The organism is Kaistella rhinocerotis (assembly GCF_030243905.1).
GTDB lineage: Bacteria > Bacteroidota > Bacteroidia > Flavobacteriales > Weeksellaceae > Kaistella > Kaistella rhinocerotis.
This window is the reverse complement of sequence record NZ_JASSYY010000003.1, coordinates 230,687-346,029: the sequence shown is the minus strand read 5'-3', so window position 1 is coordinate 346,029 and position 115,343 is coordinate 230,687. Positions and strand designations below refer to the sequence as shown.

General features: G+C 43.0%; 91 protein-coding genes and 1 tRNA gene (2 of these 92 running past the window's edge). 60 read left to right on the top strand and 32 right to left on the bottom strand.

The window, feature by feature from the left end:
- Positions 1 to 374, top strand: the 3' portion of a protein-coding gene (locus QEP06_RS11190; protein WP_285270326.1) for a thermonuclease family protein. Its footprint begins 112 nt before the window's first position; 374 of the gene's 486 nt are visible here — the last part of the coding sequence; the start codon falls outside the window, past its left edge; its stop codon occupies positions 372 to 374.
- Between the two features lie 73 nt (positions 375 to 447).
- Positions 448 to 717 (top strand): 30S ribosomal protein THX, encoded by a 270-nt coding sequence (locus tag QEP06_RS11685; protein WP_341850016.1) that lies wholly within the window; start codon positions 448 to 450, stop codon positions 715 to 717.
- A gap of 30 nt (positions 718 to 747) precedes the next feature.
- Here the strand turns inward: QEP06_RS11685 and QEP06_RS11180 are convergent, their stop codons facing one another.
- From QEP06_RS11180 to QEP06_RS11170, 3 genes are all read right to left on the bottom strand, one after another.
- A complete protein-coding gene (locus tag QEP06_RS11180) occupies positions 748 to 1,407 on the bottom strand; it encodes a DUF937 domain-containing protein (RefSeq protein ID WP_285270325.1) in 660 nt (219 codons plus the stop codon).
- A gap of 75 nt (positions 1,408 to 1,482) precedes the next feature.
- On the bottom strand, positions 1,483 to 2,751 hold the full coding sequence (locus QEP06_RS11175) for a protein O-mannosyl-transferase family (RefSeq protein WP_285270324.1): 1,269 nt from the start codon (positions 2,749 to 2,751) through the stop codon (positions 1,483 to 1,485).
- Between the two features lie 6 nt (positions 2,752 to 2,757).
- Positions 2,758 to 3,267: a DUF2480 family protein gene (locus QEP06_RS11170; RefSeq protein ID WP_285270323.1), complete on the bottom strand. Its 510-nt coding sequence runs from the start codon at positions 3,265 to 3,267 to the stop codon at positions 2,758 to 2,760.
- A 58-nt stretch (positions 3,268 to 3,325) separates the two neighbouring features.
- On the opposite strand from QEP06_RS11170, the gene QEP06_RS11165 reads away from it, so the two are divergent.
- From QEP06_RS11165 to trmB, 14 genes are all read left to right on the top strand, one after another.
- Positions 3,326 to 4,288 carry a dipeptidase gene (locus QEP06_RS11165; RefSeq protein ID WP_285270322.1) on the top strand — a complete coding sequence of 321 codons (963 nt, stop codon included), beginning with the start codon at positions 3,326 to 3,328 and terminating at the stop codon, positions 4,286 to 4,288.
- A gap of 11 nt (positions 4,289 to 4,299) precedes the next feature.
- Complete coding sequence (lpxB, locus tag QEP06_RS11160) at positions 4,300 to 5,406, top strand: lipid-A-disaccharide synthase (RefSeq protein WP_285270321.1); 1,107 nt, start codon at positions 4,300 to 4,302, stop codon at positions 5,404 to 5,406.
- A gap of 52 nt (positions 5,407 to 5,458) precedes the next feature.
- Positions 5,459 to 7,237 (top strand): ComEC/Rec2 family competence protein, encoded by a 1,779-nt coding sequence (locus QEP06_RS11155; RefSeq protein ID WP_285270320.1) that lies wholly within the window; start codon positions 5,459 to 5,461, stop codon positions 7,235 to 7,237.
- Positions 7,238 to 7,370: 133 nt separating this feature from the next.
- Positions 7,371 to 8,033 carry a succinate dehydrogenase cytochrome b subunit gene (locus QEP06_RS11150; RefSeq protein ID WP_251833999.1) on the top strand — a complete coding sequence of 221 codons (663 nt, stop codon included), beginning with the start codon at positions 7,371 to 7,373 and terminating at the stop codon, positions 8,031 to 8,033.
- A 55-nt stretch (positions 8,034 to 8,088) separates the two neighbouring features.
- Positions 8,089 to 10,101 (top strand): fumarate reductase/succinate dehydrogenase flavoprotein subunit, encoded by a 2,013-nt coding sequence (locus QEP06_RS11145; protein WP_251833998.1) that lies wholly within the window; start codon positions 8,089 to 8,091, stop codon positions 10,099 to 10,101.
- A 21-nt stretch (positions 10,102 to 10,122) separates the two neighbouring features.
- Positions 10,123 to 10,890 (top strand): succinate dehydrogenase/fumarate reductase iron-sulfur subunit, encoded by a 768-nt coding sequence (locus tag QEP06_RS11140; protein ID WP_251833997.1) that lies wholly within the window; start codon positions 10,123 to 10,125, stop codon positions 10,888 to 10,890.
- Positions 10,891 to 11,104: 214 nt separating this feature from the next.
- Positions 11,105 to 12,616: a TlpA family protein disulfide reductase gene (locus QEP06_RS11135; RefSeq protein WP_285270319.1), complete on the top strand. Its 1,512-nt coding sequence runs from the start codon at positions 11,105 to 11,107 to the stop codon at positions 12,614 to 12,616.
- A 62-nt stretch (positions 12,617 to 12,678) separates the two neighbouring features.
- On the top strand, positions 12,679 to 12,981 hold the full coding sequence (locus tag QEP06_RS11130; RefSeq protein WP_285270318.1) for a hypothetical protein: 303 nt from the start codon (positions 12,679 to 12,681) through the stop codon (positions 12,979 to 12,981).
- A gap of 231 nt (positions 12,982 to 13,212) precedes the next feature.
- Positions 13,213 to 14,622 (top strand): 23S rRNA (uracil(1939)-C(5))-methyltransferase RlmD, encoded by a 1,410-nt coding sequence (gene rlmD / locus QEP06_RS11125; protein WP_285270317.1) that lies wholly within the window; start codon positions 13,213 to 13,215, stop codon positions 14,620 to 14,622.
- Positions 14,623 to 14,636: 14 nt separating this feature from the next.
- Positions 14,637 to 15,116, top strand: a complete 480-nt coding sequence (locus tag QEP06_RS11120) for a DUF6452 family protein (protein WP_251833993.1) — start codon at positions 14,637 to 14,639, stop codon at positions 15,114 to 15,116.
- Entirely contained in the window at positions 15,082 to 15,741 is a 660-nt protein-coding gene (locus QEP06_RS11115; protein WP_285270316.1) for a DUF6048 family protein, read from the top strand. The genes QEP06_RS11120 and QEP06_RS11115 overlap by 35 nt, the downstream gene beginning before the upstream one ends.
- Before the next feature lie 253 nt (positions 15,742 to 15,994).
- Positions 15,995 to 18,931 (top strand): reprolysin-like metallopeptidase, encoded by a 2,937-nt coding sequence (locus tag QEP06_RS11110; RefSeq protein ID WP_285270315.1) that lies wholly within the window; start codon positions 15,995 to 15,997, stop codon positions 18,929 to 18,931.
- Between the two features lie 156 nt (positions 18,932 to 19,087).
- Positions 19,088 to 19,876: a hypothetical protein gene (locus QEP06_RS11105; RefSeq protein ID WP_285270314.1), complete on the top strand. Its 789-nt coding sequence runs from the start codon at positions 19,088 to 19,090 to the stop codon at positions 19,874 to 19,876.
- A 136-nt stretch (positions 19,877 to 20,012) separates the two neighbouring features.
- Positions 20,013 to 20,690: a tRNA (guanosine(46)-N7)-methyltransferase TrmB gene (gene trmB / locus QEP06_RS11100; protein WP_285270313.1), complete on the top strand. Its 678-nt coding sequence runs from the start codon at positions 20,013 to 20,015 to the stop codon at positions 20,688 to 20,690.
- 115 nt (positions 20,691 to 20,805) lie between these two features.
- Here the strand turns inward: trmB and rpsB are convergent, their stop codons facing one another.
- The 3 genes from rpsB to rplM form a co-directional block, all read right to left on the bottom strand.
- The gene (gene rpsB, locus QEP06_RS11095; protein ID WP_251833988.1) at positions 20,806 to 21,573 is read right to left on the bottom strand and encodes a 30S ribosomal protein S2; all 768 of its coding nucleotides are present in this window, start codon (positions 21,571 to 21,573) and stop codon (positions 20,806 to 20,808) included.
- Between the two features lie 184 nt (positions 21,574 to 21,757).
- Positions 21,758 to 22,144 (bottom strand): 30S ribosomal protein S9, encoded by a 387-nt coding sequence (rpsI, locus tag QEP06_RS11090; protein WP_251833987.1) that lies wholly within the window; start codon positions 22,142 to 22,144, stop codon positions 21,758 to 21,760.
- Positions 22,145 to 22,149: 5 nt separating this feature from the next.
- Positions 22,150 to 22,605, bottom strand: coding sequence for a 50S ribosomal protein L13 (rplM, locus tag QEP06_RS11085; protein WP_251833986.1), 456 nt, complete (start codon positions 22,603 to 22,605; stop codon positions 22,150 to 22,152).
- A 254-nt stretch (positions 22,606 to 22,859) separates the two neighbouring features.
- Between rplM and QEP06_RS11080 the strand changes: the two genes are divergently transcribed.
- A complete protein-coding gene (locus tag QEP06_RS11080; protein ID WP_285270312.1) occupies positions 22,860 to 23,246 on the top strand; it encodes a hypothetical protein in 387 nt (128 codons plus the stop codon).
- A 48-nt stretch (positions 23,247 to 23,294) separates the two neighbouring features.
- Here the strand turns inward: QEP06_RS11080 and QEP06_RS11075 are convergent, their stop codons facing one another.
- The 5 genes from QEP06_RS11075 to QEP06_RS11055 form a co-directional block, all read right to left on the bottom strand.
- The gene (locus QEP06_RS11075) at positions 23,295 to 23,627 is read right to left on the bottom strand and encodes a hypothetical protein (protein ID WP_285270311.1); all 333 of its coding nucleotides are present in this window, start codon (positions 23,625 to 23,627) and stop codon (positions 23,295 to 23,297) included.
- Positions 23,628 to 23,751: 124 nt separating this feature from the next.
- Positions 23,752 to 26,109: a T9SS type A sorting domain-containing protein gene (locus QEP06_RS11070; protein WP_285270310.1), complete on the bottom strand. Its 2,358-nt coding sequence runs from the start codon at positions 26,107 to 26,109 to the stop codon at positions 23,752 to 23,754.
- A gap of 80 nt (positions 26,110 to 26,189) precedes the next feature.
- Positions 26,190 to 27,173 carry a lipoate--protein ligase gene (gene lplA / locus QEP06_RS11065; protein ID WP_285270309.1) on the bottom strand — a complete coding sequence of 328 codons (984 nt, stop codon included), beginning with the start codon at positions 27,171 to 27,173 and terminating at the stop codon, positions 26,190 to 26,192.
- A 68-nt stretch (positions 27,174 to 27,241) separates the two neighbouring features.
- Positions 27,242 to 34,450 carry a fibronectin type III domain-containing protein gene (locus QEP06_RS11060; protein WP_285270308.1) on the bottom strand — a complete coding sequence of 2,403 codons (7,209 nt, stop codon included), beginning with the start codon at positions 34,448 to 34,450 and terminating at the stop codon, positions 27,242 to 27,244.
- A 52-nt stretch (positions 34,451 to 34,502) separates the two neighbouring features.
- Positions 34,503 to 34,778 carry a hypothetical protein gene (locus QEP06_RS11055; RefSeq protein WP_285270307.1) on the bottom strand — a complete coding sequence of 92 codons (276 nt, stop codon included), beginning with the start codon at positions 34,776 to 34,778 and terminating at the stop codon, positions 34,503 to 34,505.
- Between the two features lie 326 nt (positions 34,779 to 35,104).
- Here QEP06_RS11055 and QEP06_RS11050 point away from each other — a divergent pair, with 326 nt between their 5' ends.
- The 10 genes from QEP06_RS11050 (at position 35,105) to QEP06_RS11005 (ending at position 64,394) form a co-directional block, all read left to right on the top strand.
- Positions 35,105 to 39,913, top strand: a complete 4,809-nt coding sequence (locus tag QEP06_RS11050) for a choice-of-anchor D domain-containing protein (protein ID WP_285270306.1) — start codon at positions 35,105 to 35,107, stop codon at positions 39,911 to 39,913.
- A 629-nt stretch (positions 39,914 to 40,542) separates the two neighbouring features.
- On the top strand, positions 40,543 to 44,709 hold the full coding sequence (locus QEP06_RS11045; RefSeq protein WP_285270305.1) for an Ig-like domain-containing protein: 4,167 nt from the start codon (positions 40,543 to 40,545) through the stop codon (positions 44,707 to 44,709).
- Between the two features lie 590 nt (positions 44,710 to 45,299).
- Complete coding sequence (locus QEP06_RS11040) at positions 45,300 to 49,727, top strand: GEVED domain-containing protein (protein WP_285270304.1); 4,428 nt, start codon at positions 45,300 to 45,302, stop codon at positions 49,725 to 49,727.
- A gap of 1,508 nt (positions 49,728 to 51,235) precedes the next feature.
- Complete coding sequence (locus QEP06_RS11035; protein WP_285270303.1) at positions 51,236 to 56,053, top strand: T9SS type A sorting domain-containing protein; 4,818 nt, start codon at positions 51,236 to 51,238, stop codon at positions 56,051 to 56,053.
- 49 nt (positions 56,054 to 56,102) lie between these two features.
- On the top strand, positions 56,103 to 56,381 hold the full coding sequence (locus QEP06_RS11030) for a hypothetical protein (RefSeq protein ID WP_285270302.1): 279 nt from the start codon (positions 56,103 to 56,105) through the stop codon (positions 56,379 to 56,381).
- Positions 56,382 to 56,730: 349 nt separating this feature from the next.
- A complete protein-coding gene (locus QEP06_RS11025; protein ID WP_285270301.1) occupies positions 56,731 to 58,671 on the top strand; it encodes a polysaccharide biosynthesis protein in 1,941 nt (646 codons plus the stop codon).
- Between the two features lie 45 nt (positions 58,672 to 58,716).
- A complete protein-coding gene (locus tag QEP06_RS11020) occupies positions 58,717 to 59,502 on the top strand; it encodes a polysaccharide biosynthesis/export family protein (RefSeq protein ID WP_285270300.1) in 786 nt (261 codons plus the stop codon).
- A gap of 18 nt (positions 59,503 to 59,520) precedes the next feature.
- A complete protein-coding gene (locus QEP06_RS11015) occupies positions 59,521 to 61,881 on the top strand; it encodes a GumC family protein (RefSeq protein WP_285270299.1) in 2,361 nt (786 codons plus the stop codon).
- A gap of 16 nt (positions 61,882 to 61,897) precedes the next feature.
- Positions 61,898 to 63,361, top strand: a complete 1,464-nt coding sequence (locus QEP06_RS11010) for a flippase (RefSeq protein WP_285270298.1) — start codon at positions 61,898 to 61,900, stop codon at positions 63,359 to 63,361.
- A 4-nt stretch (positions 63,362 to 63,365) separates the two neighbouring features.
- Entirely contained in the window at positions 63,366 to 64,394 is a 1,029-nt protein-coding gene (locus QEP06_RS11005) for an EpsG family protein (RefSeq protein ID WP_285270297.1), read from the top strand.
- 15 nt (positions 64,395 to 64,409) lie between these two features.
- On the opposite strand, the gene QEP06_RS11000 is transcribed toward QEP06_RS11005, so the two are convergent.
- Positions 64,410 to 65,639, bottom strand: coding sequence for a right-handed parallel beta-helix repeat-containing protein (locus QEP06_RS11000; RefSeq protein ID WP_285270296.1), 1,230 nt, complete (start codon positions 65,637 to 65,639; stop codon positions 64,410 to 64,412).
- A gap of 64 nt (positions 65,640 to 65,703) precedes the next feature.
- On the opposite strand from QEP06_RS11000, the gene QEP06_RS10995 reads away from it, so the two are divergent.
- From QEP06_RS10995 to QEP06_RS10925, 15 genes are all read left to right on the top strand, one after another.
- Entirely contained in the window at positions 65,704 to 66,438 is a 735-nt protein-coding gene (locus tag QEP06_RS10995) for a glycosyltransferase (RefSeq protein WP_285270295.1), read from the top strand.
- Position 66,439: 1 nt separating this feature from the next.
- On the top strand, positions 66,440 to 66,781 hold the full coding sequence (locus tag QEP06_RS10990) for a phosphomannose isomerase type II C-terminal cupin domain (RefSeq protein WP_285270370.1): 342 nt from the start codon (positions 66,440 to 66,442) through the stop codon (positions 66,779 to 66,781).
- Positions 66,782 to 66,844: 63 nt separating this feature from the next.
- Positions 66,845 to 67,882: an NAD-dependent epimerase/dehydratase family protein gene (locus QEP06_RS10985; RefSeq protein ID WP_285270294.1), complete on the top strand. Its 1,038-nt coding sequence runs from the start codon at positions 66,845 to 66,847 to the stop codon at positions 67,880 to 67,882.
- Between the two features lie 2 nt (positions 67,883 to 67,884).
- Positions 67,885 to 69,090 (top strand): glycosyltransferase family 4 protein, encoded by a 1,206-nt coding sequence (locus QEP06_RS10980; RefSeq protein ID WP_285270293.1) that lies wholly within the window; start codon positions 67,885 to 67,887, stop codon positions 69,088 to 69,090.
- Positions 69,087 to 69,674 (top strand): GNAT family N-acetyltransferase, encoded by a 588-nt coding sequence (locus QEP06_RS10975; protein WP_341850015.1) that lies wholly within the window; start codon positions 69,087 to 69,089, stop codon positions 69,672 to 69,674. The genes QEP06_RS10980 and QEP06_RS10975 overlap by 4 nt, the downstream gene beginning before the upstream one ends.
- A 2-nt stretch (positions 69,675 to 69,676) precedes the next feature.
- The gene (locus QEP06_RS10970) at positions 69,677 to 70,906 is read left to right on the top strand and encodes a DegT/DnrJ/EryC1/StrS family aminotransferase (RefSeq protein ID WP_285270292.1); all 1,230 of its coding nucleotides are present in this window, start codon (positions 69,677 to 69,679) and stop codon (positions 70,904 to 70,906) included.
- A complete protein-coding gene (locus QEP06_RS10965) occupies positions 70,906 to 71,496 on the top strand; it encodes a sugar transferase (RefSeq protein WP_285270291.1) in 591 nt (196 codons plus the stop codon). Before QEP06_RS10970 ends, QEP06_RS10965 begins: the two co-directional genes overlap by 1 nt.
- 63 nt (positions 71,497 to 71,559) lie before the next feature.
- Positions 71,560 to 72,573, top strand: a complete 1,014-nt coding sequence (locus QEP06_RS10960) for a Gfo/Idh/MocA family protein (protein ID WP_285270290.1) — start codon at positions 71,560 to 71,562, stop codon at positions 72,571 to 72,573.
- Position 72,574: 1 nt separating this feature from the next.
- Positions 72,575 to 73,120, top strand: a complete 546-nt coding sequence (gene rfbC / locus QEP06_RS10955; protein ID WP_285270289.1) for a dTDP-4-dehydrorhamnose 3,5-epimerase — start codon at positions 72,575 to 72,577, stop codon at positions 73,118 to 73,120.
- A gap of 27 nt (positions 73,121 to 73,147) precedes the next feature.
- Positions 73,148 to 74,230: a dTDP-glucose 4,6-dehydratase gene (gene rfbB, locus QEP06_RS10950; protein ID WP_285270288.1), complete on the top strand. Its 1,083-nt coding sequence runs from the start codon at positions 73,148 to 73,150 to the stop codon at positions 74,228 to 74,230.
- A 48-nt stretch (positions 74,231 to 74,278) separates the two neighbouring features.
- Complete coding sequence (locus QEP06_RS10945; protein WP_285270287.1) at positions 74,279 to 74,548, top strand: four helix bundle protein; 270 nt, start codon at positions 74,279 to 74,281, stop codon at positions 74,546 to 74,548.
- A 140-nt stretch (positions 74,549 to 74,688) separates the two neighbouring features.
- Complete coding sequence (locus QEP06_RS10940; protein ID WP_285270286.1) at positions 74,689 to 75,174, top strand: hypothetical protein; 486 nt, start codon at positions 74,689 to 74,691, stop codon at positions 75,172 to 75,174.
- A 14-nt stretch (positions 75,175 to 75,188) separates the two neighbouring features.
- The gene (rfbA, locus tag QEP06_RS10935) at positions 75,189 to 76,046 is read left to right on the top strand and encodes a glucose-1-phosphate thymidylyltransferase RfbA (RefSeq protein ID WP_285270285.1); all 858 of its coding nucleotides are present in this window, start codon (positions 75,189 to 75,191) and stop codon (positions 76,044 to 76,046) included.
- Positions 76,047 to 76,162: 116 nt separating this feature from the next.
- The gene (rimO, locus tag QEP06_RS10930) at positions 76,163 to 77,467 is read left to right on the top strand and encodes a 30S ribosomal protein S12 methylthiotransferase RimO (protein WP_285270284.1); all 1,305 of its coding nucleotides are present in this window, start codon (positions 76,163 to 76,165) and stop codon (positions 77,465 to 77,467) included.
- Positions 77,468 to 77,818: 351 nt separating this feature from the next.
- Entirely contained in the window at positions 77,819 to 78,190 is a 372-nt protein-coding gene (locus QEP06_RS10925; RefSeq protein WP_285270283.1) for a septal ring lytic transglycosylase RlpA family protein, read from the top strand.
- Positions 78,191 to 78,262: 72 nt separating this feature from the next.
- On the opposite strand, the gene QEP06_RS10920 is transcribed toward QEP06_RS10925, so the two are convergent.
- From QEP06_RS10920 to porX, 8 genes are all read right to left on the bottom strand, one after another.
- Positions 78,263 to 78,790, bottom strand: coding sequence for a YciE/YciF ferroxidase family protein (locus QEP06_RS10920; RefSeq protein WP_251833946.1), 528 nt, complete (start codon positions 78,788 to 78,790; stop codon positions 78,263 to 78,265).
- A 107-nt stretch (positions 78,791 to 78,897) separates the two neighbouring features.
- Positions 78,898 to 79,644, bottom strand: coding sequence for a DUF6766 family protein (locus QEP06_RS10915; RefSeq protein ID WP_285270282.1), 747 nt, complete (start codon positions 79,642 to 79,644; stop codon positions 78,898 to 78,900).
- 25 nt (positions 79,645 to 79,669) lie between these two features.
- Complete coding sequence (locus tag QEP06_RS10910) at positions 79,670 to 80,140, bottom strand: adenylyltransferase/cytidyltransferase family protein (RefSeq protein WP_285270281.1); 471 nt, start codon at positions 80,138 to 80,140, stop codon at positions 79,670 to 79,672.
- A gap of 24 nt (positions 80,141 to 80,164) precedes the next feature.
- Complete coding sequence (locus QEP06_RS10905) at positions 80,165 to 81,331, bottom strand: glycoside hydrolase family 1 protein (RefSeq protein ID WP_285270280.1); 1,167 nt, start codon at positions 81,329 to 81,331, stop codon at positions 80,165 to 80,167.
- Positions 81,261 to 82,403, bottom strand: a complete 1,143-nt coding sequence (glf, locus tag QEP06_RS10900; protein ID WP_285270279.1) for a UDP-galactopyranose mutase — start codon at positions 82,401 to 82,403, stop codon at positions 81,261 to 81,263. The genes QEP06_RS10905 and glf overlap by 71 nt, the downstream gene beginning before the upstream one ends.
- Complete coding sequence (locus QEP06_RS10895) at positions 82,400 to 83,491, bottom strand: glycosyltransferase (RefSeq protein WP_285270278.1); 1,092 nt, start codon at positions 83,489 to 83,491, stop codon at positions 82,400 to 82,402. The genes glf and QEP06_RS10895 overlap by 4 nt, the downstream gene beginning before the upstream one ends.
- 356 nt (positions 83,492 to 83,847) lie before the next feature.
- Complete coding sequence (locus tag QEP06_RS10890) at positions 83,848 to 84,612, bottom strand: exodeoxyribonuclease III (protein ID WP_285270277.1); 765 nt, start codon at positions 84,610 to 84,612, stop codon at positions 83,848 to 83,850.
- 129 nt (positions 84,613 to 84,741) lie between these two features.
- Positions 84,742 to 86,283, bottom strand: coding sequence for a T9SS response regulator signal transducer PorX (gene porX, locus QEP06_RS10885; protein WP_285270276.1), 1,542 nt, complete (start codon positions 86,281 to 86,283; stop codon positions 84,742 to 84,744).
- A gap of 213 nt (positions 86,284 to 86,496) precedes the next feature.
- On the opposite strand from porX, the gene QEP06_RS10880 reads away from it, so the two are divergent.
- The 9 genes from QEP06_RS10880 to QEP06_RS10840 all read left to right on the top strand — a co-directional run bounded on the left by QEP06_RS10880 (position 86,497) and on the right by QEP06_RS10840 (position 94,730).
- Positions 86,497 to 87,708, top strand: coding sequence for an HD domain-containing protein (locus tag QEP06_RS10880; RefSeq protein WP_285270275.1), 1,212 nt, complete (start codon positions 86,497 to 86,499; stop codon positions 87,706 to 87,708).
- Between the two features lie 61 nt (positions 87,709 to 87,769).
- Positions 87,770 to 88,804, top strand: a complete 1,035-nt coding sequence (lpxD, locus tag QEP06_RS10875) for a UDP-3-O-(3-hydroxymyristoyl)glucosamine N-acyltransferase (RefSeq protein WP_251833937.1) — start codon at positions 87,770 to 87,772, stop codon at positions 88,802 to 88,804.
- Complete coding sequence (locus QEP06_RS10870) at positions 88,797 to 90,194, top strand: bifunctional UDP-3-O-[3-hydroxymyristoyl] N-acetylglucosamine deacetylase/3-hydroxyacyl-ACP dehydratase (RefSeq protein WP_285270274.1); 1,398 nt, start codon at positions 88,797 to 88,799, stop codon at positions 90,192 to 90,194. The genes lpxD and QEP06_RS10870 overlap by 8 nt, the downstream gene beginning before the upstream one ends.
- Positions 90,195 to 90,983 carry an acyl-ACP--UDP-N-acetylglucosamine O-acyltransferase gene (gene lpxA / locus QEP06_RS10865; RefSeq protein ID WP_285270273.1) on the top strand — a complete coding sequence of 263 codons (789 nt, stop codon included), beginning with the start codon at positions 90,195 to 90,197 and terminating at the stop codon, positions 90,981 to 90,983.
- 84 nt (positions 90,984 to 91,067) lie between these two features.
- Positions 91,068 to 91,631, top strand: coding sequence for an elongation factor P (gene efp, locus QEP06_RS10860; RefSeq protein WP_251833934.1), 564 nt, complete (start codon positions 91,068 to 91,070; stop codon positions 91,629 to 91,631).
- A 32-nt stretch (positions 91,632 to 91,663) separates the two neighbouring features.
- Entirely contained in the window at positions 91,664 to 92,563 is a 900-nt protein-coding gene (locus QEP06_RS10855; RefSeq protein ID WP_285270272.1) for an LpxD N-terminal domain-containing protein, read from the top strand.
- Between the two features lies 1 nt (position 92,564).
- Positions 92,565 to 93,125 carry a hypothetical protein gene (locus tag QEP06_RS10850; protein WP_285270271.1) on the top strand — a complete coding sequence of 187 codons (561 nt, stop codon included), beginning with the start codon at positions 92,565 to 92,567 and terminating at the stop codon, positions 93,123 to 93,125.
- Positions 93,126 to 93,181: 56 nt separating this feature from the next.
- Positions 93,182 to 94,054 (top strand): succinate--CoA ligase subunit alpha, encoded by an 873-nt coding sequence (gene sucD, locus QEP06_RS10845; protein ID WP_251833931.1) that lies wholly within the window; start codon positions 93,182 to 93,184, stop codon positions 94,052 to 94,054.
- Positions 94,055 to 94,073: 19 nt separating this feature from the next.
- Entirely contained in the window at positions 94,074 to 94,730 is a 657-nt protein-coding gene (locus QEP06_RS10840) for a porin family protein (protein ID WP_285270270.1), read from the top strand.
- Between the two features lie 78 nt (positions 94,731 to 94,808).
- Here the strand turns inward: QEP06_RS10840 and QEP06_RS10835 are convergent, their stop codons facing one another.
- The 9 genes from QEP06_RS10835 to QEP06_RS10795 form a co-directional block, all read right to left on the bottom strand.
- Positions 94,809 to 95,486 carry a hypothetical protein gene (locus QEP06_RS10835; RefSeq protein ID WP_285270269.1) on the bottom strand — a complete coding sequence of 226 codons (678 nt, stop codon included), beginning with the start codon at positions 95,484 to 95,486 and terminating at the stop codon, positions 94,809 to 94,811.
- 93 nt (positions 95,487 to 95,579) lie between these two features.
- On the bottom strand, positions 95,580 to 96,896 hold the full coding sequence (locus QEP06_RS10830; RefSeq protein ID WP_285270268.1) for an ABC transporter permease: 1,317 nt from the start codon (positions 96,894 to 96,896) through the stop codon (positions 95,580 to 95,582).
- An 83-nt stretch (positions 96,897 to 96,979) separates the two neighbouring features.
- The gene (locus tag QEP06_RS10825) at positions 96,980 to 97,888 is read right to left on the bottom strand and encodes an ABC transporter ATP-binding protein (protein WP_285270267.1); all 909 of its coding nucleotides are present in this window, start codon (positions 97,886 to 97,888) and stop codon (positions 96,980 to 96,982) included.
- 165 nt (positions 97,889 to 98,053) lie between these two features.
- The gene (gene dusB, locus QEP06_RS10820; protein ID WP_285270266.1) at positions 98,054 to 99,043 is read right to left on the bottom strand and encodes a tRNA dihydrouridine synthase DusB; all 990 of its coding nucleotides are present in this window, start codon (positions 99,041 to 99,043) and stop codon (positions 98,054 to 98,056) included.
- Entirely contained in the window at positions 99,040 to 99,252 is a 213-nt protein-coding gene (locus QEP06_RS10815; protein WP_285270265.1) for a hypothetical protein, read from the bottom strand. Before QEP06_RS10815 ends, dusB begins: the two co-directional genes overlap by 4 nt.
- The gene (locus QEP06_RS10810) at positions 99,227 to 99,430 is read right to left on the bottom strand and encodes a hypothetical protein (protein ID WP_285270264.1); all 204 of its coding nucleotides are present in this window, start codon (positions 99,428 to 99,430) and stop codon (positions 99,227 to 99,229) included. The genes QEP06_RS10815 and QEP06_RS10810 overlap by 26 nt, the downstream gene beginning before the upstream one ends.
- A gap of 3 nt (positions 99,431 to 99,433) precedes the next feature.
- Entirely contained in the window at positions 99,434 to 100,063 is a 630-nt protein-coding gene (locus tag QEP06_RS10805) for a DUF3575 domain-containing protein (RefSeq protein WP_285270263.1), read from the bottom strand.
- Positions 100,064 to 100,074: 11 nt separating this feature from the next.
- Positions 100,075 to 101,250: a thioredoxin family protein gene (locus QEP06_RS10800; RefSeq protein ID WP_285270262.1), complete on the bottom strand. Its 1,176-nt coding sequence runs from the start codon at positions 101,248 to 101,250 to the stop codon at positions 100,075 to 100,077.
- Positions 101,251 to 101,394: 144 nt separating this feature from the next.
- The gene (locus QEP06_RS10795; RefSeq protein WP_285270261.1) at positions 101,395 to 103,068 is read right to left on the bottom strand and encodes a glutamine--tRNA ligase/YqeY domain fusion protein; all 1,674 of its coding nucleotides are present in this window, start codon (positions 103,066 to 103,068) and stop codon (positions 101,395 to 101,397) included.
- A gap of 210 nt (positions 103,069 to 103,278) precedes the next feature.
- Here QEP06_RS10795 and QEP06_RS10790 point away from each other — a divergent pair, with 210 nt between their 5' ends.
- Complete coding sequence (locus tag QEP06_RS10790) at positions 103,279 to 104,010, top strand: DUF3575 domain-containing protein (protein WP_285270260.1); 732 nt, start codon at positions 103,279 to 103,281, stop codon at positions 104,008 to 104,010.
- 99 nt (positions 104,011 to 104,109) lie between these two features.
- On the opposite strand, the gene menC is transcribed toward QEP06_RS10790, so the two are convergent.
- Complete coding sequence (gene menC, locus QEP06_RS10785; RefSeq protein ID WP_285270259.1) at positions 104,110 to 105,120, bottom strand: o-succinylbenzoate synthase; 1,011 nt, start codon at positions 105,118 to 105,120, stop codon at positions 104,110 to 104,112.
- Positions 105,121 to 106,137: a class 1 fructose-bisphosphatase gene (gene fbp / locus QEP06_RS10780; RefSeq protein WP_251833919.1), complete on the bottom strand. Its 1,017-nt coding sequence runs from the start codon at positions 106,135 to 106,137 to the stop codon at positions 105,121 to 105,123.
- Positions 106,138 to 106,384: 247 nt separating this feature from the next.
- Between fbp and QEP06_RS10775 the strand changes: the two genes are divergently transcribed.
- From QEP06_RS10775 to QEP06_RS10765, 3 genes are all read left to right on the top strand, one after another.
- Positions 106,385 to 107,623 carry an aspartate kinase gene (locus QEP06_RS10775; protein ID WP_285270258.1) on the top strand — a complete coding sequence of 413 codons (1,239 nt, stop codon included), beginning with the start codon at positions 106,385 to 106,387 and terminating at the stop codon, positions 107,621 to 107,623.
- 16 nt (positions 107,624 to 107,639) lie between these two features.
- The gene (locus QEP06_RS10770; RefSeq protein ID WP_285270257.1) at positions 107,640 to 109,472 is read left to right on the top strand and encodes a lysophospholipid acyltransferase family protein; all 1,833 of its coding nucleotides are present in this window, start codon (positions 107,640 to 107,642) and stop codon (positions 109,470 to 109,472) included.
- A gap of 93 nt (positions 109,473 to 109,565) precedes the next feature.
- Positions 109,566 to 109,638: transfer RNA gene (locus QEP06_RS10765), tRNA-Phe, on the top strand.
- A gap of 81 nt (positions 109,639 to 109,719) precedes the next feature.
- On the opposite strand, the gene QEP06_RS10760 is transcribed toward QEP06_RS10765, so the two are convergent.
- The gene (locus tag QEP06_RS10760) at positions 109,720 to 111,237 is read right to left on the bottom strand and encodes a glycoside hydrolase family 28 protein (RefSeq protein ID WP_285270256.1); all 1,518 of its coding nucleotides are present in this window, start codon (positions 111,235 to 111,237) and stop codon (positions 109,720 to 109,722) included.
- Between the two features lie 268 nt (positions 111,238 to 111,505).
- Between QEP06_RS10760 and kduI the strand changes: the two genes are divergently transcribed.
- The 5 genes in view from kduI to QEP06_RS10735 are tightly spaced (at most 23 nt apart) and all read left to right on the top strand, a layout consistent with a single transcriptional unit that may run on beyond the window.
- Positions 111,506 to 112,348, top strand: a complete 843-nt coding sequence (gene kduI / locus QEP06_RS10755; RefSeq protein ID WP_285270255.1) for a 5-dehydro-4-deoxy-D-glucuronate isomerase — start codon at positions 111,506 to 111,508, stop codon at positions 112,346 to 112,348.
- A 1-nt stretch (position 112,349) separates the two neighbouring features.
- Positions 112,350 to 113,135, top strand: a complete 786-nt coding sequence (locus QEP06_RS10750) for a gluconate 5-dehydrogenase (RefSeq protein ID WP_285270254.1) — start codon at positions 112,350 to 112,352, stop codon at positions 113,133 to 113,135.
- 12 nt (positions 113,136 to 113,147) lie between these two features.
- The gene (gene uxaC / locus QEP06_RS10745) at positions 113,148 to 114,548 is read left to right on the top strand and encodes a glucuronate isomerase (RefSeq protein WP_285270253.1); all 1,401 of its coding nucleotides are present in this window, start codon (positions 113,148 to 113,150) and stop codon (positions 114,546 to 114,548) included.
- Positions 114,549 to 114,560: 12 nt separating this feature from the next.
- Positions 114,561 to 114,887: a cupin domain-containing protein gene (locus QEP06_RS10740; protein WP_285270252.1), complete on the top strand. Its 327-nt coding sequence runs from the start codon at positions 114,561 to 114,563 to the stop codon at positions 114,885 to 114,887.
- Between the two features lie 23 nt (positions 114,888 to 114,910).
- Positions 114,911 to 115,343, top strand: the start of a protein-coding gene (locus QEP06_RS10735; RefSeq protein ID WP_285270251.1) for a sugar kinase. Its footprint extends 608 nt past the window's final position; the window shows 433 of its 1,041 coding nt (coding positions 1–433); the start codon lies at positions 114,911 to 114,913; the stop codon falls past the right edge of the window.

Genomic DNA, 115,343 nt, shown 5'->3' with positions numbered 1-115,343 from the left:
TTTTCGAAAACAAACCGTTGATTGTACGTCTTGCACACATTGATACGCCCGAGAAAAAGCAACCATACGGTCAGAAAGCCAAACAGTTTGCGGCTGATTTCTGTTTCGGAAAAACCGTAAAAGTGGTTGGCGAAGGCAAACGCGACAGGAATGGCCGCCTCATTGCCGAGATTTTTTATAAAAATCAGAATTTGGGGAAAGAACTTGTGCGCAACGGCCTCGCCTGGCATTTTAAGAGATATTCCAAAAGTTCGAACTATGCCGCACTCGAAACGGTAGCGCGAAAGCAAAAAATAGGTTTGTGGAAGGATAAATCGCCCGTGGCACCGTGGGATTTCCGAAAGAAGAAAAGGCGGCCGGTGAGAACTTTATGATATTTTAATAGTCTGATTTTGGCATATTTCGCTAATTTTGAGTTAAATCATTAACCAAAAACAGATAAAATTTATGGGAAAAGGAGATCAGAAATCCAGACGCGGCAAAGTGACCGCCGGAAGCTATGGTAAACGACGACCGCGAAAAGCCAATTCCGTAAAGAAGATTCCGGTAACGGTAATGGATGAAAACGAAAACGAAAAATCTAAAGTTGCCGTACGGCAGGAGGTAGGTTATCCGGATGATAAATCCGAAAATGCAGATCCGCCAACGGACGTAAAAACTAAAGCTGCGAAAGCAAAAACTGCGGACAAGCCTAAAACGAAAAAAACCGAAGAATAACTCTTCGGTTTTTTTTATTTCTTTAAGAATTTACCGGCCGCCCAGTATATTGCCGAGAATTCCGCCAAGCCCGCCCTGGCTGGATTGGCTTGAATTTCCGCCGCCTAAACCGCTAAGAATATCGTTGAGCGGGTTTCCCGAAGACTGATTGCCGCCGCCACCAAGTACGCTTCCTAAAATATCGTTCAGCGGATTTGAAGGTTGAGCCTGCGCTTCGTTTTGCGCGCCGCCTAAAATCCCTCCCAAAAGATCACCTAATCCTCCACCGGAAGCTACGCCGCCAGACTGTTTCTGTTTTCCGATATAACCCATGATCAGCGGTGCAAGCATCGCCAGAACCGGACCGATCTTGTCCATCGAAATGCCGGTTTTTTGTGAAAGCTGGTTCTCTACCTGGTTTTTCTGGCCGCCAAAAACGTGATCGAGAATTGATCCGCCTTCCTGCTGACGCGCTTCAGCCTGCGCAGGATCATTCAGGATGCTTCCGTCATGGTCTTTATCCAGCGCGTTGTTTAAAGCTTCAGCCTCGTTGGGGTCATCCTGGGATTTTTTTCTTAAATAAGAAATTACCAGTGGTGCAGCTACAGCGAGTAGTGCAATCACCTGGTTTTTGTCGATGCCGAATTTGTTTTCGGCTTGCGAAGCCACCTGGTTTCCGGCGCTGCCTGTGATTAGATCGATTAAGCTCATGATTTGGTTTTAAATTAGACTTCAATCTGCACCAAAAACCATTCCGACAATTATAGACCGCAAATCGGTGCTTTGTTAACGCGCTTTGATCTCGCCCTCCGTCAGACCCTTACTTTTCAGTATTTTGATGTACTCTTCGGAACTTTTCACCATCCACGTCACTGCTTCTGGTGCTGTCCGTTCTTCAGCTGTAAATTCCAAGATGCCAACGTTATCAGTCATCCAGGGAAGCAGATAATATCGTAAGCCGCCCTTGTATGATTTAGCTTCATCAAAATTTTTAGCAGCGGGTACTTCCGAAACAATTTTATACGTGAAGAAATAAATTAAAGGTATTAAAACACAAGCCGGCGCAAACTGAGCGACGCGGTTTTGATTTCGAAAACTTGAAAGTCCAAGCCCGATTGACAACGCGAAAATGTAGTTGAAAGGCAGGAAAAATACGTAGTTGTCGGTCACCGCGTAAAAAGTTGCAAAGCCGTATATCAAAACCGCTGCTGCCGAAATCACCCAAAAGAGTTTTAGGTCAGTTCGGAAAAGCATGATGATACCAAATATTCCGGCAACTGTGAAGAAATTGAAATTATACAGGAGATATCCGAACGCTTTGACGAAATCTTTAAGATAGGTGACGAAATCTTTTTTAAATGTGTCGGAAACCCACGTTTTGTCGCCGGATTTAAAGATGCTTTCAGCGGGAAGATTTTGGCTGGAATTCAACCAAATCATCAGCGCAAAACTGAGGATCGGAAGCAAAAGTGAAACAAAAGCAATGCGCCTGTCATCTTTAAACATAATCAGCATCAACAGTAGTGACGGCAGGAAAAACAGGTTCTGGATATGAGCCCAAAGGCTGACAGATATTAACAGAGACGCAATGATAATATGCGTCGCGCGGTTTTTCTCAGTCAGAAATACTTTGATGAGGTAATGCAACAGCAGCGAAATCCACACCATATTAAAAGTGTACACTTCCACAATTTCTGCATTGCGCCAAAAAGTGAAACTGAAACCGAACACGAAAGCCGCGACTACGGAAACCCAATCTTTTTTTGTAAGCAGATGTACGGTTTTGTACACCATCATCACCACAAAAGCACCCGCAACAATCACGAGATAACGGCTTACCAAAATTGCATCGAGGTTGGTGATGTTTTTAATAAAGATGGCTGCATTGCTGTACAGAAAGTGCGAGGTGGGCGTGGCTCTTTTTATAAAAACACCGAGTTCCGTATCCAAAACAAGCGGCATACAGTCGCCAAACGGCACCTTGCTGAAAGAACCGAGGACGTAGATCAGCAGAAAAATAAGGAAAATCAGCGCCGGATTCCGGTATTTCTCCATAAGTGCTTAATTTTTGAAAATCGGCACATTCGAACAGGCTTCGCCGAACATCAGCGATTTCGCAATTGGTTTCAGTCTTTCAACCAACTCGATGTAGGCGTTTTCTGGGATGTTCTCATCGGAACAGCCTTTTACCAAAATTCTTTTACCAGACATTTCAGAAAAATCGTACTGCTGAATCGCGTCATGCATTAAGACCATTTCAAGATCTTCACGGCTGCCGTACACAATTTTTCGGGCGCTTTCCGTAATTTTTGCGGTCAGCAGGAAGTAGGCCCACAAGGGAACAATTGCTTCCGCAGAATTAAAGATGTAAACGTAACTATTGCTGAATCCTTCCGCAGAAATGGCGGCTACTTTTTCGCGGAAATCTTTCTCTTTTAAAATCATTCCTTCCCACAAAAAATCCTTTAAATCGATGCCGATTCTTTTTCCTTTTGGCAGCAGTTTTTCGAGGTCAAAATTCACCAAACCGCTGTCGGCTACTTTATTTTTTATTTCAAATCCGTCGGACATTTTATTTATCTTTGACAACAAAAATACGCTAATTCCAGCGAACTAAAAATCCCTGCTTTTGGATAAAAACATCGACCTTCACTGTGATCTTACCGCCTATCTTATTCAGGATCGTGCGGCCGTAGATGGTGACATACGGTGTTCGCTGCCGAAACTTCTTGAAGGCAACGTCGCGATGCAGGTGATGGCCTTTTATTCCGGTACGGAAAAGGGAAGTGTTGATTATGCAAAACGACAGCTTCAGATATATAAAGATTTAGTAAATCTTCCTGAGTTTTTCGAAATCGACCCATCGGATATTCTACTTCAACAAGGTAAAATTGGAATTATTGCCGCAATTGAAAATGCTTCCGGACTTTGTGAAGAAGATATGCCTATTGAAAAGGCTTTCGAGAATTTTGATTTGCTGAATCGCAACGCGCAGCTGATGTATGTGGGACTCACCCATCATTTGGAAAACCGTTTTGGTGGCGGAAATTTTACGGAAGCGGGATTAAAAGGCGATGGAAAACTTCTGATTGAATATTTAAACAACCGAAAAATTGCCGTAGATCTTTCACATACGAGCGACGAATTAGCCTACGATATCTTGAATCTCATTGACGGTAAAAACCTAAATATTCCGGTTATCGCAAGTCATTCGAATATACGCGCCGTCTTTAACCATAACCGTAATCTGCCCGATGAATTGGTGCAGGAAATTGTCAGACGTGGCGGATTGATCGGGTTGAATTTTGTGAAAAGCTTCATTAATCCTGAAGATCCAGATTACCTGTACCGTCACATCGAGCACGCTGTGAAATTAGGCGCAGAAAACCACCTTTGTTTTGGCGCTGATTTCTTTGATGATAAATCACATCCGGATCAGTCGAGATATCCTTTTTTCTTTGACGAGTACGGAAATTCTACTGCTTACAGCAAAATCAATGAGAAGATTACAGATCTTTTTTCCGAAGATTTTAAGAATAAAGTAAGTCAGGAAAACGTTCTGAACTATTTTAACAGATTGTACAAAAATTAATATTTAGCGACTTGAAATACTACATCATTGCCGGCGAAGCCTCGGGAGACTTACACGCTTCCAACCTCATGAAATCTTTGAAACAAAAAGATTTGGCTGCGGAATTCCGCTTTTGGGGCGGTGATCTGATGGCGGATGTGGCAGGTTTTCAACCCGTAAAACATTATAAAGATCTCGCTTTCATGGGATTTTTGGAAGTGGCGAAAAACATCCGGACAATTCTGAAAAACATCCGGTTTTGCAAAGATGACCTTAAAGCATATAAACCCGATGTGTTGATTTTGGTAGATTATCCGGGCTTTAATCTAAGGATTGCAGAATTTGCAAAAAGTCTCGGAATCAAGGTCGTGTATTATATTTCGCCGCAACTTTGGGCCTGGAAAGAGGGCCGCGTAAAAAAGATCCGCGCTTTCGTAGATGAGATGCTCGTGATTTTACCATTTGAGAAAGATTTCTACAAAGGTCACAGCGTGGACGCTCATTTTGTGGGCCACCCGCTGCTAGATGCGATTTCAAATCTTCCTCCGGTTGATTCAGATGAGTTCAAAATGGAAAACGGTTTAAATTCCAAAGAAATCATCGCCTTACTGCCGGGTTCGCGTGAGCAGGAAGTGACGAAGATGCTGGAACTGATGCTTTCGGTGAGGCCTTATTTTAAAGAGTATCAGTTTGTAATTGCGGGCGCGCCGGGTCTGCCACGGTCTTTTTACGAAAGATATGTTGACGAAAACGTGCATTTCGTTTCAAACAAGACCTACGATCTGTTGAGCTGTTCGTCAGCGGCGCTCGTCACATCGGGTACTGCGACGCTGGAAACGGCGCTGCTTAATGTGCCGCAGGTCGTGTGTTACCGCAGCAGCCAAGTTTCCTATGAGATCGCGAAGCGCGTGGTGAAAAACATTAAATACATCTCGCTCGTTAACCTGATAATGGATCGCGAGATTGTGACGGAACTTATTCAGAAAGAATTGAATACAGACAGATTAAAGCACGAGCTTACGAATATTCTGCATGGTGAAAACCGTGAAAGAATGCTGACACAATATTCAGAACTTCGCCACAAACTGGGCGGCAGCGGTGCGAGTGAAAGAGCTGCGGATATTATTGTGAATGGGTGATTTTACGGTCTGCAGCGGGTGATTTTAAAGTAAATTTATCTGAAAAACACTCTTGCACAAGCAGCCGCTACTCATTCTCTGTATCAGTTTCAGTCTCGGGATCGCGCTGCAGGATTTCGCGGAATTTCGTGCGGCCACTGTTTATGCACTTCTGGTCATTGGTTTCATAAGTCTTTCCAGCTTTTTCCTGAATCACTTCTATCTGCGCACGCTCAGACATGCATCGCTCATTTTCCTCTTTTTTACACTCGGCATTTTCGCGCACGCCACAAACTCTGACAAGACCGATTTTCCGCATGTTTTGGGGACTGCAGAAGCGGTTTTTAAGCTTTCAGGGAAGCTAAACTCGAATGAGAAAAACAGGCGCTACGAGATAGAGATTTGGCAGGATTCGGTTAAGATTAAAAGTGTCCTCTCAGTTCCAAAAGAACAGCCTGAACTCGATTTTCGCCATTACTACAAGACGGAACTTTATATTTCGCGGCTCGAAAAGCCTTACAGTGATTTCCAGTTTGATTATGCCAAATACATGTCGCGGCAGCAGATTTATTTTCGCGCATTTGCAAGTAATCAGATCGCCGCCGCGGAGCGGGATGACCTCGCTTTCGCAGAAAAAATCAGGCAAAAAAGGCTGGAAATTTTGCGCAATATTGATGCTCAGGCATACAGCAAACGGGCAAGAGAATTCACGAAAGGGATTATTCTGGCAGACAGGACAGAGATGGACGCGGGCACGGTGCAGGATTTCAGCAAATCCGGACTTACGCATATCCTCGCGATTTCGGGTTCGCACATGGCGGTAATATTCTGGTTAATTTTACTGGTTTTGAATCCAATTTTTCCGCCACGCTTCCGTAATGTGAAGATTATTATTTCCCTCGTGCTGATCTGGAGTTTTGCCATATTTATCGGTTACGGAAGTTCAGTAGTTCGCAGCTGCATCATGATTTCGGCGTATTACTGTTACGTCCTGCTTCAGCGGAAACCCGATTTTCTGCATGCGATGGCGCTGGCGGCTTTTATTATATTGATTTATGACTCGCATCAGCTTTATGATGTAGGTTTCCAGCTCAGTTTTCTGGCCGTATTCGGGATATTTTGGTTTAACAAACCGGTTTTGAGATACCTTCCGAATCCTAAAAATGATTTCCAGAACTTTTTAGTCAATATTGTTTCAATAAGTTTTGCCGCACAGGTCGCTACGTTACCGCTCGTGATCTATTATTTTCACCAGTACTCATTCATATCGCTGCCCGCTAATCTGCTGATCATTCCGTTTTCTCAAATATTGATTCTTTTTTCTCTCTTAATGACGTTCCTCGCTGCTTTTGGCGTTAATTCTAATTGGCTGGCTGCGGTATTTGATGCATTTGTAAATGTAACTTTAAAGATAATCCATCATTTCGCTGAAGTAGATTTTGCCTTTAATACGATGATACCGATGTCATTTCCGGAAGTGGTTGTCGCGCTGGTCTGTGTCTATCTGTTGAAATTTGTCATTGTGAAATTCAGTATCAAAAACAGTTTAAGGCTGATTTATTTTTTATTGATATTCGTTTCGCTGCGCGGTTTGCTCAATTATAAATCTTCCCAGATCAATGAAATTTTGGAGCACAGATATTTAAAGGAAAACATTATTTCTGAAAAGACGGGAAAACACGTGCTTTTTATCATGAGTAACAACGCCGATAGAGAGAAGGTGCAGAAATATGTGATGGAACCGTATCTCACCTCCCGCAGAACGCAGAGTTATATCATCAAGATTTTACCGGCAGAAGTGAAAAAGGTGACAATTGGCGACAGGACTTACCATTTTGAGCGGAAGCGCTAAGCTGTTTTCAGGACGTTTGAGTATTTAAAATCTTATTTAGAAAGATTACAAACTAAACTATTCTGATATTTCTCATCTGCTTATACCTGCTCAATTTTCTAACTTTGGGAAAATTCAAATTTAAACAATTATTATGGCAGGATTAACGAGTTCTACGATTGGTAGAAAGTATGCAATGGCATTGTCTGCGATGTTTTTGCTGATCTTCCTCATTATGCACCTCACGGTGAATTTTCTTTCAGTTTTCGGTCCTGATGCGTTCAATACAGCGTCAGATTTCATGGGTTACAATCCACTGATTCAGTTTATTATGCAGCCGGTTTTGGGTTTCGCGGTGATCTTTCACTTTGTGATGGGTTTCATCCTTGAAATCAGGAACCGTAACGCAAGACCTACAAAATATGCCGTAAATAACGGTGCTGCAAACTCCACATGGACGTCGCGCAACATGATCATTTCCGGTTTGGTAGTATTGGCATTCCTTGGTCTTCACATGTACGATTTTTGGTGGCATGAGATCAATTTCAAGTACATCGAGCGCAATGAAGTTGATAACCTTAGATATTGGGGCGAACTGCATGAGCGGTTTGCAAACCCGGTAAGAGTAGTTTTTTATGTGGTGTCTTTTGTGCTTCTTGGTCTTCACCTGGCGCACGGTTTCCAGTCGTCATTCCAGTCGATCGGCGCACGTCACCCGAAGTACACACCAACCATAAAATCCCTCGGGAAATGGTATTCAATCCTTATTCCTGCAGGTTTTATCTTCATCGCTTTATTTCATTTTCTAACTCAATAATTTAAGTTTTAAAGGTTAATTTAAAATTTAGTATTTAAAATTTAAAAATCTTCAAATGAGCAAATTAGATGCAAAAATTCCACACGGGCCTCTGGCCGAAAAGTGGACAAATCATAAAAATCACATGAATCTTGTTGCGCCGAATAACCGCGACAAGATTGATATCATTGTTGTAGGGACAGGTTTGGCAGGTGGTTCAGCTGCGGCTACACTTGCAGAACAGGGCTACAACGTAAAAGCGTTCTGCTACCAGGATTCTCCAAGACGTGCGCACTCTATCGCGGCACAGGGAGGTATCAATGCAGCAAAAAATTATCAGGGTGACGGTGACTCAACGTACCGTTTATTCTACGATACCATAAAAGGTGGTGACTACCGTGCGAGAGAGGCGAATGTTTACCGTCTTGCTGAGGTTTCTGCCAATATCATTGACCAATGTGTTGCGCAGGGCGTGCCTTTTGGTAGAGATTACGGCGGCCAGCTTGATAACCGTTCATTCGGTGGTGTACAGGTTAAAAGAACTTTCTACGCCAAAGGACAGACAGGTCAGCAGTTGCTTTTAGGCGCTTACTCCGCAATGAGCCGCCAGATTGGTAAAGGCCGTATCAAGATGTACAACCGTCACGAAATGCTTGAACTGGTAATTGTAGACGGGAAAGCACGTGGCATTATCGCAAGAAACCTTGTAACCGGTGAAATCGAAAGACATTCGGCCCACGCCGTGGTGATCGCTTCCGGCGGTTATGGAAATGTTTACTTCCTTTCAACGAATGCAATGGGATCGAACGTTTCTGCAGCGTGGAAAATCCACAAAAAAGGAGCCTATTTCGCGAACCCGTGCTACGTACAGATTCACCCAACATGTATACCCGTTCACGGGACTCAGCAGTCGAAGCTAACATTGATGTCTGAATCTTTAAGAAACTCAGGAAGAATCTGGGTTCCAAAGAAAATAGAAGATGCAGTGGCAATTAGAGAAGGCAAACTTCGTCCGGAAAACATTAAAGAAGAAGACAGAGATTACTATTTGGAAAGAAGATATCCGGCTTTCGGGAACTTAGTTCCGCGTGATGTAGCTTCCAGAGCCGCAAAAGAGAGATGTGACGCTGGTTTTGGTATTGAAAACAACGATACAAAAGAAGGTGTTTATCTGGATTTCTCTACCGAAATAATGAAGAAAGGTAAGGAAGCAGCGCTGGAACTCAATATCCACAATCCGTCCGAACAGATGATTTACGATTTGGGTAAGGCTTGGGTTGAAGAAAAGTACGGTAACCTTTTCGTAATGTACGAGAAGATCACAGCCGATAACCCGTACGTTACACCGATGAAGATTTATCCGGCAGTACATTACACGATGGGTGGCGTTTGGGTTGATTATAATTTGCAGTCTACCATTCCGGGATGTTTCGTCTTGGGTGAAGCCAATTTCTCTGATCACGGTGCGAACAGACTAGGAGCTTCCGCGCTGATGCAGGGTCTGGCAGACGGTTATTTCGTGTTGCCGTATACCATTGCAGATTATCTTTCTGCAGACATCCGAACAGGGGCGATTCCAACTTCAAGCCCGGAATTTGAGCAGGCAGAAAATGAGGTGAGAAAACAGATCGATTTCTTCATCAACAACAACGGAAAACATTCTGTAGATTATTTCCACAAAAAACTAGGTCACATCATGTGGAACAAGGTGGGGATGGGCCGTACACCGGAAGGTTTGCAGGAAGCCATCAAAGAGATTGAAGAAGTACGCGCAGAGTTCTGGCGTGATGTGAAGGTACCTGGAACCAATGATGAAATGAACATGGAGCTTGAAAAAGCGCTGCGTGTTGCAGACTTCCTCGAATTGGGTCAGTTGATGGCGATTGATGCCCTGAAACGTGAAGAATCCTGCGGCGGGCATTTCCGTTGGGATCATGCTACGCCTGAAGGTGAAGCCGAAAGAGACGATGAGAACTTTAAGTATGTTGCAGCCTGGGAATATCAGGGCGCAGACATCAATCAGGAGGTATTGCACAAAGAAGAACTCATCTATGAGAACATCGAAGTGAAAACAAGAAGTTATAAATAATCTCCAAAAATTTAATATAAAATGAGTGCAAAAAAAGGATTAAACCTGACTCTGAAAATTTGGAGACAGAAAAACAATAAATCAAAAGGACAGTTTGAGACTTATAAGATCTCGGACGTGTCTACAGATTCTTCTTTTCTTGAGATGCTTGATATGCTCAATGAAAACCTGATCAACGAAGGGATAGAACCTATTGCATTTGACCACGATTGCCGTGAGGGAATCTGTGGAATGTGCTCGCTTTACATCAATGGCCGTGCGCACGGACCCGATACCGGTATCACGACGTGCCAGTTGCATATGCGTATGTTCAAAGATGGCGAAACCATCCACATCGAGCCGTGGAGAAGCGCAGCTTTTCCTGTAATCAAAGATTTGGTGGTAGACAGAAGCGCGTTTGACCGTATCATGGCTGCCGGCGGCTTTATTTCCGTGAACACTTCCGGTAACACACTTGACGCTAACGCGATTCCGGTGCCGAAGGAAGATGCTGACAAAGCCATGGATGCAGCTGCATGTATCTCTTGCGGAGCTTGTGTGGCAACATGTAAGAACGGTTCTGCAATGCTTTTCGTAGGAGCTAAGGTTTCTCAGTACGCGCTGTTGCCGCAAGGCCGTGTGGAAGCGAAGAGAAGGGTTCTGAACATGGTAAAAGCCATGGACGAGGAAGGTTTCGGAAACTGCTCGAACATCGGTGCTTGTGAAGTTGAATGTCCGAAGGGAATTTCCCTTGAAAACATTGCCCGCATGAACCGCGAGTATATGTCGGCTCATTTAGACCGCGGATAACATTACATTATAATTTAAAATCCGTCTCCAAAAATCTGGAGGCGGATTTTTTTATTTAAATGGTTCAGGTAAAACCTGATTGTTTTAATTAAATATTTAAAATATCATTAAAGAAAACGCTCACTGCTGTTAAACTTTGACAAAAAATCAGCGAAACTTTTATCGGTCGCTATTAAAGTTTATTTTTGTGGGAATAAAAATTTAATATTTTAGAATGAACAAATATTTTTTAATGCTCTTCGCGGCTTTCTTCGCGATGTCATGTTCGAAAAAAGTGGAGGTAAAAGGAAATTTTGCTGGCGGCTCACCTTTGGAAAGAATTGAATTTATTGAAGCTTCCGGTATCGCCACGCTGCCCCTGGTAAACTTGGGTGTTGACAGCAAAGGAAGTTTTTCGGGTAGTTTCGAAGCGCCGAAAAACGGTATGTACGTGATGACTTACGCCGGAAAGAACGCCATGATCTATCTGAAAGGTGGACAGGAACTTAATATTTCGGGTGCCGCGGCTAACTTCCCGCAGCAGTTCACGATCACCGGAGATGCAAAGAAAAATAACGATTTCCTTCGCGAAGTGCAGAAATCCATTCAAAACTATACTTCAAAACTGAATGTGGGCGAACTGGTAACTAAGAAAGAAGCCGATTTCATAACTTCAGTGAAGAAAATTCACGCTGACCTTGACCAGCAAATCGATGCCGCTGCAAAGCAGACTTCAGCTGATTCGGAGGTGAAGCAGTGGAAAAAGGATGAGCTGAATGCGAGCGTACTCGGACTAATGACGCAATATGAAAGCAGCCATCCGCAGGCGACGCAAAACCCATCTTACAAGGCTTCCAAAGCTTTCCGCGATGCTGAAGCTACATTTGCGAAAGACCACAAGCGTATGCTCGAAAGTCAGCCGCTTTACAGAAATTATCTGTTGTCCAGAATGAGCCCTGATTTCCAGAAATTTGCTGAGAAAAACAGCGGAAACGGTACGGCGCTTTCGTCGGAACTGTTTGCGAAATTTTTAGATACGCAAAAAGATACAGACCAACTTACGAAGGATTATCTGCTTGCGTACGTCCTCAGCAGCAGCGATATTGCGCCGGGCGTTACCCCGGAAAACGCCGCTAAAATCTCCACGATCATCAAAGATAAAATCAAAGATTCGGCAATAAAGAAAGACCTTGAGAAAATTCAGTTCGTAATCTCCGGTCCGAAGATCGGTGAAGCTGCGCCTGCGCCAAAATTGGTAAAAGCGGACGGAAGTGCTTTTAAACTGTCTGACGCGAAAGCTAAGCCGACGCTTGTGATGTTCTACGCATCATGGAATCCTTACATCGCGGAAGGTACTGTGCCTGTCCTGCGTGAAGTGGCGAATTTCTATAAATCTAAACTTGATTTTACATTCATAAATCTGGATGATACCAAAGACCAGTTCGCAAAGACCAGCAAAGCGATGCTGAGCGGAATCACAGCCAATAATGTGTATGGTGTAAACGGCCTGCAGTCTGACGTGGCGAAAGATTACGGAATTTATGGCTTCAAGATGCCTTCTTTCATCTTAATTGACAAGAACGGTAAGATCGCAAGTCGGTTTTTCTTCAATTTGGGTGATCCGGATTTGATTACTGCACTTGATAAAGTTACGGGTCTGCAAGCACCGAGAGTTCAGGAACCGCAAATTCAACTGGAAAACGAATTGCTGTCACCACCTCCTGCTGACGAGTCTTCTACAAAATAACAGTTGGATACTAATAAATTAACCTGCCACACCGGCAGGTTTTTTTATCTTTAAATTTGATTATGAATGCACCACTACTTATTTCCAAAAACATTCTTATTCCCATTGCGGTTTACGGCTTCGTTTTCACCTTTATTACAATTACTTTTGATGTTACTCCGCTTAAGATACCTGCGGCTTTCGGTAGTTTCCTTACTTATTTAGCGGTTATGTGCAGTTTTGTGACGGTTATTGTTTTGATCATTGATGTGTTTAGAAATAATTTGCAGTCGCGATATCTTTGGACGCTCGGGTTTCTTGTAAGCGGCTGTTTTGCCGGGCTTTATTATCTGCTGAAACGCGACCGATTGATTCCGCAACCTTAAACATAAAACATTAGTCAAAAAAATATCCCCCGCCCTCTGTGAAACCCTGTGTCTCCGTGGTAAAAATTTTAAAACCACACAGTCACAAAGAACAATTATAAACTAAATACGAAAGTTCATAGAGACCGCGCCCTCCGTGAAAACTTTGTACCTCCGTGGTTAAAAATACTTTTTATGAAAAACAGAGCCTTTTATTTTAAAGCCTTACTTTTGTGCTCATTTTATTATTAGATGCGGAAAAACAAAAAAAACATAGTACTCGAGAACATCAAAATGCATGGTGCCGGTGCCAAGGGTGTTGCCATCGGCCGAACGGAGGAAGGAAAAACGGTATTGGTAACCGGCGCAGTGCCCGGTGATACGGTAAACGCTCGGGTAAAAAAATCAAAATCAAAATATTTCGAGGCAGAAGCCATAGATATTGTCGAAAAATCTCCGCACCGTGTCGAGCCGCGATGCGTGCATTTCGGTGTTTGTGGCGGCTGCAAATGGCAGAATCTGTCTTACAAAAAACAACTTGACATCAAGCAGGACGAGGTGTACAATCATATCAAAAGAATTGGCGGCTTCGAAGACTTTGAAACCCTGCCCATACTCGGCAGCAGTGAACAGTATTTTTACCGCAATAAAATGGAATTTTCTTTCTCAAATGCTCGCTGGCTGACCCAATACGAAATAAGTTCTGAAGAGAATTTTGGCAACCGGAACGCGCTCGGTTTTCACATTCCGGGTATGTGGAGCAAGATTTTAGATTTAAAAGAGTGCTGGCTGCAGGAAGACCCGAGCAACTACATCCGCCTTGCGGTGAACCAGTATGCGGTGGCGAACGGTCTTGAGTTTTTCGACGTGAAAGAACAGACCGGCTTTCTGCGTACGCTGATGCTTAGACAAAATTCTAAAGGTGAGTGGATGGTTTTGTTCCAGCTTTTCCGCGATCAGCAGGAAGACCGCGTAAAGCTGTTCGATTTTTTGCTTAAAGAATTCCCACAAATCAAAACACTGGTTTACTGCATCAATTCAAAACAAAACGATTCAATCTACGATCAGCACGTCGTTACATACTTTGGCGAAGGTTTTTTAATGGAAGAAATGGATGGGCTTCAATTTAAAATCGGTCCGAAATCGTTTTTCCAGACCAATTATAAACAGGCGCTCGAACTTTACCGTAAAACACTCGATTTTGCCGATTTGAAAGGCGACGAAGTGGTGTACGATCTTTATACAGGCACCGGAACTATCGCGCAGTATGTCGCTAAGAAAGCCAAACAGGTAATCGGTATAGAGTCTGTGCAGGAAGCCATCAACGCGGCAAAAGAGCACGCAAAACTCAATGGTCTGGACAATTGCACGTTCTACTGCGGTGACATGAAAGATATTTTCAATGATGAATTCCTCGCGAATCATCCGAAAGCCGACGTGCTGATCACAGACCCGCCGCGCGACGGTATGCACCAGAAAGTGGTGGAGCAGATCCTGAATCTCCTGCCCGAAAAAATAGTCTATGTGAGCTGCAACTCCGCTACACAGGCCCGCGACATGGCATTGATGAAAGATCATTACCGCCTGGTGAAGATTTTGCCGGTTGACATGTTCCCGCAGACCCACCATGTGGAAAATATCGCGCTTTTAGTAAAGATTTAGCTTAAATTTGGTCTATGAAAATGCTGCGTTTCCTGCTGATTTCGGTTCTGATGTTTTCGCTGTTCTCTTGCGGCAGCGACGATGATATCTGCCTCAGTGGTGAAGCGACGCCGCGCATGAAGCTTAAATTCAAAACAAAATCTTCAGGGAAACTCCGGACGCTCGATTCGCTTTTCGTCAATGTTGATTACGGCAACGGGCCGGTTTCGGTGATTGCGGCGACAGTGAAAACCGACTCCGTACTGATTCCGCTTCGTGTAGATGATGCCAGTTCCACGACGATATATGCAGGCCTTTCCCGGGCTACAGTGAATTCTCAAATTAAGTTTGAATATACCACCAAATCCGAATACGTGTCACCCGCGTGCGGCATCAAACGCGTGTACGAAAATGTGAATGCGCAGACTGAAGTGGCGAACGAAATAATAGGTACCGAACAGAACCAAACGAACATCACAGATGAATCGAAAACTCATTTTTTCCTTCTTTTTTAGTTTGCTTTGGGTTTTTTCATCGGCTCAGCAAGTGCAGGACACATTGGTTGCCAAATGGAAATATGAACCCAATTTTATGGTCGGTATTGATGTGCTGAACGGCAGTTTGGCTGCATTCGGTGACCGCAAACTTTTTCAGGGATTCATTTCATCAAGGGTTTCGCGGAATATTCATGCGGTTGCTGATGTAGGTTTCGAAAAGAATCTTTATCAAAAAAATGGCTACGACGCAGTTGCAAACGGACCATTTTTAAAGTTGGGCGGTTTCTATATGCTTGCCCAGGACAGTGAGAATGCTTTGAACGGTTTTTATGGCGGTGCTAAAGCTGCGGCTTCGTTTTACACTCAGGAATATTACGCGGTACCAGTCCGCGGATTTGGTGGCAGTGATACTTCGGCGGCGTTTCCGGCTTCTTCGCAAAGTTCATTCTGGCTTGAAGGTGTAGTAGGAGGACGTGTCCAGCTTTTTGAATCGTCTTTTTACATCGATGTCAATGTTCAGCCGCGCTACTTACTTTTTTCCTCTACCCAAGAGGATATTCAACCGATGATTGTACCTGGTTTCGGGCGCAGTTCCTCTAAATTCAACATAGGTTTTTCCTGGAATATTGCGTACAGTTTTTAGGTAACATTAAAATCGTATGCAAAGAATAATTTCCCACAATTTATTGGGGGAAAATCGGCGTGCGTTCTGTTAATATCTTTAATTCAATTAAATATAATTCATAAAGTAGAAATTTTTAATTAAAATTCAACAATTTTTTTATAGTTTGAATATCGATATTATGCTGTGACGGGCAAATTTGTGTGTTTTTTATTTTGACAGCGGGCAAAAAAAAATTACTTTTGGGATAGTTTTAAAAATAAATTTTAGTCTTATGAAGAGAATTTTTACCTCTTTACTTTGCGGATTGATGTCCACGGCTGCATTAGCACAATGGAGTCCGACGTCTATGCAGGGTGAGAAAATCCGAACGACGTCCAACGTCAAAAGTTATTATTCGCTTGATCTCAATGCGATGAGAGCCCAATTGGCAAACGCGCAGGAAACTGGACGCAATGCTGTACCCGTTGAAATAAAGCTACCTACACTTAACGGCAAAATCGAACGTTTTGCGGTTTACAGTGCGCCGGTAGTGGTGAAATCATTGGCTGACCGCTACCAGTTAGGGTCTTACATCGGTCAGGGTATCGATGATCCTACCGCTTTTGTACGCTTCAGCGTGGCGCCGAATGACTTCCAGTCTATGATCGTACGAAACGGTGTTTACGAGTTTGTAGAGCCGCAGAACAAGGAAAAGTCTGTTTACGGAGTTTTACCGAAATCAAACAAGACGGATGGCGACAAAGCGTTTGTTTGCTCTACCAGCGAAACTCCATTGTCTAAAGCTCAGATGGATAAGATGTACATGAGCGGAAAGACGTTCACTAACAATCCAGCTGATTTCAACAAAGCCTCTGACAAGAAATTCCGCACAATGCGTTTGGCGATGACTACCAACGGTGAATATACCATCTTCCACGGAGGTGTTTCCGGTGCGTTGGCCGCTATCAATGCTACGATCACAAGATGTAACGGTATCTTTGAAATGGATTTTGGTTTGCGTCTGATCCTTCAGGATTTCCCTGCGCTTATCTATACTGATCCTAATACTGATCCATATTCCACAAGTTTGAGCAGCTGGAATCTTGCTGCACAAAAAGCCATCACAGCTGTTGCAGGCGAAGCTAACTACGATATCGGACACATGTTCGGTGCATCCGGAGGTGGTGGAAACGCAGGTTGTATCGGTTGTGTGTGTATCAGCCCGCCACTTAATTCTTCTGGGGTTCCTACCGGTAACGGTAAAGGTTCCGGTATCACTTCACCTGCAGACGGTATCCCTCAGGGTGATAACTTCGACATCGATTATGTAGCGCACGAAATCGGTCACCAGATCGGTGCTAACCACACATTCTCAATGAGCCTTGAAGGTACTGGCCAGAATGTGGAGCCAGGTTCAGGATCTACGATCATGGGTTATGCTGGTATCACCGGTTCAACTGATGTTCAGCCGCATTCTGATCCTTATTTCCACATCAATTCGATCGTTCAGGTTCAGACAAACCTTACAAATAAGACTTGCGATATCGAAACTGCAGTGGCAAACAACCCACCTGTAATTACGGCATTGCCAGACGTTACGATCCCGAAAAGTACTGCTTTCGTTCTTACAGCTCAGGCTACAGATGCGGAAGGCGACCCGATGACTTACACTTGGGAGGAGGTAGATAATGCATCAACTGCAACTACGATCTCAAATTTAGGTACACTTACGAACGGTCCTACCTTCAGATCATGGACTCCAACTACAAGCCCTACAAGATATTTCCCTAAGCTTTCTACTGTACTTGCAGGAAATCTTAAGAATAACGCAGATTGGGAAGCAGTTTCTACTGTTGCCAGAGTTCAGAACTTCAAGGTTACTGTAAGAGACAATAATGCTGACGTTACACAAAAGCAAACTCAAAGTGCCAATCAAAAAGTAACCATCAGCGCAAACGGACCGTTTAAAATTACTTCAACCAAAGTATATAACAACGCGCCAGGTCCATTGACTTGGGATGTAGTAGGAACCAATGCTGCGCCTTTCAACGTAGCTAACGTAAAAATAGATTACACAACGGACAATGGCGCAACATGGACATTATTGAGTGCTTCTACACCTAATGACGGGTCAGAAGACTTCTCATTCGCTACGTTCCCAACCAATACAGCGCTAAAAGTAAGAATCTCTGCGATCGGTAACGTATTCTATGCGGTAGCTCCGGTTACAGTTTCTGCAATCGTAGCATGTGATGGTACAGCTCCTGCAGGTCTAACTGTTTCTACAGTGACTACAGTAGGTGCAACCGTAACTTGGGATCCGGTAGCGTCTGCAACTTATGTGGTACGATACAAGAAAACATCTGATGCTACATGGACTACAGTTCCTGTAACGACTAATACTTACACTATTACCGACCTTGAAGAAGGTGTTGCTTATGATGTTCAGGTAGCTGCAGTTTGCTCTGGAACCACCGGTTCTTTCACGTCTACTACAAACTTCACTACGCAAATGCTTGCATACTGTACTTTGACGTCTACAAACGCATCTGACGAGTATATCTCTAAAGTACAGGTGACAGCAGAAGGTGCTTTGGGAATGACCAGCAACTCCGTTGCATCTACCTACACCAACTATTCTACAGATCCTACAAGACTTGTGAATTTGGCTAAAGGAACAAATAACAATACCATTACAGTAACTAAAGCCTGGGCAGGTACACAGTACAACGAAGCGGTAACTGTTTGGATCGACTTTGACCGTAGCGGAACTTATGACAATGACGAAATCGTGATGTCAACTTCAGCAGATAAACTGAACCCTGTATCTGATACATTCTCGGTACCTGCAGATGCTTACACCGGTGACAAAACCGTTGGTATGCGCGTGGCGCTGCGTTTCAGCACACCACAAACTACTCCTTGCGGTACTTACACGTATGGTGAAGTAGAAGATTATGCCGTGAAAATCTCAGCTACACTGGGTGTGAATGATAATGTGAAAGCTAACGCAGTACAGGTTTATCCGAACCCTGCGATTGATCTTCTTAACGTTACTAAAGTTTCAGACAGAGCAACCTACACCATCTACAACATGGCTGGTCAGGCAGTTTCTAAAGGAAAAGTAATCGGTAACAAAGTTCAGGTTTCTCAGTTAGCCAAAGGTGTTTATACCATCTCCGTGAACAACGAAGGTGAAGTAAGCCAGGTGAAATTCATCAAAAAATAAATCTGATTTTTTAATCAACTGAATCCCCGGAATACCACCGGGGATTTTTTTTGTTTAAATGTACCTTGATGACCGGCTATTTTAACCAACTTTAACCCTGACAACTAGACAATAAGCGAACAACTGTACAAAAAATCAGTTATTTTTGTCAGCTATATGAAGAAGCTTCTGCTGCTGACTGCAGTTTTATTTTTAAATTATTTAAAGGCACAGTATTTTTCCGGTGAAATCATCATACGGGACAATTCTGTGTTCTATCTCAATCAGGTGTATGTCACCAATCTCACTTCCCAAAGTACCGTTTACACAGACCATTTCGGTACATTTAAAATCCCCGCAAAACCCGGAGATGTAATCCGTTTTACCTCGATTGTTACAGACCGGAAAGATGTAAAGGTTACCGAAACGGACCTTCGGAACAGCGACAATTTCGTGGAACTCAAGATTGCCTACTACGATATTCAGGAGGTGGTCATCAGTAAATTCAAACCCACGGGTAACCTTCGCAAAGATGTCTCATCATTGAAAACCGGTGATAAACTCATTGCGCTACAGCAAATGATCGGTTTGCCGGAGCCCAAAGGTGATGGTACACCGCCTGAACTTCCGGTCGCGGGTTTGTCGGGAGGTGGACTTACCTTCAGTATTGAAAGTATCTATGACATCCTCTCGGGTGAGCGCAAAAAAAAGGAGAGAGCAGAGCAGTATGAACGGATGAATACCGCGATCGCAAAAATTAAAAAATACTACGGCACCGAATATTTCACATCTTTAAAAATACCGGAGCATCTCGTAGATAACTTCCTTCAGTTTGTTTACACCTCAGAAACCCTGACTCCCTACGTGCAGACCGGAAATTTCGAAGTGATGGCCGTTTATATCGAAAAATATCTGCCCATCTATCAGCGCAGATTGCGGAACTCGAGTTTAATGCAAACGAAATAGCAGACTATCTGTTTAAAAGGGTTTAGAAAATAATTTGGTTGCGGCGACACGCGGCGGGGGAAGTGTTTTTACACTTTTATTTACGCATAGTTTCAGCCATTTTTATCTATTTTTGCACGGTTTTGATTTATAAAAAATGGGTAAAAATAAGCAGGCACGTTTCGACGAGAACAGAATTCTTCCAAATGTTTTTCAGCCGACCAGAGAAGAGGCCATTAAAGGCTATCATTTAAAAGGAAAATGGCGCTCCGAAGTCTTTAAAAATGACAATCCGGTGGTATTGGAACTGGGTTGCGGAAAAGGCGAATATTCTGTAGGCCTTGCAAAGGCCTTTCCGGACAAAAACTTTATCGGTGTTGACATCAAAGGTGCGCGCTTCTGGTTCGGAGCCAAAGAAGCGGTAGAGAAGAATCTTTCAAACGTGGCGTTTTTGCGTACACAGATCGAGCTTATCGACGGCTTTTTTGATAAAGATGAGGTAGACGAAATCTGGATTACATTTCCGGATCCGCAGATCAAATACCGCCGAACAAAGCACCGGATGACACATCCCGAATTTCTCGACCGTTACAAAAAGATCATGAAACCAGACGGCATCATGCATCTGAAAACAGATTCGGAGTTTCTGCATGGTTATACTTTAGGTTTGCTGCAGGGTCTCGGACACGAAATCATTTCAGCCCATCATGATATTTACGGCGCGCCGGAGTACGACCCGGAGACGCCGCTGCTGAGGGAAATAAAGACTTATTACGAAGGATTGTTCTCTGCGAAAGGGAAAACGATTACTTATATTAAATTTAAGATCAAATAGAGCGGAATCACGATTGGTCTGGCTTCATAAAAAGTATCAATCACGATCGCTCGAAAAATTTAAACAAAAAAAGCTCAGAAATAAATCTGAGCTTTTTTTATTTTAAGATAAAATCTTATTCTGCAGCATTGTCGAAATCTGCATCAGCATCAGCTGATACTTTTTCGCCTTCTTCTTTAGATTTTTCTTTGTCTGCTTTTCTTTGAGAAAGACCGTCTTTGATAGAATCTGAAACTACGCTCAGGATCATATCGATAGACTTAGAAGCATCATCATTTCCTGGAATTACGTAATCTACTTTACGTGGATCTGAGTTTGTATCTACGATACCGAACACAGGGATACCCAATTTTTTAGCTTCTGTTACTGCGATGTGTTCTCTCATGATATCAACAACGAAGATTGCCGATGGAAGACGCACCATGTCTGAAATAGAACCTAAGTTTTTCTCAAGGTTAGCTCTTTGACGGTCAACCTGAAGTCTTTCTTTTTTAGATAAAGTTTCGAAAGTACCGTCTTTCTTCATTTTATCAATCTGGTTCATTTTCTTTACAGCCTTACGGATGGTAACGAAGTTCGTCAACATACCGCCTGGCCATCTTTCAGTGATATAAGGCATATTAAGGTCAGCAGCGTGTTTTGCCACTACTTCTTTCGCCTGCTTTTTAGTAGCTACGAAAAGAACTTTTTTGCCTGCAGAAGTAATTTTTTCTAAAGCTGAACAAGCTTCGTCAAGTTTCACTGCTGTTTTATGTAAGTCTACGATGTGAATACCGTTTTTCTCCATGAAGATGTATGGAGCCATATTTGGGTTCCACTTACGGGTCATGTGACCGAAGTGTACGCCTGCCTCTAAAAGGTCTTTAACATTTGCTTTTGCCATGTCGCTTTTTTGTTTTTAGTTTACGTTCCGCTATTCTGCAAACAACAATTTCTTTAGATGGGAGAAATGTTTGGGTGCTAAACTAAACGGGGCATTTTTGATTAGATAATAGAGCCAAGAGCCGAGAACCAAGATGTCCAAACATAGTCTTGAATCTTGTGTCTTGTATCTTGAATCTTGTGAATTAACGTTTTGAGAACTGGAATCTCTTTCTTGCTTTTTTCTGACCCGGTTTCTTCCTTTCTACCATTCTTGCATCTCTGGTAAGAAGACCGTGTGGCTTAAGCAATAATCTGAATTCTTCGTTAATCTCGCAAAGAGCGCGTGATACACCAAGTCTGATGGCTTCTGCCTGACCTGTGATACCGCCACCGAAAACATTCACGGTAACGTCATACTGACCTGCAGTTTCTGTTAACAAGAAAGGCTGGTTTACTTTGTATACCAAAACATCAGTACCGAAGTATTCCTTAGAATCTTTTTTGTTAATAGTAATAACGCCTGAGCCTGGTTTCACATAAACTCTTGCAACAGAAGTTTTTCTTCTTCCGATTTTGTGAACTACTGACATATTAATTATTTGATTTCGTTAATATTAATAACTTTTGGCTGCTGAGCTTCGTGCTTGTGCTCTGTTCCTTCATACAGATAAAGGTTAGAGAAAAGGATAGATCCCAGTCTGTTTTTTGGAAGCATACCTTTTACAGATTTTTCCAATACTTTCAGGGAGTCTTTCTTCTGAAGTTCGAGTGCAGTCATAGACTTCTGACCACCAGGGTAACCGGTATGCCAGATGTAAGTCTTGTCAGCCCACTTGTTTCCGGAAAGGGTAATCTTTCCAGCATTCAAAACGATCACGTTATCTCCGCAGTCTGCGTGAGGCGTAAAATTCGTCTTGTGCTTTCCTCTCAAAATCTTTGCAACCTTCGAAGCCAGTCGGCCAAGAGGCTGTCCTTCAGCGTCTACCACAACCCATTCTTTATTAGCGGTAGCTTTGTTAGCTGAAACGGTTTTGTAACTTAATGTATTCACACTTTTTCGTTTACGGTTAAACATAATTTTCCCTTAAAAAGGGTGTGCAAAGGTAGAGATTTTATTTGAAACTGGAAATACCTGTGCAAAGATTTCGTAAGGATTTGAAAATCTTTGGTTTGATGACATTCAGGATGCTTGATTTTATTTAAAATCGGGCTGTTCCGGATCACTTTTCACTCAAAGATTTCTCCGCGCAAAAATACTTCGTCAAACAAAACCAGATTTTAATTACATTTGGATTTTACATTCAAATGATGAAAACTAGACTTTTCCGCCTGACGGTTCTAATGCTTGCATTCACCATGACATCATGTGACCAAATTCTCGATAACTACTGGGATCGTAAAGCGCAGGAGCAGTACGTTTCACCGTACAAAGGCACCTATAAAGGCAATTATAGCGGCGACGAAGTGGGCACGATCACCATAGAAGTGGCCAAAAGCGGCAACACGTCCCTCGTCAAAACATCTAAGTTCGGTACTGATGATTCTTTTTCGTCCGGCACGGTAACGGATGACGGCTCGCTGAACTCGGTAAGATTGCAGTCGGGTTTTACGCTGCTCGGAAACCTGAATACAAAATCCGGCACCTGGAAAATGGGTGAATGGAATGGTAACTGGTCTGTGCTGAAGCAGTAAAGAATCCGTAAATTGAGAGGTTTTTTATGGCAATGCCGTTGGAATATTTTATTTCCTTAAAGATTTTGCCCGCCGGAAGCTCGCCAGCACATAATAGGCCACGAACACCATCGAAAACCGGATGATCGCCGGCACCGCCAGCTCCGCATCGAAAATGAAAATACCCGCGACGAGAAGAACCGTCATTAATATAAATGAAATTCCAAGCTTCTGTATCAGCGTAAATTGTTCGTCATCCAGATAATAGGCCATTCCCCACGCCGCGCCGAACGCAATTCCGTAGTAAAGATCCAGTGGCCAGCCCTCACTGCCCAGCAGGAAATAGTTGATTAAAAAACTTACCACCGTTCCGGCCAGAAAATAGAGTAGTGCGCGCTGCATAAAGGATGTTTGTACAAAATTAACGTTTTTTAAATTTACGGTGAATGTCTTACGACGCATGCTTAAAAATAAAAAGTTGCCCACCGGAATACCGGCGGGCAAAACTATTCTAAATATCAAACTATTATTTTTTAATTACTTTACCTGTCGCTATCACATTTCCAGTGGAATCTTTGAGCTGATACAGATAAACACCCTTCGTTAGATCAGATTTATTTAGTGTATTGTGACCTCGCACAAGGGTTGATGCAGACACTAACTTTCCTGCAGCGTCGTAGAACACCGCTTTAACTGCCGTTTCAGTTGAAATATATAAAATGTCTGTAAACGGATTGGGATAAACCGCTGTTTTATCACGGCTGGAATTTCCTGTCGCCAGCGCACCGAGGTTCATCACACCAAACGGAGAAAAGCTGGTGATGCCGCTTCCTGTAATGGTGTAAGGATTGCTGCCGCTCACCGCGCCGGAGTTTTCCGCCGTCCAGACGCCGTTTACATAATGTCCGACGGTAGCGTTATTTGGGTTAAAGGCTCCGTTCTGTTGTGAAGCATTCCATCCTAATGAAATAGTGGCATTGCTTCCGCCTGGCATGCCTTCCGAGATATCCCAGGTGGCATTTACCGCACCGTCGGGCGCGTTGGCAATTCCTTCAGAAACTTTCACTGAAAACGTATCGGAAGTTCCGGAGTTCGCCAGCGTTAAAGGATTGTAGTGGTTGGCTGTCCCAATCGGCAGGTTTACGGTTCCTCTTCCGGCATCTATATTTTCAATATTGACGGTTCCGGTCCCGTTCGTGACGATATAATTGGTGGCGTTGCCACCGGTTATCACAGATGAGTTTCCTTTGAGGTTTAAATTACTGTTATTAACATTAATGCTGTTATTAAGATTTGAAATTCCGAAGATGTTTAAATTTCCTGACTCTATATTCAATGGCGAGGAAATATTGAGGTTTCGCGCGTAGGCATTACCGTTTATTTTCGGAGTTAAACCGGTCGGAATGATGGTTTCATCAACACTGTTGGGAACAACTTTCGAATTCCAGTTCTCCGGATTCGTCCATAAATTGTCTCCTAAACTGTTTGAAAATGTATAATCTCCTTTGTATTCGAAAAGGCGGACTACATAGTTAACCGTTGCAAAGAAATAAAGTTTTCCGTTCAGAATAAAAAAGTTTCGGGGATCCCCGTTGTTATACGTTACAGGATCGATGTTTTTCACCATTTTCGTGGTTTCCTGTATTCCGTCGGTTCGCCAGATCTCACGGTCGGTAATATAGTTGGCATCGGTAACCCCAAAGTTGAACCAAAACGAATCCTGATAGAGCGCGGTGGTGTAAATGGACATCGTTCCGGTGATATAGGGATATACAGCTTCTGTCAACGGCTGCAGCTTTGGGGTTAGGCGCTGCATATAAAATTTGGACTCACCTGATTTCGTGTAAATTAAATACGCCGTGTTGTCATTGGCTTCAAAATAAGCTACACTCTGCCCTGCGGGAATTTCCTTTTCAATGACTCCCTGGTCTGTGCAGTACAGAATATAGTCTTTGGTCTGCCCATTCCTTGAATTGGTTGTTTTCACGTAAAAGCCGCCGGCATTCTTTTCCCCGGTAACCCTTAAAAAGTCCGTTAGAGAATCTACCGAAAGATCATACTCAAATTTTATGGTACCTGCTGTATCTAAGCTGTAAAGTCCCACAACCTGATTGATAATAGCCTTAAAAAACATTTTATTGGCAGTGGAACCATAAATATCAAAAGCCTGGCTGATGGTGACCCCACTTGGATTCTGATAATCTACGAAGATACTGACATTCTGCCCGTCGTACCGGTACATCCTTAACCCCGATGTAATGTATAAACTGCCGTTGAATACATGATGCAGCCCTTTATTCAGAGTCATTTGCTGTATAGATACACTCCCGCCGGGATTTCCGTCCGTTTTCCAAAGTTCCTGATTAGGTTTTCCGGCCGGAACTTTCAGGTAGTGAAACATCCCGTTGATTTCCTGGCTGTAAGGATTTTGCGGGTTACCCAATCCATAGCCTGCATCCATATGCCGGATATTAAATGACTTGCCTTCATCAATTTTAATGGTGTTGGCTGCAGTGCCATCGGTTCTCCAGAGTTCATATAACCCCGTCGCTTTGTTTTCAAAAGTAAAATACATCCAGCTTTCGGCCGCTTTAAATTCTCTGATTCCCGAATAGGAAGTCGCATCGTAACCTTGTGTAACGGTTGCCGAAAGATTTTTTACCACCTTCGTTCCGTCAGCCGTTCCGTCGGTAACCATCAAAGGCAATGGGTTTGCGGTAGATCCCCTTCCCTGATAAAAAAGACGGTTTTGCCAAACTTCCCCCTCTTTGTCGATAATCCTGATGGGCGGTATCAATCCGGAACTGGTAGAAGTGATTTCTGTAAACTGAGCATTCCCAAAACAGAATACTGCAGAAAACACCACAAGTAATAATTTTTTCATTTCGGTGATTTTTTTTAAGAATTTAGTCTTAAAAGTACACTACCGAAATTTTTTTCGCCTACCCTGTTTTGGGTATTTATCTATATAAAAACCTCAAGAATTTCCTCAGTTTTCACTTTCCCAAAATAATTTTCGATGGGCACCGTCTGAAATAAGGTATAGAGGGAGTCTTTGTCGTGTTTTTGGCCAATGAGTTGGTTCTCGAACTCTTCGATGGGTTTCGCCGCAAAGAAGTCGCCGAAAATTTTGGCTTTTTCGATGCTTCCTTTTACCACATCCAGATGCACTTCAATGAAGCCTGCTGGAATTTTTAAACCTTTCTTGAAGTTGTAATTCGGCGAGAACCCGAAATTCCAGTCCCACGTCTCGTATTTCTCTTTCACCAGCTTTTCGATGCCTGCGACATCTTCGTCTGTAAGCTGATAAGGTTCTGCAGACGGGTTGTTCTTAATAATTTCAACCGTTAAAAGTTCTTTGAGTTCGTTGGTTGTAAGCGGCGCCGGAAGATAATCGATGAGGTTCGTCACGCGCGAGCGCGTGGACTTGGTGGCTTTATCAACGAATTTTAACGGATTTACAGTCAAAGCTTTTGCTAAGATTTCCATTTCCGAATCCAGAAGGATGGTACCGTGCTGAATCATTTTGCCCTGACGCGCCAGTTTTGCGTTACCGCTGAATTTCTTCCCGTCAACCAAAAGATCGTTGCGTCCCTGCAGGACTGCCGGTATACCTAATTTGTTCAGTACAGCCAATACGGGTTTCGTAAAGACCGAAAAATCCATGAAGTCATACTGTCCCAAAAGCGTGTGAAAAGAGAAGTTCAGATTCCCCAGATCATGATAAACAGTACCGCCACCGGACATGCGGCGCACCACTTTAATGTTGTTTTCACGTACATAATCAGCATCAATTTCAGCCAATGTGTTCTGAAATTTACCAACAATGATGGACGGTGCATTCACATAAAGCAAAAACAGATCCTCCTCCGGAAACCGGCTCAGCAGAAACTCTTCTGTGGCGATATTGAAGTAAGCATCATTCGATGGTGAATCTATTATGTACATAAATAAAAATTTGCCGCAAAATTACGGCAAATTCATTTGACATGATGAGTTATAAAAACTGTAAATTATCAGTTCACCATCTTCTTACTAATTGTAACGCCATCGGCAGTAGTGATTCTAAAGATCAAAACCTGATTGACCTGACCTAAAGGTAAACGCAACTCTTTTGCGTGGATGTTCCTTGCATTTGCTACAAGTCTTCCGTTCATGTCGTACACTTCCACAAGTTCTAAATTCATCTCAGAAGATCTGATTACTGCTTCTCCGTTTTGTTTAAATAATAAAATTCCATTGCCCGCCGCCGAATCGTTGGCCGACAACACACCATTGGCATAAACGATTTCGAAACGCGAACTGAACGCACCGGCCTCTGAACTGAAACTGTAGGGCGACTGCTGCAGATTGTGCGTGGTTCCGTTCTGTTTGTCCTTTATGTAAACAGCCTGTCCATTAGCGAAAATTCCGTCTTTTTCAGCTAAAGTAATCGTGTAAATACCGGCTGTGAGCGTCCGGAAATGAAGCGGTACAATATCTGATGTCTGGAACGGTGCGCGACCCTGGATGATATATTCGGAATCATTCACCCACGAGGTAAGCGCGGTAGTACCATCGCCAAGATATTTACCATCTGTCCGGTCAACACCATTGTCTGCCGAATCCATATACGCAATAAGGGTTTGACCAAAGGTCCCGGCTGTATTCGTCACATTTAGCCAAATCCTGCTTCGGTCCTCAGCCTGGCCCCCCCGGAAGAACTGGTTTTTATTGTCCGCGGTTCGCATGGCATTATTAAAAATAAGCTGACCCGTGCCACCAGCTTTTTTCTGAACCAAGAATCCCTGTCCCACTTGTATTATTCCATTCGGTTTTTCTGCTGGTATATTAGGGTCAGAACTTGGCACGGCTGTTCCACCTGCTGTAGTATATGTTGCATAATAAGCGGTTGTAATGCCCGGGTCGGGTGTGTTGTTTCGCCGCCTCCAGAAATAAAGTGTACCCTCTATCTCGTTCTGGTTCGTGCTGAGCAGGTCATCTGCCTTTATGGTAGAGGCATACGGATTTGCAATCATATTAAAGCCTTGACCAGCACCGCTTAGCGGAGTCTTCACACGCCCGTTCGTGGGTGTGCCGGAAAAAACGCCTGTCCATATTTGAGGTGGGGTAGTAGTGCTGTAGGATACATGGTTATTACGCATCCTGATCAAAAATGCCTGTCCCGGACTGAAGTATGTATTTGAAGGCGTCACATTATTGAACACGTTTGTAGCCGTATTGTATATATAAAAACGGTCTGAAAGTGTTTGAGGAGAAAACTGCTGCAGCGTTTGGTTACCATACAGCGGGGATCCCCACATTGTGTAGTCGAGTCTGTAAAGTGGCGAACTGTTCCTCTTCACGGCAATAATACCGTGATTCACCTCATCTTCTGTCTGGACGAGATTTGTATTATTTTCCATTGTAAGGGTAGCTCCCGGCGATACGTTCAGCGAGCCTGTTAGCAGGATGTTTTTTCCGGCCGATACTGTTACTTTTGCATTATTGGCCACGGTAAGCCGACATGCAAGCAGGTCATTAGCGGTAATCAGGTCATTCAGGATTACAGCTTCTGTGCGTACATCAGGTATACCGTTGGTCCAACCCGTGTCAGTAAAAGTCGATGTTTTTGTGTCTACGATAATAGTATTTGTATACGCCAAGCCACAGTTGGCGTTTCCTATTACGGCCCTAAAATATGTCTTACCGGTAATTATTCCGGCCATTTGGCCCGTAAGCGTTGTGGAGTTGCTGTCAATTCGTTCGTAATTACTGAAATCCTCAAAATAAGATTTTTGCCAGTAAAGAACACTTTCATTGTTTCCACTCAGGGAGATATCATCCGGTGCATACGAAACACACGCGATGTTGTTCGGAATCGAAATTGTTCCTGGATTTAATCCCGGAACTACAGTGATGGTCACCTCCCTGCTGGTCGCAATACCGTTTGCATCTTTTACAGTGAGGGTATAAATTGCCGTTCCTGCTGCTACCGTAAGTGCTGTTGCAGTCGCGGCATTTCCCAATCCACCAGACCATTCATATGTAAAAGGCAAATCGCCCCCGGTCACCTGCGCTGATAGGAGCGCCTCCTGACCCTCACAATAATTAGGCTTGCTATTGATGGCCACGCTGTAAGGTCCAGCTTTGATTGCTGTAAAATAGGACATCACATTACTCGGCAGGGAAGCGCCTTCCGCTGTAAGTGTAAAGTTTTCCAGTGGAGCAAAACGTTTCCACGGATTTGTCTGCTGATTGAAAGTGCCGGTAAGTTGTGCCGCGGCCATCGTGCTTTGATCTACAAGCACCTCAGTTGTCAGATAATTTGCCGTCACGGTCGCGACAGTGTTTGTCATTCCTTCCGGTTGAATTTTCCAATACCTGCTGATATAGTTTTCATGGCTGTGATTGTCAGGATGAATGTCATCTGCCAATGAAACATTAAGCAACGCCCCGGGTATAAAAGTCCCTGACGTGATTTTCACTCTTATTGGGCTGTACCCTGGTGTAGCGGAAAGATCTCCAACAGGGAAGAAGTATTCGCCGACGCTTGTGAACGGTCTTCTGACCATTCCGGCACCATCTGCCGCTATCATGGTCGTAACATCAAATGTTCCCTGTACCGCGTTGGCACCCAGTGTAAGGTTATTCGGGCCGAGAACAACAACTCCTTTAGTAAGGTTCAGCGTACCACCCACTGTGATGTCTTTGTTTAAAATGACATTATTACGTGATTTGTTTACGTTAAGATTATTAAAGTTAATGGACGCGCTGCCGCCAATCATCTGGTCTTCTTCACCTGTCAGATTGATATCCTTTCCTGCAAGATTTACAGCGCTGTTGAAAGTCAGATTTCCACGCACGTTAAGACTGGCGGGTACCACCGTTCCTCTGCCTGAAAATGTTAAGTTGTAATATGCGGCTAAAGAAGCTCCGTTTGGCGCAGGAACTGTCTGATTGGTTCCTGAAAACTCTACGGTGTTGGGCGTCAGGCCAAACAAAATCGTTCCTCCGTTCGTAAGCGCTCCGTTAATTTTTGCGTAATTGTTTTCCAGTGCGCGCAGAGAGGCGCTTGCTGCAACTTCAAGATTGTTGAATTCGGTGCTTCCGGCCATTGTTGCATCTGCTGACATAAAAACAACTTTAGCATCACCAGAACCTGAATTGAACGTTCCGTTATTGATCCAGGCTCCTTCTCCTCCAAATATTTGAAGTGTCGCGGTATTTGGACTGTTTACGACGCCGCCCGGCTGAATGATCAGGTTTTTTGCCAGTGAGAAATCCTTCTCTAATAAAGTCGGGTTATTATCCGTAGTTCTGGCATCGGGAATGTACAAAGTTCTAGATTGGGAAGGCGTTGCGTTAGGTGTCCAGTTGGCCGCCGTAATCCAGGAGTCGCTCACCGAGCCATTCCAGACAAGAACAAGGGGATCCGTTCCTGTACCTTCTAAATATTCATCCAGTGTAATAAATACTTTTCCGAATGTGCTTTGAAAGTAAAGCCCAATATTCGCATTACTGATTTCAACCCAATTTTCAGTCGGATTAAAATTGGATCTGCCTTGCTCGACTTCGGCAGTTTCAGTCTTAGCCCAGTATACCAGTTTCGGTTCACTGTTTCTGTTAAGCTCAGAGTCCAAGTAATGTTGACGGATCACTGCTTTTGTATTTTGTGCACCCGTTTGTATGATGTCATAGTATCTTTGTATGGCACCTGCACGCCAGTTAGGAGCGGTGCCAATCATTACCTTGGCACTCATTGAGCTTGGAAGTGTTCCAGAGTTGGTAAAAAGTATTGATGAATCAGGATGCCCGAAGGTGTAAAGAACATTAAAGGCAAAACTGTTTCGCGTAATGATACCGGTTACATCTCCAACTCCTGCGTTTGTTGCTTCAGGGCCCATCGTAAGGGTGTAAGTTCCCATATCTAATGAGCCTTTAGTTGCTGAAGGATTCGCATTGGGAAGGCTTAAGATCCCATTTACAGTAAGATTTCCGCTTGCGTTGGTCCCTGCGGCAGATCTTAGACTGACGTTGGTGTACGTTCCGGGTACTAATGTTTGGGCCGTCGCTGGTGCATTCATGGTCAGCGTACCGGTTCCTGTAAATGTTTTTCCGGAAGGGAATGGTGTTGCTGACGTATTCTGTGTGAGAAGTTCGCCAATTATGCTGATGGATGAAAGATTACCGGAAAGTACGTTTGTTCCAAGATTTACCTGCTGGCTAAGACCTACACTCAGTGACCCGTTAACTGAAATGTTGCCGAAGATGTCAACAGTATTGGAATTTGTGGCCGAAAACGGTACGGAAAAATTATTCAAAAGGTTTGTTGTTCCCTGAGTTGTTTGGTCAAGGCTTATTGTTTTTGTGCCCGTGCCTGTAATCGTAAGATTAGATGCACTGCTGCCGCGGAGACCTCCGGAAACGGTGTTGTTTACTGTGCCGCCGATGGTAAGCGTACTGCTTTTTATTGAAAGTTTACCTGCGCTGAGAGTGAGAGGGCCGTTCACTATAAGATTACCGTCCATGTCTGCGTTGCCATGAACTACGAAATCCTGCGCCACACCCTGAAAATTAGCAAAATTACTAACTGGATTAGCTGAAACAGTGATGTCGTCAAGTGCAAATTCGTCTGCCGCTCCCGCTGTTACCGTGTTACCTGTCCATTTAAAATAATAATATTCGTTAGGGTTTATATTAAGACCTGTCACCGTAACCACCCGGTAACTTGCTTTCCACGAAGGTGCTTCGTCTGCTGTGGCAGGTGAAGTAACATTGAGTTGGCTCACGTTCGTGAATGTGCTGTTGTCTGCCGAGTGACTGAAATTGAAGCTGGACGAGCCCGGTTGGTCATTGTATATGTATACTTTATAGCCGATATTCACTGACGTAATAGGCGCTGAAGTTTGGTTTTGCATTCTCAGCGTCATGGAGCCGGAATTGAAGTCATTGGCCGTAGGTTGTACCCCAAGGGCCGCATTGTTTGTCGCAACATTATAGGCATAGATCCCTCCCGCGGACACACCACCGTTGCTGCTGCCGCGTCCAAAACCGGGGTTGGTATTAACACCACCTAAAGGTAAATTGCCGTCGGCAAGACCCATCACTGACCACGAATTGGAATTCAGTTTACCTGTAACCGGGGTTCTGTCAAAACCGCTTCCAACGAACCGGTCTAGATTCACGCCGCTCACAGTGGTGTCAAAATCAATCCTGTGCAAATTGTTCATGCTCAGGATCTGCCAGCCCAGGGTCGCATTGAGCGTCCGCTGCTCGCCACGTGCTGGTGATGTAATTCGATAATTAGATGTTGGTCCAGCTCCGTTAAATGTAAAGACCGCAACGTGGTAGAGGGTATTGGGATTTAGATTCGATACATCCACCGAAGTACCGCTACCCGAATACACGACAAAATTTCCCGTTCCGGTCTGAGATCCAGATCCGAAAATAGGGTTGGCCGTATAATCTGTGCCGTCAGTCGGTGCTGAATTTACCTCAGTCACTGCACTCATTACCACCAAGCTGTTTGCTTTGATGGGAATGGTCCAGTCTATCGTAAAACCTGATGCGGTAACATTTCTGAAAGTTACTTTAGAGGCTGGAGAAGTTGGTTCTGTAGCCGGTACCGAAAATTCGTCAGCGCCCATATCCGGAGATGTGGTGCTACGAGCCTGTTGGTCAATGTCTATAGTTACAGCAGGTAATGCCTGCCCTTTGTTATCTAACTCGGGATTATTTGCAGGTAGCAGGTGAAGGTCATCAATCCCAGTATAGGCAGGTAGAACATTCAGTGAATTTTGGTCTTTCCCGGTGGCATTTCGCCAGTTTGCGAGGGTTGTCTGCTGTCCTCCTAAAAATCCAACAGTATGCGCACGGTAATTATTATAATTAATCGCTGTAAAAGCATTTGCAGCAACCTCTGAGTAAAGCGCGTAGCTTTGCGTTGTAGAACTGTTCGTAAATATGTTATTGCGGACATCAAAGCCGGAGCCGCCTGCAATATAGAGTGCAGATGACCATCCGACCTGTGGCGTGTTCATGGCTACCGTATTATGGTAAATTTTTGTTCCGGTACCATTGGTGATGTAGATGCCGTGGGCAGAATTAGTAGAACCTCCGTTACTGGCAATATTACCGATGAAATTGTTTGCCAGAGAAACACCTGTCGAGGCTGCTGAAATATTAACTTCAATGCCATAAATGGGGCCGCCCTGCTCATTGCGGACGTTACTGATCTTATTCTCCGTTACTTCAACCTGACTGCTCGATCCGCCGATACTGATGACGCGTCCCCGGTAAGATCCGGTTGTCTTGAAATCCTCAAAAATATTTTTTCTGATAAAGATCTGGCTTCCGTTTTCTACATAAAGACCAAGCTGACTGTTTGAACTGCTTGTATTTGCAAAACCGGTTAAACGGTTATCCGCGATAGTGACATTCGCGGCGTTCGAAATCTGTACAGGTACATTGGGTTTCTGCGCGTCAATGCTACTTCCCATCTGGTTACCGCTTATGGTGATATTGGATGTTTTGAGGCTGCTATTGTCACTGCCGTTCACTATAATTCCTTGCCTTACATTGATGAATTCATTACTACTAAAGGTGAGACTGTTATGTGCTGCTGTAGCCATGCCGCCACCCAGCTGATTATTACTCCCAATTGCATTGTTTCCTACAAATACGCCCGACAACTGAATGCCCGGTTGGTTTCTGTTCTGCACCTGCAGTCTGGTGTGGCTGATGCGTACGTTACTGGCATTATTAGTTCCTGTTGAGGAGAGCCAAACGGCAGTTCTGGCTACATATTCTACTCCGTCATTGTTACTGATCGTAAGATTTCGCGAGGTTCCACCGTTTACGTTTGAGCCGTCTATGATAATATTATCCGCACCTTCGAGGTGAAATACGGCAGGGACACCCGTATAATCGTTGATGTTTACAGCGGAAACGGTGACATCCTTTCCGGTATTTGGCTTGATGCGCAAGGTATTTGAGGAACTTGTACCGGCAAACTGCAATATTTTAATTGGAAAACTCTCACCTGTCGTATTGTTGTAATTGTCATCATTCAGCAGGAAGGTTACTGGGCCACTTACACCCACTGTGTTGATTCGGTTAATTGCCGCTGTAATCGTGTTGAAAGGCGCGGGCTGGGACTTGCCGATGATATATGTGCCGGAAAGTGCCTGTGAAAAACAGAGTGCCGACAAAAAAGCGAGAACAACAAATAGTATTTTCTTCATAACGGATGTAAAATGGTTGGGAAAAATGGAAACAGGGATTTTTGCAATACAGCTATTTCGTTCGCAGCCGCTGTCTGTAATGTGTCAAAAGAATAATTCCGGTGCCGGCGAGGCCCAGCAGTGGTAGATAATCGTCTATAGGAGTAGGAAGCGGATCATCCCCCTCGAGATCTCCGTCCGAATCGTCATCTCCGGGACCGGAATAGGCTTCCGGCGGTTTTTCATAAAATGATTCATCCGTATTTTCACTTTCGCTGAAACGGTTTTGCGCAAAGGCAGTACCCGCCGAAAAGCAAATGATAAGGAGGGTATAAATACCTTTTTGCATGTAGAAATATTTTGCGCAAAGATATGATTTTTAAAAATATACGGGTGATTTAACGTGTCTATCCTAATGATTTTCATTGGGTACATTCTAATGGTTTTTGGGTATAAGTAAGCTATCGTTTTTAAGAGATAAAGAATCATTTCAGATCTATTAAAACATAGGTGGTAACGCGCTCTGATTAATCACAACAACGTGTTGCTGTATTAATCGGTATTTTTCTGAATTTGGTGATTGTCTGTAACCGTTATTCATCATGAAAGTAACCGTGTAAAAACGGTAAATGCCGTTGCCGCGAATTTGTAATTTTGGTAGTAAACACAAATGAGATGAAAAAATATTTACGCGGTATTTTAAGGCCAATAGTTTTCATCAGTTTACTGTATTCTGTGGATTTCAGCAGTCAGATTTTATTCAGTAATCCGATAACAGGAACAAATCCGAGCACGGCCAATCCCTACACCGCCGGACAGACTGTTGCGGCAAATATCACAGTTTCCGGAATTGGCAGGGGAAGTGGTATATCAGCAAGTAATGCGAATGACAGATATAACGCCTCAGGTTGGAACAGTACCTTGTTGGATGCCAATGATTATTTTGAGTTCACTCTGACGCCCAATCCTGGTTTTAAAATAAATTTCAGTGGTTTTGCTTATACTGCACAGTCTTCCGGCACTGGTCCTGTATCGTTTGCAATCCGCTCAAGCTTCGATAGTTTTACATCGGACTTAGGTACGCCCTCAGCGGCTGGTGGAACTATTAGTTTAAGCGCTCCCATATTTCAGAATATTACAGCGGCTCTTACCTTTAGGGTTTACGGATGGGGAGCTTCTGCTGGTGGTGGTACATTTAGTATTAATGATTTTGCATTTAACGGAACCGTTTTATCGACCGTAAAGAAGCCGGAGCCCAGTGGTTTTCCTTCATCCTTCAGCTGTTCAGCCAGCAACAGCAACTCTATTCAGCTATCATGGGCAGATGCAGCAGGTACCATACCGCCGGATGGATATCTGGTAAAATGGAGTAGTACGTCATATTCAGTCATCACAGATCCGGTTGACGGTAATCCTGTTGCTAATGGCGCGGGCGTCCAAAATGTAAGTCAGGGCATCCAAAATTTTTTATCGTCTTCTCTCGCACCAGCCACCACCTACTATTTTAAAATATGGTCTTACACAAATTCTGGAAGCGACATTGATTATAAACTTATTGGTGAACCGCAGGCGACTTGTACAACTTTGGAAGCGACATGTAATTTTTTGGAGGACTTCACAAATTTACCGACAAACAATTCTGGATTATATCAAAACAGATCATGGACGGGAATCGGTGGTACATGGACTGCAACAGATGCGCGTACCGATCAGAGTATAAACGGCAGAGCAATTACAGTGAGAACTGGAGTGGTAGAATCTCCAGTATTCGGAAATGGATTGGCGGGAATCAGTTTTAATGTAAAATTCCCTTTTAATGAGTCTTCGGGAAATCTTGTAGTGAAAGTCAATAATATTGTAGTTGCAACTCTTCCTGCGTCTGAAATGCCGACAGACAACTCGGCGATTAATAGATCATTTTCCAACCTAAATATTCCTGGAAATGTGGTTTTTACATTGGAGTCAACTGGCGCGCGCTATACAATTGACGATTTTCAATGGACTTGTTTCACCGGAACTCCGCAGCCCAATATCACCATCCAGGGAAATTCGGTCAACATCCCGAATGGTGACTCGACGCCCACGACAGCTGACGGCACTGATTTCGGAACCATGATAGGAGGAACCGATATTGAAAGAACTTTTGAAATCCGAAATGCAGGTTCCGCCACATTAAATCTGACCAATCCCGCCGTAACCGTGCTCAGCGGAGCTCAAGGTTTTACCATTTCCGCACAACCCGCGTCCGCCAGTGTGAACGCTTTTTCCAATACTTCCTTTAAAGTTAAATTTAACAGTACAGTCCCCGGAACCCACACGGAAACTGTGCAAATCGCCAGTGACGATCCGGATACACCACTTTATACATTTCAGGTAAAAGCAGTTGTGACCCAGCCGGTAATAAACATTGATAAAACTTCCCTGAGTGGATTTGCGTATGCTTTTGCACAGGGTCCATCTGCGCTGCAGAGTTTTAAGGTGAACGGAAACAATCTTGCGGCTGCCATCACCGTCTCTGCATCGGCTAACTGGGAAATCTCGACTAACCAAGCCTATGACAATAACAATGTGGCACCATGGACAACGGTGGTTCTGAGCAAAAACCAGAGCGGTGCCGTAACTGACAAACCTATATATGTCCGTCTAAAAGACGGTTTGCCTGTGGGCACCTATACCGGAACCGTTACACTGAGCTCAACGTCCGCGGTGGACAAAACTGTTTCTCTCACGGGCTCCGTCACGCCAGGCCTGGCAAAGATAAAAGTGTTGGGCAACGGATCTTCAATCGCTAATGGCAGCAGCATGCCGAGCGGGCTGAATAATACGCTCTTCGCAACGCAGAATATCGGCAACAGCCAGACAAAATCCTTCGAAATATTAAATCTGGGCGGTGCGCCGCTTACTATAAATTCAGTTTCGATCTCGGGGGCGGACGCAACTGCGTTTTCTGTCGCAGGAGCACCGCCACCTAATACTGTTTTAAGTCAGAATCAGTCTGTATCGTTCAGTATTATTTTTAAACCCACCTCGATTGGGACAAAAGATGCCACTGTGACAATTACCAACAATGATCAGGCTTCGAACCCGTTTACTTTTGCCCTCCGCGGCGGCGCTGTGTATTGCAGTTCACCCGGTGAAATCATTATCGCACAACAGGATTTTGAAACGTTACCTTCTGACAATGAATTGATTTTCACTAAAGAAAACATTGGTGCCATTCCGCCCGGCACCTCTTCCGATTTTTCTTCCGGCAAAAGTGGAAGCAATGACTCGCCGAAAGTCAATAATCTGTTCTCGCATGGTTCACGCGGGTATCGGATCCAAGGGGCTGATCCCGTGGGTGAAACCGCTTCAGGGATCAGATTTACGTTCGGACCCGTTAATACTTCTGCGTACACTGACGTTTCGGTAAGTCTAAAAGTTGCAGGCTTTTCTCTTGGAAGTAAAAGCAACGGAATGGACAGCAAGAATCAGGATCCGGGGCCGGATATTTTAGATGCAGACAAAATCGATTTTGTCTTGGTTGAAATCAGTCCAGACGGTGGCGCCACCTGGTATCCTCAGGCAAAAATCGTCTCCAATGATATGAATGTCGCGTGGAGTTTTAACAGTGAGGGCACCGGTAACGGAACGCGTCTTTATCAAAATAATTCTAATCTGACTTACTTCAAATCTTCCAAGGCTGGTCCCCAATACAGTGCGCTGCAAATCACCGGAATTCCCCAGGTAAATGCTTTGCTGGTGCGCGTTACCGCACAGAATAATGCCGTCAATGAATCCTGGATTATTGATGACATCCGCATTACCAGTACGGGCTTAAAGCCGAAAATCTGGAATGGAGCATCATGGTTGCCTTCAGCACCACAGCCAACTGACAGGGCAGTAATCAATGGTATTTTTGAAACTGCAACGAACGCCGATCTACAGGTTTGCCAGTGCGAAATAAACAGTAGCGGCAAACTGATTGTGAAAGAAAATACATCGTTTACTGTCACCGATTTCATTATAAATGACGGCGAAATCATCGTGGAAAGTGGTGCGGGTCTCGTGCAGCTAAATGATGGCGGTGTAAACAGTGGTACAGGAACATTTACGGCGGAAAGAAAAATCAATCTTTCCGTGCCGATTCCGCCACAAACGGACCGAAACCAGTACAACTTCGTCATATCACCGGTCGAGGGCGTGAATTTAAAAAACGGAATTTACAGCGGAATTTCTGCACCTCATGTACTATATCATAACCAATCGAACAATCACTTTTATGAATCCACAGGTGCTTACATACCCGGACGTGCTTTGGCGGTGAAAGAGCCCGGTTTTTCGCTGGTTCCAAATTCGGTTTCAGAAGTGAAGGCGTTCTTTAAGGGCGTGCCGGTAAACGGGATTTCTGTTGGAGGAACGCCGTTAACTTTCAATACGGTGAACAGTGCGCCCGGTGTTATCTCTCCGGCGGCTTTGGTGCGAGGGTATAATCTGATAGGAAATCCTTACCCATCCAATATTGATTTGGTGGCATTCTATAACTTGAATGGAGGGGATTCAAATGGCTTGAGTTCAACCTTTTATTTCTGGGACAGCACAGCCAATAACAGATACGCTCAGGAAGGTTCGGGATATGACGGACTGGCTTACGCACAATTTAATGCGGTATGCCTTACATCCACAAAAGCCATAGGGGATGCGGGTACATCGACGCAACTTGTGCCCACACGTAACGTACCGATGGCACAGGGATTTATGGCACGGGTATCCCCAGCGTCTAAAACAGTGGTCTTCAGTAACAGTATCCGCACCGCAAGCAGTGGAACGGGATTTTTCGGCAAATCTGAACCTGCAATGAACCGTTTCTGGCTCAATATGGTTTCACCGGGCGGACTTTCTTCAAACATCGCCGTGGTGTATTTTGAGGAGGGCAATAACGGCTATGCTGCGGACGATTCACCCGTGATGGGCGGTTCAGATATTGTTTACACTTTCGCGGGGACCGAAAAAGTATCTATTAACGGACGAAGTGAATTTTCTGATACAGACGTTGTGGTGCTGGGGAGCAGCCACTTTACCGCCGGGCAGTATAAGCTTGTACTTGATAAAACGGAAGGCATCTTTGCACACGGCCAGCACATCTTTTTAAAGGATACTGTGACCGGAAGCCTCACCAATCTTTCAGAAAATCCTTATGTATTTGATGCAGAAAAAGGTGAAACTGAAGGAAGATTCCAGATTGTTTACCGTGAAGAGCGGGTACTGGCGGCAGAAAGTGAAGATTCAGGTTTATTGGTTTACCGTGATGGTGAATGTTATTGGTTAAAATCAATTAAGGAAGTTTCGGAAGTCTTTATCTACGACCTGAGCGGTAGACTCACAGGACATCTAAAGCCCAACTCCCGCAGTGTCAGAATAGATACGCAAGAACTTCTTAAAGGTATCTATATTCTCAAAATAGTTCGCAACGGCGAAATAATTTCACGAAAGATTGTAAAATAATTTAGGGCGATTATAATAAATTCAGACCAATTCTTTTCAGGGCAATATTTTATGCAGTAGTGCTTAAAGCGCAAGTCCTGGACTATCCTATATGTTTAATATTAACTGGAATTTGAGAAGCTTTAAATATCACAGAAAGCGGCCTTGAACAACAGGGTTGTTTTTATAATACCACATCCAAATGATGCCTTTGTTAACAATAATTTAATATTCAATCAAAAAATATGTCCTATAATATCAATTTGAGAAATTAATAACGATGAATAAAAATTGTTATCAAATATAAAACACATGTTATTTTTACGTAATTCTCAATAATTAGTTAAATTATTACACAAAAAGCTATATTATGCAATTCATAGGACGATTTATTTAATAATTTGGTTCGTGAAATAACATTTATTATCTTTGCACTCGCTTAGCAGATTAGGGGGCTTCTTTGCTAAGTAAACACAAAACATTAAAGAACTTTACGATTATGGCAGTTTTACCTGAGTGAAATACTCGGGCAGGAAAAGGCTTGTCGGGTTTTGAAAAATGTTTTGTGTGCACAGAAAACATTAAACCAAAACATGATGAGAAACGTCTTTACTGTTTGTGCCCTTCCGCGTGCACACAAATTAGCGATTATGCTCATAATCCTAATTCTATCTTCAACTAATTTTTATGGACAGTACACCTTAGCAAAATGGTACAGTGCTGACTTTTCACCTGCTGTTTCCTACAGTCAGGTTCAGGCGGAATTAATCAAAGCTAATAATGTTACGATCAATGAAGTCTTTGAAAATCCCGACTCTAATTTCTACAAAACTGAAGGATGGCCGACGCCTCAATGGAATCAAACGCCGGAGCAAACTTTCGACGAAAGTAAATATGTCGAATTTAAGATTTCTGCAAAGGCTGGCTACAAAATTAATGTGGACAGTTTTAATTTTGAGGGTAGACGAAATGGTGACGCACCTCAACAACTAAAGGTTCGTTTTTCGAAAAACAGCGATTTTTCCAATGCTCAGGATCTTCTTACTGATGAAGCTACTTCCGGGACTTTTAAAAATTACAATTTAAGATTTCCCGTTAACACCGTAGTGAACCAGAACGAAACTTTATACGTTCGGCTTTATATTTATAATACGAATCAGTTCTTCTATATCCGTCATAATCAAAGTGGTAGCATAGGCCCGGAATTTAAAGGTACAATTTTATATCAGAATATTTTGAAGCCGTCAGCGCAGGATGACAGAACGGGAACCGTGAAAAATGTTTCCGTGAATGTAGATGTGCTGGCTAATGATGATTATTTTTTCTCAGGCCCACTTACAGCGATTACCGTTTCAGGCGCACCGAAGAATGGAACCGCGAGAGCAAACGGAACTTCAGACATCGTCTATACTCCTAATACTGGCTTTACCGGATACGACAGTTTCACATACACCCTTACCAATTCCATGGGTATTTCCAATACTGCAAAAGTTTCAGTACAGGTAGTGGAGCCTGGCGTGGGAACAGCGACGCCTATTGTACGGTGGAATAAAAAAGATCTGTCTTCAAAAAATTATACAGCGGCAGTGCAGGGCAGTACAATACTTTTAATGGGCTCTAATGCCACCTTTACTTCTGAGAGCGATGATAGTAATGGCTTGAGATTTAATTACAACGGTACTCATACCAACCCTAGAGAATTCAACGGTTCATATAATACTTCAAAATATTTTCAATTAAGCTTAAGCGCTGTTGATACTCAATCAATAGCCCATTTAAATGCTTTTGTGATGAAGTATAGAAGTACAGGAGATGGGAAAATAACTGTAAAGTATTCTAAAAATTCTGATTTTAGCGGAAAGGTCGGCACTTTAATAGATAACGGGGCTTACTCTAGTAACTGGACTGATAAAAAAGCTGATTTTCCATCCGGCTCAGTACTTTTTCCAGGTGAATCGCTGTACATAAGAGTATATGTATATAATACATATCAGTCTACCTTCTTCATTAAATTTGAGGAGAGTGGTGAAGTGGGACCGGCAATTTTGGGAACCGTCGCCAAGATGGCAACGGAATCCTGCACGGTAAGTTCTGCATCAGGTTCGCCTACAGTCTGTGTAAATTCTACAATTACACCTATCACCCACACCACCAGCGGAGCAACAGGTATTGGTACCGCAACAGATCTTCCTGCCGGTGTTACTGCTGTTTGGAAAGATAATAAAATCACGATCAGCGGTACACCAACAGTGTCAGGAACTTTCAATTACAGTATTCCTCTGCTGTCCTCTTGCGGTGACGTGCAAGCAACGGGAACTATCACTGTAGTTCCAGCAACGGTCGCAGGTACAGTATCTTCCAATATTCCGGAAATCTGTGTGGGTCCAAACGCTGCATTTAAATTTGCGATTCTTAAATTACAGGATAATGTAGGAAATATCCTGCGGTGGGAATATTCATTTGATAATTTTGCCGGAGGGCCTGTTGTAAATGTTAATTCAAACGCAACGGAAATTACAGCAGAATTTACTGAGATTAAATCCTATTATTACCGTGCAGTAGTACAGAATGGTTCATGTGCAGTTGAATATTCAAATGTTGTCAGAATAGACGTTGTCGGTGCAGTAGGCTTGCCTGGTACCATTGCAGGAAACGATACATTATGTGCGGGACAGACAGCTGTTTACAGCATTGCAGCAGTGCCCAATGCAACAAGCTATCAGTGGTTTGTAGACATTGCTAAAGGTTGGGAAATTATAAGCGGACAGGGTACTACTACTGTTACTGTAAAAGCAGGAAATGGCAGCGGTAATATTGCGGTAGATGCTAAAAACAGCTGCAGTACCGGTTTTGCATATGACGGACAGGGGTACAGGTACATCACCGTAAAAGAGATTCTTCAACCTTCAGTACTTATTTCCAGCCCAAATACCACCATCTGCCAAGGCACTAAAGTTACTTTCACTGCCTCCCCTGTGAATGGTGGCAGCACACCTGCGTACCAGTGGTTTGTGAACGGTGTGGCAGTTGCGGGCCAAACGGCAGCAACTTTCGAGACCAAAGAACTGAAAAACGGGGATAAGGTCAGCGTGAAACTTACTCCTTCCCCGCAGCAGTGCGTCTCGCCGGAACCTGTCGTTTCAAATGTCCTTACAATGGCTGAGGAAACAAGCGTTTATGAAAACGGCAAATGGAGCAAAGGGATCCCGACCGCTGAAAATCAACTCTCGGCCGAAATTCGTCAAACTTACTCTACAGCAGACGGTGCCGTATCTGCGTGTTCGGTACACCTTGTAGGTGACGCAATTGTTACAGTGGTGCCAAAGAATCCTTTAACTGTTTATAATAATATCAATCTTGATAATGGTACAAAGCTCACGGTACAGAGTGATGCCAACCTTATTCAGGTGAATGATAGCGCGCCCGCGAACACCGGAAATATTACGGTTTTACGCGATCTGAAAATTAAGCCTAAAAGTGCTGAATACAATTACTTCGGCTCTCCGGTGACTTTTGCAGCGGGACAGAGCATGAAAACTATCTATTCGGGTATTACTTATGTTCTATATCACAACGAAGCCAATAACTACTTCTATAATTCTTCCGGTGCTAATGTGCCGGGTCGCGGTCTTGCCGTGAAAGAGCCGTCGGTTGATACTCCGAATGGAGCTTACGATATTACTGCTACCTTTATCGGTGTACCGCAGAACGGAATCATCAATTTCGCTTTGGCAAACAGCAATACTGCCACCAGCAGCCATCTAGGTTATAACCTGGTGGGCAATCCATATCCTTCTAACATTGACCTGCAGGCACTGTACGATCTTAACAAAGGTCAAATCGCCGCAGATCCGGCGATCAGTACAAGCTTTTATTTTTGGGACAGCACAGCAAACAATGTGTATGTACAGCAAGGTTCTAGCTACGGTGGCCAGGCTTACGGTGTGTTCAACGCGAAATCGGGCAGTACAGGCATGGGTATTCCGGCGGCCGGACCTAAAGAAGGTCTTACTTCACGAAAAATACCGAAAAGCGAAATTACAGTTGGTCAGGGCTTTATGGTAAAAGCACTGAAGAAGAACGCGACACTTCAATTCAATAACTCCATCCGTACCGACAAAAACAGTGGTGTGAAATTCATTGGAGCCAGAGGAGAAGTGGTTGTCGATGACCGTTATTGGCTGTCTGTTACTACGCCAGGCAACCTTACCAGTACCCTGGCGGTAGTATATTTCGATGGCGGCACTGAAGCACTTGGTGCCGAAGATTCGGAGGCGAGAGGCGGTTCTGACGAAGTTTTCAGTCTTGTATCCGGTAAGAATATCGCTATTAACGGTAAAAGTACATTTACTGACACAGATGTGGTGGCGATCGGAACAAGACATTTCGCCGCAGGCCTTCACACCATTGCTCTTGAAAAAGCGGAAGGTATCTTCGCCTCAGGCCAGCAGATTTACCTAAAAGATAAAATTACCGGTGCGGTGACGAATTTAAGCCAGGGCAACTATACTTTTGAAGCTCAGGCGGGTGAAAGTACCGGACGTTTCGAACTGGTATATAAACCGGGCGGCGTGCTCGCAACGGACTCTTCCACAAAAGAGGAAGTGCAGGTATACCGTGCCGCCGACAACTTCGTAGTGAAAGCGCCGAAACGTATTACCTCACTTGAGATTTACGATATGTCGGGAAGACTGGTTCGTGCATTTAAGCCCAATTCTGCAGAAACTGTTGTGAATGGAAGCGAGCTTGCAAACGGTGTTTACCTGATGAACATCAAACAAGGTGAGGAGCAAACGGTGAAAAAAATCGTAAAATAATGGTGTAACTTATTAAAGTCCTGGTTTCATTTGAACCGGGACTTTTTTTTTAGTCGTGAATATAATGTCAAATGGATTACCCACTCATATTTCTAGCGGACTGATTTATTAAATTCCCGGGGCGAAGCGCAACGATCTGAACTAGAAAAAAAATGTAATGGGTTTGTTTAATGTTTTATAGTCGTTTAAGGTTGGGAATTTCATTTAATATAGCACGTTAGCATAATGTCTATTTTACCACTCTCAGCTTCACTCGCAGCGTAGCTTTCTTTTAAAGCTGATGAACTGCAAAAACCTGATTTCCAGTACAAATTATCATGGTATATGTTTTATTACTTATATTTGCACCAACACACAAATGATGATTATCAATCGAACTTAAACACACGAAATGAATAATCATTTACTCTCCTGGTCCCGCATGATGAACCTGTGCATGTGCGCAGTTTGCGGTAAGTCTTCACTCAACGCCAATCACCTGATCGGTCGTGCTTAATTTTCATTACAAAACACAAATATCGTATAAGAAAGCCTCTGCTGCACCGATCCGTCGGTCAAAGCGGAATCTTCCTGTTCAACGATAATACACAATGAAAAATTTTTATTCGATAATATTCTTTCTTGGAGCACTGCTTTTTCACCAGGACGTTTCATACGGACAGTGCACTACAACCGATCCTAATGCGTATGGCAGTGGTAGCTGGATTGGGCATGTGTATGATCATAATGGAAGCGGTAATCCCATTACCACGCCTTTTGCAACATATAAAGGGACCACGGCCGAAACGGAGACTTTTGACCGTAATTATGGCACCATAAAACCTGCTTGTGCATCGGCAGTTGATAATTTTGCCATCCGATACCGGATGAATAAAACTTTTAGTGCAGGCAATTATACATTTACTATCGGCGGTGATGATGGGGTGAGATTAAGTATTGATGGCGGTGCAAGTTGGATAGTGAGCGACTGGAGCGATCATGGTTACCGGACAAAGTCGGTTCGCGTTCCAATGTCAGGGAATTATAACCTTGTACTCGAATATTATGAGAAAGGCGGCGATGCGCAGGTATCATTCAGTTATTCGGCGCAGACTTCCATAAATTTCAGTATGCCAAATGCAAATGTAAATGGTGTTATAACAACATGTTCCGGCACTTTGTATGATTCTGGGGGTTCTACGGGTAGTTACTCAAATTCAGAGGACAGAGTGGTTATTATTAAGCCAGCTATTGCAGGTAATCGAGTGCAAATCAGTGGATCATTCAATACTGAACCCGGGTTTGATTTTATTACCATTTATGATGGCGAAGGAACAACCGGAACTATTCTTTTGGGCGGGACAGTTCATGGCAGTGGAAGCACCTGCACTCCATATACAGTTCCTGTTGTAACCTCCACCACCGGTTCGTTAACAGTAAGATTTAGATCGGACACTACCAACGTATGTGCTGGCTTTAGCCTAGCGATCAGTTGTTTTAGTCCCTTGGCTTGTTCAGGTCCTCCAGTGGGCGGAACAACAGTCTTAAGCTCTTCCACGGGAACACCCTCATCTACATTCAGTGCAACCGTGACAGGTGACACGAACGCCACCGCTCTAAGTTATCAGTGGCAATATGCATCAAGTACAGGCGGACCCTGGATTGATATTGCGGGTGCAACTAGCGCCAGTGCAGTCATTACTGCCATTTCTTCGCCAGGAGTTTCTTATTACCGCAGAAAGATCACTTGCTCGAATCAAAGTTCATACTCGTCTATCGTGACTTATACCACGCAATACTGCCGTCCGGATATGGGAGCGGCACAAGCCAATAACAACTATATAAAAACGGTAAAGTTTATTGGAACGATGCAGGATACAGAGCAGAATTCTACGTTTTCTACAAACCCTGCGGGTTATCAGGATTTTACCGGAAATGCCACCAAAAGCATACAGGCTCAGGGAAACGGTGTCAATTTATACGTTGAAAATGCGGATTTAGGAAGGGTCCGTGCGTGGGTTGACTGGAATAGAGATGGTAATTTTGATGAAGTTAGTGAGGGAGTTTATACTTCTAACAATACCCAAATTATTTCCACGACCTTTGGATTTGTCATTCCGGCCGGCACCAGTCCCGGGAACTATGTACTTCGTGTGAGGACGAGCAACGCAAGCGGTAGTACTACTATTTCGCCCTGTGGGAGTATCAACTTTGCGGGTGAAACTGAAGACTATTCATTTACTGTCGTTGCCAACTGCTTTGCTACAATAACTTCAGTTTCAAATCAGATAAGGACGGGGCCAGGCACTGTAACTTTTGAGGCAACGCCATCGGCATCTTCAACCAAAGTACGTTGGTACAGTTCCCTTACCGGTGGCACTCCGCTTGCGGAAACAAATGTCGTAAGTGGTAAATCGACATGGACATCAACCGTAAATAATACCACTGTTTATTTCGTTACCGCCTGGAACGGAAATTGCGAATCTCTGGTCCGCACACCTGTCCGTGCTGTAGTTAGGCCGGTGCCAGTCATCACATTTTCGCCGGCTGCACCCACTTCATGCGGCAGCAATTCGACCGTAAAAATTTCTGCGAGCGGCCAGGATGAAACAGTCTACTTTGTCGAGGAATATTTTGAGAATGGCTTAGGAAAGTTTACTCAGGAAATATTAAGGCCAAATACAACTACTATCGATAATAAAACAAAATGGCAAACCCGGCAAAGTATATTTAAGCCAAATGAGCAAGTATGGTTTCCTGCGATTGCTTCCGGTACTGCCGGCAACAGCTTTGCAATGGCAACATCGGATGTGGGTCCTGATGCTAATAATAGTTCGATTAATAATGCACTCATCTCGCCAACAGTAAATACGCTGGGTTATTCAAGTCTCACACTTTCATTCAGGATGTATTTTTCAAAATACTCAAATGACGGCGTGGCGGATGCCTCCGATTACGTAGCCCTCGAAGTAAATACTGGCGGAAGTACATGGAACGAAGTTATAAGATATACAAAAGATGTGGGGTTCGGTACTCAGTTTGAGCTCAAAACAATTGATATGTCCTCCTATCAGAGCTCAAATTTAAAATTCAGATTTCGCTACTACGCTGCGTGGAAAGATGGCGTAGCAATCGATGACATTGAATTTTTTGGAGTAAAGCCACTTACAACCACCTTTGCATGGACAACGAGTGCCCCAATTGATGTTTATACAGATGCAGCAGCAACAATTCCATATAACAATGCTCCTACCACAACGGTATATATGAATCCTTCGATGAATCAGAAAGAAACTACTGCCAACTGGACAATCAACGCTACTGCATCACTTAGCAATGGAACCACCGCGACGGGCAGCGTCATAATAGAAAATAAGAACAAAGTCTGGAATGCTGCCACTGACAAGTGGAATTCAAACACATGGAAACCTGTCGGCGTGGTACCTACCAGCGCAGACTGTGTGTATATAAAGACGCCGGTTAGGATTGAACCTTTCACCCAGGCATTCGCAAAAGAGGTTTATGTTGAAAATACCGGCAAACTAAAGATTGAAGGTGAAGGTTCATTAAGCATTAAAGATGCATTGGTTAATAAGGGAATCGCCGAAAACGTTGTCATAGAATCCAATGCCAGCCTCATCCAGGTAAATGAGGGCAATACCATCAATGTCGGAAACATCACTGCCAAACGAAAGGTGAATGTTTCTACGGGACGTCAGCAGTACAATTACCTCATTTCACCGCTCGAGGGGCAGTCTTTGAAAACTGTTTATCCCGGAATTGAATACGTGCTGTACCACAATGAAGCCAACAATTTCTTCTATAATTCCACCGGTGCGTATATCAAAGGTCGTGCACTGGCAGTGAAAGAACCAAAATTGAGTGCTTTACCGGACCAAAAGGCGACTTCGGTGACCGCTACTTTTACTGGCTATCCAACCAACGGTGCATTTACGTATAACCTTGTAAACTCCAATCCCTCGAATATAAACCGCGGCTATAATCTTGTGGGTAATCCATATCCGTCTAATATGGATTTAAGCCAGTTTTATCATATCAATAGCGCGAGTGGCAACATCAGCAATTCTTTTAACTTGTGGGACAACCGTGCGAACAGCCAGACCGTACAGATGGGCGACAAGTATGAAGGTCAGGCGTATGCCGTCTTTCATGCCACCACGCCGCCGGGTGAAGGAACCGGAACACTGGCTACCGGCGATAAAGATCTGGCAGGAACCGTCCGTCCTACGCGCTATATAAAAATGGGGCAGGGTTTTATGGTAAAGACACGTGCAAATAATCAGACACTCCTATTTAATAATACGGTGCGAAGCGATAAAGACGGACCCACATTCTTCGGACGTGCCGCCGGGGATTCCGTAAACTTTGACAGATTCTGGTTAAATATGATCACGCCCACCAATCTGCGTTCTGATATGGCTGTAGTGTATTTTGAAGGTGGAACCAATGGTTTCAGCAGTGATGACGCGGCCTCGCTGGGCGGATCAGACGAACTGTATTCAAGGGTGGATGACAGGAAAGTAAATATCAACGGGCGAAGTATATTTACCGATGAGGATGTGGTGCCACTCGGTACACGCCATTTTACGACAGGCGAGTACCGCATCGAACTGGCGGGTACGGATGGTATTTTCAGCTCCGCGCAGCCTGTTTATCTCAAAGATAAATTGACAGGCGCTATCACCAACCTCAGCGACTCCGCCTACAGCTTTGCGGCTGAAGCAGGCGAAAGTACCGGCAGATTTGAAATTGTGTATAAACCCGGTGGCACGCTCGCAACCGATGCAGGCGTGAAAGAATCGGTGGTCGTATACCGCGACAAAAATGATTTCCATATCAGATCTGACAAAAGAAATATCACCGGACTGCAATTGTTTGACAGCAGCGGCAGACTTGTATATTCGGCGAAGCCTAATGCTGCTGAATTTTTAATAGATGCAAACCCGTTGCCTAATGGGGTATATTTTCTGAAGATTGAGCGCGGTTTTGACGTGGTGAGTAAGAAAATTATCCGATAAAAAAACCTTAACAGCGAAGTTCTATACCGTCCGGGTTTTTGCACCTGGATGGTTTTTTTTATGATTTAATTGCTTAGATTCATCTGCTTGTTTTATTGCGGTCACAAGCTTTGGAATTGCCTCCGTGACGATGCGGAATTTATCTTTTAGACGGTTGGGACGCGTCTAAAAATTCCGCGCGTCTGGAAGGTCTCCTGCATTTATGTGTTTGAATGCATCTTTACGCAATTCTCCGGGTTTACGGCTGTTGAACATGGTGGAAATCTGTGCGGTAAATCAATTTTTCTTTTTCCCTACCCGTGCCGAAAGGAAAATTTTGCTAATTTTACTTACTATTTATACATTTTCGCCTTAAGTATTTTCTCTCGAAACTCTTTTATTCTTACATACAGACAGGTTCGGATTAAATCCATCATTAAGCCATTGTAACAGTATTGAAAGTCCATTAATCTATTAGACTTTTATTGGACTTATATTGGACCTATATTAGACCTGGGTAGAGGATGCCCTGAGTTTGCCCTGTCCTTGGGATAACTATACAGATTAATAAATCCTGATATTGCTATACCAACAGCACTGTCTTAACCTTAGAACTGTATTTTTAGCGATAAGATTTCGGTTGTAGCACTTCCATCTTTTGGTTAGTAGCCCTGATTTTAAATATCACTTTTAAGTCCTTAAGTATAACCGTATTTCGACGGGAAAGAAAACTGGCTTGGGTCTTAAAAAATTTAATTTAAAGTTTCCGGCTGGCACGATGCTCTGAGCGTTCCTGCGTGGATTTGTTTTCTTGATTCACCAGAGTTTCCAGGCTGGCGAATGGGCTTCCGCTCTTACAACTTTATATATCTGTAGGCAAATAAGTCTCTTCCTCTTTCCTCAATTTTCAGTGCAAAGCGAGCACGGAAACTATCGTTAATTATTTATAAGTAGCGGAAACCAATTAGAACATTAATACGATAATAGGTGATTTAACATCTTTTAACCTCTTTTGCATCGCTATATTTGAGTGCGCACTTAGGGGCATCTTTCGGAGCGCGAAATACAAACACACAATGATGAAAAAATTTTATTTCCTGCTCGTGCAGATAGCTTTGCTGTTGTGCATTTTTCTGGGCGCCCCATTACTTTTATCGCAAACAACTACTAGCGTCGCAGGTCTCAGACAGGCACCAAATAAAATTGATGAGAAACGCTTCAGTAAATCCTCACCACAGAATGGCAGATCCGCAGAACTAAGAAAAAATCTTGCCACTTATAAAGGTAAGATACCGGCCGGAATACAAAAAAAGACAGCCGAAACTGCAACTATTTTAAGTGCTAAATCCTTTTCAGAAAACATTCATACCGTTGCTAATAGAAGTAGATTGAAAAGTATCGACAGCGGACGGAATATTTCAGCACGAATTACAGCTATCGACATTCCAGACACCCCTCGGATAAAAACTGACCTGTTTAAAGATACGCTCAGTAACCAACCTTCCCCAATAGCATTAATGAAAGGGCAAGTGGAGGACTTACCTAGACGGGATGCCTCTTCTAAACATTTCAAAAACGCAGACGGCAGTTATACCGCACTTATCGGAGTGACGCCTCTACACTATAAAAAGGCGGGGAAATGGGAAGACATCGATACTAAAATTTCCAAAACCGCTTCCGGTGAATATTCTTATGCGAATACAGCCAATTTAATGGAATCGTATTTTGGAAGTTCAGCGAAGCAGGGAATTTTGTCTAAGACTAAGGAGGGCGAAGTGAAAGAATTTCTAAATACCAAAATGTATTGGGAAGTTAACGGCAAAGAAGTAGGAACTGTGTATAGTGCAAACTCCGAAGTTTCTGTAAAAGGCAATGAAGCGTATTATAACAATATGTATGGAGATATTTCCGCTGAATTTTTAATTGAAACCGGGAAGAGAAAATTGAATTATATTATTCCCGATAAAAAAGCACTAGGAAATATTCCTGAAAATGCTGATTATTTAGTCTTCAGTGAAGATGTTTTATTGTCAAATGGATGGACCCATAAAATTACAAAAGAAGGCGTATTAATTTTAGATATAAATAGCAATGAAATTTATCTTTATGAAAACCCCAATTCTTCCGATGTATTAGAGGAGCTAAGCAGAGAAAAAAACACCATATTCGAAACGGAAATTAACGACAATGTATTAACTATTAGAACTAAAGTTAAAACCGCTTGGTTAATGGACTCGGTAAGAAAGTTTCCGGTAAAGGTAGATCCAACTGCGACTGTGTATCCGAATAATGCCACGAACTGGACGAGATGTATAGCAGAAGATGGTTATAATTATGGATCTAATTTAAGGTTTGGCACTGATAATTTTGGGTTCCTAAGAATTTTTATAAAATATAATACATCAAGTATTATAAGTACTGCTATTGTTAATTCTGTTACAAGTTATTTTACTATAACAAATATGGCAAATCCTTATCCAGGTCATGCTTTCATATTCTACAATTCCGCAGATCCAACAACAACTGGAGGCACCGCCTTGTATTCAAGCCCCTCAGTACCATATTCTCTTGGATATCTTAATACAACAGTTGGGCAAAAAGAAGTAACATTTAATCCAGCAGGTATTACTGGAGTTCAGAATGGTTTAGGCAGTTTTGTAACCGCATCATTAAATCCAGCAGGAAATGAGTATTTTCTGAATGAAAACTATACTGTTGCAAATCACACTTCTGCAAGTCGGCCTTATTTATTAATTGATTATACCATTCCGGCCTGCTCAGCTCCAACCAACTTAAACGTAGGTACCATCACTTCCACTTCCGCTCGTTTTACGTGGAACGCGGCAAATAATGTACCTGCGTCAGGGTACGATTATTATTATAATACAACTGGTGTCATACCAACTGAATCAACAACTCCAAGTGGATCAGTTGGAGCAGGTGTAACAACAGTGACACCAACACCGCCTCTTAGTCCTAACACTGCTTATCACTTTTGGATCAGATCAAAATGCACATCTTCCAACAGTGTCTGGGTTCCCGGCGGTTATTTCAATACGAATCCGGCACAAAATTGTTTCCAGGGTGATGGGCAAATCAGAGGAACGGTGGAGGATGGTCTAAACGTGCAAACGGGAGGGGTTTTCAGAGTTGCCGATGATTTTATTGTTCCTGTGGGAGAGGCCTTTACTTTAAGCCATATTTCCTTAGAAGCGTTGTCGGCCTCTGCGATAAACGGCGTATCCATCAATGTCAGAGCTAATAATAATGGTGCGCCTGGTGCAATATTAAATACGGTGTGGAGTAATACTGCGCCCACTGCATCAAACCTTTACACCACTGCATTTGGTTTGAATGTGTATCACCTTAACTTCACTTTGCCTACAACGGTGACTTATCCCGCTGGAAAGTATTGGTTAGAGGTGACTATGAGAAACAGCGCTAATACTGCCGTTTATTGGCGCGCAACAACCACAGGTTCGACTGGCGCGACTTCCCAAAATAGCGGGAATAGTGGCGCATCCTGGGTAGCCAATACTAGCGGATATGATATGGTTTTCTACGTTGCCGGAACATGTACTACGTGTACTCCTGTAACCGTTTCTGCAAGTAAAACTTTAGTCTGCGCAAATGAAGCAATAACACTTACTGCCAATAGCAGCGATCCAAGTTATTCCTACCATTGGTATCTGGGTTGGGATGAAACTAGTCAAACCTATCAAACGGACTTAGGCACGGGTGCTACGATAAATCCAACAGTAACTCAATCGACAACTTATTGGGTTGTAGCAACGAGTCCAACCGGATGTAGAAAATACACTTATGTTACCGTCGCAGTTACACCTGCACCTACTTTGATAGTTATGGATCCGGTGAACGCCATCACTTGTTCGAATGAAGCGAGCCAGATCAGTGTGGTAAGTGGCGGTATTATCCCGGAAACAATCTTAAATGAAACATGGGATCCGATAACAAATCCATGGATTATCCATACGGAGATAACAGGTACCGAAATAGATGCTGCTCGATGGTGGTTGTATAATGATGGTGATATGGATTTCGATGGAACTGAAGTGTTCCACAGCAATGATAACAGTGCTTTTGCAATGGTTGATAGTAATATGTCAGGATATTTCAATGATGAGATGGAATCTAGTTTAATTTCACCACCAATGAGTTTCTTAGACTACAATTCTGCGAGTACCAATATTACGTTTACTTTTTATCATTATTTTAGACAGTTCACATCATTTCCAGACAGCGATGCTTATGTCGAAATTACAACCGATGGCGTAACCTGGACCACATTAAGACATTATAACTCTACGGTGGGTACAAGGAATAACTTTGCCTTGGAAACCATTAATCTCAATGCCTATAAAGGAATACCCTACGTTCAGATCCGTTTTAGGTATCACGCTTTCTGGGAGTGGTATTGGGCAGTGGACAATATCAGTATTACGGGTACCAATCCCTTGCCAACTACTGTTACATGGTCACCTACAACCGGTTTGTGGAGAGATGCAGGGAAAACGGTTGCGTATAATGGTGCTCAGGCAACGACGCTCTATGCATCTCCTGCTTCTACAACCACATACACCGTCTCTGCCAAAACCGCAGCCGGCTGTCCATCCACACAAACCGTAGTAGTGACAAAAGGTGATACCGACTGGAGCGGAACCACCACAAACTGGAATACTGCGTCCAACTGGGAAGGAAACACCGTTCCCACTGCAGACCACTGCGTAAATATTCCGAGCAGTACTGTTAAGCCGGTAATTTCTGTCAGTACTGAGGCCCACGCCAAAAATCTTACCATACAGCCCGGCGGTTCTCTCGATATCGAAGGGAACCTTACGGTGCAGGATTTTGTTAAAAACCTTGGTGACAAGCGGGCGCTGATATTATCTTCCGATGCTAATCTACTGCAGCTAAATACAACCGCAGCCAATTCCGGAGAAATTACAGCACATCGGGAAATCACCATCAAAGACAACAACCAGTACAACTACCTTATTTCACCTTTGGTTGATTCAAACCTTAAAACAAACATCTACGAAAACAAGACGACCGGTGTTTTAAGTTCGTCTCAGTTCACGCTTTACCATAATGAAGTGAATAATAAATTCTATGCGTCCTCAGGTGCTTATATTAGAGGTCGGGGTCTCGCTGTGAAAGAGCCTTCAGCCTCGGTAGTTCCACCCGGCGGAAAGATTTATGCTCATTTCACAGGGGTTCCAATGAATGGGGACTTTACCTACACGCTGGCGAATTCAGGTACTCCTACTACAGGCTATAACCTGATTGGTAATCCCTATCCGTCAAATATTGATATTAAAAAACTATACGATGATTCTCCAGGCCAGATAAGCGAAAACTTTGAGTTCTGGGATAATCTTGCCAATGCAATTACCGTTCAGCAGGGTTCTGAATATAAAGGGGCAGCTTATGCAATTTTTAATGCCGCTACGGGTACGTACGGAGTGGGTAATCCGGCGCCTGGCAATAAGGACGTAGATCCGGATAATCCCGCGAGTCCGGGTGGCTCTAAAATTCCGAACCATATTGTAAAAGTAGGTCAGGGATTCATGGTGAGAGCGATAGGTGCCGGGGTTCTGAATTTTAAAAATACACAGCGAACCAAAGATCAGACAGATTCTAATTTTTACGGAAGAAATCAGACCGTTATTACAGATGACAGGTACTGGTTGCAGCTAACGACACCATCAGATATGGTCATTAGCAATGCAATCGTATATTTTGATAGTGGTAATAATGACTTTTCAAAAGATGACAGTAAGGAAACCGGTACCTCTGATGCATTATTTACCTACTCGGGAACAGAGAAGGTAGTGATTAATGGTCGGAATAAATTTAACATTGATGATGTTTTAGATATTGGAACTCGAAATTACACAGCGGGAATTAATAAAATTACGCTCGGCAGAAAAGAAGGTATTTTCGCCGCCAGCCAGCCCATTTACCTCAAAGATAACCAGACCGGCGCCATCACCAACCTAAGCGAGGGCGCCTACACCTTTATGGCGCAGGCGGGGGAGAGTACGGGAAGGTTCGAGATCGTTTACAAGCCTGGTGGCGTGCTGGCTACCGATGCAGCGGTGAAAGAAGATGTCGTGGTGTACCGTGACGGACAGGATTTTGTAGTAAAGGCGCAGAGAGATCCTGTCTCCTCAGTTGAGATTTTTGATGCCTCTGGGCGAATGGTTCGCCGTGTGGAACCCAACAGCACTGTTGAGCGCCTGGATTTTTCTGCGATAGTAAACGGCACCTACATTCTTAAGATTGACCAGAAAAGTAAAATTACCGTTAAGAAAGTCATTAAATAAAAATTGCCGTAAACTTTACAATATTAATATCTTTGCACAAACAATAATAATGATGAGGTTTATTTACCTGTACTTTATATTTTTCGCGATGTCAGTACCTGCCCAGCAGACTGTAAACCGGTTTGAACAGGAGGAGTATGCGGCGGCCGCTTCCGAAAATGGACTTGGAAAAGAGGAGGAATTGCAACCATCACCGCCCGAAGATTTAAATGCGAAATGCTGTAATCCAGCTGATCCCGCACCAATCGACGATTATCTCCCTTTACTTGTCATCGCAGGCATCGGGCTTATTGCCTGGAAAGTCCGCAAACGTGGAGTAACACTTTGATTGATCTGAAAATATAATTTGTGTGACAGTCGCATTTGAGCTCATTTAGCCAAACGGGCAGTTTTCAAAACTTCACTTACGTTTAAATCAACTTTTGAATTCTCAGACGACACAACAGGGTAATTAGTTTTCTGTGTTCTGTGCGATATCTACTATTTTTAATGGATTACTATCAGCATTATCTACTAGCGGAGGTATATTACATAGCTTTCGTAAAACTTGGCCTAAATATTTCCATATTTGCCGGAAAAAGTTAAATTAGCGGCTCAATAATGTGTAAATTTGCAGTAACCGATTGGTCGCGCTGGTCGCCTGCTTTTCTTTCTCAAAAATAATATTCCAAACACACATGAGTTTTCGCAAGAATCTGAAGAAAAAAATATACAGCGGAGACAACTTTATGAATATCTCGGATGTGCGCTATCTGCCGCGTTGGGTAATTCTCGCAATCGACCTTTTTTTCATTTCATGCGCCATTTTTTTCTCCTGTTATCTTATTGAAAGACTGAGCTTCAATTCAACCAGGATTTTCAACAACCGTTTATACGTTTACTCACTGATCATTGGCATCAGTGTGTTTTTCATGTATATTTTCCGCACGTATTCCGGGATTATCAGACACTCAACTTTTATTGATCTGTTCAAACTTTTCCTCGCAACTTTCTGCACCACGGTGGCGGTTGGGTTCATCAGTTTTACCTACTATTTTCTCACCGGCGAACGGATGATCTACATGTCGGTGCCGTTTTTGGCCATATTTTTTGCGACATCGTTCATGCTGCTGTTTTTGCTGAGATTATTCGTAAAAGAATTTTTTCACCTGGTAAGAGAAGTTCGCCGCAGCACGCTCAGAAAGCGCATTCTGGTCGTAGGGATCGATGAACAGTCAGTAGCAGTGGCACGCGCGATTCTGGACAATCCCTCGTTGCCCTATTACGTAGCCGGTTTTATCACACAGCGGCACGATTATCACAGCGCAAAACTTCTTGGGAGACCTATTTTAAACCGTGACAAACTGGAAAGAAACAGCAAGGATGATTTGCTGATTGACGGCGTGCTGCTCATCAAGGAAATGATGAGCAAGGAGGAGATGAACTCTTGGGTGAATCTTTTCCTGGAAAAGGACCTGCAGATTCTGAAGGCGCCATCTGTACAGAAATTGCGCACCAGTGACATGGAAGGATCGATACGGTCACTGCAGATTGAGGATTTGCTGAACCGCAAGCCGATACGCATTGAGAACGATGAACTAAGGACCCGTCATTTCGACAAAGCGGTTTTGATCACGGGTGGAGCCGGCTCTATCGGCAGTGAAATTGTACGTCAGGTCGCTGCGCTGGAACCAAAACTTATTGTTGTTCTTGATCAGGCGGAAACTCCGTTGTATGAAATAGAGATCGAGATGCGCAGCAAATTCCCGCTGATACAGTTTAAATTTGTTCTTGCCGATATTTCGAACCGTCACAGAATTGAGCCACTCTTCCAGAAGTATAATTTCTCGATGGTATATCACGCCGCGGCCTACAAGCACGTGCCGTTAATCGAAGAAAATCCGCACGAAGCCATACTTGTCAATATTCTTGGGACTAAAAATCTCGCAACGCTCGCCTGCCAGTACAAAGCAAACCATTTCGTAATGGTTTCCACGGATAAGGCCGTAAAACCAACCAACGTGATGGGCGCCTCAAAACGTGCGGCAGAACTCTTTGTGCAGGCGCTGCAAAACACCCCGGCTAACGAGACAAAGTTTATCACCACGCGTTTTGGAAATGTTTTGGGGTCAAACGGTTCCGTTATTCCACATTTCAAAAAGCAAATAGAAGCAGGTGGTCCTATTACCATCACGCACCCCGATATTGTGCGCTATTTCATGACGATTCCGGAGGCGTGCGATCTTGTGCTGCAGGCTGGAACCATGGGTCATGGAGGTGAAATATTTGTTTTCGATATGGGCGAACCGGTGAAAATCCTGGATCTTGCTACCCGCATGATCAAGCTTTCGGGCTATGAGCCTCACATTGATATCAAGATAATCTACACAGGCCTGAGACCTGGCGAAAAGCTTTATGAAGAACTTCTGAGCGATGACGCGACCACCTTGCCGACACACCACGAAAAAATCCTGATTTCCAAGGACCCCGACATGCTCTTTGACGAAATTGAGAGCCTCACAAACCAGATAATCCGTGCGGCGTTGCGCCGGGAGAAGGTGGAGGTAGTGCAATTGCTGAAAAGCATCGTGCCCGAATTCAAGAGCAACAATTCAATTTACGAGGTCTTGGATAAGTAAAGTAGAATCGTATATTTGTAAAATTCAAATTTTTAAATGTCTATAATGAATAAAAATCTGTTTATTCTTTTCATATCCGCAATATTCACGCTGAGCTCATGTAAGACAGCTGAGAAGCCAAATGAGCTGAAGTATATGCAGAATGCAGAGGCAATCGCCGAAGCTGCAGCCAACAATAATCCGTTGACTATTCAGAAAGGCGACGAACTTTCAATATTCGTTTCTGCAAAAAATATGGAGGCTGTAAGGCCTTTCAATCAAAATTATTATAATATCCAAACTCCTACTACGGTAGCGAGCAATAATTCAGAAAAAGAATATCTTGTTAATTCTGAAGGCGATATTGATTTCCCCGTAATCGGAAAAATTGCAGCAGGTGGAAAGACGCTCGAAGCTTTCAGGGAAGATATTACTACACACATAAAAACGTATGTAAAAGACCCGACGGTGACGGTGCGTCTGGCAAATTTCCGTGTAACTGTTCTGGGTGAAGTAAACCGCCCGGGTCAGTTTAAAATATCAGATGCTGAAACCACGGTGCTAAATGCGCTGGGTTTAGCAGGAGATCTTACTGTTTACGGAAAACGCGATAACATATTGGTAGTACGAAATAACGACGGTAAACTTTCTAAGGAATATATCAATCTTCTTGATGCGGGTTTTGTGAACTCCCCGTACTATAATTTAAAGCAGGGCGACGTGATCTATGTATCGCCGAACCAGACCAAGGAAAAGCTTTCGCGTCAGGACCCCAACACTAATTTATACCTCGCTATTGCAGGCACTGTAATCGGTTTAGCAGGTATTTTTATCACTATTTTTAAGAACTAATTTTTTAACCGGCGATTAATGAGTCAGAACGTAAATACTGAAGTTTCGACTTCAGGAGATGTGGATATAAACGAATTGGTTAAACCCTATGTAAGAAAGTGGTGGTGGTTTGTATTATCGGTTATTATCGCGGTTGCACTTGCGGTTTTATATGTTAAAGCTACCGCACCTGTTTACAAAATAGATTCTACCGTCCTTATCAAAGATGCAAAAAAATCAGGAGGTAATCTGGGTATGCTTTCGGATTTATCAGGGTTCGGCTCAATGAGTAAAGGCAGCATTGAGAATGAATTGGAAGTCTTTAAATCAAAAAAACTTATGCTGGATGTAGTGCAGCGGCTTGGTATACAGACTTCACTTTTCACATATAAAGGTTTGCGCAAAACGGAACTTTATGGGGAAGATGCACCGATAATTATTGATGTTATCACAGAGAAAGAGTACGACGAGGTTATCAAAGATGACGTCAGAGTAAAACTGAATGGCGATAAAGTAGAACTCAGCTCAGATGATTTTTCGGGGCCGATTGCTGGCACTTTAAATAAGACGATCAGCTTACCTTACGCCAATATCATAATGCGGCGTAATAAGGATGTAAATCCTCGGAAGGTAAAGGATATCGGTGAGATCTACTTTACTTACCGCACAAAAGAGGCAGCTGTGAATACGTTTCAGAAGGCTGTTAATGTGGAGCTTGTCAACAAGGATGCAACTGTTATAGCACTCTCCTTAGACTATGCACACAGACAGAAAGCTAAAGAACTCATCAATGAACTGGTGGTTTCCTATAACACTGATGCTATAAAGGATAAAAATTCGGAATCTAAAAAAACTAAGGATTTTATTGACGAACGTATTTCCATCATTGCCGACGAACTGGGTGAGGTGGAATCTCAAAAAGAAAATTTTAAACAGGCTAACAATATCACAGACATACCTACTGAAGCCACGCTGAATTTAAGTAAAACTTCAGAGTTGCGGCAAAGGCAAATGGAAATTGAAACACAGCTACAGCTCGCAAACGACCTTATTGGCTATATGTCGCGTCTCGACAAGGATCAGACTTTGCCATCAAGTGTAGGTCTGAATAATCCCACAGCGTCAGCTAGCATTACCGCTTATAACCAACTCCTATTGGAACGAAACAACCTGCTTGAAAGCGCAAGCCCTCAGAATCCTGTGGTAGCTGATCTTACTAAGCAGATTAATAATCTTCGTTCGTCGGTAATGGATGTGCTGGTAAAATCTCGCACGTCACTTCAGTATTCCCTGGGAGAAATGCAGTCTGAAGAGAATAGAATTACTTCTAAAATAGCTAAGATACCCGCACAGGAAAAAATGTTTCGAAGTATCGAAAGACAGCAGGAACTGAAAGAAAATCTCTACCTTTTATTACTGGAAAAAAGGGAAGAGACAGCTATTAATCTGGCTATGACGTCACCAAAAGCAAGGGTTGTAGATTATGCATTCTCATCTGCCAAGCCTGTGGCGCCAAAAAAGGTAGTGTTATTACCCGCTGCAGTGCTGCTTGGGATGTTGCTGCCATTCGCCTATATTTACTTGCGCTCTATATTTAACAATAAAATAAACACTAAACATGATCTTGAACGTCTTACGGAAGCACCAATTATAGGTGAACTTCCAAGGGTAGAAAAAGGCCAAAGCGACATTGTACAGCAAAATGATCTTTCACCGATGGCGGAAGCCTTCCGGATAGTGATTACTAACCTGAACTTTATGCTGCCTAAAATGGATGCAGGGCGAGTAGTCTTTGTTACATCCACTATAAAAGGGGAGGGCAAAACTTTTACTTCCGTTAATCTTGCTCTTACGTTGGCTTCACCAAAACATAAGGTGATCATCATAGGTGCAGATATTCGTAATCCCCAGCTGCAACGCTATGATGTATCTAAGAAAGGCGCAGATGGTCTTACAGAATTTTTGTATAAAGATGAAGAAACCATTGCCGATATCGTGCATACATCGCCATTCAACAAATATTTGGACATCATTTATTCGGGAAGTATACCTCCAAACCCGGCAGAGCTGCTTTCTAACGGTCGCTACCAGATGTTGATTGAGCGCCTGCGGGTGGAGTATGATTATATTATTGTAGACACTGCTCCACTGATGCTTGTTACAGATACTCTTCTCTCGTCTGAAATGGCAGACGCAACCCTTTATGTAACTCGCTCTACATTCACAGAAAAACCACTGATTGATTTTGCTAATAAACATATTGAATCCGGGACTATTAAAAATACAGCATTTGTTCTGAATGATGTTTCAAGAGAATATTTCGGTTACGGTAACAAGTATGGTTATGGCTATTTTGCGGAGGAAAAAAACTTTTGGCAAAGGCTGAGAGATAGGTTCTAAAAAAACACTTGTTAACATGAAGGTTAGAAGTGTTAAAACCAATTACATACTTAACATCATACGTGCGGCATCTTATGCATTAATTACTATTGTCACAATGCCGCATATCAATACCACACTGGGGCCAACCAATGTAGGTAAAGTAGAATACGTTAATACAATCATCACTTATTTCGTGCTTTTTTCTGCACTTGGTATCCCCGTTTACGGTATCCGTGAGATTGCCCGCGTGCGAAATGATAAGCAGCTGCGCGATAAGACCGTTGTGGAACTGCTAGTGATACTAAGTTTTACTACGATTATCTCATATCTACTATTGTTCGGGGTGCTTTATCAGCTAGATTTTTTCGCTAATTATCGCGATTTGCTTCTGTTGATGAGCGTAACTATTCTTCTTACAAATCTCGGTGCTGAATGGTATTTTCAGGGAATTGAAGATCAGTTGTATATTACAGTCCGGTACGTAGGTGTGCGTATTGTGTCGCTCATCCTGCTTTTTCTGTTGGTGAAAAGCGAAGACGATTATCTGTTTTACGCACTAACGCTTGTTGTGACGGTCTGCGGTTCTAATATTTTTAATATTTATTATTTGCTGAAAAATATAAACTTCAGACAGGTTTTTGAGGATAAAATAGATTTCCGGCGTCATTTTAAGCCGGTTATGACCATTTTTGTCGCGGCCGTCTCGGTGAATATATATCTGCAGCTGGACAATTTTCTGATAAGTACGATTGCGGGTGATAAATATTTAGGATACTATTCCGTGTCGAATAAACTGATTCGCTTTATTATAACTTTTGTAACTATTGTCGGGATGGTTATGCTTCCCAGATTGTCTAATCTCTACACAGCAGATCGCAATCTGTATAACGAATATTTGCGTAAATCTTTTGGCATGATGATGATCATGGCGATACCGTCCACCATTTCATTTTTATTTTTTGCGCCTGCCATTATCTCTCTTTTCGCGGGCGCTGCATTTTTACCCTCTGTTCTTACTATGCAGATCCTGTCGCCACTGTGCATTATAGTTGCAACAGCATATTTTATTGGCTATCTGTTTTTATATACGCAGAATCGTGAAAATGTCTATACCCGCGCGGTTGTGTTTTCTGCACTCTTCAGTGTTTCGGTAAATTATTTTGCCATACGCCACTTTCACCAAGACGGTGCCGCCGTGGTGTCTGTTTTTGCAGAGCTATTGGCTATTGTTATTATGTATTTCTATGCCCGGAAAGATCTGCATGCCTTACATTTATTTGATAAAAATTTGAGCAAGATTGTTTTCATTGGGTTAAGTTGTTTACTTATTTGCAGTGTTATCAGTTACACAGCCGCTCCGCAAAAGCCTCTCACAAAGATTGCAGTAATATTGTTGCCTTATGCTATTTTTTATCTATTACTCTATTTCAGCCGGGAGAAGTTAACTTTGGAACTTGTAAATGTGGCTCGCACTAAAATAAGAAATTTAAGGTCTTAAAGAAATGATATCCATCCTCTGTCTCATATTCGGTGTGATCTTTCTGGCTGTTGTTTTTCCAAGCAAAAGCAGTAAGATTACGAATGCACTGTATGTGATCATAGGCATTCTTTTGGCAGTTGTTGCGTCCTTCCGCCCGCCAAACAGTGACCGGGATTATTTGATATACAAGTACTATTGGGATACGCGTTTCTTTTTTGACGTAGAGTATTCCTTCATCATTATAAAAACGGTTCTGAAAGAATTTTTCGGTTTTCCGGTTCTTTCTCTTTTCATCGTTTATGCCATCGCAGGCGTATTCGTAAAGCTGCAGGGCATTAAAACGCTTTCTACAACGCTGTTCCTGAGTCTGCTTGTTTACGTCGGAAACTATTATCTGGTGCATGAACTTACCCAGATCCGGGCGGGCGTTGCGGCCGGTATTTTTCTCATTTCAATAAAGTATATCTATGAGCGGCGCTTTTGGCCATTTTTCCTCCTCATTTTACTGGCAGGGTTCTTCCACTATTCCGCTTTTATGGCTTTGCCACTCTACCTGCTAACCCCTACCCAAAAATACCTTAAAGTATATGCCGCTATTATTCCAATCGGCATTATTCTGTTTTTCCTTGGGGTAGATGTAATCGCAAACGTACCGATTCCTTACGTACAATCCAGGATTGAAATGTATAAACTCATGCGCGATAGCGGTATTGACGATGCAGAAGCTTTCAATGTATTCAGTATGAGTTTTCTCACGAAGATTTCGATCTTTTTTATGCTTTATCTTAACCGTGAAAAATTATTCGATGAAAACAAGTATGCTTATCTATTGCTTAAGATATATGCAATTTCACTTTTCGTTTTTCCACTGCTCGCAGAAATCCCCGCATTTTCTTACCGTGTGCAATCGCTCTTCGGCGTTGTAGATATTATTTTAGTTCCGCTTCTGGCCACGCTTTTCCGTCACAGGCTCGTGGGCTTTGCGGCCGTTGTGGTAGTTGCTGCAGGCTTTTTCTACTACAATATTGCCATTTCAGAACTTATCAAATAGTTAACCCAGTTAATTTTAATTGCGCTTTTGTTTGAGGGTTAAATTTTCAAATTTGATTGAGCGCGAATTTCCCCCGAACGTAACTCCTTTGTCAGCTGCATAGTTATCAAACGAAACTCCTTTAAACCTGATATTTCCTCCAATATTTGGTTCTCCGTAGAGATCTAAATAATTGCGCTTTTGAGTACTGTAAGAGATATCGTCGAATAACACATTATACGCTTTTCGCGAATCGATGGCGCGCACATAATTCTGGACTGTTGATTTTCTGAAAATCACTCGGGGATCAGTCTCAGTATTTCGTAAGAATGCGTCATGGCCGATGACTGCAAGAGGTGCCCGCACATCTTTGAAAGAGCAGTTTTCGATAATGTAACCGTGATTTGATTTAGTCTGTATTTCCGTACTGTCTGGCATAAGGAAGATCACCACGGCTGCTATGCCACCTATATTCTCAAAAGAACAGTTCCTTATAATTCCGTTTCTTGCAACCTGCCAGTTGTCCATTGGCTCTACGTCTATGGCGCCTGGCATATCCTCACGTGTCATATTTTTAAAGCTGCAGTTTTCAACAAGGAATCCATCACAGTAGTAAAAACTGATGCCTTGCCTGTTTTCGCGGTTTATGCCATCGAATTTACAGTTGCGTATCGTCACATTTTTGTTGTATGCGCCGTAGTTTTTGGTGAAATCTGTACCTGCATTTATGCTGATGCCGTCGCCAAGAAACCCGGTGAAAGTACAGTTTTGTACCACAAAGTTTGAAACGCCATGTGCAGAGATCTGATGCGAAAGTTCGTCAAACTTGAGTTTTTCAACATCTGAAACGAAATGCAGATCATCGAGGAGGATATTTTTAATACTGTGGGTGTCATCGAACTGCTTTGAAACCTGCGCGTCAAAGAGAAAACAGCCATCTGCAGCATTAACATCTGAAAACGTATTCCATCTTTCAATTAATTTTCGCTGGCGCGGAAAAAACTGTTCAATTGTGGAACCGTTACCATATATACTGATATTGCTGTATTTTTTCGTGAGAAATTTTACTTTGGAAATTAAATAGACGCCTCGGGGAATTTCCATGATGCCACCCCCGTTCGAAGCTAGAACATCCGCTGCACGCTGGAATGCAAAAGTGTCATCTTTACGGTCTGAACCATTTGCGCCATAGTCTGCCACATTTACGGTCAGGCCGAAAGTTGTTGACGATATCAGAATACATATGGTATTTAATAATTTATTCATCCAATTATATTTAAAAACTGTATTTTTGCTAAAAACTAATTAAAGTATATTATAATTCAGCAAAATGACCCGAAGTATCTGTTTGGCAACATATAATGGCAGCAAATTTATTGCCCTTCAGCTAGATTCTATACTTCAGCAGATTGCTCCTGACGATGAAGTAATTATTGTAGACGACTGCTCTACAGATAATACTTTTGAAATTCTACAAAGCTATAACGACCATCGGATCAGGTTATACAAAAATAAAACCAACTTGCGACATGTAAAGACCTTCGAAAGGGCTATCGGTCTTGCCCAAGGTGAGCTGATCTTTCTGTCTGATCAGGATGATGTTTGGGAAGAGAACAGACTTTCATTATTTGATGACGCCTTTCAAAAGCATGAAGATATATGGTTGGTGACTTCTAATTTCACTTGTATTGATGCGGAAGGAAATTCTGCGGAACATCATCTGAGAAAAGTTACCGCGGCAGACAGCAGACGAAACCGCAAAAATCTACTTGCAATACTTGCGGGTAAAGTGGGTTATTACGGATGTGTGATGGCTTTCCGACGCGAACTGAAAGAGAAGGTCCTTCCCTTCCCAGCCTACGTGGAGGCACATGATCTTTGGATTGGAGCAGCAGGTAATATGCTGGGCAAAAATCTTCATTTAGATCAGAGCACACTTCTGCACCGTCTGCATTATAATAATGCAAGTAATTTACAAAGAGGATTGTTACCTAAGATTAAATCTAGAATCGGCTTTTTGAAATCTTATATTGAACTTATAAAAAGAATACGCTTAAATGGATAATTTGGAACATGACATAAGACCGTGGGGTGAATATCAGGTGCTGGAAGATGCCGCTACACACAAAGTTAAGCGGATAACAGTGAACCCTGGTGGAAGACTTTCCCTGCAGTACCATCATCAAAGAGCTGAAGTCTGGACGATTGTAGAAGGCATAGGTACCATTACAATTAATGATGAAATAAAAGACTACGGCCCCGGGCAGGTGGCGCAGATTCCTCAAGGTGCCCATCACAGGATAGAAAACCGAACAAGTCTTCCTGTGCAGTTTATCGAAGTTCAATACGGAACTTATTTTGGCGAGGATGATATCGTACGTATTGAAGATGATTATAACCGAAAATAGTAGAGTCTCATCCAATTTATTCTTATATTGTGTTGAGCAAAAATTAATATTTTAATATTTATAATGAAAAAAATAGTTATTCTGGGCGGTGGAGGCTTTATTGGAGGGCACCTTGCAAAAAGACTGAAAAATGAAGGAAATCACGTACGTATTTGTGATGTAAAAAAGCACGAATATTTTGAGGAAAGTGAAATCTGCCACGAATTTATCTTGGGCGACCTTACCGATCCGAGAGTTGTGGAACTGGTAATTGAAGAAGGTGTAGACGAACTGTATCAGCTGGCCGCTGATATGGGCGGTGCTTTGTACATCTTTACAGGCCAAAATGATGCGAACGTAATGCACAATTCGGCAATGATAAATCTAAACGTAGCTAAAGAATGTGTAAATAAGCGCGTGAAGAAAGTTTTCTATTCATCATCAGCCTGCATGTACCCCGAGCACAACCAGCTAGACCCCGATAATCCAAATTGTGAAGAATCGTCCGCATACCCGGCCAACCCAGATTCAGAGTACGGATGGGAAAAGCTGTTTTCAGAACGTGTGTTCCTGGCTTTCAACAGAAATTATAATCTTGATGTTCGTATTGCTCGTTTTCATAATATTTTTGGTCCACAAGGTACATGGAGAGGCGGCAAGGAAAAATCGCCCGCTGCTATGTGCCGTAAAGCTTCAGAAACGCAGGAAGGAGGAGAAATCGAAGTGTGGGGTAATGGTCTGCAGACGCGCTCATTCCTTTATGTGGACGAGTGTGTAGAAGCTGTACTGCGTTTGATGAAATCTGACTTTATCGGCCCAGTGAATATCGGCAGCGAAGAGATGGTACCTATCAACCACTTGGCACAACTCGCAATAGAAATCTCAGGTAAAAATCTTTCGATAAAAAATATTGAAGGTCAGGAGTTTATTGATAAATATGGTTTTAAATGTCCCCTAGGCGTGAAAGGTCGGAATTCAGACAATAAACTCTTCCGCGAAAAAATAGGATGGGAAGTAAGTCAACCTCTTGCCGAAGGAATGAAAAAGACCTTCAGCTGGATTGACGAACAAAATAAAAAATACCAGACTGAAACTGCTACTTCAGCAATTGCAGGAAACTAAAAATGAAGTATAAATTAATTATTTCCTGCGTTTTCCCGCCAGAGCCTACCGTATCAGGGCAGGTAATGTATGATGTAGCTACTGAACTTGCACAAAAGGGGCAGGTAGTGGTGATCTCCCCAAAACCTACCCGCCCACAAAACTTCAAGTTCGATACCTCCGTACAACTTGACAAAAACTTCCGTCACATCATTACCGACTCATTTACAAGCCCGAAAATGAGTTTGTTTGGAAGGTATAAGGAAAGTGTTTCATTCGGGCGTTGGTGTGAAGATTACATTTCGAAGAATCACCAGGATATTGAAATGGTTTATATGAATGCGTGGCCGCTTTTCAGTCAGGAAGCAGTTATTAGAGCCTCCAAAAAGTATAACCTTCCCTGTGTAACCATCATTCAGGATATTTATCCTGAATCACTTACCAATAAATTACCCTTTGGAAAGAGTTTAATTCATAGTTTACTGTTGCGAAAGGATAAGTATATTCTGAAGAATTCGGATAAAGTATTGTGTATTTCAGACAATATGAAATCTTATCTCGCCAAAACCCGAAAACTTCCACTAAGTCATTTTGAAGTTATCGTTAATTGGCAGAATGAAGACAGCTTCATCAAATACAGAAACTCAAATTCCGCCGGTAAGCAAAGTGGTTCGCCTTTCACTTTTATGTATCTTGGGAACAATGGCCCTGTAGCAGGAGTTGAATTTCTGATCGCGTCTTTTGCAAAAGCTGCTATACCGAATTCAAGGTTTCTTATCGCGGGCAGTGGATCTAAAACTGAGGACTGCAAAGACTTAGCAAAAAAACTCAATGCCTCAAACGTAGAATTTATCACAGTGCCGGAAGGCAAAGTTCCACACACGCAGGATCTGGCCGATGTTATGCTTTTACCGGTTAAGAAAAATGGTGCTTATAGCTCTATCCCATCGAAACTTCCGGCCTATATGTTCTCCGCAAAGCCAATTATCGGCAGCCTCGATGTCGACAGCGATACAGCCAAAGCGATCATCAGTGCCAATGCGGGGCTCGTTGTGCAGCCAGAAGACGAGCAGGTACTAATTGAAGCGATGCAAAAAGTGGCGGCGTGGACAGAGGAGGAACGTGCAATAAAAGGTGAAAACGGGTTCCGATATGCAATGGATCATTTTTCAAAATCCGGAAATCTGCGAAAGATCACCGGAATTTTGCTTAATTTGGAACGAAAATGATAATCGTAACGCCTGCCAAACAAGAAGATATTCAGCAAATAGTGGACATCCACCTTATGCGTTTTCCTCATTTTTTCTTGTCTTCTCTTGGTAGTGAATTTTTGATAACTTTTTATAAAGCTTTCCTGCAGAAGCCCGGGATTTTATTAGTCTTGAAGGAGGCAGGGGAAATACGGGGTTTCGCAGCGGGAAGCCGCGATAATCGCGGATTTTTTAAGCAACTGTTGCTCAATAATTTTGCGGGATTTTTGTTTTCAGGAGTTTTAATTTTGCTTACAAAACCTCTCGCTTTGAAAAGGATAGTGGTGAACATCGGGAAAAAATCCTCGCGAAACAAGTTCTACGCAGAACTTTTAAGCATTGCAACTTTAAGAAACAAAAAAGGATACGGTAAATTATTATTGGAAGAATTTGAAAAAGAAATTGCGGGAAATAATCCTGCCAATCTCCCCATTTCACTCACAACAGATTTTGATGATAACGATAAAGCTATTACATTCTATAAAAATGCTGGTTATGAAGTTTCGGAAGTTTTCGAATCTTATGCGAGACGAAAAATGTATAGATTTACAAAAAGAATTTAAATATGAAAATACCTTTCTCACCACCATATATTGATCAGGATGTTATAAATGAAGTGGTAGATACGCTGCAGTCTGGCTGGATCACTACCGGGCCAAAAGTTAAAGCATTGGAGACAGAGGTTGAAAAACTTACCGGAGCACCGAATGCACTTTGTGTAAACTCCTGGACCTCCGGTGCAATTCTTATTCTGAAATGGTTTGGTATAGGGGAAGGGGACGAGGTTATTATTCCGGCATATACGTACAGTGCTACTGCGCTGGCCGTTTTGCATTGTGGCGCTAAGCCCGTTATGGTAGATGTGAATGATGATTTTACTGTGAATGTTAATCAGGTTGCCACAGCAATTACCGATAAAACAAAAATCATAATGCCGGTCGATATTGCCGGTCTACCATGCGATTACGCCGCCCTACATAACCTGGTGATGGATCCCGAAGTAGTTGCTAAATTTAGGCCCGCCTCATATAATCAGCAAAAATTGGGAAGAATTTTGGTGCTTTCCGATGCTGCACACTCAATAGGTGCCTTTTATGACAGTAAACCTACCGGCATATTAGCCGATATTACCATATTTTCTTTTCATGCCGTAAAAAATATAACTACAGCAGAAGGTGGTGCAATCTGTATAAACCTTCCTGAACCTTTTGATAACGAGGAAGAATATAAAACAATGCGCCTCTGGACTCTTAATGGGCAGACGAAAGATGCTTTTACAAAATCGCAGGGCGGAGCGAGTAGCTGGAAATATGATATAATTTTCCAGGGCTTAAAGATCAATATGCCTGATCTATGTGCTGCACTGGGTCTTGCGCAGATCCGCAAGTATGATCAGGTTATCATGCCCGAAAGAAAACGTGTTGCTGAACGCTATCATGAATTTTTTAAGCAGAAAAGCTGGGCCCAGCTACCGGTTATGGAAGATGAGCACCGTAAGTCATGTTATCATCTTTACGCGCTTAGAATAAATGATATAACCGAACAGGAGCGCGATGAAATGATGACTAAGGTTGCTGAGGACGGCATCTCAGTGAATGTACACTTTATGCCAATGCCGCTTCTGACATTATTTAAAAATCTTGGTTATAACATCAATGATTTCCCGGTAGCCTATGATAACTATGCAAGGGAAATATCTCTGCCTATTTACCCACAGCTTACAGACGTGCAGATAGACTCTATTTGCAGCAGCATTGAGAATGCTTATCACAAAATTGCTCAAAAAGTACTTTAATGAAGCGTATTTTCGATATTGTATTTTCACTTGTCGGCATTATAATACTCTTGCCGGTTTTTGCAATAATTTCTTTGTTTATAGCTTTAGACAGCAAAGGCGGAATACTTTACAGACAGGAGAGAAGCGGAAAAGGAGGCAGGATTTTCAAAGTGTTAAAGTTCCGTACCATGCGGCCCGATTCTTTTTCGAAAGGTGCTCTCACCGTGGGAAGCCGTGATTCACGTATCACTGGTATAGGATTTTATTTGAGAAAATATAAATTAGACGAGTTGCCCCAGCTTTTTAATGTTCTTAAAGGTGACATGTCATTTGTGGGGCCACGACCAGAGGTAAAAAAGTATACGGATCTATATGATCAAAGACAGATACGCGTACTTTCAGTGCGGCCAGGCATTACAGATTATGCTTCTATCAGGTTTCGGAATGAAAATGATCTGTTAGCCGAAAGCAGTGACCCGGAGAAACTGTATATTGATAAGATAATGCCCGACAAACTGGATCTTAATTTAAAATATATCGATGATAACAACCTTTTCAAAGATGTGAAGATAATCCTTGATACATTTTACGCTATCGTAAAAGATTAAATTTTTATCGGCAAGTATTAGTTGCATATATTTACTTGGGAAGTACAATCCCAATGATTTTTAATGGTTGAGAATAAGAAAATAGCCATCCTCGGCTACGGACATATAGGAAAGAAACATGCAGAAATGGTGCTGCAGGTCGATGGTTGTGAGCTCGTGGCAGTTATTGATCCTAAGTTTGCAGCAGAGCCAGCGCCTGTATTGCCGGGTGTAACTGCTTTTTTTACTCTCGAAGATTTTCTGGAAAGCACATTGTCGGCAGATATTGTCGCAGTATGCACGCCCAACGGACTTCATTTTGCCCAGGCTAAAACTTTGATTGAACAGCGTATACATGTGATCATTGAAAAACCGGTTACGCTGTGTTCTGAAGAAGCAGTTCAACTTGAAAAACTTGCTGCTGAATATAACGTACATGTATTTCCGGTAATGCAGAACCGCTTTTCGCCGCCAGCTGTGTGGCTCAAAGAAATCATGAACGCTAAAGTTCTCGGCAAAATTTACATGGTGCAGGTTTCGTGTTTCTGGAACCGGAATGAGCATTATTATGCTAAAGGTTCGTGGCGCGGCACCAAACATCTTGACGGTGGTACACTTTATACGCAGTTTTCACACTATCTGGATATAATGTATTGGCTTTTTGGCGATATCAGTAACATTAAGTCAAAATTTGCCGACTTCAATCATACAGATCTCACCGAATTTGAAGACAGCGGCATCATCACTTTCGATTTTGTATCCGGCGGAATGGGCAGCTTCACGTTTTCTACTTCGACTTACCACGAAAATCTCGAAAGTTCGCTCACGGTGCTTGCCGAATTTGGCTCAATCAAAATTGGCGGACAGTATATGAATCAGGTTGAGAAATGTCTGATCAGGGATTATGACGCGCCTGAACTGCCTGAAACCAGCGGTGCGAATGATTATGGTACCTTCAAAGGCAGCGCCCAAAACCATCATCATCTTTACCAGAATGTGATCGAATTTTTACGTGACGGAAAAGAAATTCAGACCACGACTGACGACAGCGTGCAAGTGCTGAAAATCATTGAAAAAATATACGCCTCAAGCGAATGATATGAAAATAACCGAAACACCACTCAAAGACTGCTACATCATAGAACCGACCGTGATCGAGGATGAACGCGGCTTCTTTTATGAAAAGTACAATGAAGCAAAATTTGAACAGCTTACGGGCCTGAATGGCCATTTTGTGCAGGACAATATTTCAAAGTCAACTTATGGCGTGCTTCGCGGCATCCATCTCCAGAAAGGCATTCACGCACAGGCCAAACTGGTTTCCTGCCTCGAAGGGAAAGTGTTTGATGTGGCGGTTGATCTGCGCAAAGATTCTGCAACGTTTGGTAAATGGTTTGGCCTTGAGCTTACGCCCCAAAATAAACTTCAGCTTTACGTGCCGCGCGGGTTTGGTCATGGCTTTTCAGTGTTGAGTGATACCGCAATTTTTAGCTACAAATGCGATAATTTTTATAACAAAGACTCGGAAGGCAGCGTGATCTGGAACGACCCCGATCTGAACATCGACTGGAAACTGGCGCCTGAAGATATCCTCCTGTCTGAAAAAGACCGGACTCTGCCTGCATTTTCAGCCCAGAATTTTTAAAACAACATTCAGAAATTCATTCATTAAATGAAAACCATCATCATCACCGGCGGTGCCGGATTCATAGGTTCGCACGTCGTTCGAGAGTTCGTGAAGAACAATCCCGACAAAAAAATCATCAATCTTGATGCTTTGACGTATGCCGGAAACCTTGAAAATTTAAAAGATTTCGAAAACGAGCCCAATTACGTTTTCGAAAAAGCCGATATCACAAAAGTTGACGAACTCCGAAGTGTTTTCGAAAGGCACAATCCTGACGCTGTGTTGCATTTGGCTGCTGAAAGCCACGTAGACCGAAGCATCACAGATCCAAACGCGTTCATCAACACCAACGTAAACGGGACCGCGAACCTGCTCAATCTTTGCCGCGAATTCTGGACCTTAAATCCGGATCACCAGCACGGAAATTTCCCTGATGAAACCCGTAAAAACCTGTTTTATCACGTCTCTACCGATGAGGTGTACGGAAGTTTGGGCGAAACAGGTTTCTTTTTAGAAACTACCGCTTACGATCCACAATCGCCGTATTCAGCGAGTAAAGCGGCGTCCGACCATTTGGTACGTGCTTATGGAAACACGTACGGAATGCCGTTTATCGTGTCGAACTGTTCTAATAATTATGGTCCGAATCACTTTCCGGAAAAACTGATTCCTCTTTGTATTTCAAATATTATCAATGGAAAACCGCTCCCGATCTACGGCGACGGCAAATATACGCGCGACTGGCTTTTTGTAATTGATCACGCCAAAGCTATCCATCAGATATTCTTTGAGGCAAAAACGGGTGAAACATACAATATTGGCGGTTTTAACGAATGGCAGAATATTGATTTGGTGAAGGAACTTATTAAGCAGATGGATGAAAAACTAGGCAACCCTGCCGGTCATTCAGAAAAACTGATCACTTATGTTAAAGACAGACCCGGACATGATAAGCGCTATGCAATCGATGCCACCAAACTCAATAAAGAACTGGGATGGTATCCTTCGGTAACTTTCGAGCAGGGGCTTGCCAAAACAATCGACTGGTTCCTTGAAAACAAGGAATGGCTGGAGAATGTGACGACCGGTAATTACCAAGACTACTATAACAAGCAATATTCTGAGTAGAAGAATATTTGAGTATTTGTGTTTTTTACATTTAGAATATTTAAAAAAATGAATTTTGTTAAAGTACATAAAGATTTAGTCGTGTTTCAGAAATCTTTTTCTGCGGCTATGGAAATTTATCATCTTTCAAAATCATTTCCGAAAGAAGAAACATACTCACTTACTGATCAGATAAGAAGAAGTTCACGGTCTATAAGTGCAAATATTACTGAAGCACGGAGAAAAAGAAGATACGAGAAGTCGTTTATAAACAAACTCAATGATGCTAATGGAGAAGCAGCTAAAGCGCAAAACTGGTTAGATTATGCCTTCGCTTGAGAATATATCGATGATAAGGCGCATTTAGATTTATATAAAAAATATGATGAAATTTTAGGAATGATCGTTTCAATGACAGTGAATTCAAAAAAATGGACATTCTCTGAACACAAAAATCCCAAATCCCAAAATACAAACTCATGATAATTCAATTACGGATTAGGAAAAAATCATCATTTTTATTTTTATGTTTTTTTTCGATTCTTTCTTTTGCTCAAGCATCCCCTCCCTCTAGTGCGGTTCCAAAGGAAAATCAGGAGAAATTAATTGACGAATTAATTAATGTAAGTAATTATAAAGAAGCATTAATGAATTATTCAAGAGTTTATTTTTGGGGCGAACAATATAAAAATGGAAGAAGAAACTATGGAAATGAGGAAATTGACGAAGTTTTGAACAAATTTGATTTTGAAAAATTTAAGAAAAATTCTATCTATAACAGTTATTCATTTATTTCTGAACAAAAACTAAAAAATTTGATTGAGTTTTTCAAAAAAAATGGTGGATTGGTGGATGATAAAAATAATCTGATTCTAATAAGCGCCTCTATTTCCCATAATCTTCAATACCAACTGAATTCCGAAATGGAAAAATTATTGAAAGAGAAAAACTCCAATACCCACTAACCCAAACACTCAATATGAAAGGCATAATATTAGCCGGCGGCTCCGGCACCAGACTATATCCGTTAACCATCGCGGTCAGCAAGCAACTCATGCCGGTTTATGACAAACCGATGATTTACTATCCGCTTTCCACTTTGCTTCTGGCAGGTATCAAAGATATCCTGATTATCACCACACCACATGACCAGGAAGGTTTTATCAAACTTTTGGGTGATGGCTCAGCGATTGGTTGTAGTATCCAGTACAAAGTGCAACCCAGTCCGGACGGTTTGGCGCAGGCCTTCATTCTGGGCGATGAATTCATCGGTGATGACTCGGTGGCGCTGGTTTTGGGCGATAACATCTTTTACGGTGCCGGTTTGCCGAAGTTGTTGGCCTCAAAAACCAACGTTGAGGGCGGCTGCGTTTTCGCGTACCAGGTTTCAGATCCTGAAAGATATGGAGTGGTGGAATTTGACGAGAATTTCAAAGCGGTGTCAATTGAGGAAAAGCCGGCAGAACCAAAATCGAATTATGCTGTTCCCGGACTTTATTTTTACGATAATTCCGTGGTTGAAATCGCGAAAAATCTTGAACCTTCACCACGTGGGGAACTCGAGATTACGGATGTTAACAGAATTTATCTGGAAAAAGGGCAGCTGGAAGTTGGCGTTATGTCGCGCGGAACCGCATGGCTCGATACCGGAACATTCGATTCGCTGCACGAAGCTTCGGAATTTGTAAAAGTTCTTGAAAAAAGACAGGGTTTTAAGATTTCCTGTATAGAAGAAATCGCTTACAGCAAAGGTTTCATCAATAAAGAACAGTTGCTGGAATCTGCAAAGAAATACGGCAAAAGTGGCTATGGCGACTATCTGAAAGCGCTGGTATAAATGCTTTATAATTAAATAATTAGGAAGGCTTTGGGTGGTGACCTAAAGTCTTTTTTTTATTCCTAAATTTGCACCCATCAAAATTGCTGGTCCCGCCAGTATGCATTCTATAAATTATGAGAACGAAATCAACAGGAAAAAAGAAAATAAACATCGTCACACTGGGCTGCTCCAAAAACGTGTACGATTCCGAAGTGCTGATGGGCCAGCTCCAGGCGAACGGAAAAGAAGTGGTGCACGAAGACCGCGGCGACATTGTGGTGATCAACACCTGCGGATTTATTGATAATGCCAAGGAAGAATCTATCAACACGATCCTTGATTTTGTTGAAGCCAAAAACCGCGGCGAAGTAGAAAAAGTTTTCGTTACGGGATGTCTTTCAGAGCGTTACAAACCGGATTTGGTGCGTGAAATTCCGGATGTTGACCAGTATTTCGGCACGCGTGATCTTCCGATTTTACTTAAACATTTAGGTGCAGATTATAAGCATGAATTGGTCGGCGAAAGGCTTACTACCACGCCGAAACATTACGCCTACCTTAAGATTGCCGAAGGTTGTGACCGCCCGTGCTCGTTCTGTGCGATCCCGCTGATGCGAGGAAAGAACATCTCAACACCGATTGAAAATCTTGTCATTGAAGCCGAAAAACTGGCTAAAAAAGGCGTCAAAGAACTGATTTTAATCGCGCAGGACCTGACGTATTATGGTCTTGACATCTATAAAAAACGTGCGCTTGGAGATTTGCTTCTGAGATTAGTGAAAGTAGAAGGAATCGAGTGGATCAGGCTTCATTATGCTTTCCCAACGGGCTTTCCGCAAGATGTACTGGAAATCATTAAAAATGAACCAAAAGTCTGTAACTATATCGATATTCCGCTGCAGCATATCAATTCAGATATCCTGAAAGCAATGAAACGTGGAACTTCACATGAAAAGACGAATGCGCTTTTAGATAAATTCCGCGAGAAAGTGCCGGATATGGCGATCAGAACAACACTTATCGTTGGTTTTCCGGGTGAGACAGAGGAGCGCTTTCAGGAACTTAAAGAATGGGTACGGACACAGCGTTTCGACCGTTTAGGTTGTTTCACCTATTCACATGAAGAAAATACCACGGCGTTTGTTCTGGAAGATGATGTTCCACAGGAAGTGAAAGAAGCGCGTGTAGAAGAGATCATGGAGCTGCAGTCTCAGATTTCTTGGGAGAAGAACCAGGAAAAGGTAGGGAAGACATTCCGCTGCATTTTTGACCGTAAAGAAGGAAACTATTTTGTAGGCCGAACTGAATTCGATTCTCCGGATGTTGATAATACAGTACTCGTCTCAGCGGAAAATACCTATTTAAGTATCGGTGAGTTTGCCAATATCAAGATTACATCTGCTGAAGAGTTTGATCTTTACGGCGAAGTTGTTGGCTAATTGGGGTGCAGAATTGTCATTATTTGCGCAAAATTTTCGTATAAATACAAAATTTTCACATAATAACTCCGGAGAATATCCGGAGTTATTTTTATTTACGTAAGGATTTGATCTTTAAATAGTTAACCGAAAATTTTAGCTTAATTATGCGCTGAATTGTTAATTTTGTTAACATTTAACACATGGTTTTAACACAAATTAAGAAAAGCTGTGATTTCCCGTCAATAAACGGTTTAGAAGGTTTGTTAACAAAATTTTAAGAAATGCTTAACGGACTTTAACCTATCAATTGTTGCAAAAGTGGTTTAAGGAATAAATTTGCAGAGTCAAAACCAATAAAAATAATTCAACATGATGAAAAGAGGACTACTCCTAATCATAGCGATGATTTCAACACTTGGTATTTATTCTTTCAACAAGTATAATGCCAATGATGCCAAAACAAGTTTTGCATCGTTCTACCACGATAAGTTTAACGGTAGGAAAACAGCAAGCGGAGAAATTTTCAGCAACAGAAAGCTTACCGCCGCGCACAGAACGCTCCCTTTCGGAACCATTGTAGAAGTTACAAACCTCCGTACAGGCAAAAGTATCGAAGTAAAGATCAACGACCGTGGGCCGTTTCATTCTTCCAGAGCTTTAGACCTTTCAAAAGCAGCGTTCGATTCAATAGGCAACACCTCCAGAGGCACCATGCCGGTTGAATATGAAATAGTCGACTAAATTTACCCAAGTTTAAAATCAAAAGCCGGTTCCGTAATTTACGAAACCGGCTTTTGACGTTTTATACGGCGATTATTTCGCTTTGATATTGATTTCTGACACGGCAAGCTTGGTAAGGTCAGAATCACAGGTTTTTTCCTCTGAAAGGGTCTCTTTAAGGAGTTGCAGCGCTTCTTTCTCGCCCAATAGCTTCGCATACGTCGCCATTGTACCGTAAGACGCTATTTCGTAATGTTCCACCTTCTGTGCCGCGGCAATGATGGCTGCATCGCGCACCGCGCCTGGTTCAGTCTCTTTCATGATGCTTTCGGCCTCTTTTATCAGTCCGTCCATCGCATCGCACTTTTCTGCTTTAGCTTTTTCGCCAAGTGCTTTAAAAGCGCCTTCAAGCCGCGTAATCTGGTTTTCAGTTTCGGTTAGATGTTTGTTGATGGATTCCTGAAGTTTTGGTGACGTGGCATTTTTAGCCATTTTGGGTAAAGCTTTCGTGAGTGCTTTTTCTGCCCAATAAAGGTCTTTGAGACCATCCACTAAGAATTCACGTAAGCTGTCAGCAGCATCACTTGCAGGTTTTACCTGCGAACTTGCGGTCTTTGCCATGATAGTATTTTTTTTAGATTAATGTTGTCTGATAAACAAATCTGGTGCCACTATCCTCTGATAATGAATCTGATACGACCGTTAGAGGTCAAAATATCTTGCGACGGTTACAAACTTTTTAAGCATAAAAAAGTTTGCTGTTTGACGCAGAAAAAACACTCCAAAAATAGAGTGTTTTTATATTTCAAATGAATACAGTTAATCTCCCGTTTCAGAATTTGGTGCATCCACAGGTTTTGATTGGGAAGAACCTTCTGCCGCAGGTATATAGACATTACTACAATTGCAAAGATGGAAAGAAATTCGCTTTGCCAGTTTTGGAAAGATTCAAACCACAATCTCGATCCCAATAGATATTCGCTCAGTTTTTCAGGAGGATTTCCCAACAGAAGATTCTCGGTATTGGCATCTTTAAAACTTCCATACACATGAAGTACGAAAGACAGTATAAAAAGAATCAATAGTGAAATCGTGAGCGAATTCTCGTAGAGTTTGAGCCAAATTCCGCCTTTTATTACCGCCCACGGTGCATCTTTTCGGTTTGGTGAAGGTTCGCGGTCAACTTCGTTTTCCCCATCCAGTTTTTTCGATTCTGAAGATCCCTTCTGGCGGAGAAATATCGTAAACCAAACAAACAGCGCCATTTGCAGAAATTCACTTTCCCAGTTCTCGAACGTGGCCTCAATGAAATGCCCCGAACCTAAATATTGCATGAAAGTCTCCGGCGAGCCTCCCCAATCTGCGATTTCTTTGTTATGCTCCTGAAAACCAAAGTACATTTGACCGGCCATCGCAAATACGAAAAGTGCAAAAAACACGATGGCCAGGCTAATTTGCCAGATGAATTTTTTCATCACAATTTTTGTTCGAAATAATCCATCAGTTAATGGTTTGCGTAGCGCCGTTGACGGAATTTAGCTTTAGACTTTCACGCTTGAAGACCTCTTTACGCAAATTGGTGCTTGAAAAACGGTGATTCCGTTCGTTATAATAAAGTTTGATGTTCTTCTTTTCACAAAAATCGCGGCCGGTAAAATCTTTGTCTTTGTACTCCACGCCAATGATACGCACGGCGATTGGGTAGAGTTTCAGAATATCTTCAAGGTCTTTTTCTGTGGTATAAGGAACAATTTCATCCACGTATTTGCAGCCCTTCAGCTGGATATAACGTTCCACGACGGTTTGCGTAGGTTTGTTCTTTTCCGGCCTGTCAATTGTCGGATCCGTTTGAAGACCCACGATGAGATAGTCACACTGTTGCTTTGCTTCGGCAAGCATGCGTACATGACCAGCGTGCAGCAGATCAAAACAGCTGAAAGTGATACCGATTATTTTTTTTGAAGCGTCCATTTTAGTGATTTTTTAATGTTTTTATTAATAGGCCGATGTGCCGGCAAGTTCATCCTGATGCTTTAAGATGGCAGCCACATAATCTTCATTGGGGATGCGGTTCCCCGCCAGGTCAAAATCAAAGATTCCGGAGTTATGATAGTGTTGCAAATTATCCCAATCGGGTCTGTCGGTCACCGGATACAGGCAGATTCCGTGAAAATCAATGCCTTTTTCATGTGCTATTCGACATTCGTTGGCAATTTCTTCGAGCCACATGCCTCTGCCTTCCCCGAAATGTCCGGTTTCTGAGAGAAACATCGGTTTCCGATAACGTTCATAAGCCGAAAGCAGCAGTTCATGCAGCGGTGTGCGGTCTGGGTTCGGCCAGCATAAACTTTCGCCTTCACCTTTCCACTGGCAGTTCCAGTAATAATTAAAGCCTAAGATTTCAAGATATTCATCTTTCCCGCCTAATTCCGGACAAAGTCTGCCGCCGATGATGTCCATGGCTTCAAACTGATATTCGTTTTTACGGATCAGGTATTCAGGCTCATCACCGTTGCAGTGAATCTTTACTAAAGGTTCTACCATCACGATCTTACAGTCTGGCAGAATTTCCTTTAATGCTTCAATTCCTAAAATAGCGGCTTTGCAAAGATGATACTTGATATCCCAACCGCAATGAACTACGAAAGGCACGGTTCCTCGGTCTTCGCCGGAAAACCAGGAAAGAAAACTGATCTCGTTTACCGGCACAACTAAGAGCGGATCTGATCCGTTCTTTCTGAAAAACTCCGCAAAAGCGCGGCAAAGTGCCACGAAACGCGGTGCAAACTGTGGATGTGTGGGGAAAAGACCGTCCGGATATCCGAAATGAATCAAATCCCAAATGACCTGCATCCCAAGTTTCTGAGCTGCGTGCAAGCGTTGTAAAACTTCAGAAAAATCATATTCATACGGCATTTTTTCAACTTGGCTCCAGCAGATTCCTTCGCGAACAGTTTTGATATCAAGCTCCTGCAGCAGGCGGAAATCTTCTTCAACGCGTAAGTCATGCTGGGTTTCTTTAAGCAGATTCACGCGAACGCCGTGGCGGTTGATGTGATCAGCACATTCAAAACCTCCGATGAGATAGCTTTTAAAAAGTGTTTCCTGCAACATGATGTTCCAGATTTTTGGTTTCCAGTGAAGAGAATAAATCCAAAGCATTCTTAAATGCCTGATCCATGTTGAAATATTTGTAGTTTGCCAGTCTGCCAACAAAGTAAACGTCTGTAAGTTTGTCTGCTTCCTCCTTATATTTTTCGTAGATCAGCTGATTTTTTTCATTCGGTACAGGGTAGTACGGCTCGCCTTCATCCACTGTAAACTCCTTTACAATGCTGGTTTTCTCCGATTTCTGATTTCCAAAATGTTTATATTCAACAATTCTTGTGAATTCTACTTCATTACCCGGATAATTTACGACGCTACATTCCTGGAAATATTCCTGATCCAAATGTTCGGTTACGAAATTTATCGAACGGTACTCGAGTTTTTCGAGTTCAGTTTTAAACTCAAAAAAGCGGTCAACAGGGCCGGTGTAGAACAATTTTTCATAACCCCGATACTGATCTTTCACATCAAAATAATCTGTATTCAGCAAAACAGTGATATTCGGATGGTCAAGCATCTTTTCAAAGATTTTCGTGTAGCCGCCCTTAGGCAAAGCCTGAAACTCGTCGGAAAAATAGCGGTCGTCATAATTGGTACGCACCGGAATTCTCTCGAGAACCGAGGCGTGAAGTTCTGCAGGATATTTATCCCACTGCTTTTTGGTGTAATGTTTAAACATTTTCTCATAAAGTACAGGACCTACACGGTTCAGAACAGCTTCTTCACCATTTTTAGCCGGAGAAAATTCTACACGGTTTTCGTCAAGCCACTTTTTCATTTCCTCTTCTGAGGTGATGTTGGTGCCGAATAATGTATTTACGGTCGTGATATTTACAGGTATTGGAACTGTTTTGTCGTCAACTCTGGCGACCACACGATGTTCCCACGGATACCATTCACCAAATTGATTTATATATTGCCAAACGTCCTGTTCGTTGGTATGGAAAAGATGAGCGCCGTATTTCGAGGTCAGAATGCCATTTTCGTCATAATAGTCATAACAGTTACCCGCAATGTGATCACGTTTTTCGATTATCAGAACTTTTTTTCCGATGCTGGCATAACGCTCCGCAAGTGTAGCCCCGGAGATGCCTGCTCCTACGATCAAAATATCTATCTCTATCATGCGGTTACTTTTTGGATGATTGAACTCATTTGCGCCGCAGTTGCGTCCCACGATGTTTTTTCCAGAATCTGGCCATACTCAGAAAGATCTCTTTCCGGAGCTTCCGAGATTGCTTTTGCGAATTCTTCCGAATCATCAATCAGTGCGATACAGTTGCTGTAATCGCGCACTACATCCCGAACTTTTGTTGAAATAATCGGTTTATACGCCGACATATATTCCAGTGTTTTGGTAGGGCTGATGTATTTGGTAGAATCATTTAAGGCGAAAGGCATCATCGCCACATCGAAGAAGTGAAGGTACTGTGGTAGTTCTTCGTAACTCTTCATGCCGAGGTAATGGATGTTTTCCGCGCGTGGGAGATCGTGATCTTCGATTTTGCATAATGGCCCAATCATTACAAATGACGTATCCGGGCATTTTGCGGCCGTTTCTTTAAGCAAGTCAAGGTCAATCCGCTCATCAATCACTCCGTAATAACCCACAATTGGGGTTGGTATATCTTTCAGGTCATCCGGAAGGGAAATTTCTGTACTGTTTTCGCTGGCGAAATGCTCGATATCTACGGAACTTGGGAAACAGAAGACGTTGTGGTGTTTTTGTTTTTTAGATTCATAAAGCGATTTTCCGCCAGTATAGACGATATCTGCAGCTGCCAAAAGTTGTTTTTCCTGCGAAATAAGTTCGGCTGAAGCACCTTTAAACAATGAAAGTTCATCCATACAGTCGTAAACCACGGTTTCAAAGTCCAGATACTCCAACACCGGGACAAAGGCAGGAGAGTAGAACCAACCTACTGGAAAAGTCTGTTTTTTAAGATGTTTTTTTAAGAAAGTACCGATAGATTTGATGCTTTGTACCGGCGGGCGGAAAACGTGAATATTCGGCGTAATCTCCCGGACTTCAAGTGGTGAGTTGCCATTCAGCCTTGTAGGTTGTGGTTCTTCCACAACCAGGATTCTGTAATCTTTAGCCAAACGGCTGATAATGTGTTGAGGTCTCTGGTAAACGAAATCCCAACGGAGATGACAGAATACTATCATGTCATATTCGGGATTCGCTTTTGGTTTTGGTGCGTGCGTTTCCATAATGCTACTGTTTTTTTTAATGTTATTAACCGCCCGCTTAGAGTTTCCTATTTCATCCAAAATTATTCTGAACCTATAGCATTCAGAATCTGGTGGGAACGAAAATATTTAAAGAAATAAGCGGGAATTAATCCAAACTAAATATCCGATGGGAAACAAATACTTCAGTTCGGATTCTTAATTTAAACCGTATCAAACGACGTACCAACATGTTGATAATAACACATAACGTATTATGTATTAACAAATATTTATAATATTGCGTTTATGCGTATATTATAATGCGATTTAGCTGATTTGAACCTTATCCTAAATAAAGCAGCCTGTAAAGGTGGAAAATTTTTAGCGAAAACCCGTTACCGCGTCAATTCCAGAAGAATCGGACAATGATCGGAATGAAAAACCTCTTTTAAGATAACAGAGCGTGATAGTTTTGGCGCCAGGGTTTTCGAAACGAAATGATAATCAAGCCGCCAGCCTTTGTTGCGCTCCCGCGAGTTCTGCCGGTAGCTCCACCACGTATAATAGTGGGGTTGATCGTTGAAATACCGGAAAGAGTCGGTCATTTCGCATTCTTCAATGAACTTCGACATCCATTCCCGCTCAATCGGTAAGAATCCGGAGACGTTTTTCAAACCTTCAGGATTGTGGATATCAATAGGCTTATGGCAAATGTTGAAATCGCCACATATAATAAGGTTTGGAATGGTTTTCTTTAAATTTTTAATGTAAGCTAAAAAATCGTAGCAGAATTCCATCTTGAAATCGAGCCGTTCGATATTGCTGGCCGACGGAACATAGACCGAAATGACCGAAAAATCTTCAAAATCTGCACGCATTATCCTGCCTTCAGAATCATAATGTTCTATGCCACAACCGTATTCTACGTGAATCGGTTTTTTTTTGGAAGCGATTCCTACGCCCGAATAGCCTTTTTTCTGCGCGCAGTGCCAGTAACTTTTGTAGCCCACTTTTTCGAGCGCCTCAATGTCGATCTGGTCGTTGCCTGCCTTGCTTTCCTGAATGCAGACAATATCCGGATCGGCCTGCTGCAGCCAGCCAACAAAGTTTTTGGTAAATGCGGCGCGGATGCCGTTCACATTGTAGGAAATGATTTTCATGTCGGTTTTTATTGAATGACAAAAATAACGATTGAAGTTTGCTCTGGTAGTATCTGGCCACATAAAAGGCGGAAAAAATCTTTGATTTTTTCCGCCTCGCAACCCAAATTAAATAAACTATGAAAAAAACTATTTGGGTTCTAAGATACTGATGGGGATGATCATCTCTTCAAGCGAGATCCCGCCATGCTGATAGGTTTCTTTATAATAATTCACGAAGTGGTTGTAATTCTTCGGATAGGCCAAAAACGTATTGTTCTTCGCGAAAATATATTTCGAACTCAGGTTTCCTTTCGGTAAAAACAGTTTTTCAGGGTTTGAAATGGCCCACACGTCGCTGTTTTCGTAAGTAAGGCTACGCCCGGTTTTGTAACGGATGTTGGTAGATGTTTCGCGGTCACCGACTACTTTGCTCGGTTTTTTGACGTAAATCGTGCCGTGATCCGTGGTGATGGCGAGTTTAAAACCATTTTCAGCAGCCTGTTTTATAAGTTTAATCAGCGAAGAATTCTCGAACCAGTTGTACGTAAGTGAACGGAAGGTTTTGTCATCACGGATCAGTTGATTTACGATTACGTTGTCGGTTTTGGCATGTGAAAGTATATCGATAAAGTTGTAAACAATTACAAGTAAATCGTTGTTTTTGTGCTGATTAAAATCGTCTAAGATCTTACGTTCAAAATCCGCATTCAGAATTTTAAGGTACTTCATAGACTTGCCCGAAAGGCCTAAACGCTTCATCTGGTCTTCCAGGAAGTCGCGTTCATGCTCATTTTTGTTGCCTTCCTCATTGTCATTAAACCAAAACTGCGGAAATCTTTTTTCAATTTCTGAAGGCAAAAGTCCGGCAAAGAAGGAGTTTCGCGCATACTGCGTAGCTGTCGGCAGAATGCTGAAATAGTAATCCTCAGATGTTTTGTTGTAAAATTTTGTAAAGAGAGGTTCGATGACTTTCCACTGGTCGTAGCGCAGATTGTCGATCATCAGCAGAAGCACCTTGTCTTTTTCGACTTCAGGTTTTATTTTGTCCTTGAAGAGCGTATGGCTCATTATCGGCTTATCATTGCTCTGAAGCCATTCTTCGTAGTTGTTTTCAATGAATTTTGAAAACTGGATGTTGGCTTCCTCTTTTTGAGATTGCAGCAAATCTGCAAATTCATTATCGAAAACCTTGTCGAATTTCACTTCCCAGTTCAGTATTTTCTTGTAATACTCCGCCCAATCCTGAAATGTTTTCATGTAAGACAGTTCCATAGAAAGGTTGCGGAATTCCTGCTGATACTCCAGAATGGTTTTTTGTTCAACCAGCGTGTCTTCCTGCAGGTTTTTCTTCAGTGAAAGCAAAACCTGGTTTGGATTTACAGGTTTCAGGATATAATCTGCAATCTGCGAACCGATGGCCTGCTCCATAATCTGTTCTTCCTCATTTTTCGTTACCATCACAATCTTTATTGCCGAATCGATGTTTTTAATCATCGGTATGGCTTCCAGACCCGCAATTCCGGGCATGTTCTCATCGAGCAGGGCGAGCTGAAAATTTTCTTTTTCGATCATTTCCAGCGCTTCGTTTACATTGTTTACGGGTGAAACTTTGTATCCTTTATTTTCGAGAAAGACAATATGAGGCTTTAGTAAATCTACTTCATCATCAATCCATATCAATTTTGCCATAAAGTTGTTTAAATTTTTTTATTAATTACTTAAAGTATTTGATAATTTACTTTAAAGTTTTCAAAAATACAAACAAAGATTCCCAAGTTTAATTTAAAAGCAGTTAAAATTCCGTTAAATAAATGCTCATATTCCGGCCGTCCGCAAAACTGAATTCTGCATTTTTATCAGTATTTTTGAAGCCGCTATCAGGCGGATAATCAAGCTGAAGATATGACGAATAAACTCAAGATAATCAACGATCCGGTTTACGGATTTATTAAAATTCCTTATGAAATTTTGTATGATGTGATAGAGCATCCTTTTTTTCAGCGCTTACGCAGGATTTCACAAACCGGCTTATTAAATCTCATTTTTCCAGGCGCAACCCACACGCGTTTCCATCACGCATTGGGCGCGATGCATCTGATGTTTACCGCTATCGAAACGCTGAAGCTGAAGGGCGTGGAGATATCCAAAACTGAAGAAAAATCGGCGATGCTGGCTATTCTGCTGCATGATATCGGGCACGGACCGTTTTCACATGCCCTTGAAAATATGCTGATGGACAGTTGGCATCACGAAAAACTTTCGCTGTTGCTGATGGATAAACTGAATTCTGAATTAGACGGCGAACTTTCAATGGCAATTGAAATGTTTAAAGGTAAATATCACCGGAAATTCTTCAATCAGCTGATTTCCTCACAGCTCGATGTTGACAGGCTCGATTATCTGAAGCGCGACAGTTTCTACACCGGCGTTTCTGAGGGTAATGTGAATACGCAGCGCATTATCTCGATGATGAATGTGGCTGATGACGAGTTGGTCATCGATGCAAAAGGAATTTATTCGATTGAAAATTTCCTTACAGCCCGTATGTTCATGTACTGGCAGGTTTATTATCACAAAACCTCGGCGTTGGCGGAGCATCTTTTGGTTAAAATCTTATCACGGGCAAAAACTTTGGTTCAGCAGGGTGTAGATTTGTCAGCCTCAGAAAACCTAAATTATTTTCTACACCGAAACCAGTCTGCAGAGGCAACGGACGAGGATATCGCGCGCTTTACAGAGCTTGACGATACTGATATTATTCAGGCGATGAAGAACTGGACGCGGCATGATGATCTGCTGCTGAGTTATCTGTGCAAATGCGTTATCGGCCGCAGTTTTCCGCGCACCATTATTTCTTCACAGCGTTTTTCCGAAGATTTAATCAAAGATAAAATTGAACGGACAAACGCCGTTTTCAATACTGATAAGGGCGCGCAACTGGTTGACCAGATCTCAATAAGCCTGCTTCCGTACAACACTGAGCGTCAACCGATTTATTTGCTGCAAAAAGACGGCAGTAAGATATCTTTGGAAAAATCAGAAAACCAGATCCTCTCATCAGCGATCAATGAGCTGAACACCAAGTATATTCTTGCCTTTCCAAGAGAAATTTAGGCGTGCGTTCCGGCGTTAAAAAATATTGGCAATAATTGGGATTTTCCTATCTTTGCACGATATGGAGTTTACCGCATCGCAGATTGCAGCATTCATTGACGGAAAGATCATTGGCGACGAAAATGCCATCATTACGGGTGTTTCACCAATTGAAAGCTGTGAGCCCGGCCACCTTTCGTTTATTGCACAAGAGCGGTTTTCCGGTTTTATAAAAAGTGCAAAATGCTCGGTACTTATCGTATCAGAGCGCCTTCTTACTGAGACAAATTACCCGGTTACCATCATTGCTGTAGAAGATGCGTATCTGTCTTTTCAGGTACTGATGAACCTGTACAAAGAGATGCAGGGTCGCAGAAGCGGCATAGAGCAGGGTGCGGTTTTTCACGAAACTTCCAGCGTAGGTGAAAATGTGTATGTTGGTGCCTTCACCTGTGTTTCTGAAAACGTGAAGATCGGTGATGAGAGCCAAATTTACCCACATGTGTACATCGGCAAAAATGTAAAAATCGGAAAAAACTGTATCATCTACAGTGGCGTAAGGATTTACGATTACTGCGTGGTAGGTGATGATTGTGTGATCCATTCAAATACCGTTATCGGTTCAGACGGCTTTGGTTTCCAACCTACCAAAGACGGTTACCAAAAAATTCCACAACTTGGCAATGTAGTCTTGGGTGACCATGTGGAAATTGGTTCAAATTGCAGTATTGACCGCGGAACCATCGGTTCTACAATCATTGGCAAAGGCACCAAGATAGACAATCTTATCCAGATCGCGCATAATGTGAAGATCGGTGAAAATAATGTGATTGCAGCTCAGGCCGGCATTGCGGGCTCTACCATCATCGGAGACTGGAACCAGATTGGTGGCCAGGTCGGTGTTGTAGGTCATATCCAGATTGGTAACCAGGTAAAGATCCAGGCACAGAGTGGTGTGAATTCCAGCGCCAAAGACGGCGAAGTGCTTTATGGATCGCCAGCGATCAACGCCAGCGAATACAGACGAAACTACGTGCATTTCCGCAACTTTACAGAGATTGTGAAACGCATCAGCAAACTTGAAGAAAATTCAAAAAATATTGACGACCGTGAGTGATAAACAAAAAACGCTAAAACAGGAAGTTTCGCTTTGCGGAATCGGGCTCCATACAGGTAGAGAAGTTACCCTTACCATAAAACCGGCAAAAGAAAATACCGGCTTTGTATTTGTACGTACCGATCTTGAAGGAAAACCACAGGTTGAAGCCGATGTAAATTACGTTACCACCACCGAACGTGGCACTACTCTTGAGAAACTTGGCGTACGCATCCATACCTGTGAACACCTGCTGGCTGCACTGGTAGGTTGTGATATCGATAATGCATTCCTTGAAATGAACAGCGCTGAACCTCCGATCATGGATGGTTCTGCTAAATTTTTCGTGGAAGCCATCGAAAATGCAGGCATCGAGGAACAGAAAATGGACCGTGAGTATCTGATAGTGAAAGAAGTCTTGAATTATGTAGATCCGGTTACTGGCTCGGAAATTACAATTATACCATCCGAAACCTATGAGGTGACGACGATGGTAGATTTCGGAACAAAGGTTTTGGGGACGCAGAACGCGACACTTAAAGATATTTCAGAATTTAAGGAAGAAATTTCTTCCGCACGAACCTTCAGTTTCCTCCACGAACTCGAAATGTTGCTGGATGCAGGTCTCATCAAAGGTGGCGACATCTCCAACGCGATTGTTTACGTAGATAAAGAACTGACTCCGGAAACGGGCGAAAAACTTAAAAAAGCCTTCGGAAAAGACGACATCGCGATTCGTCCGAACGGAATTTTAGATAACCTGACATTAAATTACCCCAACGAAGCTGCCCGTCACAAATTACTCGATGTAATCGGTGATTTGGCGCTTGTAGGAGTTAAGATTAAAGGTAAAGTGATTGCAAACAAGCCCGGCCACTTTGTGAACACGCAGTTTGCAAAAAAACTGAACCGCCAGTGGAAACTCCAGAAAAAGAAAAATGTACCTGATATCGACATCAGCAAAGAGCCGGTTTACGATATCAACGGAATCATGCGCCTGATGCCTCACCGTCCGCCATTCTTGTTGATTGACAAGGTGTTGGAGCTTTCTGATTCGCATGTGGTAGGCCTTAAGAATGTCACGATGAACGAACCATTCTTCGTTGGTCATTTTCCTAAGGAGCCTGTGATGCCCGGTGTCTTGCAGGTGGAAGCACTTGCGCAGACGGGTGGTATTCTGGTTCTTGCCAGCGTTCCGGATCCTGAGAATTATTCAACCTACTTCATCAAGATCGATAAGGTAAAATTCAAGAAGAAAGTAGTGCCGGGCGATACGATGGTTTTTAAGATTGAACTCATTTCGCCAATCCGACGCGGAATTGTACACATGCAGGGCTATGGCTACGTGGGAGACAGCATCGTGGTAGAAGCTGAATTAATGGCTCAGGTGGCTAAAAATAAAGTGGACTAAATGGTACATCAGTTAGCCGCCGTAGACAAACGCGCACAGATCAAGAAAAACGTAATCGTAGAACCGTTTACCACGATTGCGGGCGATGTAGAGATCGGCGAAGGCACCTGGATCGGGCCGAATGTGACGATTATGGACGGTGCAAGGATTGGTAAAAACTGCCGGATTTTTCCCGGAACCGTGATCTCAGCTATCCCGCAGGACCTGAAATTTGACGGTGAAGATACGCAGGTAATCATCGGTGATAATACGACAATCCGCGAATGTGTCACAGTAAACCGTGGCACGAAAGCGCTCGGCTATACAAAACTTGGCCGCGACTGTCTCATCATGGCCACTTCGCACATTGCGCACGACTGCGTAATCGGGAACGGTGTAATCATCGTAAACGGCTGCGGAATCGCGGGTCATGTAGAAATTGGTGATTATACCGTGATGGGAGGGCTTTCAGCAGTTCATCAGTTCGGAAAAATTGGTAAACATGTGATGATTTCGGGTGGAACGCTTGTGCGAAAAGATATTCCGCCTTACGTGAAAGTTGCGCGCGAACCCATGACCTATGCCGGAATCAATTCCGTTGGCTTACGCAGACGTGGTTTTACCAACGAGAAAATATTTGAAATCCAGAAAATATACCGCGCCATTTTTCAGATGAAAATGAATGTGTCGCAGGCGAGCAGCTATATTGAGAAAGAAATGCTTCCAACCGTGGAACGCGATGAAATTCTGGAATTTATCAGAAATTCACCCCGTGGAATCGTGAAAGGGTACGGAACGGGTAAGGAGTAGAAGGGTTGACAGTTGAATTTTTTAAACTAAATCAGACTCCAACTGCGACAAATTAAAACATTAAAAAATTATATTTAAAAATAAATGGCGACAAGCAACGATATCAAAAAAGGAATGTGCATCGAGTTCAGCAATGATATTTTTAAAATCATTGAATTCCTTCACGTAAAACCGGGTAAAGGACCTGCATTCGTGAGAACCAAAATGAAATCGGTAACGAACGGAAAAGTGCTTGAAAATACTTTTTCTGCCGGTCATAAGATTGATGAGGTGAAAGTGATTACCCGTAAATTCCAGTATCTGTACGATGATGAGAACGGTTTCCACTTCATGAATAACGACGATTTTTCTCAGATTTATCTTAATAAAGACATGATCGAAAATTCACAGTTCATGAAGCCGGGCGAAGAAGTGACAATCATCCTAAAAGAAGCTGACGAATCTCCGCTTTCCGCTGAGATCCCGCCAACAGTATATCTTGATGTTATCGAAGCTGATCCGGGAGTGAAAGGCAACACCGCAACCAACGCGCTGAAAAACGCGATCGTGGAAACAGGTGCACGCATCATGGTGCCGCTTTTCATCGAAGCTGGAGACAAAATCAAAGTAAATACAGAAGAAGGTTCTTACCTGGAAAGAGTAAAATAACCTGCCCAAACTAACCCATAGATCCTGAAAAAATGACTTTCAATAAGCCTCAAACATTAAAATCAATTGCAGACCTTGTTGGCGCGCGCTACGTGGGACAGGCAGATTTTGCGGTTTTAGGCACCAATGAGATTCACAGGGTTCGCACGGGTGATATCGTATTCGTTAATCATCCGAAATATTACGACAAAGCCCTAAATTCTGCGGCTACGGTAATCTTGATCGATCGTGAGGTGGCTTGTCCGCAGGGAAAAGCTTTGATCATTTCTGATGATCCGTTTCGTGATTTTAATCTGATCAATACGCATTTTACCCGGATTTACAACTTTGCCGAACAGCTTCACGATATTGAAGTCGGCGATGACAGCCAAATTCATCCAAGTGTGGTGATTGGAAATGATGTAAAAATCGGAAAGAACTGTATTATTTTTCCAAATGTGGTCCTAGGCGACCGAACGGTGATTGGTGATAATGTCATCATCCAAAGCGGGACCGTTTTAGGCGGCGACGCTTTCTATTACAGAAAACTTAACGGCAATTTCGACAGACTTATATCCGTCGGAAATGTAGTGATTGAGGATAATGTTGAAATTGGAAACAACTGCACAATTGACCGTGGTGTGACCGATTCTACGGTGATTGGCGAAGGTTCTGTTTTAGACAACCAAATACAGATCGGCCACGACACCATTATCGGGAAAAAGGTGCTTATCGCATCGCAAACCGGTATCGCGGGCTGCTGCATCATCGAAGATGAGGTGACAATCTGGGGACAGGTAGGTATGGCATCCGGCGTGCGCGTGGAAAACGGAACTGTGCTTTTGGCAAAATGTGGCGTAAACCGCGATCTGAAAAAAGGAACCTATTTCGGCCCGATCGCAGAAGAATTCAAACAGTATCTTAGAAAGGAGGTAAAACTCAAGAATTTATAAAATGAAAAAACTAGTACTCCTTTTCCTGATTGGTTCATTTTCAATGCTTTTTTCCCAAAGAAAGGAGCTTGATGCAAAGCTCATTACCTGGGAAAATGATACTGTGAATGTGAAGCTGAGGGTAGTAACCAATATGTTCTGGCCGGATCTACTCAATGAACTTTCACTTAATGAGAAGCTCACAAAGATCAACGCCACCGGGAAAACCGAGAAAGTGCGCGCCACTACTGTGAAAAGTCTTCTTTTCACTGATTTTAAGAATAATGAGAGAAGATTCGAGAACATACTGCCCGGTAGAAGCAGGCTTTACGAAGTTATTTACGATGGCAAGATAAAATGGTACCGCGACTACTATCCGCACGGGTATGATGGTTCTGTGCAGATGACCGATATTTTCGTAAATGAGGAAGGTAAAAGAGAGAATGTAGGACTTTTTAACAGTATGAAGAAAAAACTCGCCATCATTACCGCGGCACAACCATCGCTGGCACCGGACATCGAACAAATGAAAGTTGACAGGGAGGGCGTACTGAGTATTCTGAAGAAGTATGAAGAGTTGTAACTTTGTAGTGTTCAGGAAGTATAATTGAATTAATTAAAAATATAAAAAACATAAACATGTCAGTATTAGTAAACAAAGATTCTAAAGTAGTTGTACAGGGTTTTACCGGTAACGAAGGAACTTTCCATGCACAGCAGATGATTGAGTACGGAACCAACGTAGTAGGTGGTGTAACCCCTGGAAAAGGCGGTTCTGAGCACCTTGGGAAGCCAGTGTTCAACACTGTGGCAGATGCTGTAGAAAAAGCAGGAGCGAACGTTTCTATTATTTTTGTACCGCCTGCATTTGCTGCTGACGCTATTATGGAAGCTGCAGATTCGGGTATCAAAGTAATCGTGTGTATCACAGAGGGTATTCCGGTGGAAGATATGGTGAAGGTGAAAGCATACATCGCAGACCGCGAAACACGCCTCATCGGGCCAAACTGCCCGGGTATCATCACTTCTGATGAAGCCAAGATCGGTATCATGCCAGGATTTGTATTCAAAAAAGGTAAAGTAGGTATCGTTTCGAAATCTGGAACTTTAACTTACGAAGCAGCTGATCAGGTTGTGAAAGCCGGCTTCGGTGTTTCTACAGCGATCGGAATCGGTGGTGACCCAATCATCGGAACTACGACAAAAGAAGCATTGGAACTTTTCATCAACGATCCGGAAACTGAGGCCGTAGTAATGATTGGTGAAATCGGTGGAAACCTGGAGGCGGAAGCTGCAAGATGGTACAAAGAAAGCGGTTCTACGAAGCCTGTTGTAGGTTTCATCGCAGGTCAGACTGCGCCAAAAGGCCGTACAATGGGCCACGCAGGGGCCATCGTAGGTGGTGATGAAGACACTGCACAGGCGAAAATGGCCATCATGCGCGAAAACGGGATCAACGTAGTAGATTCTCCGGCAGAGATCGGTTCTACCGTTGCCAAAGTTTTAGGCTAAAAAACACACAAACACAAATATGAAAAAACTACTAATCAGTTCAGCACTCTGCGCAGCTACTTTTGTGGCCGCGCAGATTGATTTACGCAGCACGCGTTTCGGCCTCACAGCCGGCGGTACGTATTCGCGAGTGACAAACGCGCACAATCCTTCGGGTCCTATTTATTCGGGTTTTGGCGGAGTCTTGGCACTTATTCCGGTAGACAGCAGTGACCAGTTTTACCTACAGCCCGGCATTGAATATCTGGGTGCCGGCGAAACAGGTAAGGACAAAGATGCAGAAGCTTATCCGGGCTATGACGCGGTATATGCTAATAACTACATCAGTGTACCGGTCTATTTTAAGGCCTATTTTTCTGAAGCTGAAACCGAATTTTTTGCGATGGCCGGTCCGAAATTTAATTTTCTGATGAGCCAAAATATCAAGAATGCACCACAACGCTATACCGTAGAAGGTGAGGGCGATGTGAACGGCAAAGCTTCGTCTTTCAATTTTGCGCTGGGCATTGGAGTTGGATTTTCGCTAAAGCGTCAGTTTGAAATCACCAGCCGTTACGATTTCGGACTCAGCAATACCTACAAAGGTCTGATGAGCGAAAACGGCAGCGACCCGAATATTTCGAAACGCAAGACCGAGCAGGTCTTCAGCCTTGGACTGAGTTATATTTTTCAGTAAATAAAAACTTAAATATTTACAAAAATCCCATCAATTCAGTTTGATGGGATTTTTTACGGACACTAAATTTTTCTGCAGTTATCTATTTTTTTCGGCATTGTAAAATTTATCGAAAAGAAGAGAGTAAATGTTACTCATGTTCTTTTTATCCACCGGAGATCTTTCAATTGCAGGAAGATAATTAAAGAAAACCACCGAACTTTTTTGCGCATCATAAATCATCGCGTAGGTAGAAGTTGTGGCTTTTATAGGAACGGGTGTATACATACCCATCGTTAGAATTCCTACTCCAATTCCTTTCACAATCTGATTGCCGTAATTGTTCTTTCTTCGCGCAAAACCGGAATTAATTACAAAGAGGGCAAACCGCTGATTTTCGCTTTTAACCACCGAGTCCATTAAAGCTGTAGTTTTCACAGCTTCTAATTTATTGACCTTCCGGATTTCACTCACGGTTTTAAGCAAGTCATTTTCCAGACGCATTTTAAGTTTCTGCTCGGTGACATCTAATCTTTTGCTGACCTTCGGGTGGCCAGAATTTTTTATGATTGAATCTAAAATCACCGTAGAAACGTGGGATAGCGAATCATTCAGTTTAGCCTGATTTCCTTTTTCAATCAGATTGATGAACGAAATTGGTTCGTGGTAAGAAATATTTTTAACTTCTGCAGGACTGACGTCCTTGTCTGTAAGAAGCGTGGTAGCACATGAGTTTAACAATAAAACGCCCAGAGAAATCAGGAAATATTTTTTCATAAAAATGTTAAATGGGTGAAGCTGTCAATTCAGCCAAATTACAGAAAATAATGCCATCAATCGGAAAAAAAATACCTGCGTGATTAAAATCATTTAGCTCCTGATCCACTTCCATATCTCCTTCGCGCTCGCTTTGTTTCCGTACATCAGAATACCGACGCGGTAAATTTTCGCGGCAATATAGATCATGAGCAGCGTCGAAACTACCAGTAATATCATTGAAAGTGCGATCTGCCACGCCGGTACGCCAAACGGAATACGCGCGATCATCGCCACCGGCGACGTGAAAGGAATTATCGAAAGCCAGAAACCCAGCGGCCCTTCCGGATTGTTCATAATCGTGAAACTGCCGTACATGCCGAGCATGAGCGGCACGATGGCAAACAGCGTAAACTGCTGCGTCTCGGTTTCATTGTCCACCGCCGAACCAATTGCCGCATACATCGAGCTGTAAAAGATGTAGCCCAACAGGAAAAACACGATGAAAACGAAGATAATCAGCGCAAAATTCATGTCAAGAAGGATATGTGAAATCTCACCGGCCAACTGTTTAAAATCGAATTTTTCCATCGCCGCCGCAGATTCGGCACCTACTGGGAGGTCTTTCTGCATCGCGGCAAAGCCTGTATTCAAACTTATCGCGCCCAAAACCGACATGGTGATCCAGATGCTGAACTGTGTAAGTGCAACCAGTGTCACACCGAGGATTTTGCCCATCATCAGTTCAAAAGGCTTCACCGATGAGATGATGATTTCTACCACGCGGTTGTTTTTTTCCTCGAGAACGCTGCGCATCACACGCACACCGTAGATGATGATGAACATGAAGACGGCGTACATCAGTACCATGCTGAGGCCGGAACGCACGCCAAAATCGAGGTCTGAGTCGGCCTGTTTTTTATCTACCACATTTTCGGTTTTCAGCGCGAAACTTTTGTCGAGATTCACGATTTGATCCTGCGAAATGCCGAGCGTCTTTATTTTTTCCTGTTTGATGACTTCCGTTAAATCTTTCGTTACACGCTGTTTCGTATCCATGCCGATTTTCTTGTTGATCAGCAGTTTGGTGTTGTTCTGCAGGTTTTCAAAATCATTCTCCTGCAGCTCGGGAATGATCAGCAACCCTTCGATTCCTTCCATATCTTTCAGCGTGGAACTGAGTGCCCGCTCATTCTCCTTAGGTACGAAAACATATTTTACAGACTCGTCGCTTTTAAGTTTAGATACGAAAAGGCCACTTTTATCGATGACGTTGAAGGTGCTTGAACTTTCATTAGCTTTAAACATAAAGGCGATCAGCACACCAAAACCGATCATGAGCACCGGCGCCAACAGCGTCAGGATGATGAAGGATTTTTTCTTGACTTGTGTAAGATATTCGCGTTTTGTGATGAGGAAAATATTTTTCATTTCAAATTTCAATAATTATTAAATGCTTGCCGCTCTTTCTTTTACTCCGATTCCGCCAAATGCAATCAGCCTTTAGCCATCCGCTACCTCCTTGCTACGGCATTGATGAAAACTTCGTTCATGCTCGGGATTTTCTCGTCAAACGTGCGTATTTTCCCTACTTTCATCAGTTCATTTAGCAGAATATGCTGCTCATTAGCGGTTTTCAGGTCAAATGAGATGAGGTTGTTGCGTTCCGTAAAGTTGTTTACTTCAAATTGTGATCTGAAGTTCTCCAAGTTTTCGGCATTCACCTCGCTGAGCGTCACTCCGAATATGTTTTTCTTGAACTGTTCACGCACATCGAAGACTTTACCGTCAAGTACTTTCTTCGCATGGTCGATCAATGCCACAGAATCGCACATTTCTTCCACGCTTTCCATGCGGTGCGTGGAAAGGATGATCGTGGTGCCATTCTTTTTCATGTTGAGTATTTGGTCTTTGATCAGGTTCGCATTCACCGGGTCAAAACCCGAAAAAGGTTCGTCCAGAATAAGCAGCTTCGGGCGGTGCAGCACAGTCACTACAAACTGTATTTTCTGTGCCATCCCTTTTGAGAGTTCGCTTAGTTTTTTCTTCCACCACTGGTCAATCTGCAGTTGCTCGAACCAGTATTTAGCCTGATTCAGCGCATCATTTTTGCTCATTCCTTTCAGTTCGCCAAAGTAAAGGATCTGGTCGCCGACCGACATGTTTTTGTAGAGTCCACGCTCTTCGGGCATATACCCTATCTGGCGGATGTGATCAGGATTCAGCCTCTGGCCGTTTATGAAAACCTCGCCGGAATCTGCCTGCGTTATCTGGTTGATGATGCGGATAAAAGTAGTTTTGCCCGCACCGTTGGGACCAAGAAGACCGTAGATACTGGCTTCCGGAACCTCGATTGAGAAATCTTCTAATGCCAGTTTCTTACCGGCGTTGTATGTCTTGGTGACGTGATTTGCTCTAAGCATTTAAAAAATGTTTTAATGATTAGTAAGTGTTCTCCCTTGAAAGTTACAGTAATTCAGGAGCCGGGTACCTGCTTTCCGCTGTATCTTTTTCTCCTCGTTCCTCGTCAAAAAAGGATGCCGCTGCAATCAGGGCTAGGGATTTCCGCGGCAAATAAAATACAGTACTTAATAAGAAAACTCTTTGTAGAAGTCAGCGGCTTCAGCGATGACCCCATCCATTTCCCCGAGCGTGAAAACCTCCAGGAATTTCCGGCGGAAATCTTTGAAATGCGGGATACCGCGGAAATAATTGCTGTAATGTTGGCGCATTTCGATGAGTCCGAGTCTTTCACCTTTCCATTCTGCGCTCCATTCGGCGTGCTGACGTACGGCGAGCAGACGGTCGGTAATCGTGGGTTCGGGTAAAGTCTCTCCGGTTTCGAAAAAGTGTTTGATCTCATTGAATATCCACGGATAACCGATGGCACCGCGACCGATCATGATGCCGTCACAATCGTATTTTTGTTTGTATTCCAGCGCTTTTTGTGGAGAATCTACATCGCCGTTGCCAAAAATAGGAATCTCAATATTCGGGTTGTTCTTAACAGCGTGAATGTAATTCCAATCGGCTTCACCTTTATACATTTGTGCTCTGGTTCGCGCGTGAATCGTTAGCGCTTTTACACCCGCATCCTGCAGCTTTTCAGCTACTTCCATGATGTTGATGCCTTCTGTATCCCAGCCAAGCCGCGTTTTTACGGTAACGGGGAGGTGTGTGGAATTCACCACGGCTTTCGTAAGTTTTATCATCAGGTCGATGTCTTTCAAAACGCCGGCGCCGGCGCCTTTGCAAACTACCTTTTTCACCGGACAGCCAAAGTTGATGTCTACCAGGTCGGGTTCTACGGTTTCCACTATTTTCGCGGAAAGCGCCATCGCTTCTTCATCACCACCGAAAATCTGGATGCCGACAGGTCTTTCGTAATCGAAAATATCGAGTTTTTTGCGGCTTTTCATCGCATCGCGAATGAGACCTTCGGAAGAAATGAATTCGGAATACATCAGATCAGCACCGTGCATTTTGCAAAGCCGGCGAAAAGGCGGGTCTGAAACATCTTCCATTGGTGCGAGCAATAACGGAAATTCCGGCAGCTCTATATTCCCGATTTTTATCATGGTGCAAAGATACCAAATATGCGGAAACTCTCCGGCAGAACGTAAAGTACGGTAGAACGGAAACGGAGTACTTTCGATCCAAAAGGAAATGTGGAATTAGAGACGGTCTGCGGCCCCGATGGAAGCGGCATCCCCGCCGCGGCGGGATACAGCGGACAGCGGGAAATGTCCGCCCAAAAAAGATCAGTCGAAATCGTGGTAGGTGTCATCCTTAGAATTCCTAAAGACGAACCACATGCCGATGGTGAGGCCCACCACGCCCGCCACGGCGGTCATCAGCGCCCGCTCGAGCCTGTCAGCCTGGTCATTTCCCAGATAATTCATGAGGAAGAGGACGATGAAAGTGATGGCGGCGATCAGCCAGTATTTTTTACTTTTAATATCCATTTTTTATCGGATTTTGTAGGAAATCATGAGGCCGCCACGGTAGGGCACCAGTTCTCCGCTGCGGTTGTATTCGCGGTCAGGATCTGTATCGTAGCGCACGCCGAGTACTTTGTGAAAGCCTTTGTAGAAGCTTTGGGCGGTGCCGCCTCCAAGAAAGGCGTCAATATTCCACTTGTCACTGATCTGCCACTGATAGCCGGCTACGGCGCCGAGAAAAAATGTGTAACCATCCTGGTACAGTTCAGAAGTGACGTAAATCGGTGCATCTGGCTCGTACTGGAAAGGTCCGTCCGACCAGTAGTTGTATTTCTGCATCTTGTAGCGCGCTGCGGTGATGTTCGCACCTACGTAAAAGTGCTTAAATGCCTCGGAAAAATAGTGCCGCACATCAAAACCCAGCATGTATATCTGCGCATATTTTCCAAGGAAGGATTTCCACGGTGAAATGAAAATCTCAGGCTGAAGGGTGGTTTTTTCACCTACCTGGAATTCTGCCGCGGCATTGAGCATCCCGATGGGTAAAAAAACGGCATTTGCTTTCACGTAGACCTGATTGTCGGTACTCTCCGGGGTTGTTTGCGCGGGCAGGATGGCGCATGCTATCAGGCTCAGCACGAGGATTATTTTTTTCAAAATGGGTTCGGTCAATTTAATGTTTGAAGAAGTTGTTGGGCACGCGTGGCGTCTTTGCCCTGTGTTTCTGATAGATGAACGGATGATTCCGCATAGGTCTTTGCGTTATCTTTCTGACCTGTCTTGGCATAAAGTTTTGCCAGAACATACGTGTTTTCGGGTGTTTCAGTTAGCATCACCGATTTTTCTGCCCATTCCTGTGCTTTGCTAAGCGACGCGGGGTTATCGACGTGTTCACTGAAAATAAAAGCAGCCTGCAGCAGTTCGTCCTGCGAGAAATTTTCTGATTTTGAATAGTATTTCAATGCCGCTTTCTCGTACTCTGCGAAATGTCCCGCATTTGCATACATGATCACTTTTGTGCGGTAAAGCGCCGTTTCGGCCTCTTCAGTTCCTACAAGCGGAATTGCTCCTTTGTAAAAAACATCGTCATCAATCAGTCCTGTCTTTGTATTTACTGCTTTTTCGAGCAGGTTTGAAATCTTTATATTGGTGTCAAACTGCTTATACACATCCTCTGAGATAAAAGCTACGATCTCGCTTTTTCTCGTCTGGAAGGTGCTGTAATTTTTATCTGAAACCGCTTTGGTAAAATAAAGCAGCATTCCGACTTCTTCCTGAGTGAGTGGTTGGTTTTTCTTAACGTCAAAATAACGCTCCGAGGCTTTTTGCGCCAAAGGAAAATTGCTCTGTGCGTAAAGCTGCATCATGTTCAGTAAAAATTCGGGCGAAGATTCACCTTTTTCAAAAAGTTCTTTGTTGGAAGATGTGGCGTATTTCGGATTGTTTGCTTCCTTCGCAAAAGCCAGGAAAGCCTCCTCACCCATATAACCGATGGTCTGTTTCACCACTTCGCCGTCACCGTTGAGGAAAAGATAAGACGGGTAAGAACGTACACCGTACTGCTGCGCAATCCCGATGCCTTCACCTTTTTCCATGTCAATTCTGGCATTGATGAAGTTGGCATTGTAGTAATCGCGAACGGCCGGCAAAGGAAAGATATTTTTCTCCATCATCTTGCACGGGCCGCACCACACCGCAAACGCATCAAGGAAAACGAGTTTCTTTTCTTGTTTGGCTTTGGCAAGGATTTCTTTAAAGGTGCCTTTTTCGAAATTGATGGTTTCCTGAGCGAAAATTGTAGCCGAAATAAGGAGTATAATTGATGATAATAAGTTTCTGATCACGATAAAAAAAATTTAGGCGAAGTTAAAATATAATAACGACGGGAAAAAACTTTTGGGGCTTTACGCGCTTGTAAATACTGTTAAAATATTTCAGATTTGCTTGTATTAAAAAAATCCTTTCGATGGCGAAAGGATTTGGTTGGTTTATTCCGGTTTATAACTGTCTTTCAGTGTCGCGGTACGGCTGAAAACCAGGTTTTCGGCTGTTGAATCTCGGTCTTTCGTGAAGTATCCGATTCTCTGAAACTGATAGGGCGCACCGGTTACGGCCTCTGCAAGAGTTGGTTCGGCGAAACCTTTTACAATTTTTAAGCTGTCCGGATTCAGGAACTCCATGAAATCAGCTTCTTTTTCTGCATCGGGCTGCGGCGTTGTAAAGAGTCGGTCGTAGATTCTTACTTCCACAGGCAGTGCGTGCTGAGCAGAAACCCAGTGCAGTGTTCCTTTCACTTTTCGCAAGCTCTCTTCAGTTCCGCTCCCTGAGCGACTTTTCGGGTCGTACGCGGCGTAGATTGTGGTTATTTCGCCATTCTCATCTTTGTCAACGCTTTCTGCTTTAATGATATACGCCGATTTTAAACGTACTTCACCACCAATTTTAAGTCTGAAAAATTTGTTTCCTGCTTCTTCTTTGAAATCTTCGCGTTCAATATAAAGTTCGCGTGAAAAAGGAATTTGGCGCGATCCTGCATTTTCGTCTTCCGGATTGTTCTCAGTCTCCAACCATTCTTCTCCGTTTTCAGGATAGTTTGTGATGATGAGTTTCACCGGATCTACCACCGCCATCACACGTGTTGCGGTTTTGTTTAAAGTTTCACGCACAAAAAACTCAAGAAGTTGGATATCAATGAGGTTTTCACGTTTGGCAACGCCTACACGGTCAATGAAATTTTTTATGGCCACCGGCGGATAACCGAGTCTACGCATGCCCGAAATGGTTGGCATCCTTGGGTCATCCCACCCGGTAACGGCATTTTCAGCCACCAAACGCTGCAGTTTTCTTTTGGAAGTGATCATGTATGACACGTTCATCCTCGCGAATTCACGCTGCTTGTTCCGTACTTTATCATTTTCATAAACCTGGTCAAGATACCAGTCGTAGAGAGGTCGGTGGTTTTCGAATTCCAGCGAACACAGTGAATGAGAGATTTGCTCGATATAATCAGACTGCCCGTGCGCCCAGTCGTACATTGGATAGATCTTCCATTTGTCACCCGTACGGTGGTGCGGACGCCGAAGGATGCGGTACATAACAGGGTCGCGCATGTTCATGTTGGGTGAACACATATCAATTTTCGCACGGAGAGACATGGCCCCTTCAGGAAACTCGCCGGCTTTCATCTTAGAAAAAAGTTCTAAACTTTCTTCTACCGGACGGTTTCTGTAAGGAGACTCGATGCCGTCTTCAAATGGGCTTTTACGCTGCGAAGTAATTTCCTCTGAAGTTTGCTCATCTACGTATGCTTTTCCGTCCTTTATCATCTGTACGGCCCAATCGTGGAGCTGTTCAAAATAATCGGATGCGTATAATTCTTTGTCATAAGTAAAGCCCAGCCACTTGATGTCGGCTTTTATGGCATCTACAAATTCCTGTTCTTCTTTTTCAGGATTGGTGTCATCAAACCGAAGATTCACAGGCGCTCCGTATTTTTCACCCAAACCAAAGTTGATGCAAATCGCTTTGGTGTGGCCAATGTGCAGGTAGCCATTGGGCTCCGGCGGAAAACGAAAGCGCAGTTGGTCTTTAGAAAAACCGTTGGCTAAATCTTCCTCGATGATATGCTCAATAAAGTTGAGCGGTTTTTTTTCTTCGTCCATTTTAGAATTCTAATACACGCAAATTTACGGATTTTAGGCTATACCTCTAAGTGTAAATGTGCTGCAGTTGTTTTCCTATTGAATTATTTTTAATTGTTTAAGAATGTTATATCTGATTAAATAATATGCATCCAATGCTAAAAATTTTTAATTTTGATTAAAGAGACCTACGCAAAGTGCGTTTCTATAAAAACTAAAAAAAATTAAACCATGAGAACTTTATTATTGGCAGTGATGATGCCAGCTGCACTGTTTTCGCAGACAGAGCCTGAAATTGGGTCTGAAGCTGCCCCGAAAATGAACATTGTGAAGACCAATGTGACTGCTTACGCATTCCGGAACGTTAACCTCACTTATGAACGCATCATCAATAAGCGTTTTTCAGTGTCAGTAGGCTATGGTACCGTGGCAAAAGGAGGAATTCCGTTCAGCAACAGCTTTATCAAGGACACGGAGTTTGAGGATATCGAGATTTCGCAGAGCCATTTTACGATAGAGCCGCGGATCTATTTGGGACAGGGATATGGAAAAGGTTTCTATTTCGCGCCTTACTATCGCCACACCACGTTCGATGCTGAAAATGTAGTACTTGATGTCGATTTTTCCGGTGATACAGTACCGATGTCGATTTCCGGACAGGCTAAGGGAAACAGTGCCGGCCTGATGGTAGGGGCACAGTGGTTTTTAGGAAAAACGGACAGCTGGGTGCTGGATTTTTGGATCGCTGGTGGTCATTATGGTGGTGGAAAAGGAGATTTCCGTGCAAGATCGCCGCGTGCGCTGACGCCTGCTGAACAGGCACAACTGAAAACCGAAATTGAAGATCTGGACATTCCCTTCGTCGAATATACGGTTGCCACAGATGCAAATGGCGCAAATATCAATGTTGACGGGCCGTGGGCTGGTGTGAGAAGCGGGCTTTCACTTGGGTACCGTTTTTAGAAGGTAATTCAGTTTTTTAAATATAAATCACGGAAACAAAGCGTTTTCGTGATTTTTTTTGTTTGAATTCTGCATTATTCTGATGTTGTGACAAACAGTTTAGCCGACGGGATTTGTCCAAAGTTCATCACCTTCAAGGAAAAGCTGTGTTTCAAAATTGTTGGTGAAAAGTCCGCCAGTTCCCAGACCTTGCGGTATTCCAGGATTTTTGGTGAACGTATATTGCGCAATGGCCGCCAAACCGATATTGCTTTCGAGGGCAGACGTGATCCACCAGCCAATTCCTAGGTCTTCGGCAATTGCAATCCACTCATCTGAACCTGCAAAACCGCCCACCAGTGATGGTTTCAGGATGATGAAGTGTGGTTTAATAGTTTCTAATAATGCCTTTTTAGCTTCAAAATCAAAAACGCCGATAAGTTCCTCGTCAAGCGCGATAGGCGTGGGTGTATCGCTACAAAGTCCACGCATTTCTGCGGTATTTCCGGCTTTGATTGGTTGCTCAATGGAGTGAATTTCCAGTTCAGCCAGTTCGTGCAGAACTTTTTTTGCCTCTTCAGGTGTGAATGCGCCGTTCGCATCTACCCGAAGTTCGAGCTGTTGCGGTGGAAAGTCTTGGCGAAGTTGTTTGAGGATTTTTTTTTCGGAAGACCAATCGGTGCCAATCTTTAATTTTAAACAATCAAAACCTGCTGAAAGTTTTTCCTGAATTTGCTTCTGCATGAACTCCACATCGCCCATCCAGATCAGACCGTTGATCTTTATGAAAGCTTCACCCTGAGTAAAATCACTTGGAAAATAATGCTTTCCGCCATGTTTTAAATTTAAGATCGCCTGCTCATATCCAAACCAAATCGACGGATATTCGCGCAGTTCCTTCGCAAGGGTTTTCGCATCCACGTTAATATTTTGGCAAAGCCACGCGAGTTTTTCTTCATATTCCGGCAAATCATCCGCACTCAGACCACGAAAAAGACCGCATTCGCCAATTCCTTTTTTGTCACCATCGGTTATTTCGAGGATAAAAGTTTCTTTGGTATGCAAAACACCCCGCGAGGTGCCGCCGGGTCTTTTGAAATTGAGAACATAGGAGAAAAAACTTGCCTCCATTTATTGCTGAGCGGCATTTTGCATGAATTCTTCGGCCTTCATCACCATTTTAGAGCTGCCGCAGAAAAACGGTACACGCTGGTGAAGCTCGGTCGGCTGAATCTCGAGGATGCGCTGGAAGCCATCGGTGCATTTTCCGCCCGCCTGCTCGGCAAGGAAAGCCATCGGATTGCATTCATACAAAAGCCTGAGTTTTCCGTTCGGGGATTGCGATGTAGAAGGGTAAATGTAAATGCCGCCTTTGATCATATTCCGGTGGAAATCTGAAACCAAGGAGCCGATATAACGTGAAGTATAAGGTCTGTCTTCTTCCTCGCGCTGGCAATATTTAATATAATTTTTCACACCCTGCGGAAATTTGATGTAATTCCCTTCATTGATGGAGTAAATTTTTCCGGTTTCCGGGAATTTCATATTTGGATGAGAAAGATAATAAGTGCCCAAACTTGGATCAAGTGTAAAACCGTTCACGCCATTTCCGGTGGTGTAAACAATCATCGTTGAGGAGCCATAAACCACGTATCCTGCGGCAGCCTGATTAACACCTTTTTGAAGGAAATCTTCCAGCGCAACCGGTGTTCCGGGCTCGGTGACACGTCGGTAGATCGAAAAAATAGTTCCTACTGAGACATTAACGTCAATGTTTGAAGAACCGTCGAGGGGATCGATCAACACGACATATTTACTTAAGTGGGCATTTGAACCACAACGCACATCGATGAAATCATCGCTTTCCTCCGATGCGATCCCGCAGACTACTTCACGCTGAGAAAGCGCTTCAATGAAGATCTCATTCGCCAAAACATCTAGCTTCTGCTGTTCTTCGCCCTGTATGTTTTCATTGCCAGACTGTCCGATGATGTTTGCAATTCCGGCCTTGTTTACTTCGCGGTTTACCACTTTGGAAGCAAGCCTGATCGCACTCAGTAAGCGGGAGAGTTCACCCGTGGAATATTGAAAATCCTCCTGTTTGTCGATAATAAATTCCCCTAGCGTCTGAAAATTCTGTTCTGGCATTTTTTTTCTTTTTGTTATGTTTCAAATTTCGGAAAAATTCTTTGATTTTTAGCCATGTTTGCGGCTTCAGCGAAGAATAAAACCGCCGGCGTACATTATATATTTTTAAAGTTTTGAGAGAATATAGATATATTCTGTCATCAACCCTTCTTTTTCGTATGTCGGCGCAAATTGATAATTTTGACCCCGGTATTTGCGGTGTGAAAACTAGTGGTAAACATCGGACGTACATATAATATATTATTAAATGAAAGTTTACAAGTTTGGTGGAGCTTCAGTGAAAGATGCTGAAAGCGTTAGAAATGTGGGAAGTGTACTGAGATCACAGGGATTTGAGCAGTGTGTGCTTGTAGTATCTGCGATGGGAAAAACAACGAATGCACTTGAAAAAGTGGTAGAACTGTATTTTGCCAAACAGGATTTTGCGACTGAACTTTCAAAGATTAAAGAAAATCATACAGCTATATCGCAAAGGCTCTTCGACGAAAGTCATGAGATATTCGCTAAAATGACCGCCGTTTTCGACGAGGTAGAAGAGTTTTTAGGCCGGAACAAGTCGCCCAACTTCAGTTTTGTCTATGACCAGGTGGTGAGTAGTGGCGAAATTGTTTCCTCAAAAATACTCAGCGCTTACCTGAATGATCAAGGTTTTGATAATCAATGGCTTGATGCCCGAGAGCTCATTAAAACCGACAGCACCTATCGCGAAGGTGTGATAAACTGGGATGAAACCCAAAAAAATATTTCGGGACTGAATCAATCGCAAAGCTATGTGACACAGGGTTTTATAGGTTCTGAAGATGACAATTTTACCGTCACTCTCGGTCGTGAAGGTTCCGATTATTCAGCAGCCATTTTTGCCTATTGTATGAATGCTGAAACGGTAACGATCTGGAAAGATGTGCCCGGCGTGATGACCGGCGATCCCCGAAAATTTGAAAATGTCTCGCTCCTTCCGAATATTTCTTATGAAGAAGCAATCGAGATGGCGTATTATGGCGCGTCGGTAATTCACCCCAAAACTTTGCAGCCATTACAGCAAAAGAACATTCCGTTTTACGTGAAATCTTTTCTTCAGCCTGAAATGCCGGGAACAAAAGTGGGAGAAACCGATCAGAACTGCTATATCGAGTCATTTATATTAAAAGAAAACCAGCATCTGATGCGCATCGCGACGCGCGATTTCTCCTTCATTGCGGAAGATCACATGAGCCAGATTTTTTCAATGCTCGCGAAGTTTAAAATTAAAGTCTCGCTAATGCAGAATTCGGCCATTTCGCTTGCGCTCTGCCTGGAAGATAAATATGAAAAAATCAGCGATCTGGAACGTGAACTTTCGCAGCATTTCAGTACGGAAACAGTGAAAAATGTTTCACTTTTTACGGTTCGGAACGCCGATTTGCAGAATTTGGATACTTTCTATAATGGCAAGACCATCCTCTTAGAGCAAATTTCAAAAAAAACTGTACAGCTAATAACCAACTGATAACCAGATAATAACTATGAGTCTCATCACTGAAAATGACCTGATCGCCGCGGCAGGTCTGAACCGTCTTGGTTTTCTGAAGAATCCGGTGGCATCGGCCATCATGCGGCTTACAAAAATCTCGGAGGTAAATAAGCTTTATGATATCTTAAAAGACAAGAAAGGCAAAGATTTTTTTGATGCATTCGTCCGCGAGCGTGGATTGAAATATATCGTGTTCGAGGAAGATTTGGCGAAAATCCCTAAAACAGGATCTTTCATTTTGGTATCGAATCATCCGCTTGGCGCTATTGACGGTATTCTGATGACTAAAGTCTTAACCGAAATCAGACCCGATTTTAAAGTGATGGGCAATTTCCTCCTCGAAAAGATTAAACCCATGGAACCTTACGTGATTCCTGTAAATCCTTTTGAAAGCAGAAAGGAAGTGCGCAGCAGTGCGGCCGGAATGCGCGAAACACTTAAACATCTCCAAAACGGCGGCTGCGTCGGCATCTTCCCCGCCGGTGAGGTTTCGAACAAGAATAATGACTTTAATGAAATACATGACCGTGCGTGGGAAAAACCGGCTCTTAAACTTATAAAAGCGGCGAAAGTGCCCGTGATTCCGATGTATTTCCACGCCAAGAACAGCCGGCTTTTCTACCAACTCGCAAAACTGCATCCGGAGCTTCAGACTTTAATGTTGCCGGCCGAAATGATGCACAAACGGGAAAAACCAATACGCATCCGCGTCGGGAAACCCGTGCCGACCCGTGCGCTTGAAGATCACGATACGATCGAGGAAATGGGCGAATTTCTGCAGAACAAAATATACATGCTGAAATCGTATTACGAAAAGCGGAAATCTATTGCTGAACAGCTCAAATTACCTAATCTGAAACTGAATTTTCCGATCATGAAGGAGGAAAATGTAGTTCAGAATATCATTGATGAGACGCCGCAGGATGATATTGAGAAAGAAATCGCATTACTTGGCGACAAAATGCTCTTCCGCAACGGGAATTACGAACTCTATTTTACCACATACGGCGAAATTCCCTCCATTATGCGTGAAATAGGCCGGCAGCGCGAACTCACTTTCCGCAAGATAGGTGAGGGGAGCAATCTTCCGTTCGATCTGGACCGCTATGATGAATACTACCACCATCTGTTCCTGTGGGATGCCAACGCCCGAAAACTCGTGGGCGCGTACCGCATGGCGCTGGGTAGCGAAGTAATGAAAAAACATGGCATCGAAGGATTCTATACGAGTTCTTTGTTTGAATTTGACCAGGAACTGAGACCGTTTTTCCGCAAAGTGATAGAGATGGGCCGTGCCTACATCTCGTCTGAATACCAGCAGAAGCCTTTGCCGCTATTCCTCTTGTGGCGCGGTATCGTGCATGTTTGCCTCAGAAATCCGGAACACAAATTCCTGATGGGCGGTGTGAGTATCTCCAATAAATTTTCGGAATTTTCAAAATCGCTGATGATCGAGTTTATGCGTTCGCACTATTACGATTCTGCAGTGGCGCAGTATATCCACCCTAAAAAGGAATTCAAAGTAAAACTGAAAGACCGCGACAAACATCTGTTCTTCGACGAAGTGGAGTCTGACCTTAACAAGCTCGACAAAATTATCGATGATCTGGAACCCGAAATGCGGATGCCGGTTTTGATTAAAAAATACATCAAGCAGAATGCAAAAGTGATTTCTTTTAACGTAGATCCTAGCTTTAATGACGCGATCGACGGGCTGATGTATATCCGAATCAGTGATCTCCCCGAGAGTACAATAAAGCCGGTACTCGAAGAAATGAGCGAGCAAATGCGCAAAGAAGAAAATAATGCGGCTGAGAATCAATAGGTTTTTGGTATGCATTAAAATTTTACCGGAATAAATTTGGAGCCAATAGCGTAAATGCTTACTTTTGCACCACTTTACTACGGTAATGAACGCGGTTTCTTAGCTCAGTTGGTAGAGCAATGGATTGAAAATCCATGTGTCCCTGGTTCGATTCCTGGAGAAACCACAAAAAATAATCACTTACAGAGATGTAAGTGATTTTTTTTTATGCGAAATGTTTTGGTTTTTATAGTGCTGAAATAGCGCACTATTTCACTGCTACACCATCCAACAGAATATTCTCTGTATTTTTTAATGTGAAAGGTTTGCCCTGAACATTAAATTTTGTGTTCCTGAAGGTAATATCTTTTACATTCTCTGCCTCAAAACCGTTTTTGGCTGTAATGTTTACATTTTCAAAATAAAGTTCATGAATCGGAACATCTTCCACACCCACCAGTTTCATGGCGGTTTCTGCACCGTCGCAGCTGATGTTTTTGAAATAAAATTTGGAGTATTCGGGGATTTTTCCTTCACCAGGTGCATATTTTACAGGAGTTTTCCCCACCTGCCGGTTTTCGTAGAATGAACTCATATTGATGGCCTCATCAATAATATTATCCATCTTGATGTTTTGGATGTAAATATTGGAAACCGGACCGCCAATTCCCTCATTGCTTTTCACGCGGATACCGATATCTGTCCCGCTGAAATGACAGTCGGTTACAAAAATATTATTCATTCCGCCATCCGTATTAGAGCCGATCGTAAACCCGCCGTGGGCATGGTGTACGGTCGATTTCGCAATGATGATATTTTCAAGTCTTGGACCTGGTTCGCCTTTGCTGCTGCTGCTTTTCATGCAGATCCCGTCATCGCCCACGTCTACGTGGCAATTGTACACGAGAACATTTTTGGATGCGCTGATGTCTATGCCGTCCGTATTCTGGCCGTATTTCGGGTTCAGAACCGTTAAGTCGGTAAGCAACACGCCATCGGACTGCGAGACGTAAACCGTAAGCTTCGGTGAGTTTTGAATCGTGATTCCCTGAATCCGCAGATTATTAATTTTAATTAGGTTCATCATGTAAGGACGGAGGAAGTCGCGCGCCGGCAGGAAGTCGGCTGCAGTAAGATTGGTTTTCTTTTTAAGGTCCTGAAGTATATTCTCTCCGTTCAGGGCATCTTCTGTGGGCCACCACACCTTTTTATCTTCGCTCAGAACGCCGGTTTTAGTCAGTTCTGACCAAAATTCCGGTGTCACTTTGGCTTTTTTTACGGGTCGCCAACTGTCGCCGCCACCGTCAATTGTGCCTTTACCCGTAATCACTACATTTTCCACATCACGGGCATAGATCGGCGACATCACAAAATACTCTTTCCCCGATGAATTCTTAGGGAGGAGCGGATACTGTGTACGATCCCGCGTAAATTGCATCAGTGCCCCTTCACTTAGATGCAGCGTGATATTGCTTTTAAGCTCTATTGCACCAAGAAGCCAGGTGCCGGCCGGAACCATCACCGTCGTATTGCCATGCTTACTTGCCTGATCAATTGCGTTTTGGAATGCTTTAGTATTTAAAGTTTTGCCGTCTGCTAACGCTCCAAAATCTACAATAGAAATGACTTTTTGCGCTATGTCCTTTTGACCTACTTTCGGAAGATTTATTTTAAACGGTGCCTGATCCACATACTTTTGCCACTCTGGTGTTTGTGAGTTAATCGATTGCAGGCTTAATGCTGCAGTAACGGCAATCAGGCTTTTTCTGATTAAATTTTGGTACATATTCCAGTCGGAAATTTGGTTAACGAAATGATTCTAAGACTTGCTTACGCTAAACAAAATTACAATTTATTTCAAAAAGAAACGTTTTTGCGATAAATTTGATGATTTTAAATCCTGAACAGGAGTGTTATACCTGAATGAATTTAAAAGCCGCTATAAATTTTTCCTGAAGTTTATTCAAACCGCAAAGTTATATTTGGGACTGAAAAACAGTTTTACGTATCAAAAAATTATATATCTTTGTGTAATCGATTACAGATATTTTATTATGAAGACAAATTTTAGTTTCAGGTATGCTGCAAATCCTGCCGATGTAAAATCGTACGATACTGAAAAACTCCGTAATGAGTTTTTAATCCAGAAACTGTTTACAGAAAACAGTGTCAACCTGGTATACTCAATGTATGACAGGCTGATCGTGGGTGGCGCGATGCCTGTAAATGAAAAACTTACATTGGAGACCATTCCTTACTTAAAATCCGAAAACTTTCTGGATCGCCGCGAAATCGGCATTATCAACGTAGGTGGACCCGGTGAGATACATGTGGACGGTGAAGTATTTGAACTTGATAAAAAGGAAGCGCTTTACATAGGAAAAGGTGTGAAAGACGTAATCTTTGTAAGTAAAGATAAATCAAGTCCAGCACTCTTTTACATCAACTCTGCACCTGCACACGAAAAATTCCCAACCAAAAAAGTGGGTAAAGAAAACGCCGAGGTAATTCAGCTTGGTGACGAAAACTCTGCAAACCGCCGGGTTCTGAATAAGCTCATCGTAAACAGTATCGTTGAGACAAACCAGCTTCAGATGGGACTTACGGAGCTTCTCCCAGGAAATATCTGGAATACGATGCCAGCCCACACGCATTCAAGAAGAATGGAAGCATATTTTTATTTCGACCTTCACGAAGGCCAGACGATCTCGCACTTTATGGGCGAACCACAGGAAACCCGCCATATTTTTATGCAGAATCATGACGCGGTACTTTCTCCGGAATGGTCAATTCACAGCGGCGCCGGAACCTCCAATTATTCATTTATTTGGGGAATGGCAGGTGAAAATCTAGACTATGGTGATATGGATGTTTGCGCACCCAATGAATTAAGATAAAATGGAACTATTCAGTTTAAAAAATAAAAATGCCCTGATCACGGGTGGAACTCACGGTCTTGGGATGGCGATGGCGGAAGCATTGGCAATCGCCGGTGCAAAACTGCTCATCACCGGAACTACACCTCATAAAATGAAGGATGCACTGGCATACTATCATTCTAAAGGTTACGATGCGCGCGGTTATCTATTCGATGTTACTGACGAAACCGAAGCCGCTAAACAGGTTGAGAAAATTACCGCCGAGGCAAGTGGAATTCATATTCTGGTGAATAATGCCGGAATTATTAAAAGAGAATCCGCGCTTACGATGCCGGTTTCGGATTTCAGAAAAGTAGTGGATGTAGATTTGGTGGGTCCGTTTATCATATCTCAATTGGTTGTAAAACAAATGATTGAGCGTAAAGAAGGTAAAATCATCAACATCTGTTCTATGATGAGCGAGCTCGGAAGAAACAGTGTTTCAGCTTACGCCGCCGCAAAAGGTGGCTTAAAAATGCTGACCCGAAATCTTGCAACAGAATGGGCTAAATATAATATTCAGGTGAACGGAATTGGTCCCGGATACTTTGCAACTTCGCAAACCGAGCCGATCCGCGTGGACGGCAACCCATTCAATGAGTTCATCATCAGTCGCACGCCAGCTGGAAGGTGGGGAAATCCTGAAGATTTGGCGGGCGCAGCGGTTTTTTTAGCCTCTAAAGCCAGTGATTTTGTAAACGGGCAAATCATCTATGTTGACGGGGGCATCCTGGCCACCATCGGAAAACCTTCGAACGAAGAATAATAACTACTGAAAATGAGTACAAATTTTATTCACGACAACTTTCTATTAGAAAATAAATACGCCGAAGAGTTATACCATAACTTTTCGAAGAATCAGCCGATCATTGATTATCACAACCACCTTTCGCCGGCCCTTATCGCAGACAACCACGTTTTCTCCAATATCACTGAAGCCTGGATTAACGGTGACCATTACAAATGGCGGGCGATGCGGACTTTAGGGGTGAATGAAAAGTTCATCACAGGCGATGCTTCCGCACAGGAAAAGTTTTTACAGTGGGGCAAAACGGTGCCGTACACAGTTCGGAATCCTCTGTTTCACTGGACTCACCTTGAACTTGCGAGGTATTTCGATATTTACGAATTGCTGAATGAAGATTCGGCATCCAAAATCTACAACGAAGTCTCTGCAAAAATTTCAACACCCGAATACAGCACGCAAAACCTTTTAGCAAAAATGAATGTTGAAATGGTTTGCACCACAGAAGATCCTACGGATAACTTGGAACATCACCAGAAATTGGCGTCGGGAAACGGCAAACTGAAGATGAGTACCGCTTTCCGGCCTGACAAGGCAATCCTTATCGGAAATGAAGGTTTTAATGATTACTTGAATACATTGGCTGAGGTAGCTGGTGTAGAAATCGCGACTTACGCAGATCTTATTACCGTTTTAACGAAAAGATTATCCTATTTCCACGAAAACGGATGCCGACTTTCAGATCATGGTTTGGATCAAATTTATTCAGTTTCATTCACAGAAAGCGAAGTTTCAAATATATTTAAAAAACGTAGAAAAGGTGCTCAGGTTACGGATGAAGAGGCGCTGAAATTCCAAAGTGCAATCCTTATTTTTCTGGCAGAATCTTATCATGAAATGGGCTGGGTACAGCAATTTCATTTGGGTGCATTGAGAAATAACAATGCGCGGATGCACCGCATCTTAGGTCCTGATACGGGATGGGATTCTATCGGTGATCTTCCGCAGGCACAGCAGCTTTCGGACTTTTTAAATCGACTTGATTCCAGTGATAAGCTCGCTAAAACAATAATTTATAACCTTAACCCGGCTGACAATGAAGTTTTTGCCACGATGATCGGAAACTTTAATGACGGCAGCGTGAAAGGGAAAGTTCAGCTTGGCTCTGGCTGGTGGTTCCTGGACCAAAAAGACGGGATGACGAAGCAGATTAATGCACTTTCAAATATGGGTCTTCTGAGCTGTTTCGTCGGGATGCTGACGGATTCCAGAAGCTTCCTTTCGTTCCCGCGTCACGAATATTTCCGTCGCGTACTCTGTAATTTGCTTGGAGACGAGATGAAGCGCGGCGAACTGCCGGATGATATGGAGTGGATCGGAAAGATCGTGTCGGATATTTCGTACAACAATGCTAAAGAATATTTTAATTTCTAAAATATAGAATCTATGTTCTTAGAACAGAGCAATTACACGTGGCAGAAAATAGACGAAAATCTTGACCGTGCACTTGTCGGTTTTGATGATTCCCTGATGCTCACCATCGTGCGTTTTAAAAAAGGCGGCGTGGGTAAAGTGCATCAGCACCTTCATTCGCAGGCCGCCTATATCGCTGTGGGATCATTTGAAGTGCAGATCGGGGAAACTAAAAAAGTGCTGAAAGCTGGTGATTCGTTTTTCCTGCCCAGCAATATCAAGCACGGTGTGGTTTGCCTGGAAGAAGGCGTTCTGATTGAATCTTTCAGTCCGGCGCGCGAAGATTTCTTAAAACAATAATTAATTATACAAAAAATAAACAGATGAGTAGAGTTGTAACTTTCGGTGAAATAATGCTTAGACTAGCACCACAGGGTTTTTTGAGGTTTTCACAGGCAGATAATTTTGACGTGGTTTATGGTGGTGGAGAATCAAACGTTGCGGTTTCTTTGGCCAATTACGGTATTTCTGTAGATTTCGTAACCCGTTTACCGAAGAATGATATCGGCCAGTGTGCGATGATGGAAATGCGTAAAAGAGGCGTTGGAGTAGACAAAATTGTTTGGGGCGGAGACCGTTTGGGAATTTATTTCCTTGAAACCGGCGCTGTGTCCCGCGGATCAAAAGTAGTATATGACCGGGCTCATTCTGCAATGTCCGAGATTCAGCCGGGAATGATCAATTGGGAAGAAGTTTTCGAAGGTGCTGAGTGGTTCCATTGGACAGGAATTACACCCGCCATCTCCCAAAGTTCGG

Bases quoted from the DNA above. Each gene is read 5' to 3' on its own strand.
- kduI (WP_285270255.1), top strand. From the start codon at position 111,506: ATGAAGACAAATTTTAGTTTCAGGTATGCTGCAAATCCTGCCGATGTA.
- QEP06_RS10775 (WP_285270258.1), top strand. From the start codon at position 106,385: ATGAAAGTTTACAAGTTTGGTGGAGCTTCAGTGAAAGATGCTGAAAGC.
- QEP06_RS11685 (WP_341850016.1), top strand. From the start codon at position 448: ATGGGAAAAGGAGATCAGAAATCCAGACGCGGCAAAGTGACCGCCGGA.
- QEP06_RS10940 (WP_285270286.1), top strand. From the start codon at position 74,689: ATGATAATTCAATTACGGATTAGGAAAAAATCATCATTTTTATTTTTA.
- QEP06_RS11020 (WP_285270300.1), top strand. From the start codon at position 58,717: ATGAATAAAAATCTGTTTATTCTTTTCATATCCGCAATATTCACGCTG.
- QEP06_RS10795 (WP_285270261.1), bottom strand. From the start codon at position 103,068: ATGGACGAAGAAAAAAAACCGCTCAACTTTATTGAGCATATCATCGAG.
- QEP06_RS11140 (WP_251833997.1), top strand. From the start codon at position 10,123: ATGAGTGCAAAAAAAGGATTAAACCTGACTCTGAAAATTTGGAGACAG.
- rlmD (WP_285270317.1), top strand. From the start codon at position 13,213: ATGCGGAAAAACAAAAAAAACATAGTACTCGAGAACATCAAAATGCAT.
- QEP06_RS11135 (WP_285270319.1), top strand. From the start codon at position 11,105: ATGAACAAATATTTTTTAATGCTCTTCGCGGCTTTCTTCGCGATGTCA.
- QEP06_RS11120 (WP_251833993.1), top strand. From the start codon at position 14,637: ATGAAAATGCTGCGTTTCCTGCTGATTTCGGTTCTGATGTTTTCGCTG.
- QEP06_RS10890 (WP_285270277.1), bottom strand. From the start codon at position 84,612: ATGAAAATCATTTCCTACAATGTGAACGGCATCCGCGCCGCATTTACC.
- rfbA (WP_285270285.1), top strand. From the start codon at position 75,189: ATGAAAGGCATAATATTAGCCGGCGGCTCCGGCACCAGACTATATCCG.
- glf (WP_285270279.1), bottom strand. From the start codon at position 82,403: ATGATAGAGATAGATATTTTGATCGTAGGAGCAGGCATCTCCGGGGCT.
- QEP06_RS11105 (WP_285270314.1), top strand. From the start codon at position 19,088: ATGAAGAAGCTTCTGCTGCTGACTGCAGTTTTATTTTTAAATTATTTA.
- QEP06_RS11000 (WP_285270296.1), bottom strand. From the start codon at position 65,639: ATGAATAAATTATTAAATACCATATGTATTCTGATATCGTCAACAACT.
- QEP06_RS10965 (WP_285270291.1), top strand. From the start codon at position 70,906: ATGAAGCGTATTTTCGATATTGTATTTTCACTTGTCGGCATTATAATA.
- QEP06_RS10925 (WP_285270283.1), top strand. From the start codon at position 77,819: ATGATGAAAAGAGGACTACTCCTAATCATAGCGATGATTTCAACACTT.
- QEP06_RS10750 (WP_285270254.1), top strand. From the start codon at position 112,350: ATGGAACTATTCAGTTTAAAAAATAAAAATGCCCTGATCACGGGTGGA.
- dusB (WP_285270266.1), bottom strand. From the start codon at position 99,043: ATGATAAAAATCGGGAATATAGAGCTGCCGGAATTTCCGTTATTGCTC.
- QEP06_RS11080 (WP_285270312.1), top strand. From the start codon at position 22,860: ATGATGAAAACTAGACTTTTCCGCCTGACGGTTCTAATGCTTGCATTC.
- QEP06_RS10810 (WP_285270264.1), bottom strand. From the start codon at position 99,430: ATGGATATTAAAAGTAAAAAATACTGGCTGATCGCCGCCATCACTTTC.
- QEP06_RS10920 (WP_251833946.1), bottom strand. From the start codon at position 78,790: ATGGCAAAGACCGCAAGTTCGCAGGTAAAACCTGCAAGTGATGCTGCT.
- QEP06_RS11115 (WP_285270316.1), top strand. From the start codon at position 15,082: ATGAATCGAAAACTCATTTTTTCCTTCTTTTTTAGTTTGCTTTGGGTT.
- rfbB (WP_285270288.1), top strand. From the start codon at position 73,148: ATGAAAACCATCATCATCACCGGCGGTGCCGGATTCATAGGTTCGCAC.
- QEP06_RS11150 (WP_251833999.1), top strand. From the start codon at position 7,371: ATGGCAGGATTAACGAGTTCTACGATTGGTAGAAAGTATGCAATGGCA.
- QEP06_RS10830 (WP_285270268.1), bottom strand. From the start codon at position 96,896: ATGAAAAATATTTTCCTCATCACAAAACGCGAATATCTTACACAAGTC.
- QEP06_RS10790 (WP_285270260.1), top strand. From the start codon at position 103,279: ATGAGAACTTTATTATTGGCAGTGATGATGCCAGCTGCACTGTTTTCG.
- QEP06_RS10895 (WP_285270278.1), bottom strand. From the start codon at position 83,491: ATGGAAACGCACGCACCAAAACCAAAAGCGAATCCCGAATATGACATG.
- QEP06_RS10975 (WP_341850015.1), top strand. From the start codon at position 69,087: ATGATAATCGTAACGCCTGCCAAACAAGAAGATATTCAGCAAATAGTG.
- QEP06_RS11025 (WP_285270301.1), top strand. From the start codon at position 56,731: ATGAGTTTTCGCAAGAATCTGAAGAAAAAAATATACAGCGGAGACAAC.
- QEP06_RS10995 (WP_285270295.1), top strand. From the start codon at position 65,704: ATGACCCGAAGTATCTGTTTGGCAACATATAATGGCAGCAAATTTATT.
- QEP06_RS10855 (WP_285270272.1), top strand. From the start codon at position 91,664: ATGACTTTCAATAAGCCTCAAACATTAAAATCAATTGCAGACCTTGTT.
- QEP06_RS10915 (WP_285270282.1), bottom strand. From the start codon at position 79,644: ATGAAAAAATTCATCTGGCAAATTAGCCTGGCCATCGTGTTTTTTGCA.
- QEP06_RS11170 (WP_285270323.1), bottom strand. From the start codon at position 3,267: ATGTCCGACGGATTTGAAATAAAAAATAAAGTAGCCGACAGCGGTTTG.
- lpxD (WP_251833937.1), top strand. From the start codon at position 87,770: ATGGAGTTTACCGCATCGCAGATTGCAGCATTCATTGACGGAAAGATC.
- QEP06_RS10985 (WP_285270294.1), top strand. From the start codon at position 66,845: ATGAAAAAAATAGTTATTCTGGGCGGTGGAGGCTTTATTGGAGGGCAC.
- menC (WP_285270259.1), bottom strand. From the start codon at position 105,120: ATGGAGGCAAGTTTTTTCTCCTATGTTCTCAATTTCAAAAGACCCGGC.
- QEP06_RS10960 (WP_285270290.1), top strand. From the start codon at position 71,560: ATGGTTGAGAATAAGAAAATAGCCATCCTCGGCTACGGACATATAGGA.
- lpxA (WP_285270273.1), top strand. From the start codon at position 90,195: ATGGTACATCAGTTAGCCGCCGTAGACAAACGCGCACAGATCAAGAAA.
- lplA (WP_285270309.1), bottom strand. From the start codon at position 27,173: ATGTACATAATAGATTCACCATCGAATGATGCTTACTTCAATATCGCC.
- rpsI (WP_251833987.1), bottom strand. From the start codon at position 22,144: ATGTCAGTAGTTCACAAAATCGGAAGAAGAAAAACTTCTGTTGCAAGA.
- QEP06_RS10815 (WP_285270265.1), bottom strand. From the start codon at position 99,252: ATGACACCTACCACGATTTCGACTGATCTTTTTTGGGCGGACATTTCC.
- QEP06_RS11175 (WP_285270324.1), bottom strand. From the start codon at position 2,751: ATGGAGAAATACCGGAATCCGGCGCTGATTTTCCTTATTTTTCTGCTG.
- QEP06_RS10880 (WP_285270275.1), top strand. From the start codon at position 86,497: ATGACGAATAAACTCAAGATAATCAACGATCCGGTTTACGGATTTATT.
- QEP06_RS11040 (WP_285270304.1), top strand. From the start codon at position 45,300: ATGAAAAATTTTTATTCGATAATATTCTTTCTTGGAGCACTGCTTTTT.
- uxaC (WP_285270253.1), top strand. From the start codon at position 113,148: ATGAGTACAAATTTTATTCACGACAACTTTCTATTAGAAAATAAATAC.
- QEP06_RS10910 (WP_285270281.1), bottom strand. From the start codon at position 80,140: ATGGACGCTTCAAAAAAAATAATCGGTATCACTTTCAGCTGTTTTGAT.
- rimO (WP_285270284.1), top strand. From the start codon at position 76,163: ATGAGAACGAAATCAACAGGAAAAAAGAAAATAAACATCGTCACACTG.
- QEP06_RS11010 (WP_285270298.1), top strand. From the start codon at position 61,898: ATGAAGGTTAGAAGTGTTAAAACCAATTACATACTTAACATCATACGT.
- QEP06_RS11145 (WP_251833998.1), top strand. From the start codon at position 8,089: ATGAGCAAATTAGATGCAAAAATTCCACACGGGCCTCTGGCCGAAAAG.
- QEP06_RS10825 (WP_285270267.1), bottom strand. From the start codon at position 97,888: ATGCTTAGAGCAAATCACGTCACCAAGACATACAACGCCGGTAAGAAA.
- QEP06_RS10740 (WP_285270252.1), top strand. From the start codon at position 114,561: ATGTTCTTAGAACAGAGCAATTACACGTGGCAGAAAATAGACGAAAAT.
- QEP06_RS11050 (WP_285270306.1), top strand. From the start codon at position 35,105: ATGAAAAAATATTTACGCGGTATTTTAAGGCCAATAGTTTTCATCAGT.
- QEP06_RS11180 (WP_285270325.1), bottom strand. From the start codon at position 1,407: ATGAGCTTAATCGATCTAATCACAGGCAGCGCCGGAAACCAGGTGGCT.
- QEP06_RS10760 (WP_285270256.1), bottom strand. From the start codon at position 111,237: ATGTACCAAAATTTAATCAGAAAAAGCCTGATTGCCGTTACTGCAGCA.
- rfbC (WP_285270289.1), top strand. From the start codon at position 72,575: ATGAAAATAACCGAAACACCACTCAAAGACTGCTACATCATAGAACCG.
- sucD (WP_251833931.1), top strand. From the start codon at position 93,182: ATGTCAGTATTAGTAAACAAAGATTCTAAAGTAGTTGTACAGGGTTTT.
- QEP06_RS10850 (WP_285270271.1), top strand. From the start codon at position 92,565: ATGAAAAAACTAGTACTCCTTTTCCTGATTGGTTCATTTTCAATGCTT.
- QEP06_RS11060 (WP_285270308.1), bottom strand. From the start codon at position 34,450: ATGAAGAAAATACTATTTGTTGTTCTCGCTTTTTTGTCGGCACTCTGT.
- QEP06_RS10970 (WP_285270292.1), top strand. From the start codon at position 69,677: ATGAAAATACCTTTCTCACCACCATATATTGATCAGGATGTTATAAAT.
- QEP06_RS11110 (WP_285270315.1), top strand. From the start codon at position 15,995: ATGAAGAGAATTTTTACCTCTTTACTTTGCGGATTGATGTCCACGGCT.
- QEP06_RS11005 (WP_285270297.1), top strand. From the start codon at position 63,366: ATGATATCCATCCTCTGTCTCATATTCGGTGTGATCTTTCTGGCTGTT.
- QEP06_RS10835 (WP_285270269.1), bottom strand. From the start codon at position 95,486: ATGAAAAAATATTTCCTGATTTCTCTGGGCGTTTTATTGTTAAACTCA.
- QEP06_RS10905 (WP_285270280.1), bottom strand. From the start codon at position 81,331: ATGCTTTGGATTTATTCTCTTCACTGGAAACCAAAAATCTGGAACATC.
- QEP06_RS11070 (WP_285270310.1), bottom strand. From the start codon at position 26,109: ATGAAAAAATTATTACTTGTGGTGTTTTCTGCAGTATTCTGTTTTGGG.
- QEP06_RS11015 (WP_285270299.1), top strand. From the start codon at position 59,521: ATGAGTCAGAACGTAAATACTGAAGTTTCGACTTCAGGAGATGTGGAT.
- efp (WP_251833934.1), top strand. From the start codon at position 91,068: ATGGCGACAAGCAACGATATCAAAAAAGGAATGTGCATCGAGTTCAGC.
- fbp (WP_251833919.1), bottom strand. From the start codon at position 106,137: ATGCCAGAACAGAATTTTCAGACGCTAGGGGAATTTATTATCGACAAA.
- QEP06_RS11130 (WP_285270318.1), top strand. From the start codon at position 12,679: ATGAATGCACCACTACTTATTTCCAAAAACATTCTTATTCCCATTGCG.
- QEP06_RS10770 (WP_285270257.1), top strand. From the start codon at position 107,640: ATGAGTCTCATCACTGAAAATGACCTGATCGCCGCGGCAGGTCTGAAC.
- porX (WP_285270276.1), bottom strand. From the start codon at position 86,283: ATGGCAAAATTGATATGGATTGATGATGAAGTAGATTTACTAAAGCCT.
- QEP06_RS10840 (WP_285270270.1), top strand. From the start codon at position 94,074: ATGAAAAAACTACTAATCAGTTCAGCACTCTGCGCAGCTACTTTTGTG.
- QEP06_RS11055 (WP_285270307.1), bottom strand. From the start codon at position 34,778: ATGCAAAAAGGTATTTATACCCTCCTTATCATTTGCTTTTCGGCGGGT.
- QEP06_RS11030 (WP_285270302.1), top strand. From the start codon at position 56,103: ATGATGAGGTTTATTTACCTGTACTTTATATTTTTCGCGATGTCAGTA.
- QEP06_RS10980 (WP_285270293.1), top strand. From the start codon at position 67,885: ATGAAGTATAAATTAATTATTTCCTGCGTTTTCCCGCCAGAGCCTACC.
- QEP06_RS11075 (WP_285270311.1), bottom strand. From the start codon at position 23,627: ATGCAGCGCGCACTACTCTATTTTCTGGCCGGAACGGTGGTAAGTTTT.
- trmB (WP_285270313.1), top strand. From the start codon at position 20,013: ATGGGTAAAAATAAGCAGGCACGTTTCGACGAGAACAGAATTCTTCCA.
- QEP06_RS10945 (WP_285270287.1), top strand. From the start codon at position 74,279: ATGAATTTTGTTAAAGTACATAAAGATTTAGTCGTGTTTCAGAAATCT.
- rpsB (WP_251833988.1), bottom strand. From the start codon at position 21,573: ATGGCAAAAGCAAATGTTAAAGACCTTTTAGAGGCAGGCGTACACTTC.
- QEP06_RS11045 (WP_285270305.1), top strand. From the start codon at position 40,543: ATGCTCATAATCCTAATTCTATCTTCAACTAATTTTTATGGACAGTAC.